The organism is Thiomonas sp. X19, from assembly GCF_900089495.1.
GTDB lineage: Bacteria > Pseudomonadota > Gammaproteobacteria > Burkholderiales > Burkholderiaceae_C > Thiomonas_A.
The window spans coordinates 2,559,852-2,662,569 of the sequence record NZ_LT605203.1 but is presented as its reverse complement, the minus strand read 5'-3'; the positions used below and the strand labels follow the sequence as shown (position 1 = coordinate 2,662,569).

Genomic DNA, 102,718 nt, shown 5'->3' with positions numbered 1-102,718 from the left:
CCTCTCAAGAAACAAAATGGGTTGAAGGCCGGTTTCATGCTGGCACCGGGTTTGGATGGATCTGGAAGCCAAGGGCAGCGGCGCGGCGCTTGAGGGCGACGATTGAGCGCTCGCGCTGCTGATCTTCATAGCGCTGCTGGCCTTGATCGACGAACGCCTCGCCACGCGTCAGCATGAAATACACCATGCGCGCCAGCTTGTGCGCGGTGGCGGTATTGGCACGCGGCTTGTCCATGCGGCCCGACAAGCGGCGGTAGAACGCGCCGAGGGCCGAGTCGCTGTGCGACAGGCTCATCGCGGCCATCTTCAGCGCCTGCCTGACCCGATTGGCGGATCGCCGGGTCTTGGCTGACAGCACCTTGCCGCCGCTGATCTTCGTGCCCGGACACAGCCCCAACCAAGAACAGAAGTGCTTGACGTTGGCAAAGCGACTCAGGTTGGGGCCGACCTCCGAGAGGATCTTCATCACCGCAGCCAGACCCAGGCCGTTGATGCGCGTGAGATCGACGCCGGCCCAGTTGGCCAGAATCTGGCGTGCGTCGAACTGCGCGCGCAGCTTGCTGCCTGCACGAGGCGTCTTGCCCAGATCGACCTTGGCCGCGCCAAGCTGGCTCAGCAGTCCTTGCAGCTTGGCGTCGCATTCGCCCAGGTGCCGGGCAATGTCGTCATACATCGCCAGCGCCTGGCGCAGCACGAACAGGTGCTCATCGCGCCAATTGCCCGTCAAGGCCTTGGCAATCTCCGTCTCACTGGCCTTGACACGAGCGTTGCGATACCGGGCCAGCGTCTTGGGGTCGCGCTCGCCAGCGACGATGGCGCGGATGATGGCTTGTCCCGTCAGTCCCATGACATCGGTCAGAACCTCGGTGAGCTGGATGTTCATCTGCACCAGCGCCTTTTGCATGCGCTGCACCCAACTGGCCTGCTCGGCCAAGAGCACGTCGCGCTGACGGGCCACGGCACGCACCACACAGACCTCATCGGTCGGGCGGAACGCCGCGCGCAAGAACCCCAGGCTCATCAACTTCTGCAACCACTGGCAGTCCTGCACATCGCTCTTGCGCCCAGGCACATACTTCATCTGCCGCGCATCGACCAAAAACACCGTCAAGCCGCGTTGCTCCAGCACCTCGAACACCGGGATCCAGTACACCCCGGTGGACTCCAGCGCCACGGTGTCGACCCCACACGCGAGCAGCCAGTCGGCCATGGCGTGCAGATCGTCGGTCATCGCACCGAACTCGCGCACCGGTTCGTCGCAGGCTTGCCGGGGTACCGCCACCCAGTGGCTCGACCCTCCTACGTCGATACCCGCCGCGTTGGGGAAGACCAGATCATCATCTCGCTTGCGCATCGCCATCGTTTGCTCCAAGATTGTCAACGAACGGCAGCGCCATGGGAGTCGTCGAATTCGACTCGATCTCTCAAACGGGATGCACATCGCTGTGCTCACCACTGTCGCCGACGATTCCCGGACCATGCTCACGAGCGGGCTCACCTCACGGCGTCCTACAACGCCGCAGGCTCGCACCAATGACTTGTCGGTCATCTCGGCACTGCCGTTCACCTTGTAGCCCAAAGATCGTTTCTTCGCGAACGCCGGGCGCCCCCAGGGGCTTGGGATGCTCATGAGTGACGAAGCAAATCCACACGCGCGCCTTACCAATGGGCCTGAGCTGGCTCTTTGGAGTCTTTGGGCCCTTTAAGTTGATAGCTGGCAAGCAAATTCGCTGTGTCTTTGTGGTCGCGCTGCTGGGCCAGATCCAGGGCGGTAAAACCCATCTGGTTCTTCAAGCTAGCGTCGGCACCTTCGTCCAGCAGCAGTTTGACGGTGGCGCTGTGACCAAAATAGGCGGCCATCATCAGAGGCGTCGTGCCGTTGGGGGCTGCGGCGTCGATATAGGCTGAATGGTCGAGCAGGTATTTGACGATCTGGGTATGCCCATTCGTCGCCGCGTAGGCCAGTGGCGTCCAACCCGGCTTGTTGATTTCCGCGCCGCGCTCGACCATGAGGCGGACCAAGCTTTCATCACCGAGCAGGCTGGCGATCATCAAGGCGTTTTCATCGCTTGGGTTGAGTTGGTTCAGATTGATTTTCGGCTGCTCAATCAATAATTTGGCAACCTTCAACGACTTGTCGCGCAGGGCCAGGTACAAAGCTGAATCGCCCTTGGCATTCACCGCATTGGGGTCAAAACCCTGGGCAAGCAGAGACTGAACGGCGCCGACATCATCCACATCAACGGCGCGAAAAAAATCGGTGAACGAACCAGCTTGAGCCAAGCCAAGAAAAAAACTCAATAATACTGCTAAAACAAGGGTATGAAAGCTTCTGTTCATGTTATGCATGAGAAGTGTTGAATGTGCTTTCAGGCATGAAAAGACGGTTGAAATTCTGCTCTGTGAAATCTTCAATCTGTTCTTCAGCACATTGGCGCAATTCGGCAAGGCAACGCGCGACGAAGCGGGTGTAGGCCGGCTGGTTGGTTTTGCCACGGTAAGGCGTGGGGGCGAGATAGGGGCTATCGGTCTCGACCAGAATGCGATCTTCAGGTAATTTCTTCGCAACATCTTGCAACTCTTTGGCATTCTTGAATGTCAAGATGCCGGAGAGTGAGATGTAGAAACCCAAGTCGAGCGCCTGGCGGGCAACGTCCCAACTCTCGGTGAAGCAGTGGAATACTCCGCCGACGTCCTCGGCGCCCTGCTCTTTCAGGATGACCAGTGTGTCTTCGGCCGACGATCGGGTGTGGATGACCAGCGGCTTTCGCACTTGGCGCGCTGCGTCGATATGGGCACGAAAGCGGTCGCGCTGCCACTCCATATCGGCCACGCTGCGAGCTTCGAGTCGGTAGTAGTCGAGTCCGGTCTCGCCCAAGGCGAGGACGCGGGGATGGCTGGCCAACAAGGCCAGTTGCGCGGCCGATGGCTCGGTCAGCCCCTCCTGGTCGGGGTGGACGCCAACGGTGGCCCAGATGTGCGGGTGCTTCACGGCGCAGGCCAGCACGTCGTCGAATTCCTCGATCTGGGTGCAGATATTCATGGCTCGCGTCACGCCGTTGTCGCGCATGGCGGCAAGCACGCTGTCCATCTGTTCGCGCAGTCCGGGAAAATTGAGGTGGCAGTGGGAATCGGTCAGGGCCATGCTGGGGTGCGGCGCTGCTCGCGGGTCGAGCCGTTGCAGCTTTATAGGGTATGGGTCGCGCGGCTGGCGATTTCGGCCGTGGGACCGAGGATTTCTTCAATCACCTGGCGCAATTGCCGGGCTTTTTCGTCGGCTGGAAAACGCACGCCGATTCCTTGGGTCTTGTTACCCGCCGCATTGGCCGGCGTGATCCATGCGACTTTCCCGGCCACCGGGAAGCGCTGGGGATTGTCCATGATGGTCAGCAGCAGATAAACGTCGTCACCCAGGCGATATTCCCGCGTCGTCGGAATGAAGATGCCGCCTTCGGTCAAAAACGGAATGAAGGCGGCGTACAGCGCGGGTTTTTCCTTGATCGCCAGTTGGATCACGCTGGGGCGGGCGGTGGAGGCCCCAGGTGAGGCGGCTGCATTGGGTGTGGCCATATCAGTGCGCGCTCCGAGTGAACAATTGTTTGAATTCTAGGACCAGGGCTTCCGCCGTGAGATTCGCATGGAGGGGAAAGGCGGCGGTGCGGCTGTAATCGCCGAGTCGCTGCCAGAAAGCCAGAAGACGAGGCGCAGAGGCGATGCTCGCCAAGCGTCCCAGCACCGATTGGTCAGCCGGTAAATACAGGGGTTGTTGGCGGAACTGGGTGCGCATCATGTCGACGCAGAGTTTTTGCAGTGCGGCCACGGCGACCGGCATCTGGGGCATGGAGCCTGCCGCGCCGGCTGCCCTGGCCCCCTGCCCCGCAGTCACGGTTTGCAACAGGCTGCGCGCCCAGTCCATTCCGCTCGCGGGCTCGGGTTCATGCACGGCGTGATGACACCAATGGGCGACCTGCTCGGGATGCGCGATCTCCCGCGCCTGCAATGCGCGCAATGCATCCGCTGCCTGGGGCCTGGGCATGGCCTGGAGCCGGCAGCGGCTGCGCAAGGTGGGAAGGACTCTGTCGAGTCGATGAGTTCCCGTTAAAAAATAGAGATTTGGAGGTGGTTCTTCCAGTGTTTTAAGAAGTGAATTGGCCGCGGGTGCGCCCATGGCATCGAGCGGATAGACCATAGCCACCTTGAAGCCGCCGCGGTGGCTGGTGGTGTGCGACCAGTCCACCAAACTGCGTACCGCGTCGATGCTGACGTCCTTGCTGGGGTTGCGCTTCTCGGCACTCGTTGCCTCTTCCGTGTCGGCCGCCTGCCCCATGCCCAGCTCCAGGGCCAAGGCCTCGGGCAGGAGCCGCTTGAGGTCCGGGTGGGTACCGGCTTGGCGCAAGCGGCATGCCGGGCATTGGCCGCAGGCCTGGCGTGCGAAGCCCGGCAAGGGTATGGGGCTGGTGGCTTTCGCCGGCATCGGGCTTTCACACAGCAGCGTTGCGGCTGTGCTGTCGAGCGCATCCCAAACACCGAGACCAGTGGCTCCGTGCAAGAGAATTGCCGGAAAATCAAGCATATCAATCATGGAGTTGCAATTTTTTCCTCAGGTTTTGGATCACGTCTTGACGCACCTGATCCAAGCCCTGCGTGCCGTCGATCACAACCCAACGTGCGGGTTCTGAAGCGGCAAGATGGAGATACTGCTGACGCACACGAGCGAAAAATTCGAGCGATTCGCGCTCGAAGCGGTCCGGCTGGCGCTGCTGCGTTTGCAAGCGGCGTGCGGCCACCTCGGCGGGCACGTCGATGAGGAAGGTGAAATCCGGCTTCAAACCGGGGTGGACCCAGCGCGCCAGGGTTTGCAAGCGATCTTGCGGGATACCCTTGCCGGCGCCCTGGTACGCCAGCGTGGCATCGGTGAAGCGGTCGCAGACGACATCGTGCCCTTGCAGCAAGGCCGGTTCGATCACCCGCAGCACATGCTCCTGGCGTGCGGCGAACATCAACAGCGCTTCGGTGGTGGTGGTCATGGGCTCGGCCAGCAAAATCTCGCGGATGCGCTCGCCCAGCGGTGTGCCGCCCGGCTCCCGCGTGGCCGTCACACGTCGGCCCGCAGCGCGCAAGGCGGCGACAACGGCTTCGAACTGGGTGGTCTTGCCGGCGCCGTCGATGCCCTCCAGCGTGATGAACAGGCCTTGGTGCGAAGTTGGGTTCACGGAGTTCTCTTGAGGATGTAACGGTCGACCGCCGCATTGTGCTCGGCCAAAGTATCGGAAAACGCGCTGCTGCCATCGCCACGCGCGACGAAATACAAGGCCCGGGTGGCAGCCGGATGCAGCACGGCCTGCAGCGCAGCGTCCCCGGGCAGGGCGATGGGCGTGGGCGGAAGGCCGGCGTGCACATAGGTGTTGAACGGCGAGTCGGTCTGCAGATTCTTACGCGTGAGCGCCCCGGTATAGCGCGTGCCCAGGGCGTAAATCACGGTGGGATCGCTTTGCAGCGGCATGCCATTGCGCAGGCGATTGATGAAGACACCGGCAATTTTGCTGCGGTCGCTCGGGCTTCCGGTTTCCTTCTCCACGACCGAAGCCAGGATCAGCGCCTGGTACGGGGTTTGCAGCGGCAAGCCGGGTTCGCGCGCATCCCAAGCGCTGGTCAATTGGCGCTGCATGGCGTGGTAGGCGCGCTTGAGGACGGTGAGTTCCAAAGAATTGCGAGCATACAAATAAGTATCGGGGAAAAACCAGCCTTCGGGCGGCATATTCGGCGGAGCGCCGATGCGTTGCATGATTTGCGCATCACTCATCCCGGCGGCATCGTGATCGAGCCCCGGGGCCATGTTGAGCGCCTGCAGAAATTGGGCGAAGGTCCAGCCTTCGGGCACGGTCACGGCCAGCAAGGATTGGTCGCCACGCGCCATTTTCTGCAGCAGTTGCCAAGGGCTCGTGCCCTGCTCGATTTCATAGCTGCCGGCCTTGAGCTGCGTGCCCTGCCCACTCAGCCGCGCTAGCCAATAGAACAGGCGCGGCGAGAGATCGGCGCCCTGGGTTCGAATTTGCGCGGCGGCCGCACGCGCCGTGCTGCCGGGCTTGACGGAGAAGTCCAGCGGCGTTGCGCTCAGCCGCATCGGTGCCAGCGCCCAGTAAGCGAACAGGGCAAAGGCCAGGAGGCCTGCGGTCAAGCCGAGCAGGAACAAACGAACAGGCCAGCGGGTCTTCAAAGACGGGCTCACTCATGAACACATGGAAACGCCGCTCCAGCGCGGGCACGCTGGTTGGAGCCGGCAGCCGGGCAGCATGAAACCCTGGGGCAAGCGCAAGGCGGACAGCTTTCTATACTAGCCCAGCACATGGCTGAAAGTGCCTGAAGAAACGATGCACTGTGCGGCGCCCGACTGCTGCGTAACCGGCTCGTGCCATGCCCTGCTTCATAACCGCCACCTTGGCTTTGCGCCCATAACCCGACGCTCCCCGAATGCCATCCACCATCACCCCCCTGCCCCATCTGGCCATGCTGCGAGCCCATGGCCCGCAAGCTGCAGATCTGCTGCAAGCCCAACTCACCCAGAGCGTGCAAAACTGGCCCGAGAAAACGGCGCGCATGGCTGCGATGTGCACGCCCCAGGGCCGCATGCTGGCTGATTTTTTGCTGTGGAGGGAAGCCGACGGCGCGATTGCCATGTTGCTGGACGCCACCCTTGCCGAGGCCACGCTCAAGCGCCTGCGCATGTTCATCTTGCGCCTGCAATGCAAGTTGGACGACGCGACCCCAGAGCGTGCGCTGTTCGGCTTGCTGCTGCCCCAGGGCGAGGCACCTGCCGGACTGCCCTGTCCTGCCGCGCCCTGGTCGCTGCTGCGGGAGGCGGGCCTGTGCGTGGTGCGCCTGGCCGATGCGCCCGGCTTGCGACGCCTGCTCCTGGTGGCCGAATCGCCGGAAGTACGATCCGCCGCCGCGCAGTGGGTCGCAACCATGGCCGCCGGTTCGACCGAGGCCTGGTCGCTCGGCGAGATTCGCGCCGGCATCGGTCATGTCACGGCCGCCACGGCGCAGCAGTTCGTGCCGCAAATGCTGAATTACGAAGCCCTGGGCGCGGTCGACTTCAAGAAGGGTTGCTATCCGGGGCAGGAGATCGTCGCGCGGACGCAGTACCGTGGCACCATCAAGCGGCGCACTTACCGGCTGCTCAGCCCAACGGCCCTGGCGCCGGGGGACGAGATCGTCCACAGTGCCGATCCCGCGCAGCCCTGCGGCTTGGTGGTGAACGCCGCGCCGGCCGAGACCGGCTGGGAAGCTTTGGCGGAGCTGAAAATCACCGCGGCGACCGAGCCCGGCAGTCTGCACGCTGGCACGGCGGACGGCCCGGCGCTGCGCCTCGCGACACTGCCCTATATCCTGCCCCCGCAAGATTGAGAGGGGGGTCGCGATGTGCCTCATCGCCTGGTCATGGCAACCCGGGCGGCCGCGAACCCTGCTGCTCGCCGCCAACCGCGACGAATGGCTGGACCGCCCGACCCTGCCGATGCGCTGGTGGCGCCCCGACGCCGCACCGGCGACCGAAGTGCTCAGCGGCCAGGACTTGCGCAGCGGCGGCATCTGGCTGGGGCTGACACGTCGCGGACGTTTCGCCGCCGTCACGAATGTGCGCGATCCGGCGCTGGAGCGCGCCGAAGCCCCCTCGCGCGGACTGCTGCCCCTGCGCTATTTGCTCGGCCTGCATCCGCAGGATGGCAGCATCATGGCCGACTGTTCCCCAGCCGCCTTCGCCCAGGCCGTTCAATCCAGCGCGCAGGCCTACGCCGGGTTCAACCTGCTGCTGGGTGACATGCAGTCGGGTGCCATGCGCTGGCTGTCAAATCACCCGCAGCAGAACTGCAGTGTGGCGCCGGGTCTACACGGCCTCTCCAACGCCGCCCTGGACGCGCCCTGGCCCAAGGTCCAGGCTTTGAAGGCTGCGCTGGCCGAGAGCGCGGAAATCGCGGAAGTTGAAAGGACAGCGTCGTTCGACGTTCTGACCCAGGCCTTGCAGCGTGAGCAGATCGCTCCCGATGCCGCCTTGCCGCAAACCGGCGTCAGCCTGGAATGGGAGCGGGCGCTATCGGCCGCATTCATCCGCATGCCAGGTTATGGCACGCGCTGCTCGACCCTGCTGCGGCTGGATTTCGACGGCAGCGCGCTGGCGCGTGAACTGCAGCATCAACCCGGCATCGCCAGCCCGCCGGACTTTGTCTGGAACTGGCGCACGGCACAGTAGACCGCAAGCTGCATTGCGGCATCAACCCCGCCCGGGCAGGCGCTGAAAATCCGCGCTCAACCCAGTGCAGCGCGCATGCGAATGTGGGCAATGCCAGCTTCGGCATAGGGTTCGCCCAGGCTGCTGAAACCCAGGCGGCGATAAAAGCCCGTCACCGCTTGTTGCGCCGAAATTTCCGCATGGCTGTGGCCAGCCGCATGGGCTGCTTGCATGAGGGCGTGCATCACCAGTTTGCCGGCGTGGCCACCGCGCATGGCCTGCACCACGGCCACACGGCCGATATGCCCGTCCGGCAACAAACGCCCGCAAGCCACGGGCATGTCCAGACGGTTGAACACCACGGCGTGGCGACATGTGGCGTCGTGTTCGTCCCATTCCATCTCAGCGGGAATGCCTTGCTCGTGCACGAACACGGCGGTGCGCAGGCTGCCGGCGGCTTCGCCGAGTTCGGCCCAGTCGCCGAGTTGCACGCGCAGCATGGGCTCGCCGCGCGCATGGGCTTCGAGCAGGTCGCGCAGCGCTGGCGGCAAGGTCTGCGGCTTGGCCTGCGCGCCGCTGGTGGTGAAGACATAGACCATTTCGCCACTGACCAGCAGACGGTCCTGCACGAACATGGCGGTGTGCAGGGTGAAGCTGCTGTGGCCCAGCCGGGTGAGGCCGATCCCGACGTCGATCCAGTCGTCGAGCCGTGCCGGGCGGTGATAGGTGAGGCTGGCTTTTTTCACATACAGGTCGCCGCCCAAGGCTTGCAGGCCCTGGGCATACGGCAGACCGAGGGCCTTCCAGAAGGCGCTCATGGCGGTATCGAAGTACAGCAGGTAATGGCCGTTGAACACCACTTGCTGCATGTCCACCTCGGCCCAGCGCACCTGCAGGCGGTGGAGAAAACGGTAGGTCTCGCGTTGCACGGGAATCATGGTTCGAGGCGATGGAAACATTGCCGGGGGATGGGTGTGGAAGGACTGCGTGGCTCAAGGGCCTTGGCATTCAAGCTTGCGGCTGACAGGCATGGCGCAAGGCAGCGGCAGCCTCCTGCACGGCCTGGCCTGCCTGCGGCAAGGCGCGGCCCATGCGAATGAAATCGTGCGTGACGCCGGGCCATTCGCGCAGCGCTACGGGCACACCCGCCTGACGCAGACGCTCGGCGTAGAGCACGCCTTCATCATGCAGGGGATCGCAGCCGGCAACGCCGATCCAGGCCGGTGCCACGCCATGCAGATCGGGCGCCAGCAGCGGGGCGAAACGCCAGTCGTGACGGTCTTCGGGCCGGGGTAGGTAATGGTTGAAGAACCAGTCGATGGATTCGGCTTCGAGCAGAAAGCCATGGGCGAAATGCGCGGCAGATGCGGTCTGCGCCCACCCCGCCGTGCCCGGATAGAACAGGAGCTGCAGCGCCAATGGCCAGGCCGCATCGCGTGCCAGGATGGCGCAGACGGTGGCCAGGGTGCCGCCCGCGCTGTCGCCACCGATGGCGATATGGTCTGCATCCACGCCCAGCATGGCCGCGTTTTCGCGCAGCCATGCGAGTGCGTCCCAGGCGTCGTTCACGGCTGTCGGGAAGGCATGCTCAGGCGCCAGACGGTAGTCGCATGAAAACACGGCACAGCCGGAATGCAGTGTCAGTTGCCGGCACAGGATGTCGTGTGTCGCCACACTGCCGATGACGAAACCGCCGCCGTGCAGGTAGAGCAAAGCGCCAGGTGGTGTGTTGAAGTCCGCCGTGGTGCCAGCCAACTTGGCGCAGTAGCGTCGCACCGGCAAGCGAGCGCCATCACGGGCAGGACAGTCTAGGTCCATCACCTCGGCAAGTGGCGGTGGGGCGATATCGAGCACGCCGGAGACTGCCTCGTACGCCGCCCTCGCCTGCTGGGCACTCAGGCGCCACAAGGGAGGCGGCGCGGCGCGGGCAATGCGTTGCAACAGCTCCTGCATCACAGGGCTGGGGCTGGAAATGGTTGGATGCGTGGACTTGGTCATGGCCATGAAACAGCGAAGATGCAGTGTTGAGTCGGAAGTTCGTCCAAGGCAGCATAAAGCGCCGCTGCGTCTGTTGCCACGGCCACCTTCGATCAAACCGACATGCCCACCGCGTAGCCGCTGGCCCAGGCCCACTGGAAGTTGTAGCCGCCCAGCCAGCCGGTGACATCGACCACTTCACCGATGAAATGCAGCCCGGGAACTTTGTGGGCTTCGAGCGTGGCGGGGTGCAACTCCGCCGTGTCCACCCCACCCCGCATGACCTCGGCCTTGCGCCACCCTTCGGTACCCGTGGGCTGCAGCGACCATGCGCAAAGCGAAGCGCCAAGGGCCTTGAGTTTGGCATCCGCCAGTTCGGCGATGCGTCGGTCGGATGGAAGCCGCTGCATCTCCACCCAGGTCTGTGCCAGGCGGCGCGGCAGAAATTGCCCCAGCACATTGAGCAGCGACTGGCGCGATTGCAGTTTGGCAAGCCGCAGCGCTTCACCCAGATCGTTGCCCGGCGACAGGTCGAGTCGCAAGCTGTCGCCCGGGTTCCAAAAACTGGAGATCTGCAGAATGGCGGGGCCGGACAGGCCGCGGTGCGTGAACAGCAAGTCCTCGTCGAAATGCTGTCCGCCGCACGCCACCCTCACCTCAAGCGCCACGCCAGCCAGCTCGGCAAAAGGCCTCCAGGGTTCGGCAGCGAAGGCCAGGGGAACAAGCGCGGGTTGTGGCGACACCACCTGCAAACCCATTTGCCTGGCCAGCCGCAGGCCGTAGTCGGTGGCGCCGATCTTCGGCACCGGCAGGCCACCCGTGGCCACAACCACGCGCCGCGCCTGCAGCGGGCCTTGATCGGTCTCGAGTCGAAAACCCGAGCCCTCGCGCGCCACGCCACGCACACCGCAGGGTTGCAGCCATTGCACGCGTCCAAGTTCGCATTCGGCTCGCAGCATGTCGATGATCTGCTGGCTGCTGTCATCGCAGAACAACTGGCCTTTGTGTTTCTCGTGATGGGCAATGCGGTACCGGCGCACGAGGGCCGTGAAGTCGCGCGGGGTGTAGCGTGACAGAACGTCGCGGGCGAAGCCGGGTTGGCGGGAAACGAAGTGCTGCGGCCCCGCCTGGGCATTGGTGAAGTTGCAGCGACCGCCACCCGAGATGCGGATCTTCTCGCCCACGCGCGCCGCGTGCTCGATGAGGACCACCCGCAGACCCCGTTGCCCCGCCACGGCGGCGCACATCATGCCAGCAGCCCCGGCCCCGATGATGGCGACATCATGGTGCATGGGATGGCTCACGGTGCACGACCTTTTTGGGGTTGACGCCATGTTGGCAGGCGGGAGCCAACCCAAGCACGGCCAACGCACTTCCGCACTGCCTGCATTTCCTGATCCCCTCGCCCTCGGGCACGTCAGCGAAGGCCCATGAAAAAGCCGGTTGTGCAGGATGGGCACAACCGGCTGGTGAAGATTGGTCGGAGCGAGAGGATTCGAACCTCCGACCCCCTGCACCCCATTCCGAAATGTAGTAGGCTGGAGCCCGCATGAAAGCTTGCTCTGCATGAATTATTTGCCTCATTTGGGGGAATCTAGGGGGAATTGATGGCCTACTTCGAGCAACGCAAAAACGGTTGGCGCGCACAAATCAGGCAGCGCGGCATGCCGTCCATTTCGCGCACCTTCGATCTGAAAGCCGATGCCGAAGCCTGGGCTCGCGAGGTCGAGCGCGAAGTCCAACGCGGCAATCGTGCCGTGCTGCGCGACGACGCGGGGAAGATCACCATCGATCAGGTTGTGGCCCTCTACACAAAGCATGTGTTGCCGATGAAAAAGGATCATAGTGCGGCGTCGAACCTGCGCGTGGCGCGTGAGCGGTTCGGCGCGTCATTCCTGAGCGCCGTGCGCAGCGTCGATGTGGCGGCATGGCGCAACGAACTCGTCGAGGCAGGCTACGCGGCGCAGTCCGTTATCCATCGGCTTGCAGCCCTCTCGAACCTGTTCACTTATGCCGAGCAGGAAATGTCCATCACCTTGCCTGCGGGCAACCCGGTGCGCGCGATTCGCAAGCCGGTAAAGCCGAAGGGCCGTGATCGTCGGCTGCGGCCCGGTGAACTCGATGCCTTGCGGCGCGGTGCGGCTGCCGCGCGGTCGCAAGTGGTGGGTCTGCCGCAGATCATCACGCTGGCCGTCGAGACCAGCATGCGCCTGGGCGAACTGCTCGGGCTGGAATGGTCGCGCATCGATCTGGCGCGGCGCACCGCGCATCTGGTGGACACCAAGAATGGTGAAAGCCGAACCGTGGCGCTGTCCAGCGCAGCCGTGGACGCCCTGCGCGCCCTGCCCCGCCGCATCGATGGCCGGGTGTTCGGTTGGCAGAACAAGGACAGTTTCGAGAAAGCCTGGACTCGCTGCAAGGCGCGTGCGCTGGCGGCGTATCAAACTGACTGCGCGGTATCCAACTCCAAGCCCGACCCCACATTCCTGATCGACCTACGCTTCCATGACTTACGCCACGAAGCCACGTCGCGCTTGTTCGAGAAAGGCCTTGGCGTCATGGAAGTGGCCTCGATGACCGGCCACAAGTCACTCGCCATGCTCAAGCGCTACACCCACATCGAGGCGGAGAAGTTGGCGCAGAAGTTGGGGTAAGCAAGCACTCAAGCGACCACCACCACGAGCTCAATAATCAACCACCCGTGCCCATGGGGACGCATCGTGCATGCGTCCATGCCTCGATCCAGAGGGGGGTCTCCGGCGGCCTGGCAGGGGCCTGCTCAAAAAGCTTCAACAAACCACCGAAAAAGGAAACACAACCCTCAAAGCAAGCAACCCAAACCTAAAATCAAACCGCGCAACACCCGGATCGGTCACGTTCACCGGAATCAGCGGTCACGTTCGCCGGAATACGCACTGAAGCGAAGACCAACCGAACATCACCACTCTTCGCGGCAGCGCTCGGTTCCAGGACGGTTACACCCTGGTACACGGTGCGTACGGTCCGCTTCGACCGCTGTCTCATCGNCATGACGGGCGGCGACGCCGCGCTGGATCTGTCGGCCATGCCAGCCGTGGTGTTCACGGACCCGCAGGTGGCCACGGTGGGCTTGAGTGAGGCCGAGGCCCATCTGCAACACATCCAGACCGACAGCCGCACGCTGAGTTTGGAGAACGTGCCCAGAGCCCTGGCCAACTTCGACACCCGGGGTTTCATCAAGCTGGTCGCCGAAGTCGGCTCCGGACGCCTGATCGGCGTGCAAGCGGTGGCTGCCGAAGCCGGTGAACTCATCCAGACAGCGGCACTCGCCATCCGCAACCGCATGACGGTGCAGGAACTGGCCGATCAGTTGTTCCCCTACCTGACCATGGTGGAAGGCCTGAAGCTGGCCGCCCAGACCTTCACCAAGGACGTGACACAACTATCGTGTTGCGCGGGGTGAGCTGTTCGCGACCCCTTCGCCCCAAGCGACGGTAGCACGCGGATACGTCTTTATGCCCATCGGGGTGTCAGGAACTTTAGCCTATTCCGACCCATCCACTGGGGAGTATGCAACCCGATCCCCCCGAAGTCCCCGCGTCGGTTGATTTGCACTTGCTCGAGGCGGCTTGCACCCATGCAGCCGTCGTCCCCCCCTTCCACCCAACCCCAAGGAACTTTGCCCGATGAAACCCTGCTTGCGTCTGTCCAGCCTTGCCTTGTTCGCACTGATGGCTGTGGCGGCTCCCGCCGCTCCTGCATATGCCTCCCCGGCGGGCACATCCGCGCTCTTGGTCGGAGCCTTCCCGGCCCCACCCATGGGGGGCGGCCCGGGCAAGATGGCAGTGGTGCGCTGGCCCGGCAATGCTGCGCATGTGGTGGCCTTTGGCCAGGCCGGCACCCCCAAGGGGAATAGCTTTTTTGTCGGTGTGAATGCGCAGGACCACCAAGTCTTCATCCCGAGTCTTGCCGGGACCACCAATGTGATCGACCTCCGTACAGACAAACCAGTCCGGCAATTCAAGAGCATCCCGGGTGGGCGCGTGGCAGTCGTCTCGCCCGACCACCGTCTGGTGTTCGTGCTCTCCGGCAAGGCTTTGGCGGCGTACTCAACCCGCGATGATGCGTTGCGCTACGAGATATCGGTTGGTGGCAATGCGCTGGCGTTCAACGCGGACGCCAGCCACTTGTATGTGGGTGGCAATATGGATACGGCCATCGCCGATATCGATCCCTCCACCGGTCACATCCTGCGGCGGATCCCCATCGGCCATTCCGGCGATCTGGTCTGGGCGCGCGGGCTGTTGTTCTCTGCGGACATCCAGAGCGGTGTGATGAGCGCATTCAATCCCGTGACCAACGCGATCTTCAGCATGCCCACGGCTGAGGTCGATCCCCATTTTGCGTACGCCAAAATCCCCGCCGCCACGGCTGGGTTCATGCAACTGGCGGTCAGTCCCGACCAGAACAGCGTGTACGCGGCTGGGTTCTCCGGGCATATTCTTCGGTTCTCCACCACCGGGCCGCGCTATCTGGGTGAGGTCAAGGTCGCTGTCGGCAAGGCAGGTCCCGACAAGCTCAGCGGCCTCGCGGTGCTGCCCCATGGCGCCGAGGCCATCACGACCATCGAGAACCGCCACGAGTCCGTGGTGGTCGATCTGCGCAACGGCCAGGTGCTCCAACGCCTGCCAGGCATCGCCAGCAATCGCTGGGTGCTGGCGCACGAATCCGAGTGATTTGTGATGGATGACTGGAACCCGATCAACAAGGAGATTGAGATGTCCAAATTCCTGCTGGCCTTTGCTGCCGCATTTGTTCTGGTCCAGAGCGCCTGGGCACAAGCCCCGCGAGTGATTGAGGTGCGCAGCACGCATACGGTTGCGCAGACGCTGCAGCACTTGGAACACGCGGTCCAGCAACGCCATTTGCACATCGTGGCGGTGGTGGATCACAGCGGCTTGGCGCACAAGGCGGGGCTGGAACTTCGGCCCACCAAGCTGGTGATCTTCGGCAATCCGGCCTTGGGCACGAAGTTGATGCAGATGAACCAACAGGCAGGACTTGGGCTGCCTTTGAAAATGCTGGTCTGGGAAGACGCCGAGCATCGGGTCTGGTTGGGCTATACCGACCCTGCGGTGTTCGCCCAGCGCTACGCCATCAGTCCCTCGGCCCAGCCCATTCTGACCATGACCAAGGTCCTGCATGCGATCGCTGCTCAAGCCGCTGGGGGCTAGATCAGCCAGGGATTCGGACAGGGCCATTGCGCTGTTCGTAACCGGGAATCTGGACTCGGCATCTCAGGTGCCCCCCAGCATGGACAGCCGCCCGACTTGAAGGTGAACTCTTGCCCATCCATCATGGAGTTCCCAGTCATGATCGTGACCACCTCAGAATAATATGGCGGTGCTCTTCTGCAATCCGGAAACTGGCGAACAGCGCGATGTGCGGGAGGCGTGAACTTCATTTGGCGCAAGATCGTTGCTTCAGGTGACGAGCGACCAACCCGCAACACCTTGCATGACGACGCACCCATTCAACAAGGAGATCCACCATGTCCCGACTCATTCCAAGCCTCGTGCTCGCAGCAGCCTGCCTAGGAGCCTGTCGGGCTTGAGCCTCGTAGAGGCACCGCGCCGGCCGCGTGTCGGCTTTCGCGGCGGCCGCGAGGCGGATTCGGCCGCCGCGAGGCACCTGATCGACTTGCGAAGCTCCTTGGGCTCGTTGCAGGGCTATGTTTTGACGGTTGTTGTGGCTCTGGGCCTTCCCTTTACGCCGCCCGCAGTACGTGCAGCCGCTTGATATTCCAAGACATCGTCACCAGCGACCATTCGCCGCGCGCCTTGTCCAGTCCGCGCATGCTCATCTGGCTCCAGCCCATCACGCGCTTGATGATCCCGAACACCGGCTCCACCGTCTGCTTACGCAGTCCATACAGTGCCCGCCCTTTTTTTGTCGCCAACCGGTGGGCCATCTTGAGCACCGGATCGTCGGTTTCGGGGGCCGGCGCATCCGCAGCGAAGCGCTGGAGCACCGCAATATGGTGCGATTCGCGCTTCATCGACAGCATGGGCTCGATTCCCTGCGCCGCGCAGGCGTTGACGTTGGCCGCGCTGAAGTAGCCCGTGTCGCCCAATAGCGCATTGACCTGCCCGAGCACCTCTGGAAGTGCCTGAACCCTATCCAGTATCGGAGCAATTTCGCGCTTGTCATTGGGCGCCTGCGAGACGTGCTGCGCCACCACCAGCATCGTCTGGGTATCGACCGCGGCCTGGGCGTTGTAGCTTTGCTCGAAGCCCCCGCGCGAGGTGGGCATGATGCGCGACTCTTCGTCGGTGAGGTTGACTTGGTCACCGGCCTTGGGCTCGCTCGACGGGGGCTGTGGGTCCGCCCCACGCGGCTTCTTGCCTGCCTCACGCTGGGCATCGCGCTTGGCGCACTTGGCCTCGTACTCCTGCTGCTCAACGGCGTGCCGCTCGCGCGCACGCTGCTCGATCTTGGTCTTGGCTTGCGCTATGCCGGCCAGGCGCTTCTCGCGTCGTGCGATCTCTGCCGGCACGTCCAGTCCGTCATTGACGGGGCGACTGTCGCTGTCTTCGGCCAGCTTCAGCAGCAACTGCACTTCTTCGCGCAGCTGGGCCTCGATTCTGTTGGCGTGCTCCCAGGACAGCGCCTTGTGCTTGCTCGCATTGGCCGCGATCTTGGTCCCGTCCAGGGCGATGTTGCCCAGCTTCAGGCACTTCATCTCGCGCGCCAGCACCAGCACTTGCACGAACAGCGCCTCGATCTGCGGCAGGAAGCGCCGCCGGAAGGTGGCGATGCTGTCGTGGTCGGGCTGGGTGTTGGCGGCAATGAAGCGAAACGCCACCGAGTCGTGGCAGGCGCGCTCGATCTTGCGGCTGGAGTGCACCCCGGTGGCGTAGCCGTAGACCAACAAGCCCAGCAGCATCGCTGGGTGGTAGGCATGGCTGCCGCGTCCCGCGTATTGCCGAACCAACTCACTCAGGTCCAACTGGTCGATGATTTCGACGACAAAGCGCGCCAGGTGGTTCTGCGGCAACCATTCGTTGACCGACGGCGGCAGCAGGTAAGCAGTGTCTCGATCTACGGCAATGAAGCGGCTCATGCGATGACGGTCTGATTAGTCCCTTACCAGTTCAAAGTTCTGCAAACTGGCACTGAATGATGATGAGTGAATCAAGCATTTGCCATGGCGGGAACGATGACGAATGTGGTGAGGCGTTCGAATGCTGCGGTGGCCAATCGGCCAGCACGAGTGAGGTAGTAGCGGTACGTGTTTGCTGCGCGCTTGAGCAATCCGAGTACGCGCAAACGGCGAAGTTGTCGCGACAGCTTGCTGCCCGACATGTCGGGCAGCAGGTGAGCGAGATCGCATCTGGCCAGACCATGAATGTTGAACTCTGGTCGCTGCACCGCGCGAAGCAGCGCTTGGTCGTGGGAATCGAAGAAGTTCAGGCCCTTGAAGGAGCGGTCGCCGTCGGGCTTGGGATGGGTGACGCGCTCGAGGGCGCGTTGACCGCCGCTATGGTCGTTCAGGCTGGAGAGGAACTCGAGGTAGCGCTGGTTGCAGCCGAGCAGGATTTCGCGCAGGTCGATGAGGCTGTAGATGGACTTCTTCAGCGGCGCGACCTCGCGCGTGGCACGACCGCTTCGGTGTTCCACCTTGCGGTGGTGCTTGAAGAACGAGACGTCGTTGGTGGTGGTCTCGATGCGCAGAATGCGGGCGAACTTGTCGTAGATCTTGATCGGGCAGGAATCGAACCTGTGTTTGATGCAGGTGCCCTCGATGCGCGTGCTCAGCCGCGAGCCGATCTCGGCGGCCAACTGCGGGGTCACCTTCTTGCCCAGGAAGGTGGCGACTTGCTCGGCCTTGACCGACAGCACCGCCTCGCGCGAGAGCTGCTCGTACAGGGGCCTGAGGAGTTGCTCGGTCTTGAACACCAGATCGGTCGAATACTCGGCCTGCATGATGCTCCAGTGATAGGCCTGCCCGAATACATCGTGGGCCGGGCAGCACAACTGGGCATAGCGGTCCAGGTGACGGTGCAGCAACTCGGGCTTGAGCGTGTCGGCAAGCGCCTGCGCGCGCGCGAAGTCGTCGATGCGCACGAAGGCGTTGTCGGCGCTCGCGAAGCCGATGTCCTCGCGCATGAGCCGTCTGGCCAGCCAACTGTGACCGTTGCAGTACACCTGCAGCCGAAACGGGCAGTAGGTGGGCACGCGCACGTAGATCAGACCGAGCTCGCGGTCCATCCAGTAGAAGTAGTAGTGCAGGCACTTGGTGGTGTCGGGGCGCAAGAAGGTGCGCCCGCTGGCCTTGTCGTGCCAGGGCTGGTAGGTCGCGCAGGCCTCCATGGCCGAGATCACATGCACCAGCCCCGGCGCATCGCCGCGCGTGGCCAGCACCTTGGCCACCACGTCTTCCTTGCGGATGTGGGCCTTGGCGATGTGTTCGATCGTCGCGGCGTGCTCGGCGGCCAGCGCCTGCGCGTTGGCGCGGATACGCTCACGCAGCGGCAGCGCGAACTGCGGATAGTCGAAGATGCGGATGCCGCGCGAGTACAGAAAGCTCGTCATGCCGTCGGCAAAGCAGGCTCCGGGCAGCGTGCCGGTGATGACGATGCGGTCGTAGCACGACAGCACGCCCGTCAGATTCTGCGCGTACCGCGTCGTCAGAAGATCCATGGCGGCCTCCGCTTCAATGTGCTTCGCCAGAGCGCGAGGCTACTCCCCTGTTTGGTTCCGGCTCTGCCGGCTTAGGGATCAGGTTTTCATCGATGGCCATGACTCCGGTAATGTGCATGGCTGTCGGGAACGTGTCGTTGGGCGACTGCCCCATATTGACGTGGTCATTGGGATGCACCGGGTCCTTGGAGCCGATGCTTCCGCCCAAAATCTGCGTTGCGCGGTTGGACAAGACCTCGTTGACGTTCATGTTCGACTGCGTGCCGGATCCCGTCTGCCAGACGTAGAGCGGAAACTCGGTGTCGAGTAGTCCGGCGATGGCCTCGTCTGCGGCTTGAACGATGGCATTGGCGCGGCGTGCCTCGAGTCGCCCCGCTGCCAGGTTCATCAGCGCCGCGGCCTTCTTGACATAGCCGTAGGCGTGGTAGACGCGCTTGGGCATGCGGTCGTCGCCGATGGAAAAGTGCACTAGTACATCAACACGAAAATTTCGGAACGTAATGTCGACTGAGCTTCCGATCCGCATCCTGACGAGTGAACTTCCACTCGATGGTTTGCTGCGCGACGTTGCGAGCCTTCTGCCACGCGTCAACCTCGCACTGCAGACGGTGTTGACTTTCAACGCGTCGGTCCAGACACTGACGACTGAGGACACCGATCTCGATCTCCGCCATGTTCAGCCAGCTCGCGTGCTTGGGCGTGTCGTGGAACTGCACCCGGCGCAAGAGCTTGGTTGCTGCGCGTTTGCCCAACACGTCGTCGAAGCACTTTCTGAAGTGGATGTTCAGGTTGTCCAGAACCAGATGAACGCGCCGAGCCTTGGCATACGTATGGGTCAACAAGTTGCTGACGAAGGCCACGAAGTCGGCCTTGCCTCGGCGCTCTGTGACCGAGACGGTCCGTTTCCCGGCTTTGGGCTCGACGGCCACGAACAGATTGGTTGTGCCGTGGCGCACGTACTCGTAATCCACCTTTTCGGGGCTGCGCGATTGCATGGGCAGCGGCGCATGCCTGTGACCGATGAGTTGCAAGCTCTTCTCGTCGATGCAGATGACCGGCTCTGCCTGCGACATCGGCCGCGCATACAGCTCAAGCAAGGCGTACATGCGACTGCGGTACTCCTCAGTCAACTCACCAATGCACCACATCAGCTTGCGCCAGGGCTTGAGATCGTTTTTTTGAGCATGCGCCGCACGGTTTCTCGGCTCACGTTGGCCAGGCCAGGTTCCTGGCGTGCGGCCCGCTCGAGTTCCACCATCGTCCAGCGCTGCCGACCCGCGGGAGGCGCCGAACAAGCCAGCGCCGTCACCCGCGCTTCGTCGTCTGTGTCGTACTGGCGTGGCCGCCCTGAGCGTGCAACGTCGAAGACCGCCAACGCCACGCCGCCTTGTAGATACGCTGCGCGTGTACGCCACACAGCCGTGCGTCCCATTCCCAGCACCGCCAGGATCTGGGCCTCTGGCACGCCCCTGTCCAGCGAGGACAGAACATGCGCTCGATTGACCTCCCGCGCTTGATGCAGCCCTTTGCTGCGAATCGCGTCTACGAGCGATCGATCCTCGTCGGTCAAATGCAATTCCGTCTGTCGCATGACAACACCTCCAAGCATCAAGTCGCGATGTCGAGAGTGTATTCATGTTTCGTTATTTGCGTGTCATAGCACTAGGCTGCGCTGTGTTTGCGCGCCCCAGTACCGATTCGCTGGCACATCGATCTGGCCCATCGAGTCCGATTCGGTGCGCATACCCGTGGCGGCAATACCGATGGGCGGCGCCGCGCCCTGCTGTGTGTTGCTCTCGCTCATGCTTGTCTCTCCGGCTTATTCGGCAAGGGCCCCCGATGGCCACTTCAAACTGCCCCACCTATGGCCACCCAAACTCCTTATATGGATGCCTCCCGGCGGTCAAGCGCAATCGGCGTTGCGATGTGAAGCTGTCGGCTGCTGCCTTATATCCGGCCTCGATCGGCGGGTCACCTGGTTGCCCAGTGTGGCTCGCCGGCCCCGATGCAATTCGCGGACAAGCGCCTCATCTCCACGACGGACTGTTGAAGTCCTGGCAGTTTGTCAGGCTTGGCTTGTCCCGGTCCGACCGGTTTCGCATCACATTGCTTCTTGCTGCCTCATCGCCTTCAACAACAAGTTCTTCCTCTCGACAGGTTGATCGACGAGCAGTCGGTCAGGCCGATTGCGGTCTCACGCCCTGGTAGCCCCTCTGATCCTCCTGCTGCCTGGCCGTAACGGCCCAGATCGTTCGCGCCGTCTTGGCCGCCTGCGCCACGACAACGACGTTAGCTGGCCGCCGTGCACGCAGAGCCTCAAGCCAGGGCCCCGGTTCTTTGGCGCGTGTAAGCACCGCTCTCGCTCCATGCACCAGCAACGTTCGCAGGTAGCTGTCGCCGCGCTTGGAAATCCCCTGCAGACGCACCTTGCCGCCGGAGCCCCACTGCCGCGGCACCAGCCCCAACCAAGCGCAGAACTCGCGCGCTGACCTGAAGGCGCTGGCCTGGCCCATTGTGGCGATTGCTGCCGTGGCTGTCAGCAGGCCCACGCCCGGGATCTCGGCAATGCGCCGCATGTCCAGGTCGTCACGCAGTTGCAGGCTCAGCCGCTGCTCGATTGCGGCAATGTCCTCGCTCAGCGCCTTGATGCGCGCCACCTGCTCGCGCAGACTGTCGGCCACCATCTGCGGCAGCTTGTTCCTCAGTGCATCCAACGCCGACTCGACCTCGCCCAGCAACGCCTTCTTGCCTTTGGCGAAGACTGCGCCGAACTCATAGAGCAACCCGCGCAGCGCGTTGAGCTGCATGGTGCGCATCTTCACCAGCAGCTCACGCTGGCGGTGCAGCGTCAACGTGGCCTGCTGCGCCAGCGACTTCATGCCCACGAATTTCGTGCCCGGCTGCTGTACGGCCAGCCAGATTGCCCGCGCATCGGTGGCATCGGTCTTGTTGCCCGAGACGAACGGCCGCACGGCCTGCGCGTGCAGCAGGCGCACCTCGTGGCCAAGCACGCGCAGCTCGCGTGCCCAGTGATGCGCGCCGCCGCACGCTTCGATGCCGATCAGGCACGGGCGATGGTTGGCGAAGTGTTCCAGCACCTTGCCGCGCTTGATCTGGACGTTGCTCAGTTCTCCTGTGGCCATATGTCCACCGTATGCAACTGAAACACCCGCTTGGCGATGTCCAGGCCCACGACCCGCAGCCCATTCATCGTGCCGATGATTTGCCCCGCGCCGACTCCAGTCCTACGATTCATTTCGGGCCTCCGATGGTGTTGGTGAAGACCTGTGGTCTATCACGTTCTGGGCACATCGATGCCGTATCCACTCGGGGCCCACCCGCCGATGCAGCGGGCGATCCCCGACGCTGATCCGGTCAACTCCGTGCCCCTGCCTCGATCCCCGTGGGGAGGGAGGCATCCATCACATCTCCACGGCTTCTGGCGAAAACACAACGCGGTAGGTCTTCACGCCTTGGCAAACTCAGCCGCCAAGCGGGCGCGCACCTGGACAGCGGTGACGGCACGTGAAGGGTCGGCCTTCAATGCATCGTAGGCTGGGCCAACCTGGTCATGCAACCACTTCTCGACCGCGCGATCCTGGGCCATCAAGGCACGCAGCCATCGCGGATGACCTCGCTCTCGGTCGCGTATTCCCCAGCGATGACCTTGGCCTTCACAGCGTTGGCCATGTCGTTCGGCAGGGTGATGCTAAATTGCTGCGTCGTTCGCATGGTGTGAACTCCAATCATGACAGTAGGATTAAATCCTACTCGCCCAGATGGCGTGTGTCCAACGCCGCGTCAAGTGTGTCGGCGCGTCAGCGCCAGCAGCAACGGCCCCAGCAGTCCACAGGCCACGGCCACGATCTGCAAAGCCGTGGACACCCCGGCATGGCTGGTCAGAAGGGAGGTGGGCGAAAAGGTGGTGAGATCAGGCCGCAGCGCGGAGTGGAATACGGCCGGGCTCAGGCCGCCGCCGGCAGCCCGGCAGCCTGGCTGCACAAACGCTGGCACAGCTCGGCAATCTGGCCTGCCGCTGGCGCCCAGGCTGTCGGGCAGCTTACGGGGGCGATGCGGCGCCGGCCTTGACCCGGATCAAGGGGAGGGCTTGCCCGGCTCTGGAGCCCTGCGCCGCACAGTGCGCTGGCCCACACGTCGCAGCAGCCGCATCCTGGCCTGCGCCCAGGCCTGCAGTTCATCGGCCGTGCCGATGCGCAGCACGGTCTCGCGCGGCGTTGCGGCATCGAGGCGCTGCAGCTTCAGCTCGATCAGACCTTCCGGGGTGTAGCACAAGCACAGATCGTCATCCTGGCACCCCAGGATGCCCACCAGGGCCGTGCGCACCGCGGTGAGTTCCGCCTGCGAGCGCAGAGGCGCAAGCGACGCTGCGCGACGGGTCATGGCCGACGCCGCCAACACGCCAGCGTCCGTTCGATGTCATTCATCCCATCAAGTAGATCGCGCGTCTGCGGATCGCGCAAGGGCTGGGCGGGTCCACCTCCGCTTGTGCCCATCGCTGCAGCACACAGCGGTGATGCTGAGTCCGCCGGATCGTCAGCCCCACACCAAACCCCGGCTCCAGCCGCCAGGTCAGCCTGCGCCCTGCCAGCGCTCCGGGCACCAGCAAGTCCAGCCCCTGCAAGCGACGCACGCTGGCCAGGACGCGCCAACGCGCGCCCATCCAGCAAGCCCTGCAGCCGCTGCTGCGACCTTCTTGAGCACATGGGCAGCACCGAACAGCAGGGGATGTGCCTCGTCGATCTCCTGCGGCTCCTCCTGTGCACATCCATTGGTGGAATTGGCCAGGACAAGCGACACCTCCGCCTCTAAAGATCAAGCACAGGGCCCGCAGACCACGACCAGAGCCCGCTCCTGCCGTCCGATGCACAGGTGTTCCATCAGCACATGCGGTTTGCCGCAATGTGCACAACGGTTGCTGCTGCGGGCGGGAACGGCCTCGATAGCCTGGACGGTGATGGCGGGTTGATCGGGCAGGTGGAAGCCTGGGTTCTACCCCTGAGCGGGTTTGCGGACGCTGCGTTTGTAAACCACACGCGGCGCGCCCGTTGCTGGGTTGGCTGGCGCTGCGCCGGCGGGGGGCCGCAGCAAAACCTCGAGGGTTTGAGCATCGAGGGGTTGCGTGATGTTCGGCCCTACACGGTAGCGCAGAGCCGCCGCCCCGACACGCTGCAGTCGGCCCTGGAGTTCCAGGGCATGACACAGGGCCAGGAGCGCATCCTCCTGGGCGTCCATCCCCTCCTGCTCCAGCATGTCCCGCAACCGTCCCATCGTCGGCGGCGTGGCAGCCGCCCGCACAAACGCGCAAACCCGCTGCGCTAGCAACTGCAGCCGCTCCGGACTCATGCCATCTCCTTCTCGGCCACGGGCTGCAGCCTCTTGGCCAGGAGGGTGGTCAGATTGGGGGGCAGCATGTCCGAGACACAAAGAAAGGGCCGAGAACGCACGATTCAGGGACGAAGGAAAGCCATTGTGCCGTGTCTCTTGAGCATAGACGTCAGCGTCCGCTCGACCTGCGGCCGGCGCACGCTGGTTGAGGGGTAAGCCAAAACGGCAGAGCGCATCAGAACGGTCCAGAAGTCGCGAACAAACACAGTCTTAGACACAATACTGTTCAGATACGAAGCACCGGCACGGGCTGATGCCTCTGGTGGAGCAACTCACCGCGATGGCGGACGTTGAAGTTGCTCATCTTGCGCTTGACACCGCGTGGGTTGAAGCGCCCCCGACTGCTGACGCAGCGGCCCTGCGCGATCGCGTCGAGCAGCGCATGGCGCCACGCCGCCAGGCGCTCAGGGGGGAACGGCTGCGGCTTGCGGCATCTTGCGCTTGATCACGCGCACGGCGTGGGTGAAGCTCAAGCGATCCGGGTCGAGGCCTCGGGGCCAGGCGGCTTGCGCCATGAGCTGGCGCACGGCGAAGTGCGCCAGCAGCAAGCCCCACAGCTCCTGCTGCACCAACTCCGGCGTCTTGCTGCGCAGCACCGTGCTGTGGCCACGCAGATGCGTCTTGAACTCGTCGAAGACGCCCTCGATCTCCCAGCGCTCGTGGTCCAGCGCCGCCAACTCCAAGGCCGGGGCCGCCTGCGGATCGAGGAGGTTGGTCACCAGCCGGTAGCGGTCTTGCCCGGGCGTGGCCAGGCCCTGCAGCGCGTAGTCGATCACCCGCACCGTTTGCCCCGGGCACCGCGCGCGGTCCGCGCTGTCAAAGACCGTGCTGAGATAGGAGCCATCGGGCAACGCTTGCTGCACCGGCAGCCCCAGGCTGGACTTGACCCGCCACGCCAACTTGGCGCCGCTGGCGCAGGCGCTCTGCCAGAGCTTGAAGCCGTAGAAGTTGCGGTCAGCCAGCACCAGCATGTCCGCGGTGAGCTGGGCGGGCAGCAGCTCGGCGGCCAGGCTCTGTTCGCTGCGGCTGTAGGGGGCCAGGCGGGCTGCCACCACCGCATGCGTGCCGCATTCCACCAGACCCAGCACCCGGGCCTGCGGGAACGCGGTCTCGCCACGCGCGGCGCCGGGGTAGCCAAAGAACGTGGCGTTGGCCGCCTCATCCGCCACGTCCAGGCAACTGCCATCCAGCGCCATGACGCGAAACCCCCGATACCAGGCCCCCGGCGCTCCCTGCGCGGCCAGCGGCCGCAGCACCCGTTCGGCCAGTCGACGCATCACCTCGGGGCCCAATCGGGTGCGCGCCTGCGAGATCGCCGATTTGCTGGCCTGCACCGCGCCCGCTTCGCCGCCGCCCAACCACTGCAGGCCTTCGCACACCACGCGCAGCACTTCCTCCAGGGGCGCCTCCCGCCACAGCGCCAGCGCCATCACGTAGTACACGACCGCTGGCGCCGGCAGCCGGCGCTCGCGCTGGCTGGCCTTGCCGGTGTCCGCCAACACCTCCTCGATCAGGGCGCGCGGGCACACGCCGGCCAACACCCCCGCGCTGATCAGATGGGCCACGTCAACCTGCGCCGCCAGCGCCTTGCGAGTTCTCGCCATCGTGTCCGTCCATCGAAGCCTCGATGGAGCCAGATTGTGCACGAGAAACGTCTATCTGAACAGTATTGGTCTTAGACATCATCGCCGCAGGCAGGGCGGGGTCGACCTCCTGCCGATTTGTAGGTTGCACGATTGCGTGCCGAGCTACACGCTGTGAGCGAGTCATCAGCAACTGTTGAGGAGGCCGACTCCAGTCCGTGGTCAAGGCCTTGTGCGCCCTGCGGGGGGCGACGTGGTCAGCACCGTCGGGCTGGTGGCGGAGATCGGCGACATGGCCCGCTTTGATCATCCGCGCAAGCTCATGAGCTACCTCGAATTGGCCCCTCGGAACGCTCCTGTGGCGAGCGCGTGAACCGCGGGTCAATCCCCAAGACGGGCAACACGCATGCGCACCGACTGCTGACGGAGGCGCCCTGGTGCTATCGCACCAAGCTGCAGTTTGGGTAATAGGGTGATATCGAGAAAATCCCATGATCCGCTTTTCATTGATGGTGTTTTCCAAGATGCAGGTTAATACCCAAGAAAATCCAACCCCCATTCCTAGCCGAAAACATATTGCGATCCTCTTTGAAACCGCAATTGCATAATGGTTAATCCTATTTCTAGTTAACTACAAAAGTTACACAAAACCACAAAATACTTTTTGAGGCTGAACGAGTTGTCATAATCAATCCCTACGGTACATGGTTTTACTCAGTCCTGTTCTGGAGTCCGACCATGTCGCTTGACACTCTTACCCGCCTTGCCCAAACCTCGGGCGGCATTCTCTACATCATGGCCGTGTTGCTGCTCGTGGCGCTGGCGGTAACGTTTGAGCGCTTGTGGGTTCTCGGCCGCATGCAGGTGCAATGCAAGTCTTGGGTGCATGAGCTGAAGGGCCACGCGCATGTGGACGCCAAGCTGCTGAAGGCCAAGATTGAGCTTGAGCCTGACGCCCCAGCCGCGCAAGTCGCTGCCGTGGCCTTGCGTCACGACATGCAAGACTCGCTGGACCATTTTTCCAGCCGCCTGGAAGAGGCCGTGATGGACCAGGCGCCGCGCATCGACCGCGGACTGTGGGTGCTCGACACCATCGTCACCCTGGCCCCGCTGCTGGGCCTGCTGGGCACCATCATCGGCATGTTCAACACCTTTCAGGCGCTATCCAACCCTGGTGCAGCAACCCAGGCTGTGACCGGCGGAGTTGGCGATGCTCTCATCGCTACCGCTTCCGGCTTGTTGATTGCGGTGCTGGGTCTAGGAGGCTGTCGGACTTGAACCCGAGCGAATCCGATTGATCAGTGCGACGCGTTTTTTTTGACAGCGGCGCGCTGATCGAACGCTCTCGATGGTTGGCGAGACACTGTGAGGGCACATGGGGCGGCCTGGGGACTCGGTTTTGGCGTGGTCGGGGCGCACTATTGCCCTCACGCGGCTCGCAGGACGTGCATGCGCTTGATGTTCCAAGCCATGGTCACCAAGCTCCATTCGCCTTGTGCCTTGGCCAGCCCGCGCATGCTCATCTGGCGCCAACCCATCACTTGCTTGATGATGCCGAACACCGGCTCCACTGTCTGCTTGCGCAGGCCGTACAGGGCTCGGCCTGCTTGCGTGCCCAGGCGGTGTGCCATCTGCACGAGCGGATCCGTCGTCTGGGGCTCGGGCACATCGGGTGCAAAGCGCCCCATCACCGGCGTGTGATGCGACTCCCGCTTGAGCGCCAGCAGCGGCTCGATACCCGCGTCGTTGCACGCGATCACGTTGGCTTGGCTGAAGAAGCCGTTGTCCGTGATGAGCGTGTGCACCTCGCCCAGCACCGCGGGTAACGCTTGGATCTGCTGCAGCGTAGGCACAACTTCGCGCTTGTCGTTGGATGCCTGGCTCACATGCTGGGTGATCACCATCATCGTCGCGATGTCCACGCCGGCTTGTGCGTTGTAGCTTTGCTCGAAGCCCCCACCCGACACGGGCATGATGCGCGACTCTTCATCCGTGAGGTTGACCTGATCGCTGCTCCGGGNGTTCGTCAGTTTTGACGGAGAGTGGGTCGGCATGGGCAACAACCCGAACCAGCAATTTGTCTTGGCGACCCCAGGAGCGCCCCGCACATTCTTCGCCAGCCTGTCGGCCGACTTTTGATTGATGCGGTTCATCCTGGACTCCTATCCACACTCAGGAAAACCAAACGGGGTGAAAGTTCGAAGAATCGTCACGAACTTTCGCTACCGTTGCTGATTTTCCCGACCCCATTTCCGGAATCAAACCATGTCATTCGACACGCTCACCCACATCGCCCAGACTTCGGGCGGCATTCTCTACATCATGCTGGTCTTGCTGTTCGTGGCTCTGGCGGTGACCGTGGAGCGTTTCTGGACCCTCTCGCGCATGCTGGACTCGGCCAAGACCTGGGTGCGTGAACTGAAGGGCCACGCGCATGTGGACGCCAAATCACTCAAAGGCCTGGTCGAGGCGAACGCCGATACACCGGCGGCGCAGGTGGTGGCCGTGGCGCTGCATCACGATATGAGCGACGCCATCGAGCACTTTTCCAGCCGCCTGGAAGAGGCCGTGATGGACCAGGCGCCGCGCATCGACCACGGGCTGTGGGTGCTCGACACCATCGTCACCCTGGCGCCGCTGCTGGGCCTGCTGGGCACCATCATCGGCATGTTCAACACCTTCTCGGCGCTGGCCAATCCGGGGGCGGCTTCGCAGGCCGTCACCGGCGGCGTGGGCGAGGCGCTGGTGGCCACGGCCGCCGGGCTGTTCATCGCCGTGCTCGGCCTGGTGGCGTTCAACGCGCTGAACCAGCGCGTGCGCCTGCTGATGCACCAGCTCGAACGCATCAAGCTGATGCTGGCCAACCGCATGGTGCCGCACTACCGCGAAGGCGGCGTGCGCGGCCCCGCGCGGCATCCGGTCGTCACCCCGGTCAGCCCCAACCGCGTCGCGCCTGCCGGCGCCCTGGGCCAGGCGCTGCAACAAAAAATTGCCTGACCTCGGCACGGTGCCATTCCAGGCCTCGGATCAACGCGCCAGTTCGCTCCTCACACCCTTTCCATCACACCCTTTCTACAAGCAAGCGCGCATTCTCCGTCCGCTTCCGCCGCGGCGCCCTCGCGCTGCGGCACTTTTCCTTGAGTTGCCATGAAGTATTTCGAAGTCAAGAAAGCCCGCATCGAGATCATTCCGATGATCGACATCATGTTTTTCCTGCTGGTGTTCTTCATCATGGTGACGCTGCACATGATTCCCGACGCCGGCATCGCCTCGCGCCTGCCCACCAGCGCCACCGCCCAGGCCATGCCCAAGCCGCAGATCACCCTGGCGGTGGACAAGGCGGGCGTGATCCATTTCGACCAGAGGGCACTCACCCCGGCGCAGCTCACCGCCATGCTCAAGAGCCGGCCGCAGCCGGGTGCACTGCAGGTGACCCTGGCCGGAGACAAGGACACCTCGCTGCAGCAGCTCATGGCGGTGATGGACGCCTGCCGCCAGGCGGGAGTGACGAAGATCGGCCTGGCGACGCGGCAGGGCGGAGGCAGCGGCTCATGAGCGCCGTGCTGCAGCACGCCCCGCAGCATTGGCGTGAGCCGCATGACGGGCAGCGCTGGCCGCTGGCGGCGGGCGCTGCGCTGCTGCTGGAGGTTGTCATCGTCGGTGCTCTGCTCTGGCTGGCCGACCATGCATCGGCGCCACCACCGCCTGCGCCGATGCAAATCGTGCTCGACGCCCCGAAGCCGGCGCCCCAAACGGTCGCTCCGCCAACGCCCAGGCCGCCCGTGCCCAAGCCGCTGCCGAAGCCCACCCCCAAACCCGTCGTCAAGCCGCGGCCCAGGCCGGTCCTCCACAAGGTCGCCCCCAAACCCGCGCAGCCGCCGCCACCGCCGCCGGTGGCGACGCCGAAGCTGGAGGCCCCGCCCGCACCGGTGCCCGACACCAAGCCGGCCATGCCGGTGGCGGCGCCCACACCGCCTGCTCCGCCGCAACCGCCGGCACCCCCGGCACCCGACGCCGCCTCGATCAAGGCCGGCTTCGAGGCCGCGTTGCGCAGCGCCATCCAGGCGGCGGTGCGCTATCCGCAAGCCGCGCGCCTGATGCGCCTTACCGGGCAAACCCTCGTCGATTTCACGTTCACGCGGGGTCGCGCTACCGTCATCACGATTTCTCGAAGCAGTGGAAATAGCGGCCTCGATCAAGCCGCAATTCTCGCCGTCAAAAATGCGCAATACCCGCCCACGCCTCGCGCGCTGGGCAATGCCGTGATGCATTTTCAAATATGGGTAAGGTTCAAATTTTCTAATTAACGGGGTCTCTCATAGTTTATTTTTCGCGCAACCATTTAAATATAAATTCCGAATAACCTCAAACGCTCTCACACCATGAAATCTAAATCGTTTTACTTAAAACCACTGGCTGCGATGATCGCGGTTGCCTTTCTCGGTGCCTACCATGCCGAAGCACAGACCGCGAGCGACCTTGGAACGGTTCAGACCGATGCAACCGCAGCGAATACCGCGGCTAAGGCGAAGAAGTCTTTCGAGAGTAAGGTCTATACGCAGCGTCAACTCCAGAAGTCCACGCAGCCGGTGAAGACCGTCACGAAGCAGGAACAAGACCTCCTCGGACCGGATGCAAGCGGCATGCAAGCCTTGAGCATTCTGCCCAACGTCAAGATCAGCAGCTACAACGCGTCGAGTGCATCGTCGCGCTCGACGCTTTCCATGCGCGGTATGAAGGTTGGCAACAACAGCATTCCAGGGGACCTGGCGACGAATGCGATCAGTATGGAACTGGACGGAGTGCCGCTCAATAGCCTGATCCAGTCGACGGGTTGGCATTCGCCGGAGGTACCGATCGGCGCGTTGCTGGAGGGCGTCAATGTGATCCAGGGTCCAGGCAACCCGCGAGAGCGCTGGTACGACAGCCTGGGCGGCACGGTCAATTTCGTTCCAATGCAGCCGACCCAGCAGGCCGGCACGAAGGTCAACCTCTCGCTCGGCAGCTTTGGCACCAACGTGGTTTCGGTGGTCCATAACACCGGTAGCCACGATGGATGGTCAACGGTGTTGGGCGTTGCGCGCGCGGGAAGCCAGTCGATTCGCTCCACGGGCGACAGCATGCCGTCGAAGACGCTGCAGGCTTACGTGAAGACGCGCAAAACGCTGGAAAACGGATCGTTGAGTTTCGGTGCGTACGCCGAGCAAAACGACGAACAGCGGCCGAACATGATCCCGGTCAGTGCCGCCGATGCGCAAGCGAACCAGATTGATGTCAACGGACTGGGGGCAGGCGGGCCGTTGTACAGCGAACAAACCTCCGGCTACTACTCGACGCTCCCACGTTCAGTTTGGCAAAAAGACATCCAACTGCAAACCTATATGGGTTGGGGGCGCTTGCACCTTGAGCTTTCCCCAGATTTGAGCCTGAGCAACATGTTCTGGATCCGCAACGGCAACGTCCAGCATTATCGCCAAAACTATTACCTGCCAGGCAGTCCGGGCGGGGAGTATTATATCGAGCACTCGAACACCTATGGCGACAAATTAAACTTTGATCAGAGAATTAACGGCTGGAATACGCTGAGCTATGGTGGCTATTTGATCAATTCGCGGTCGACAAACGATTATATCGGCTACACGCCAAATGCATCCATCGGTCTACAGGGGAATGGAATTACAGCAGCGTCGATCACGGGCTTGGGCGCGAATACAACGACGAACACGTTTTGGGCACTCTACGCCCAAGACAAGATCAAACCGATTCCATCGCTAGTGATTGTCCCCGGGATTCGGATGGTCGGATTCCAAACGGATTTTTCGAATACAACCGTCGCGCAGGCCAACTCGCTTTTCCCTGGACAGGGCTCTGCGATAAATTCGAGTATGGGGGATCCCGCTCTGGACGGCTCCACCAATTTTGTCAAGACCGAGCCTTCGATAGGCGCGAACTGGGCGTTGAATCCAGATCTCTCGTTGTTTGCCAGTTACGCCGTCGCTCTGCATAATCCACGACAAGGCAACTACGATCGCCCAGCGGTTGACTTGGCGGCCCTAAAGCTTGTGAAAAGCCAAAACTTCGACATTGGCATGCGTTGGAACCGGCGTCACACGCTCGGGATGAAAAATGTCTACGCATCATTAGATTACTTCCAAACCAAGCTTTCGAATCAAACGATTCACTACTCGCCGGCCAACACCAATACGATTTATTCGACCGAATTTGGCGTAGGAAACGCAACAATCAAGGGCATCGATCTGCAATTACGGGCTGATGTCAATCAACATTGGAAGGGGTTTGCAAATCTAGGATTTTTCAGAAGTAACTGGGATTCCTATTATAGCTATAACACGAATACTAGTTTTAACGGGTACCCGGTCTCAAATTCACCGGACGTCACCGCCAACGCCGGGATCACGTACCGTTATTACATGCCTTCCGGCGTTGTGGATACAACACTTTGGGATCAGTACACCGGCAGCTTCTATCTGTTCAACAACCAGGTTGCCGGACCTTCACGTCAACAGAATCCAGCCTACAACCTTGTGAATCTTACCGTCAAGGCGGAAACGACAGCGCTGCATTCCGTCCTTGTCGGAACCAAGTTGACCACACTTTCCCTGAGTGTGTTGAATCTGTTTGACAAGCAGTACAACTCGACCGCCTACATCAGTTCGGGCGGGTATTTCCAAACCCCGAACGGCGGCTATGTGATCGCCAACCAGGGCGCACCGCGCGCGATTTATTTATCGTTGTCCGCCGATTTTTAAATGACTGATTCTTGACAGGGAGACTGGGGGGGTGTCACGACGCATGCGCATCCTGGCACTCTCGTCAAACCAGAAGTCCGCGCAAGATGCTGCGATTGATTGGCTTATACAAGACATGAAAATCGCGCAAAGGACAAAAAGTTAGGCTGTCCATCAAACCCTTGGCGCCGGCTGGCGTTCGAAAGAATTGACAACCATGCAGAAAAAAATAATTGTTTGGGATCTTCCGTTGCGCATGTTTCACTGGCTGCTTGTGATCAGTGTTGTGGTGTCGATCATCAGCGGTCTGATCGGCGGCATGGCGATGAGCTTTCACTTCCTCAGTGGATACTGCATTCTGGCTTTGCTGGTATTTCGATGGATCTGGGGTTTCATCGGTGGGCACCATGCCCGCTTCGTCAATTTCGTCGCTGGTCCTCGTCGCGTGGTGCATCATTTACAGGGCGGCGATGAGCGCGAGGTACTGGGACACAACCCGCTGGGAAGTTGGTCCGTGATGGCACTCCTTCTTGTCTTGACCATGCAGGTCGTCAGCGGCCTTTTTGCGAATGACGAAATTTTCAATGAGGGGCCGCTCGCCAGCTACATCAGCGACCACCAGAGCACAATCCTTACTTATTACCATACATCGATCGGATTGCCGATCCTTTATGGGCTCATTGGCCTGCACATCACGGCAATCCTGTATTACCTCATCGAGAAAAATAAAAATCTCGTGATGCCGATGCTCCACGGCATCAAGGATGTTGATGCCACGCATCCCGCGCCTCGCGCCTCGAACGACACCTGGAAACACCGCTTGCTTGCACTTGGCATTCTCGGCCTGGGTGCCGCGCTCGGGGTTTGGGTCTCACGCCTTGGGGCGCCGTAATGCACGCAGTCGATATCTCGCTCCCAAGGATTGGGATGGCGGCTCATCGTTTTTGTTTTCTTTTTCTCCATTCGAAATCATGAAAAATGTTCTCCGATCCATTGTTGTCGCAAGCCTTCTGGCTTCCGCAGGCGCTGCCCATGCCGAGTTTGCAAAGCCTGCCCAAGCAGTTCACTACCGCAAGTCGGTGTTCTACGTGATGGGGCATCACACGGCGATTCTCGGCGCCATGCTCGAGGGACGTATCCCCTTTAATGCACAACGTGCGCTCTCCGAAGCACAGATCATCGAATTCATGTCGCACCTGCCGTGGCGGGCGTTCGGCCCTGGAACCGACGTTCGTGGAACTGATGCGAAGTCGTCAATCTGGCACGAACGCCAACGCTTTCAGGTCGATGCACAGGATCTGGAGCAGTTGACACCTAAACTCACCGCTGCCGCACAGACTGGTCAACTCAACCCAATGCGCGTCGTCTTCGGCCAGACCGTCAAGACTTGCAAGAGTTGCCACGACAGCTTCCGCAATTAGGGTGAAGCGCGGCTGATACGGCGCAACCGCGACGCATGAAATTTGAACTTCTGCTGATCCGTGTCTCAGGTGAAGTGCCAGGAAAATATTGAAACTTCACAGGGTCGAATCAATGGGGCACACTTTCACAGTGTGCAAGAGGGGTGGCAACCCGCGAGGTACCTTGTAGCGGTTGTATCCCCAAAGATATTGCTCGGGTCGCATGCGGATCAGCGCTTCCACAGCCAGATTGATCCGGGCTGCCGCCAGTGCTGGATCTTGAGGCAAGGCTTCATCGAGGGGTTGGAAATGCAAGGTGTAGCCCTTACCGTTCGGCAGGCGCTCAGCGAACGCCATGATGATCTGCGCCCCAGTCAGTTGCACCAGCCGAGCTGGCAGTGTCATGGTGTAGGCTGGGCGCCCAAAGAATGGTGCCCAGACGCCTTCACCGGCGGCCGGCGCTTGGTCAGGAAGCAGACCCACGGCTTCGCCATGGCGTAGCGCACGCAGCAGAGGGCGCATGCCAGCGGACGTGGCGGGGACTGTGCGCAACTGGCCGCGCGGTCTGGCCTGTACCACGCTGGCGACCCAGGATTTGCGCGGTGGGCGAAACAAAGCCGTAATCGGTGACCATTCGGCAACAGCCTGGCCCGAGACCTCGAAGCAACCCAGATGCGGTGTGAGATAGAGCACGCCACGACCCTCGCGCGCCGCCTTGTCGACCCATTGACGCCCCACCACCTCCACCCGGTGCACAGCGGCTGTGGACCCATCGCGAAACCACACAAAAGGCATCTCACCCACCATACGTCCTGTCTCGCGCGCTACGTGCAAGGCCAGAAGCCCTGGCTTGTAACCTGCCTGAGCGAGGTTGGCGCGGACCCGCTTGCGGTACGTCGGGGATGCGGCATACACGATCAGCCCGAGAAGTGCGCCTGCAGCTTGCAGCAGTCCGAGAGGCCAGTGAGATAGAACACGAAAAAGACGGAGCATGGAAAGGATCGTGTGTAGAGGCTGCCAATGACGCGCAGGAGGCCGGCGGTATACCTGCAGCGCGAGGCAAATACAACCTGCCGCACTGCACTGACCGGGGGTGGATCCACGCATCTGCTGCTGGCGCGTGGCTCGATGAGCATCGGAGTAAGGTGAGATGGCCATCGCGACATTGGCAAACAGCCAACGAGGGCCTCAGCGAAAGGCGTAGCGCGCGAAAAAGAACGCCACATTGCCGTTGTTCAAAGTGCTGGTCACTTTCGGCAGGAAAGTCCCATAGAGGGTAAAGCGGCCGTAACCCACCGAGACCAGCGGCAAGGCTATGGGGAAAGGAATGTTCTTGAAAATATCGGCACGCGAGGTGATGCCTGCGGTGTAGCCGGCCCCGAAATGCAAGGCGCCGACGGGGTCCCACAACCACTGCTTCGCGTAACCGACCACGGGTTCTGCGTTGCGGTGCGAGTCGGAGAACATCATGGCGTAAACCATCTCGTCATTGCCGTTCGCATCGATGATGTGCTTGCCCCAACCCAGGCCCCAGGCGTGGCTGTTGAGCTGAGCGCGCTTGGCTGCGGTGTAGGTGGCCGGGTCGTGCCAGGTGTAGCCGGTGACGAACAGATCGGGCGTGCCGTTGTCGTAGATGTTGGTGAGGTTTTGCGTGGCACGATCGGCCCAACGCATCACACCCGCCTGGCTTGTGGGTGGCAGCAGAATCAGGCTGCCGAGCAGAGAAACGAGGAAGACTTGGCGCATCCGAGCACCACAAGCCCCCAGCGTTTCAGCCCTTGTATCGATCTTTGCGCTCATTCCTGCCCCACGGAGGCGTGTTAGCGAAACTGTGCATAGTCAACATCGCCGTCGATCAGGGTGGACAGTTCCCGTACCGCCGCAATGCAGCGCTGCGTATCGGGCAACTCACCTCGCTCGAGAAAGGCAAGTGCTTGCCATGCTCGGATGACTTTCAGTCGTCCCAAGACGTACCAGGCCGACTCAACCGCCTCAACCACTCTTTGCACGGCTTCGGCCGCAGCCATTTGGCCGATGCGGGCTTGTGCGAGGACACGCCTGACATATTCAAGTTCACCAAATGTCTCCATCCATGTCAAGGTTGCAATGTGCTCAGTAGTGTCCGGTTTATTGGCTGTCAGCGAGCCGCCGAGCCAATGTTGACGCGGGTTTTGAGCGATTCATGGGTGTCCACGATTTGAATTTCGGTTTGCCGATTTGCGATGCTGACGGGTTTGCACGACCCGAGGTGATGCATGAACATCGGCAAGACGCTGTTTGCGCAGGTGATGGAGTTTGTGCCATGGAAGACGTTTGGTCGCATCATCGAGCGGCACCAGGGCGATGCCGGTGTGCGTACGCTGGGGTGCGCCGATGTGTTTCGCGTCCTGGCGTTCGCGCAACTCACCTGGCGCGAATCGCTGCGCGACATCGAGGCGTGTCTGGCGGCCAACCAGACCAAGCTGTTCCACATGGGGATCAAAGCTGTGCCTGCGCGCTCCACGCTGGCCGATGCGTTGACTCAGCGCGATTGGCGCATCTATCACGCGCTGGCGCAGCGGTTGATCGCCCGGGCACGGGCGCTGTATGCGCAGGAGCCTTCGGACCTGGGGCTCGACGCCACGGTCTACGCGCTGGACTCCACCACCATCGATCTGTGCCTGAGCTTGTTCGACTGGGCACCATTTCGCTCCACCAAGGCCGCCATCAAGCTGCACACGCTCTTGGACTTGCGTGGGGCGATTCCCGCCTTCATTCACATCAGCGACGGCAAACTGCACGATGTCAACGTGCTCGACGTCCTGCCCGTGGAGGCTGGAGCGTTCTACGTGATGGACCGGGGCTACGTGGATTTCGCGCGGCTGTATGCACTGCATCAGGCCGGCGCCTTCTTCATCACGCGAGCCAAGAAGGGCATGGACGCGCGGCGGGTGTACTCGGCTGCCACCGACCGCAGCACGGGGGTGATCTGCGATCAGAGCATCCGCTTCAACGGCTTTTACGCCAGCCGGGACTATCCCGAGCATCTGCGCCGCATTCGTTTCAAAGACCCCGAATCGGGCAGGACGCTGATCTTCCTGACGAACAACACGAGCCTGCCAGCCTTGACGATCGCCGCACTCTACAAGAGCCGCTGGCAGGTCGAACTCTTCTTCAAATGGATCAAGCAGCATCTGCGGATCAAGCGTTTTCTGGGCACCAGCGAGAACGCGGTGAAAACGCAAATCTGGTGTGCCATCGCCACCTACGTGCTGATTGCCATCATCAAACAGGAGCTTCACCTCGATGCCTCGCTCTACACATGTCTACAGATTCTGTCGGTCTCGGTTTTCGAGAAAACCCAGCTTTCATGCGCCTTGCAGCCCGATCGCACCCAACCCGAACTGGTCTCGATCGCTAACCAATTGAATCTGTTCGAGATTTAACCGGACACTACTNTGTCAGAGCTGACAGTTACGCGTCCGTGTTGACGCAGGTTGAATACATCTCCAAGTATCTATGCCAATTGGAGGTGGTATGCAGATCGTGACAGGATCCCCAGCGCAGCTCCAGCAGGGCTTGCACACCAGCGTCGGGCGCTACCGACATCGGGTTTTCGTCGAGAAGCTGGAATGGAACGTCCCTTCCAAAGATGGCATTGAAGCCGACCAGTTCGATCGCCCGGACACCGTCTATGTTGTTGGCCGGGATGATCAGGGGCATGTCTGCGGCTGCGCCCGGCTACTGCCCACCACGCGCCCCTACCTCCTGGGCGAGGTTTTCCCACAACTATTGAACGGCCTCGCCCCACCTGCATCCCCGGATGTCTGGGAGTTATCGCGCTTCGCGGCCACGGATTTCAACAGTCAGACCACGTCAGCGCTGGGAAAGATGTCCTCAGAAGCGGCCATCGCATTGATGCGCGCGTCTATTGTTTGCGCTGCGGAGCAAGGGGCCAAGCGGCTGATTATGGTGACCAATATTGGGGTGGAAAGGTTGCTGCGGAGGGCTGGCTTCCAGGCGCACCGCGCGGGGCCTCCCATGATTATTGATAGGCATCCGATTTTTGCGTGCTGGGTTTCATGTACCTGAATCCGCGTGTTTTCACGAGATCTTCCGCCTTAATTTAGATCGCCATGGAAATAATCGCCTTATTATCCGAGCATCGAGCCAGATCTGCAGCGTTGCAGGCGAAATTTCGGTCCGCTGACAATGGGGCCTCAAAGGCGATGTTCACTCAGCCAGTGAATCGCACTCCGCCGCTAGCTTCCTCAGATATCTTGGAACTGCAGCATTTTGCAGCCGTGGATTTTGACAGTCGAGCCACTGTCTGAAGTATACCGCCATGTGGTTACTCCAGCTTTCAATTATAATCCTAGCTTGTCATACATGCGGATGGATTGCAGAACATCTCGGCCAGTGCCGCGTGGTTGGCGAAATCATTGCTGGAATCTTGCTCGGCCCATCGGTATTTGGCGCACTTACGCCATCATTTTATGGTGCAATGTTTGCGCCGATCGCTTCGCCTAGCATGTCGCAACTTGGCGAAGTTGGACTGGTGCTGCTGATGTTCGAGATCGGATTACACAGCTACAGGCGCGCCCCAGGGTCGATCTCCAGCCTTTATCTGCCTGGAATTGTTGCAAGTCTAGGCTTCGTGGCACCTTTCGTTGGTGGAGTGGTTGTCGCACTGTCGTCGAAGGACATGCTCGCGCCAGGCGTTCCAGCTCTGCCGTACACCCTGTTCTGCGGCACCGCACTGTCTGTGTCTGCTGTGCCCGTCATGGCACGGATGGTCGTAGATCTCGATCTAGGCCGGTACCCGGCTGCATCTGCCGCGCTATCTGCCGCCATAATCACCGACGTAGCCGGCTGGCTGCTGCTCGCGCTTGTTGCATCGCTCTCTACTGCCGAGGCTAGTGTTGCCAACAGCGTGCGCAGTGTTTTCGAACTCACGGCCTATCTCGCCTGCTGCATCGTAGCGACACGCTACGTGATCAGCCCGATCATTCTGCAAGAAATCCGTCGCAATAGCTTACGAGCGGTGATGACCATCGTAGTTTGCTTTGTCTTCGCGTCGGCCTGGGTCACGTCTAACCTCGGCTTCCATAGTGCCTTCGGCGCATTATTGCCAGGTATGCTGTTGCGCGAAATTCAAAAATTGCGTGAACTGTGGGATCAGTGGTTTGGTGGTTTCATCCGCATTGTTCTAATGCCGGTGTTTTTTTCCTATACAGGCCTGCATACATCCATTTCTGCAATCGATGGCTACAGCTCGTGGTTCTGGCTCAGCATGTTCCTCTGCGTAGGTTTTATTGGCAAATTTTCCGGCTCATACTTTGGGGCACGCTTGGCTCGCCAGTCTGCGAATGACGCAGCAATTATCGGATCGTTGATGAACGCGCGAGGGCTAATGGAATTAATCGTGTTGTCCGTTGGCCTGCAGTTGAACATTTTGCCGCTTCGAGTCTACTCGATGCTGGTGATATTTGCGCTGATTACTACCGCGATGGCAGCCCCACTCGTACGCTTCTACACTCGTCGCAAATCCATGGCGTGTCAGGCATCTAACCTTATTCCTCCTTAGGGAAGCGCTGAACAAATGACGTTGCGGTGACGGGTTCTGGACCAGCGGCGGAGCGCTGCTTCAAAATGATGCAGATGCGGTCGAAATGGCTCAGAAATCAGGCCCAAACAGACGCCTGGGGGCGTTTTTCCCTCCACTTTTCAAATGCCGGACGCACCTCGGGCGCCGAGGTTCAAAATATGGCGGCGCGCGAGCATCAAATTGGCCATGCCGAACAGCGTGAGCAGTTGCGCGGCGTTCTTGGCCAGGCCGCGGTAGCGGGTCTTGCGATGCCGGAAGAGGTTCTTCACAACGTGGAAGGGATGCTCGACCTTGGCCCGCAGGCTGGCCTTGATCTGCTCGACCCACTCCAGCTTCTCGCCCCAGCCGTGCTGGGGCAGCGCCCGCCGCTTGCCGGGGCGCATGGCGACATGCCAGTTGACCGGGACACCGACGCTCTCCTCGCGCTTGTCCACGCCCGCGTAGCCAGCGTCGCCGAAGGCATCCTCCTCGTCGCCGTGCAGCAGCGCCTGAGCCTGGGTCACGTCGGCCACGTGGGCCGCCGTGCCGATGACCGTATGCACCAAACCCGATTCGGCATCGACGCCGATGTGCGCCTTCATGCCGAACTTCCACGCGTTGCCCTTCTTCGTCTGGTGCATCTCGGGATCGCGCGCTCTCGCCTCGTTCTTCGTCGACGGGGGCGCGGCAATGATCGTCGCATCCACCACGGTCCCGCGCCGCAGGAACAGGCCCTTCGCCGCCAGGTGCGCGTTGATCGTCGTGAAGATCACATCCGTCAACTGCTTGTCTTCCAGCAGGCGCCGGAACTTCAACAGCGTCGTGGCATCCGGTGCCGTTTCGCGCCCCAGGTCGATGCCCACGAACCGGCGAATCGCCTGGCTGTCGTAGACCGCATCCTCGATCCCCTCGTCCGACAACCCCAGGCAGTTCTGCACGATGTACATGCGCAGCATGCGCTCCAGACCGATCGGCGGACGGCCCCGTCCGCCGCCCTTGGGATAGTGCCGCTCGATCGCGGCAACCAACTCGCCCCACGGCGTCATCACCTCGATCTCGCCGAGCAACCGGTCCCGCCTGGTCACACGCGCCTTGCTCGCGTACTCGTACTCAGAAAAGCTCGTCTGCACTGCCGTTCCTCGTGGTTGGCCACCCCTCACCATTGTCCCAGTTCAAGCTCGGCTCGACCACCCCGTCACGGTCGGGCGAATAAATCAGTGCTTCCTTAGACCCCGCAATCCATCGTTAACACCTTGATCCATTCAAGGTTTGAGATAAGCAAAGCCATCTTTCTCTAATTGCATGATGCGTACCACACCCCCCGGCACGACCACGGCTTGCGGCACCAGTTCAGGCAGGTGCCCAAGCGTCTTGGCCATCGCCTCCATGGTGACGTGGCAGGCGTCGAATTCGATGCCTTCGGCGTCTTCGGATGCGATGCGGGCTGCCAAGGGGCTGTTCTTCAAAAGCACTTTCAGACCCGGCCCATACGCCACGATCACAACACGTGCTTTATCGTGCCCAAAATAATCGAGGACGTTCTGCGCATTGTTCAGCGTGAGGCTCCACAACGCGGGGTTGGCCTCGCTGATCTGCAGGACCAGGTTGTACTGCGCAAACGGCAGCTTGTGCACGAAGGTGGGGTGGTCGAATCTGAAATCTCTCAGCATGGACGGATTGGCGGCTTGCGCCAGCGCCATGCCGCCCATGGCCATCCCTGCGGCCAACAGGGTGTGACGCGCCAGGCGCCTCCAATCTCGCTTATGCATCTTTGCATCCTCGGGTTGCGTGGAAAATTCATGCATTCCTATCGACCGGGGGCTGCAAAAATCGACCGCCTACTGCAAGTCGTCGCGGCCGGCTGTGCCATTCCCTGGCGGTTAGGTCTGGGGAATTGTGCGCCTTATCCGCAATAAAGCTAACGCATTATTATGTTTGGTGACATCCATAATTTTCATGGATTCAACGTCAATCCGCACCAATCATCCGCATCGTTGCGGATTGATTCACCAGAAAACATCGCGCAGATTAAATATAAGTTAGCGCTTATATCAACATCAATATCAATGAGATCCGAGATGAAGCCGGGCATCATGGATCGCCCTCTCAAAGCCTGCGCGAGAAGGTTGCAACAGTTTTGCGTACATCAGCCGTGGTGCGTTCGGATCCAGTCATCGGCAATGCGATGACTTCGTCTCAATGCCTAGCCCCCAGCGGCTTGAGCAGCGATCGCATGCAGGACCTTGGTCATGGTCAGAATGGGCTGGGCCGAGGGACTGATGGCGTAGCGCTGGGCGAACACCGCAGGGTCGGTATAGCCCAACCAGACCCGATGCTCGGCGTCTTCCCAGACCAGCATTTTCAAAGGCAGCCCAAGTCCTGCCTGTTGGTTCATCTGCATCAACTTCGTGCCCAAGGCCGGATTGCCGAAGATCACCAGCTTGGTGGGCCGAAGTTCCAGCCCCGCCTTGTGCGCCAAGCCGCTGTGATCCACCACCGCCACGATGTGCAAATGGCGTTGCTGGACCGCGTGTTCCAAGTGCTGCAGCGTCTGCGCAACCGTATGCGTGCTGCGCACCTCAATCACTCGCGGGGCTTGTGCCCAGGCGCTCTGGACCAGAACAAATGCGGCAGCAAAGGCCAGCAGGAATTTGGACATCTCAATCTCCTTGTTGATCGGGTTCCAGTCATCCATCACAAATCACTCGGATTCGTGCGCCAGCACCCAGCGATTGCTGGCGATGCCTGGCAGGCGTTGGAGCACCTGGCCGTTGCGCAGATCGACCACCACGGACTCGTGGCGGTTCTCGATGGTCGTGATGGCCTCGGCGCCATGGGGCAGCACCGCGAGGCCGCTGAGCTTGTCGGGACCTGCCTTGCCGACAGCGACCTTGACCTCACCCAGATAGCGCGGCCCGGTGGTGGAGAACCGAAGAATATGCCCGGAGAACCCAGCCGCGTACACGCTGTTCTGGTCGGGACTGACCGCCAGTTGCATGAACCCAGCCGTGGCGGCGGGGATTTTGGCGTACGCAAAATGGGGATCGACCTCAGCCGTGGGCATGCTGAAGATCGCGTTGGTCACGGGATTGAATGCGCTCATCACACCGCTCTGGATGTCCGCAGAGAACAACAGCCCGCGCGCCCAGACCAGATCGCCGGAATGGCCGATGGGGATCCGCCGCAGGATGTGACCGGTGGAGGGATCGATATCGGCGATGGCCGTATCCATATTGCCACCCACATACAAGTGGCTGGCGTCCGCGTTGAACGCCAGCGCATTGCCACCAACCGATATCTCGTAGCGCAACGCATCATCGCGGGTTGAGTACGCCGCCAAAGCCTTGCCGGAGAGCACGAACACCAGACGGTGGTCGGGCGAGACGACTGCCACGCGCCCACCCGGGATGCTCTTGAATTGCCGGACTGGTTTGTCTGTACGGAGGTCGATCACATTGGTGGTCCCGGCAAGACTCGGGATGAAGACTTGGTGGTCCTGCGCATTCACACCGACAAAAAAGCTATTCCCCTTGGGGGTGCCGGCCTGGCCAAAGGCCACCACATGCGCAGCATTGCCGGGCCAGCGCACCACTGCCATCTTGCCCGGGCCGCCCCCCATGGGTGGGGCCGGGAAGGCTCCGACCAAGAGCGCGGATGTGCCCGCCGGGGAGGCATATGCAGGAGCGGCGGGAGCCGCCACAGCCATCAGTGCGAACAAGGCAAGGCTGGACAGACGCAAGCAGGGTTTCATCGGGCAAAGTTCCTTGGGGTTGGGTGGAAGGGGGGGACGACGGCTGCATGGGTGCAAGCCGCCTCGAGCAAGTGCAAATCAACCGACGCGGGGACTTCGGGGGGATCGGGTTGCATACTCCCCAGTGGATGGGTCGGAATAGGCTAAAGTTCCTGACACCCCGATGGGCATAAAGACGTATCCGCGTGCTACCGTCGCTTGGGGCGAAGGGGTCGCGAACAGCTCACCCCGCGCAACACGATAGTTGTGTCACGTCCTTGGTGAAGGTCTGGGCGGCCAGCTTCAGGCCTTCCACCATGGTCAGGTAGGGGAACAACTGATCGGCCAGTTCCTGCACCGTCATGCGGTTGCGGATGGCGAGTGCCGCTGTCTGGATGAGTTCACCGGCTTCGGCAGCCACCGCTTGCACGCCGATCAGGCGTCCGGAGCCGACTTCGGCGACCAGCTTGATGAAACCCCGGGTGTCGAAGTTGGCCAGGGCTCTGGGCACGTTCTCCAAACTCAGCGTGCGGCTGTCGGTCTGGATGTGTTGCAGATGGGCCTCGGCCTCACTCAAGCCCACCGTGGCCACCTGCGGGTCCGTGAACACCACGGCTGGCATGGCCGACAGATCCAGCGCGGCGTCGCCGCCCGTCATGTTGATGGCGGCACGCGTGCCGCCGGCTGCGGCCACGTAGACGAACTGGGGCTGATCGGTGCAGTCACCCGCGGCGAAGATATGCGGCACGTTGGTGCGTAGATGGTCATCCACCGCAATGGCGCCGCGCGCATCAAGCTTGACGCCAGCGGCTTGCAGATTCAGCTCGGCTGTGTTGGGTGCACGGCCCGTGGCCACCAGCAGGCGCTCGGCCCGAATCTCGCCAAGGTTCGTGGTCAGCACGAAGGTGCCGTCGGCATGGGCCACCGCACGAGCCTGGGTGTGGGTCAGCACCGTGATGCCCTCCTCGCGGAACGCGGCGGTGACGGCTTCGCCGATGGCCGGGTCTTCCTGCGAGAACAGCGTGTTGCGCGCCAGGACGGTGACCTGGCTGCCCAGGCGAGCGAAGGCCTGGGCCAGTTCCAGAGCCACGACGGAAGAACCGATGACCGCCAGGCGCGGCGGGATGGTGTCACTCACCAGCGCTTGGGTAGAGGTCCAGAAAGGGGTGTCCAGTAGACCAGGGACCGGCGGGATCGAGGGGCTTGCGCCGGTCGCGATCAGGCAGCGATCGAATCGCACCTCCTGTTCACGCCCGTCCTGCTGGCGCACGACCAGGGTATCGCCGTTCTTGAACCGGGCATTGCCGCGCAGGGTGGTGATATCGGGCTGGCTCTCCAGGATGCTTTCGTACTTGGCGTGGCGCAGTTCATCCACCCGCCCCTGCTGCTGGGCCAGCAGCCGGTCGCGCAGGATGGCCGGGGTGGTGGGCTGGATGCCGGCATCGAAGGGACTGTGGCGGCGCAGGTGGGCGATGTGCGCGGCGCGGATCATGATCTTGGACGGCACACAGCCGACGTTGACGCAGGTGCCGCCGATGACGCCACGCTCGATCAGCGTGACCTGCGCGCCGCTGCCGGCCGCCTTGATGGCTGCGGCCATGGCCGCCCCGCCGCTGCCGATCACGGCGATGCGCAAGTCGCGGCCATCGCCGCGTCGTGCAGGGCCGGTGGTGTCGCCGGGCTGGCCATTCGGCACCTCGGGCGACGGGGTTGCCAGTTTTGCCGAGTAACCGGCCTTGGACACGGCCGCCGCCATGACATCCAACGGCACGCCGGCATCGGCAACAACCTGGGCTGAGCCGTGCGGGTACGAGACCTGCGCGGATCTCACCCCGGGCAATTGTTCCAAGACGTCCTTGACATGCATGGCACAGGTGTCGCAGGTCATGCCGCTGATGCTCAGGGTTTGCATGGGTTTGTCCTTGGGGTGGATGGTTTCGGTTCGGGGAAGATCAACGTCCGGCTTGGTCCGCCAAGGTGCCGCCATCAGCGCTGCAGCGGCGATGGGCGGGCGAAACGAGATCCCAGATCGCCACGGCCAGCATGACCGCCAGCCCCAGATACACGATGCCTCGGATGAGGCTGTAGCGGCCAATCAGCACCAGCACCGGGCCGATCATGCCGAGTGCCGTGCGATGCCATTGGCGGTGCGAACCAACCCAGGCCGTTGGCCAGGATGACGAGCACGGCGGACAGCGGCAGCACGACGTGGAACAGAACACCTTCCCACTGGCTGAGAAAGCCCAGGCCGACGGCCGCGCCGATGCTGGCAATGGCTGGATAGCACACGGCACAACCCATGGCCGAAGCCACCGCGCCGAGGGAGCCGGCTTTGTCGCCGAGACGTGTCAGAAAACTCAAGGGGTTGGCCATGACGGCATCTCCAATGCACAACGTTGTTTCGAGGGGGTGAAGGACGGTACACGCCGCCTCGGCCGCATGGCCCAGGCGTGTGGCAAACCGTCGCGCCATCGACTTACTGGGAGACCACCGAGGGGTAGCCGGCGTCGGTGGTGGCCTTGATCAGGGCTTTGACGTTGGTCTTGGCATCGTCGAAGGTGACCACGGCGTCTTTCTTGACCTCGTTGACGCTCACTTTTTCCACACCAGGAACAGCGGTGAGGGCCTTGTTGACGGTGATGGGGCAGACCCCGCAGGTCATGCCGGGCACGGCGAGCGTGACGGTCTGCACACCGGCCCAGGCAGGGACAGTGCAAGCAGAAATGAGGGTGATGGCAGTCAGGAGCTTGTTCATGAGGGTTCCTTTCAATAGAACAGGGGAGCGACGTAAGGGAAAGCCAGGGCGACGACGATGAGCGCCGCCACGACCCAGAACAGCAACTTGTATGTGGCGTTGACCTGGGGAATGGCGCAGACCTCGCCAGGTTTGCACGCCGTCATGGGCCGGAAGAGTCGGCGGTAGGCGAAGAACAAGGCGACCAGAGCCGCGCCGATGAAGATCGGCCGGTAGGGCTCGAGCAGGGTCAGATTGCTGATCCACGCGCCGCTGATGCCCAGCGACAGCAGGATCAGAGGACCCAGGCAACAGGTCGAGGCCAGGATGGCCGCGAGCCCACCGGCGAACAGGGCGCCACGCCCATGGGGTTGGTTCGGTTGAGGCATGCACGAACTCCGTTCGGTTGACGATGGTGGCACTGTAGGGCCGTACCAAAGTCCGGAGTCAAGCGGCGCTGCGCCATGGTTGACAAGGTCTTGTGGCCTTGCCCCGCCCCGACGCATCAAGGATGCGCGGGATCGCCGTGCTCAAGTGTCGTGTCGCGAACACGGGCATGCAGTGCTTCGATCAAGGGGCAAGACGTGGATCCGAGGCTGGAGCCGCAGTCGCGCACCATCCTGGCCAGGGCCACTTCGATGCGGTGCAGACCGGCTATCTTGGCGCGAACATCCATGAGCTTGCGTTCGCCCAGTTCGCGCGCTTGGTCGCAGTGCATGCCGTCGTCGAGTTGCAGCAAGCCGGCGACCTCGTCGAGACTGAAGCCCAGGCGCTGGGCGGATTTGATGAATTGCAGGCGGGCGACGTCATCGGGTCCGTAGCGGCGGAAGCTGCCCTGCGGGCGCTCGGGCTCGCCCAGCAAGCCCTTGCGCTGGTAGAACCGGATGGTTTCGACATCGACCCCTGCCGCCCGGGCGACGGTGCCGATGGTCAGACCATTTGAAATAAGTTGCATCGTCTTGGCTCCGATTCAGGACTGCAAATCCCTGCGCGAAGGGACGAACTGCCGATCGGCGCCAAGCATCTCGATCGAGATTCCCCCTCCTGCCTGTCAGGTTAGCGCAGCTTGCGCGACTGATGAGGACATCCGGACAAAAGGGGGAGAACCATGCAGCAACAAGGCGATGACGAACAAACCCGCGCAGGGCTGCCACGTCAAGAAGGTGCGCTGACGTGGCGAAGCGGATGGTTCGGACGCTGGCTTGGTCCGCGCACCCGGCCCGGGTCCGACGAGACGGCCGATCACCTGCTGGTCAGCCTGCTCAACATGGCATGGTTTGTCGAAGCACGCGATCCGCATACCGGTGGCCATTTGTGGCGCGTTTCCCGCTATGCACGCATGCTTGCCGCTGCGGCGGGGCTGGATGCAGTAGAGGTCGCGCGCGTCAGCCTGGGTGGGTTTTTGCACGATCTGGGCAAGATTGGTGTGCCCGATGCCATCCTGTGCAAATCAACCCCACTCACCGACGCGGAGTGGGCGGTCATGCGCACCCCTCCGGACATCGGGATGCGTTCGCTCGCGGCGCATTCCCACACCAGTCAGCGACTGGACCTCAGGCCAACCCGATGAAGCGCTCGGCCTGCCGCAAGCGTGGCATTTGACATGGGCGCAAGAGTCACTAACATATGAATCGATATTCATATAAACAACGATTCATTTGATGCCATGGCACTCTCCAACTCCGAGCAAACCCGCTTGGTTGCCGCGTTCAAGGTGCTGGGCGAACCGACCCGCCTGCGCATCTTGTGTGGATTGGGTTTGGAATGCCGTCCGGTCACAGACATCATCCAGGCCACCGGCATGGGCCAGACTCATGTCTCCTTTCATCTGCGCATGCTGCGAGAAGCCGGCTTGGTGCGCGCCGAGCGCCGTGGCCCATTCATCTATTACTGCCTTGCTGACCCTTCCCTGCCGGGCATCCTGCGTGAACTCGCGAATTGGCTGGATGCTCGCCAGATTCCACCAACCAAAGGCGCGTCTCGGCCTGGCCGGCCCGGCGCCGCGACGGCAACAACGACTCTGGAGGTGAGATCATGATGGGGTTCAACGGACCGTGGGGCGGATTTCCCTGGATGTGGATTTTTCCGCTGATTTTTCTGGTCATTCTGTTGATCTTTTTGTTCCGCGGCACCGGTGGACCGATGTGCGGCGGCTCCGGCATGCACCGACGCGGGCCAGGCGGTGAGTCGACCGCGCGGGACATCCTCGATCAGCGATATGCGCGCGGAGCAATCAGCGCCGATGACTACCAGCGCATGAAGAAGGATCTCGAAGCATGATGCAGGAACGTTTGTTTCCCGCCACCGCGATGCCCGATCAGGATTGGTGGCAGGCCTTGTGGCCCGAGCCTGACGGCTTGATCGCGACCTTGCGCATTGAGCCGGGCATGCATGTGGTCGATCTGGGCTGCGGAGACGGCTATTTCACCGCGGCGATTGCACGACGTGTCGGCGCGGGCCGCGTCATCGGCTTCGACCTGGACCCCATCCTGCTGGAGCAAGCTCGGGCCGTCTGTGTGCCCTATGGCCATTGCGATTGGGTGCTTGGGGATGCCATGGAGCTGAGTCGGTTGATCCCCGCGCCGGTGGACTATGTCCTCATCGCCAACACCTTCCATGGCGTGCCAGACCCGACGGCATTGGCCCGGGAAATCGCCGCCGTTCTCAAACCGCCCGGGCGGTTCGCCATCGTCAACTGGCACCCCATCGCGCGCGAACAGACCCCCGTTCTGAGTCAACCACGGGGGCCGCGCACCGAACTGCGCATGTCTGCCGCGCAGACCCAAGCCGTGGTTGAGCCAGCGGGCTTTGCCCTGGAAACACAGGTCGAATTGCCGCCTTACCACTATGCGGCCATCTTCACCCGCACCCATGGAACCGACCCAGGAGAACGTCATGCCCGCGCAACATGAACCGATCATCGAGCAGGGCAACCATTTTCATGCAGCGGTCTATGGCCCGGAGGGGGCATTGGACCGCAAGACACGCCGCCTCATCGGTCTCGGTGCGGCGCTGGTGACAAACCACCCGTAACGCCGAGACGATCAACGGCATCATCCACCAGGAGATTGACATGGAAGCGAAAGATCAAGACAGCAAGACAGGCAGCGAATCACAGCCTGAATCGGGCGGTGGTGCCAACCCGATGATGACGGGTATGGGCATGATGAGGAAAATGATGGCCCAAATGGGCTCGGGCGGCGAGGGTCCGATGGCCATGATGCAGAAGATGATGGGACAGATGCGCAATCAGCAGGCGGGCGAGGCTCCCAACCCGATGCAAAACATGATGAGCATGTGCATGGGCATGCAAGCCGAGATGCTCAGTGCGTTGCACACAACGACGTCGATGGCAGCGTTTGCCACGCCGGAACTGCATGCGCTGTTTGCCACCTGGATGGAGAGTCTGGAGGGTGAGGCGCTTGCGGCGCTGGCCCAACAGGGCGAGGTCGATACCGCTGCGCTGGCTTCACAACTCAAGATCAGCGAGGCCAGTGCGATCCATCTCGTGGCGCAGCTTGCCACAAAGGGCAAGATCCATTTGCGCGCCCAGGCATCCGCAGCTCCGGCGAACTGAAGTTCGTCGGCCAGGCCTGCCTCTGATTTGTGTCTTTTCCCCGCGCATCGTCCAAGGAGATTTCAATGACAGTCAATCGTATGGTCAGCATCATGGCCGGGTTCATGGTGCTGCTCGGCCTGGTGCTGGCCCAGATCATGGGACAGGTCGACCTGCTCCACCCGACCTGGCTGTGGCTGACGGCCTTCGTCGGCCTCAATCTGTTCCAGATGGGCTTCACTGGCTTTTGTCCGGCCGCCCTGGTGTTCAAGGCGCTGGGCTTCAAAGAGTGAGTCGGCAGCCAGTTGTGGCGCGGTCGATTCAGGCAAGTCGGCTTGATGCAGCCCCTGCCTTCGGCGTGATGGGCATTCCGACGACCTATCTGATCGACAAGCAAGGGCGCCTCGGCCGGCAGGCCGTCGGGGGACGGGAGTACAGCACGCCAGCCGTGCGACAACTCATCGAAGCACTGATGCGATGAGCCTTCTGCGTCTGGAGACGCACAGCCGCCAGTCAACCATAGGGAAAAGGAAAGACGCCCAATATTGAAGGTGTCTGGTTGCCGATCGACCATTGATGCTTCGGGCCGGTAGGGGCTAACGATTGAGCGCGAGCCCCAAGATCCCGGTGATGACGAGCACGCCGAGGGCATAAAGCGTCGCGCTGCGCCGCCCCATGGCGCGCGCGACGGGGCCAAGCGTCGAGACGTTGCTGCCCACTCCGGCAACCAGCAGGATCATGGCATTGCCGGGACCCATGCCTTTTTCCAGCAAGGCATGGACAAAGGGCAGCGAGCCGAGGCTGTCCGTGTACACGATGCCGGCGAACACGAGGGCGAAGCCGACACCCGCGATCCCTTCGCCGCTGAGGTATCGGCTGACCCAATCCGCCGGCAGGTACACCTTGGCCGCCGCGCCAAGCAGAATGCCCGCACCGATCCAAGGCGCCAGCTCGCGAAACAGCGCGATGGCCGTACCCAAAGCCGCGCGCAGTTTCCGCGCTGGCTCGTGGAAGTCGAACCAACCGGATCCTTCTGCGGAGACCAACTCGCCAGAGTCACAACCGCAGCGTTCGGTCGCACAGGATGATTCGGCAGGCGCACAGGTGGCCGACGCCTCGGCGATGCCCTCCCTGCCAAGCGCCGGCGAGGCGGGCGCAACGCGGCTTGACCGCAGGGCCCACCCATCAACCAGCATTCCGGTTCCCCACCCTGTGAGCACGGCGGCTGCCGCGACGGCCACGCCGTTTCGAGGTCCCAGAAATATGATCAGCGCGCTCAAGCCATACCAATTGAACCAGGGGGTGGCGATGAGGAAGGCGCAGGCGGGGCCGGCACGCTGGGTCTGCCTGAACAAACTCATGGCCGTCGGAATGGCGGTACAGCAGCACAAAGGGGTCGCGAACCCGATCAATGCTCCCGCCAGATTGGCGCGTACGACACCGCCGCTGACCAGCCGCTGCAGGGCCTGCGCGCGCACGAATTGCTGAAGCAACCCAGCCACCAGAAAGCCAAAAACGGCCACCTCCGCGAACTCGACCGCATAGTCGAGTGCGGTGTGGAGCAATACAACCCAGGTTGGATTCATGACAGTTCGCGATCAGGTCTCGCTCGGTCGTGATGTTGCGCGGATCCGGAGAAATTGCGGATGCGTGCGCCATCGTCAGAACGCACCGTCTTCCATCATGGCACTGGGCTCGAACCGTGCATAGCGCAGAGCCAGACTCGGCAGCACCAGAAGGTTCAAGATCGTCGACGTCAGCAGCCCTCCCAGAATCACGGTCGCCATCGGCCCCTCGATCTCATTGCCCGGCGCACCACTCGTGAGGGCCAGGGGGAGCAGACCCAGAGCCGTGACCAAGGCCGTCATCAGGATCGGCGCCAGTCGTTCGATCGCGCCGCGCAATGCTGCATCAGGCCCCCAGGTGACGCCTTCGCTCAACACCATGTCGCGGTAGCGGGACATCAACATCAGTGAATTCCTGAGCGTGATGCCGAACAGCGTCACGAAACCGACCAGCGCCCCGAGCGACAGCACTCCACCCGTGATCCAGCCAGCCAGCACGCCACCCGCCAGGGCGAAGGGCAAATTGAACATGACGATCCACAGCAACCTGGCGCTGCGCAAGGCCATATACAGCAGCAAAGCAATCCCGACGCCGGCCAACGAGGCATGGATCAGCAGTTCGCGTTGCGCGCGGGCCTGCGCTTCGGCCGCCCCGGTGAAGACGGTGTAGACCCCATGGGAAAGCGTCACGTCGGCGGCGACTTGTCTTCGGGCGTCCTGGACGAAGGCACTCAGCGCGCGGCCTTTGACATTGGCGGTGACGGTCTGCACGCGTTTGCCATCGTCATGGGCGATCAAGCTGGGTTCACTGCGTTCATGGATGGCGGCCAATTCCCGCAAGGGCACCATGACACCATCGGAGTTGCGGAGCGGCAATCCGCCGATTTGCAGCGGGTTCTGCCGCTCCTTCGGGCTGAGCAGTACCGTGACATCGAACACGCGGTTGCCTTGATAAGTCTGCGCAACGACAGACCCGGCGTAAGCGGTGCGGATGGTGTCGAGCACGTCGATCGGCGCAAAACCCCAGCGGGCCAGACTCGCTTGACGCAACCGGATGGCCAACTGCGGCGCCGTGGGCGGCGACTGCACCTGCACGTCGACCGCCCCCGGCACTTGCCGCAACACCTGCGCCACAGCGCGTGCGGTTGTATTGAGCGCATCGAGGCGATTGCCAAAAACATTGACGACGACCTGGGCCGTGTGCCCGGAGATGGTCTCTTCGATCCGCTCCGCCAGGAAGGTCTCGACCGACGAATTGATGCCGGGAAACTGACTGAGAACTTGCCGGATGGCGTTCAAGACACGCGCCTGCTCAGCACCGGAGAGCCCTGGTGTGAGATCGACTTCGAATTCGCCGGCATTGACATCGAAGGTGTCGGAGGACTGCTCGGCCCGGCCCACGCGCTGCGCGATGGAGCGAACGCCTGGAATTTTTTCCAGGGCCAAGGACAACTGGCGGCCTAAACGCAAGGACTCCGCCAAGGACGTTCCAGGCGCCGAGGCCACGTGCAGGATGTAGTGCCCTTCCTGAAGGGGCGGCAGAAACTGCATCCCGAAGAACGGCACGCTCAAGAGTGCGGCGGTGATCCCCAAAAGGACGATCGCAAGTGTCGTGCGGGTCCAGTTGAGTGAACGATGCAGGAAGGGGGCATAGTTTTTCTTGAGCCAACGCATCAGGGGCGGGTCTTCGGAAGACAAGGTCGTGCGCGTCAACAGCACACTGGCGAGTGCCGGCGTGATGGTGAGCGCCACGGCAAGCGATGCCAGGATGGCGCTGATGTAAGCGATGCCCAGGGGTGCGAAGAGCCGGCCGGCCACACCCGACAACATCAGCACCGGCAGAAACACCAGGGCGACGATGAAGGTGGCGTAAACCACGGCCCCGCGGACTTCGAAGGAGGCTGCGTAGATCACCCGGGCTGCAGGCAAGGGTTGAGGTCGATCGTGATTTTCTCGAAGTCGTCGGAAGATGTTTTCCACATCCACGATGGCATCGTCCACCACCTCGCCAAGGGCAATGGCAAGTCCTCCGAGGGTCATGGTGTTCAGCCCGACGCCGAAGTGCTGCAGGACGACGACGGCTGCCAATAAGGAAAAAGGAATGGCAAGCACTGAAATCACTGCGGTGCGGACGTTGAAGAGAAACAAGAAAAGTACAGCGATGACCAGGGCCGTACCCAGCAGGAGCGCCGTACGCAGGTGATGGATGGCGGTGTCGATGAAACTGGCCGGCCGAAAAAGGCTGGCATGCAAGGTGACGTGCTGCGATCTCAGCAACGGCTGCAACTGCTGCAGGGCCCGATCGATGGCATGGGTCACCTTGAGCGTATCGGCGCCGTACTGCTCATCGATGTCGAGCACCACGCCCGGCATGCCGTCGATGGTTGCGCCGCCGATGGCCGGTGCGGGAGCATCGACGACTTGGGCCACATCACCCAGCGCAATGCCAACGCCATGGTGATAGGCCAGCACCACCTGACGCAACTGCGCCGCAGTGGTGGTCTGTCCCTGGGTATGAAGAACAATCCGCTGGTTACGGTTCTCGATGAAACCAGCACCGCGCACACCGGTGGCGCGCCGGGCCGCTTGCAAGACATCCTGCAGAGAGAGCCCGTAGCGGACGAGCCGTTGCGGATCGGCCTGGATTTGTAGTTGCCGAATGCCGCCGCCAAACACGGTGACGTCCGCCACGCCAGGCACGCTCATCAGCGCCGGGCGCACGGTCCAATCGGCGAGCGTGCGCAACTGCATCGGCGTGAGCACGGTCGAGCTCAGTCCGGTCACCAGAACCACGCTGGTCGATGACGTCAGTGGAGTCAGCCGCGGTGGCTGTACGCCCAGCGGCAGATGCGTTGCCGCCGTCGTGAGCTGTTCCGCCACCAACTGCCGGGCGCGCTCGATCGGGGTGCCATTCCGAAATGTCAACGTGATCACGGAAAGACCCTGGATCGATCGGGATCGCATGCTTCGAAGCCCGATCAGTCCGTTGAGCGCGTTCTCGATCGGCTGGGTGACGAGCTTTCCAGTTTGCTCCGCGGACAGGCCTGGGGCCTCCGTTTGCACCACAGCCAGTGGAGGCGCAAACTCTGGAAAGACATTGAGTCGGGTTTGCGGCAATTGGTCGATGCCGTAGGCCAGCCCCAGGACGGCCAACACCATCACGACGGCGCGAAACCGGATGGAAAACCGGAGGATGGATGCGATCACATCGCCCTCCCGGGGCAGATGCACGGGGAGGCATCAATCATCGTCATCGTCTCCGGCGCTGCTGCCATTTTTGGAGGCCAGTTGGGCAGAAAGCAGGGTTTGTGCGCCCGTGGTCACGATCGCCTGTCCTGGGTGGAAGCCTTGATGGACAAACCACCCGCCCTGGGCCGCGACCGGATCTAAAACCTTGACTCGGGCGAAATGCATCGCATCGGTTTGCATGAACACCCAGGGCTGGTCGGCATGCCAAACCAGCGCGGAAGCGGGAATCAGCACGCCACCCGTGGGTGTGCCCGCCTGGGGCAGATCGGCCACGAGCCGCATGCCGCTTGCCAGCGTACCGGCAGGCGTGCGGTAAAAATAGACCGGTCCTTGCACGTAGGCATCGGCTTGAGGCGACGCCGAAATGAAGAGTGCGCTCGCTTGCGCGCCCCGATCCGGCCCCGCAACCTGAATGCGAGCCGGAGGATGTTCCATGGCAGAGCCCATGGGAAGTGTGACGCGCAACAGGACTTGCTGGCGCAAGGCTAGGGCCTCGAATGGGCTGGCGTGGGGCTCTGCGGCCCAACGGGTCAGAACCATCCCCCATTGCTGCCGTGCGCTATCGAGCAGCATGCGCGCATTGGCCTGAGCCGCCTCGGCGCGTGCCTGGTCTGCCAACAGGGTCGCCTGTGCCGATTGAACGGCTTGCAGTGACGCGTTATGTCCGGCCTGGTAGAGGCTACGCAGGCGTTGTTCCGTTTGAGCCGCTGCAGTCGCCGCCGACTGCGTGATGGCCATTTGTGCCTGGGCATCCTGATAGCGCCCGCGCCAGTCAATCAGGGGCTGCAAGTCGACGACGGCGGCATAGGCCTGCGTCTCGGGGACGTCATGGGACGCTCGCAGAGGCTGCGTCTGCAAGCCTGCAAGTGCCTGGGCAGCCTTGCTCAGTTCGAGCATCTCAGCACCGCGGATCAGTGGCTCGGAGGGTGATGCGTTGGGACGTATGCCTGCCGACTCGGGCTTGGATCCGGCATCTTGGTCATGATCGCCATCACGATCCGCGCGTGCCCGCAGGCCGATGCCAAGGGCCAAAAGCGTGCCTAGAAAGACAACAGCCAATTGCTTCTTCATCGGGATCCTTGCTTGTCGTGAGGTGCTTGGCGGAGGCCGAGCGTGGCGACGGGTGGCAATGGCGCGCCGCCGTCCAAGGGCTGCTGCACAGCATCTTCAAGGCGCCCCAACGCGCGTTCGCTCTCCACCTGCGCCGTCAGGCGATGCAGCCTCGCAGCAACCGTCTGGAGTTGAGCGCGCACGGTGGCCAGTCGGTCGACCTCCCCAGCCGCAAACTGGGCGGAGATCTGCTGCGCATCCTGCTGCTGCTCTGCCACGATGTTGTTCGTCGCATTCCAGATCTGCACGGAGCTTTGATAAGCGGCCAAGCCACGCTCGACTTGCGTCAAAACGTGAAGCTGCAGGACCTGGAAGCGGGCAGCCACCTCGGCGCGCCGCGCATTGGCCTCGGCAATTTGTCCTTGGTTGTGATTGAACACCGGCAGGCTCAGCGACAGTCCCAGTGTCCAGCGCTGGTCGCCTTGGTCCCATTCGTAGCCTGGGCCAAGCTGAAATTGCGCGTATTGCCTGGCAATCTCCAGACGCAAGCCGGCCTCGGCCGCGGAATACTGATCCAGTGCAGCGCGAATATCCAAGCGGTCAAGCAATGCCGCACGCTGCATGGCAGGGGAAGGCAACCGCTTGCGCATAGGCGGGTCTTGAATGCCTGAAAAATCTAGCCGCAGATGGGCCAGGGCATCCAGTGGTAGACCGAGGGCGCCAGCCAGGGCTGCGCGCTGATCGGCAACTTGACCTTGCGCGCTCAGCACTCCCGCTTGGGCCTGCTGCTCCTGGATGCGTGCCATGGACAATGTGCTGGCGGTGATGGCTCCCAGCACGTCTTGCTGCTGCAGCAATTCCAGCGCTCTCTTGCGAAGGGCGCGTTCCAACCTCAGCAGATCAACGCTCTGCAGCGCCGCATCGAGTCCTATGAATCGCACCCTGACTGCGCTTCGAATCTGCCAGGCAGCCGCCGCCAGTTCGAGATCGGCCGCGTCTGCCAGCGCATCGGCTTGGGCGACACGCGCTTGACGCAGCTCTGTGCTCTGCCAAGGGATTCCCAGCGCGAGGCCATAGGACCAAGGCGAGAGGCCTGCCGGTGCCAAGCTGTGGTGTTGCTCGAAAAGGTGAAGGGATGGGTTGGGCAACTGCGCTGCAGTTTCCGTTCCAGCGCGAGCCCGTTGCCATTGCGCGCGAGCGACCTTGAATTGGGGGTTGTCGTACAGAGCCAGCAGAGTCAGGCTGCTCAGATCCCAAGAAGGCAGTGGCCATGGCGTCACGGTTTGGCCATGGGCTGCCAGGAAAGCCCGCAACCCCGCTGCATTCACGTCTCGTGCTTGAAGTGCGGCGGCATCCTGCGCTGGGATGAGAGGCTGGGGTTGGTAACTCGCACAGCCGCCGAGCAGCAGAGCGAACAGCAATGCGCCACCCCAACCCCTTCGAAACTGGGCACAGGACGACGCTTTGGTTCTTCGAAACTGGTCGCCGGCTGTGGCACGCATGGAGGGCATGGGGTTGATGGGATCCGTTCGCCACGCATGCTATGCGCGTATATGGGCAATTACGCATATTAGAAAGTAAAAAAGTTATACGATGCCGTAGCCCAACGTACAGCGACCCGCTGTTCGCATGTCTAACCGCGTTTGAAGTCGAGCCGCATCCGCGGTGAGCAACTGCGCATCCAGGTCATGGGCTTGGACGATTTGCAGCACTGCCTTGATCAGGGCAGCATGCTCGGGGGCGAGGCGGTAGTAGATCCAGGTTCCATCACGCCGTTCCACCACCCATCCTCCCTTACGCAATCCGGCGAGGTGGCGTGAGACTGTGTACTGTGGAGTTTGCACCGCATCCNGAATCGCACCCTGACTGCGCTTCGAATCGGCCAGGCAGCCGCCGCCAGTTCGAGATCGGCCGCGTCTGCCAGCGCATCGGCTTGGGCGACACGCGCTTGACGCAGTTCTGTGCTCTGCCAAGGGATTCCCAGCGCGAGGCCATAGGACCAAGGCGAGAGGCCTGCCGGTGCCAAGCTGTGGTGTTGCTCGAAAAGGTGAAGGGATGGGTTGGGCAACTGCGCTGCAGTTTCCGTTCCAGCGCGAGCCCGTTGCCATTGCGCGCGAGCGACCTTGAATTGGGGGTTGTCGTACAGAGCCAGCAGAGTCAGGCTGCTCAGATCCCAAGAAGGCAGTGGCCATGGCGTCACGGTTTGGCCATGGGCTGCCAGGAAAGCCCGCAACCCCGCTGCATTCACGTCTCGTGCTTGAAGTGCGGCGGCATCCTGCGCTGGGATGAGAGGCTGGGGTTGGTAACTCGCACAGCCGCCGAGCAGCAGAGCGAACAGCAATACGCCACCCCAACCCGTTCGAAACTGGGCACAGGACGACGCTTTGGTTCTTCGAAACTGGTCGCCGGCTGTGGCACGCATGGAGGGCATGGGGTTGATGGGATCCGTTCGCCACGCATGCTATGCGCGTATATGGGCAATTACGCATATTAGAAAGTAAAAAAGTTATACGATGCCGTAGCCCAACGTACAGCGACCCGCTGTTCGCATGTCTAACCGCGTTTGAAGTCGAGCCGCATCCGCGGTGAGCAACTGCGCATCCAGGTCATGGGCTTGGACGATTTGCAGCACTGCCTTGATCAGGGCAGCATGCTCGGGGGCGAGGCGGTAGTAGATCCAGGTTCCATCACGCCGTTCCACCACCCATCCTCCCTTACGCAATCCGGCGAGGTGGCGTGAGACTGTGTACTGTGGAGTTTGCACCGCATCCACGAGCTCACACACGCAACATTCATCCAGCGTTAACAAGTGGAGAATCCGGTAGCGCGTTGGATCGGCGAAGAGTTTGAAGAAATTGGCTGCTTTGGACATATGCGCATAGAAGCACATAGAAGCTGGCAAGTCAAAGGTTAGCGACCCTCGCCGCGAGTGCATACCTGCCGTTGTACCGCATCGTTGCTTTCAGATAGCCAAAGCCGGGGTCGTGGCCACGGCGAACCGGATTGAAAACCGTCTCACCATTGGCGAGATGGAGCGCCGTTACCGCCTACTCAACTATTGGGCGCAGCACAGCGCATCGTTGGGAAACCAGGGCGCCGTGTTATTCGACAGGCGTGGGCTTCCCGTCCAGGTTAACGAGCATGCACATGTGGCTATCCTTGCAGCCGGCGGCGAATTTGAATGGCCCGCCTCACGCCGCATTCCAGAGCTTGCCGCAGGCACGCTGCGCCGCAGTCTGACACGAGGCACGATCCCGTCGTGGATTCGCCCCGAATGGATCGAATCCATCGTCGATCACGGCGAGCATCTCGGCACGCTCCTGGTGATCCCTTCGCTCAAGGCGTGTATTTCAACACCGCCGACGACCCTCAGCCAACGCCACGCAACTGCCCCATCCGAGGCCAGCGAGACCGAAAAGGATCCCTTCGCCGGCATCATCACATCGGACGCTGCGATGCAGGCCATCATCGCCAAAGCCCGCCAAATCGCGCGAGCTAAAGCCTCGGTGCTGCTATTGGGAGAAACAGGCGTAGGCAAGGAGGAGTTCGCTCGCGGTATCCATGGAGGCGGTGCCACACCCTTCGTCGTCTTGAACTGCGGAGGCCTGTCGCGAGAACTCCTGGCCAGTGAATTATTTGGATACGCTGACGGTGCTTTCACGGGCGCACGCAAAGGCGGACTTGCAGGGAAGATCGAAGCCGCAGCCGGCGGCACCCTGTTTCTTGATGAGATCGGCGAGATGCCGTTGGACATGCAGCCCCACTTGTTGCGTGTCCTGGAACAAGGCGAGGTTTACCGACTGGGCGAGACAGCGCCGCGCAAGGTGAGCTTCCATCTGATCGCCGCCACCCATCGCGATCTGCGCCAAGAAGTGGCCGCCGGCCGCTTCCGTATGGACCTGTATTACCGCGTGGCCGTGACCAGCATGCGCATCCCACCCCTGCGTGAACGCAAGGGCGATATCGCGACGCTCGCTCAATTTTTCCTTGACCACTTCCGCGTCAAACAGGGTTTGAAACGCAGCACCATCAACCCAGCCGTCATCCGGCAATTGGAGTTGAACGCTTGGGAAGGAAATGTGCGGGAGTTGCGCAACGTTATCGAGAGCGCGGTCCTCGTGAGTGATGGGGAAATGGTGACATGTGCTGATTTGCCATCGGAGCTTGCCGCTACCGAGAAATCGACGGCCGGACCGGTTAGCTCTATTGGCGGGGACATGCAAAGTATTGCCGAAGGGGAAAGAGATTTGATTAATCGAACTGTTGCCGCCACTGGGGGAAACCTTACGCTGGCTGCGCGTCAATTGAGTATTGCCAAAAGCACTCTTTATGCGAAGATGCAGCGGTACGGGCTGTCACGTGAAACAGTGCGCAACAGAATTGCCGATTAACAAGCTGTTGAAATACGTTTTTCGGGGGTCGAGCTATGGTCCGAGAATATCCGTGATCCTGCGAAAGGGTCGGAAAGCGCCCAATTCACGGGCGAGATGCGCATCTCGAAACCTTCCACATTGAGCGCTCCTATCGTTTGCGTACAGTCTCTAAGATATTTCAACAGCCTGTTACAGGATCTCGTCAACCTGCGGGCCAACCTGATCATGGGCAGGGGCAGGATGCGGCGCTGGGGCTGAGCGCCGCATCCTGCCCCTCCAGCGTCTTTGTCTCTCGATGCACGACCGATTCCGCCCGGTGTGGGGGATCACGGTGCCCTTTGTCTCCGTGTGATTCCAGAGCGCCCCTGAAACCAGTGGTCTCCATGTGACTCCGACTCTGCCATCGGTGCCGCAACACGATGAGGTGTGACCTCGACAACGGTTGCGGCACCGATGGCAGTCTCATTGCACCAACACCACTTCTTTCTTGTCCTCCCTGAAGGTGGAAATGGTGATGGTCGGGCTCGCCAAATTGCCGTCCTTCAAAAAGTGAATGTCATTCTTGGTCACACCGTTGTAGTCAATGTTGCGGATGAAGGGCAGATATTTTTTCGGGTCTGTCGATTCAGCTTTCATCATCGCGTGCGCCAGCACCATGGTGGCGTCATAGGCATACGGCGAGTAGAGTTGGAAAGCTTTTGCGCCAAACTCGGCGTCGTAGCGCTTCTTCCAGGCATCGCCACCTGGCATTTGCGAGATTGGCGAACCGCCTTCCGCACAGATCGCCCCATTCACAGCGTTGCCGGCCAACGTTGCCAACTCAGGAGTACAAATCCCATCCCCACCCATCAACACGGCCTTAATGCCGAGCTGCTTGATCTGGCGCAGCATCGGGCCTGCTTGGCTGTACATGCCGCCATAGAAAATCACGTCGGGATTGGCCGCCTTGATCTTGGTCAGAATGGCGGAGAAGTCGGTGGCCTTGTCGTTGGTGTATTCACGATCCAGCACTTTCATGCCATCTTTCTGCGCCGTTTTGGCGAACACGTCCGCCACGCCCTGGCCATAAGCCGTACGGTCGTCGATCACGGCAACGGTCTTGGCCTTCATCTGGTTTTTGGCATAGTTCGCCAGACCAGCGCCCAGGGCGTTGTCATTGGCGATGATGCGGAAGAAGGTCTTGAAGCCTTGCTCGGCAATCTTCGGATCGGTCGACGACGGGGTGATGTCAGGAATGCCGGCATCGTTGTAGATGCGGGATGCCGGAAAAGTGCAACCTGAGTTCAGGTGGCCGACGACGCCATTGACCTTCTCGTCAACGAATTTCTGGGCGACCATCGTGGCCTGTTTGGGGTCCGCCTGATCGTCTTGCGCGTCGATTTTCCAGATCACCTTCTTGCCGCCGATCGAGATGTTCATCGTGTTCAGATCTCGAATCGCCATCAGCGCACCGTTGATATTGTCCTGGCCCTGAGAGGCCTGCGGGCCTGACATGGGCGCGGCGCTTCCAATCAAAACGGTTGCGTCTTGCGCATAGGCAGTACCGATGGCGAGTGACAGAACCAGCATGGCGTATTTAAGTTTCATTTCCGACCTCCAGACGAAAGAAAGAATGTGAGCCATGGATGGCTCGGCGGCTTCAAGCCTCAAGTGCAAGGCCCTTGAGTCGATGAACGGATGTGGCAGGCGGCTCCAGCCGCAACAACAAGCGGTACGCATAGAAACCAGGAATCGGCACCTCGTGACGGCGTGCTTCTCGCCCGCATACGGCCGAGTCGACGGGTGCATCGACCGGCATCTGATCGAACGGCTGGAGGCCAAGACATCACGCGGCCTCCCCCACAGGCGACGCATCGGCTCGCTGGCTCACGATCTGTTGCACCCGATCAGCGCATGTAGTGCAAACCACTGAAGCGCCGTCGAAAAGCGGAAACCTCGGACGCAACCCCATCAGGATCTCCAGTCAGAGCCCGGGCAACCAGGGATGCCAACTCGGTCATGTCGGGCGCCCCCATGCCCAGTCGCACGATCTCCGGCACACCAAAACGCAGGCCGTTGAGATCGCCCTCCACGACAGGCCATGGCAAACCAATGCCGCAGGCCAGCAAATTGGCGCGACGCAAGCGCTTGGCGGCTGTTTGGCCACCACCAAAACGCGCCGCCTCGACGGCCAATTGATGCGACTGGGTGTAGCCTCTGGATCGGGCAAAGACGGGCAGGCCCTGGGCGTCCAGGGCCTCGGCCAGCGCATGGGCGGTGCGTTTCATGGCCTGGCCGTAGGCGAGGCCAAAGGCCTTCCAGTCAAGCAGGCTCACAGCCAGCGCTGCGGTCTTGCCAGCATCAAAATTGGCCGTCAAGCCCGGGTAGGCTATGGCATCCAGCCGTTCGGCCAGGGCCGCGTTGTCGCTCACAATCAGCCCGCCTGGCGGTCCACCCAAGCTCTTGTAAGTGCTCATCGTCATCACATGCGCCCCCTCGGCCAGGGGCTGCTGCCAGGCTTGTCCTGCAATCATGCCGCTCAGGTGCGCGGCGTCGAACAACACATAAGCGCCGACCGCATCCGCAATCTCACGTATGGCGCTGACCGGGTGGGGGAAAAGGTTCAGGCTGCCACCGATGGTGAGCAGTTTCGGCTTCACCTCGCGTGCCAAGATGCGCAGCGCGGCGACATCCACCGTGTAACCGTCAGCATGCACCGGGGCCGGCACGGTTTTCAGCCCGTACAGGCCGGCCGCACCCGCTGCGTGATGCGTCACATGACCCCCAATCTCGGCTGGCGGGGCAATGATGGTGTCGCCCGGCTGGCACGTGGCCATGAACACATACAGATTGGCCAATGCGCCCGAGCCCACGCGCACTTCGACGTACCGCGCACCGAACACCTCGGCGGCCAGCTCGGCGGCCATCACCTCGATGCGCTCAATGGCCTCCAAACCCATCTCATACTTGTCACCTGGATAACCCAGAGACGCACGCGAGCCCAGGTGCGCCGACAGCATCGCCTCGGCCTTCGGGTTCATCACATTCGTGGCCGGGTTGAGGTTGATGCCGTCCACATCGTGAATGCGGTGGTTTTCTTCCACCAGGCGGCCCAGCTCGGAGGCCACGGCATCAACATCCTGGTTTGCCGTCGTTTGTGCCACCGTCTGAACCAGGGCTTCGCAGCCGGCCGGAACCCAGGGGCGGTGTTGCAGCAAGGCCGTCATGCGCATGTCCTTTTTGAAGTGACGAATGGTGAAGACGTGGACCAGTATGCGATGGGCCGCCCTCAGTTCACAAACGAGATATTCTTGCGCGGTGGGCTAGAAAATCTAGGCGTCACAACTTTGGATCCCAACACCATGGCCGTTGATCCACCCAAGCTGCGCCTGCCGCCGTACACGGCGCTACGCGCTTTTGAGGCTGCTGCCCGCCACAACAGCTTTGTCGCCGCGGCCCGCGAGCTGTGCGTGACGCCAGCGGCCGTGGCCCAGCAGGTGAAAGCGCTGGAAGCCTGGCTCGGTGGTGCATTGTTTGAACGCCACAGCCAGGGCATTGCGCTGACACCCCAAGGCCGACATGCGCGACCCGCCCTGAGCGCAGCGATGGATCAGATGGGGCTGGCGGTACAGAACCTGCGCAGCGAAATGCGGGGATCCGAGCTGCACATCGCCGCGTTGCCGGCCCTGGGGCAACTGTGGCTGTCACCGCGCTTGCGACGGTTGCACCTGGACTTTCCCGGCGTCCAGGTTTCGGTCACGGCGATGGAGGAGCCGCCCAACTTCAAACGTGAACCGTTCGACATGGGTTTGTTCTATCTGGACGCGCCGCGTAAAGACGTCAGAATCGTCGGCCTCGCAAAAGACCATCTGCTTCCAGTGTGCACGCCGAAAATCCTGAAGACACTCAGAGTCAAAGGCAAGATCCGCCTGCACGGGCAACCCTTGCTGCATGACACGGTGTGGGATGGCGATTGGGCACGGTGGCTGGACGCGACAAGCATGCATGGGGTCGATGCAACAACCGGCCCGCGGTTTTCGCTCTACAGCATGGCTTTGCAGGCGGCATTGGACGGCGACGGTCTGTTGATGGGGCGCGAGTGCCTGGTTGCCCCCTATCTGGTCAGTGGCAAGTTGCGCGCTGCGTCGCCTATTCGGGTGCCTCTGCCCACGGGGCCAAACCTTCTATTGCCATCTCATCGAGCAAGTCACACGCTCACCCAGCAGTTCGTCAATTGGATCCAGAGGTCGTTTTCTGAAGCTGCTTCGACGTTTTGAAATGAGCCTCTCATGAATTCCGAGTGGGTAATCTGATGTCATGTTGAGCCCACCATCTCTTACCGCGGCACCCACGGGGTCGAGCCGATCTGCAACGTGCTGCAGGTCGCCCCGTCTGACTATCGGCACTTTGCAGCCCAGCGGCGCGAGCCCACACGGCGCTGTGCCCGAGCCCAGCGCGATGACACCCTGATCCCGCACATGGAGCGGGTCTGGCAGACGAACATGCAGGTCTATGGTGCCGACAAGGTCTGGGGCCGGAAGCAACTGAGGCGCGAAGGTGTCGCCGTCGCTCGCTGCACCATCGAGCGGCCCATGCGCCGCCTGGGCCTGCGCGGCGTCATCCGCGACAAGGTGATGCGCACCACGATCAGCGATGCCTTGGCGCCCTGTCCATTGGATCGCGTGGACCGCGTCTTCAAGGCCGATCGCCCGAACCAGCTCTGGGCGGCGGACTTCACCTATGTCTCGACCTGGCAGGGCTGGCTGTCTGTGGCCTTCGTCATCGACGTGTTTGCCCGGCGCATCGTCGGCTGGCGCTTGAGCCGTTCCATGCGCACGGACTTCGTGCTCGATGCCCTGGAGCAGGCGCTGTACGCCCGGCAGCCCGAGCGGGACGCAGCCTTGATTCACCACAGCAATTCGCCGCTTGACAAACAGAAGGGCGTCCGAGGTTCCCAGGACGTCTCGATCCGCTACAGCGAGCGGCTTGCCGAAGCCGGTATCGAGCCTTCGGTCGGAAGCAAGGGCGACAGCTACGACAACGCCCTGGCCGAGACGATCAACGGGCTGTACAAGGCCGAACGGATCCACCGTCGCGCGCCGTGGAAGACCCAGGAATCGGTCGAGCTGGCGACCTTGCAATGGGTGTCGCGGTAATGTCGACTTCATCCTCCAACATCAGTCTGGAAATCACCGATGCGGTGCACATGCCTCCGGCACGCGTGTCCTGGCCGCTGATTGTGGCGGTTTTGATACTGCATGCGGTGGCGTTATGGGCGCTTCAGTTCGGTCTCGTGCCCACGCCCAAGCTGCCTATGCCCTCGATCATCCATGTCGAGGCCTTGTCGGTACAACCGCAATCCGTGGCATCCAACAACCATCCACGCACACCGCCTGCCCTGGCGGCAGCCGCGAACACGCGAGCCTTTCCACGCGAGGCTGTCAAGCCCCCTCCACAGCCGCATCAAGCCGCGCTGCCCAGTCGAACCGCCCGCGTGGTTGACTCGAANAGCCAGGGCGCCACTGGACTCCCCTGTGATGGCCGATTTTGTTGCCAATCGAGAGCGCATCAACGCACTCGCCGCAGCCGCACCGGGTTTTATATGGGCGTATCAACCTGAGGCCGGCGATGCCGATGTGCTGCTGCAATCGACGCATCCCATCTTGTTTCATCTATCCGTATGGCAGGATCCCGATGCACTGAGTCGTTTTGTCTACAGGGGCGAGCATGCCGAATGGATTCGGCGAAGGAAAGAGTGGTTCACGGGCTTGGCCCAAACCCATGCCGTGCTGTGGTGGGTCGTCCGCAATCATCGTCCGACTGTTGATGAAGCCAAATTCAAATTGGATCTCCTTCTGAAGAACGGCCCTACGCGAGAGGCATTCGCGTTTAAGCGGGTTTTTTGCCTTTGACCTGTGCGTGCGTGACCGCACGCTGACACCACCTTGATGGCGATCGTGATCGGCGCCAAGGGTCGACTGACCTGCCGACTTCTGAGTGAATCAGCCGCCCGACGCGTTGCGTTCCCGCCCGGGCTGCGCAGCGCCGCGTGAACGATTTCACGCTTTGGCCAATTTTCGGAAGCCTGACGTGCATTGTTTGCGCGAAGTCATCGCTTCTGCGCCGTCCTCAGGCCTAGGCTTCGCGTCACCCATGAAGAAAGAGCGCTTCCCCGATGACCCCGATCAAGCCACGGATTGACGCCGACAATCTCTCCTCGGCAAAGACTTCAAGCCAGCGGTTGGATGGCTGGCTTGCCGAGGTCGATGCGTTGTTGCAGGACCCTCGCGGCCGGTTTCGACCGCGGACCCTGGTGCTCATTGATGCGCAGCGCCCTGAGTCTGATCGCTTGGTCATGCAAGTCGGGCTGGACGAGCAGGGCCACATCAACGTGGCCACAGCCGAGGCACTGTCCGCCGCCACGTCCTACTGGATCGAAGCCATCCCTGGCGCATCCGACGTTCCCGAGGGGCTGTATGTCCTGGAAGGCACGCGACTCGGGCATCGCCCCGATGACGTCGCAACGCCGTGCTGGATCAATACGCTCGTCCCCGCCGATCTGACCTCCGGCACCCCTGCCGCGACGTCACGGTAGGAGCAGACCCATGTTCGAAAAATGGCGAGGTCTGCGTCCGGCCTCTGTGCTGGTGGCGCTGAGTGCGCAGATCCCGGCCACGCATGCGCTGTTCGTGCTCATGGGTGAAACCAAGGCCCTCGCCTTCATGGAACGGACCATCAACCGCCTCGCGCACCGTGCCGCCGCCGCATCCGGGCTTGTCGTCCACATGGATTCCACCTCCCTGCTCGTCTTGTTCGAGCAAGCCGAGCAGGCTTTGCAGGCTGCAAGCGCCATGCGCCTGCACCTGGACCAATGGTGTCAGAACTTCGATGCGCACCTGCGACTCGACCTGGACATGGGGCTGAGTTGTGGTGCCGTGCTGTGCCGCCCGCCGACCTACGAGGGAGAAACCCTGCTCCGCGCCGTCTCCTTGGCCACAGGGGCGAGCGACGGGCAGACTCTGCTCGACGAAGCCGTCGTAGCCCGCCTGCCCGAGACGCTCGTCAGCCAACTCCAGCCTGCCGCCGCAGCGGATACCGACGGCGTGCGGGCTTGGATGGTCGCTTGCACCCAAGCGCCGGGAACGCCGCGCGCCGCACCCCTGTGGCTCAACCTGCGCAGTCCCGATGGGCGTGTGAACATGACCTTCACCCCGGGACGCCCCATCCGCATCGGCAGGGATCCGCGCGCCGACGTGGTTCTGCGAACGGCCGTCATCTCCCGCCAGCATGTGGTCATTGCCTGGCGTCATGGGTCCTACACGCTCTCCGACACCAGCCGCAATGGGACCTGGTTGCAAACCGGGCTGACGGGAGCGGTCACGCGCATCGCCCATAACGTGGGCCTGCTCGGCGGGGCTGGATCGTTGCGTCTGGGGAGGGAGCCTCAAGCCTGTCGGCCGCCCGACCTTCTGTTCAGTGTCACACCGCCACCGGCTGGGCATGACCCGGCGCTGGACCCATCCGGGTCCGGCGAGTCCTTTGCATCGACCGGCCCGTTCGCATGACCGGCCCGCCCCCCGTGTCGCCATGACCCGCCGTTTCAACGATCCGACAAGCAAACTCGTGGACGTCGATTGGGACGACCCCCGCCTACAGGATCTGTTGCGAAAGATCGAAGGCCTACGCCTGGACAACCGCGGCACCTTCAAGGCCAGGCCTGTGCGGCTGCACTTGGGCTGGCACGTCACCTCCGGCCCCGACTCCTCGGGGGTCCCCGTCACCGTGGTGGGAGATTCCGGCCCTGGTGGTCTCGTGATCAAGACCGATTTTCCGCTGCAGCCGGGCGAGCCCGTGACCCTGGACCGAAGGCTCGCCACGGGCGTCGGCAGTCTGCTGCAGTGCGACGTCGAGCGCTGCAAGTCCGGCTCGCGCCCTGAGGATCAGGGGCACGGCGTGTTCATCAGTTGGCTGCGCGTGCACAGGACACGATGAACTAGGCACCGCAATGTTGAAATCGCACGTCAGCCAACTTGTCAGCAAGGAGATCCCGCGTTGGCAGATGCTCCTCCTGATCCTGCCGCTCATGATGGTCGCCGCGTGGGGCGCTTGGGCAGAAATTGGGCATTTTCGGGAAGCCCAGGCCCAGACCGCGCAGGATGCCAAGCGCGCCGCTTCCAGCTATGCCCGAGGCGTTGCCACGCAACTCGATACCCAGTTCGTCGTCTTGCAATTCGCGGCTGCGTCCCTGCGTGAGTCTTCCTCCGACTTAAGCAGACCGGACCCTGCTGTGGTGTTGCCACTGCGCCGTTTTTTGGCACAGCACAACGCTCTTTTCGCTTTCGACATCTTGTCTTCCAATGGCGACAGGATCCTCTGGTCAACGCACCGGCAAAGCAGCAGGCCCATTGCACCGGGCAATCAGTTCACTCCATTTGCGTCCAACCCAGACCTGTTGTTGGGGCCCGTACATGCTTCGTCGCGCGTGGGCACGCATGTACTTCTCATGCGATTTCATGTTCCCAACAACGCCGGAAGATCGGCGTACTTTGTCGGATCTCCCTACAGGCTGGATCCGTTGCTCGCACAAGCGCAGGCTGGCCAACCGTGGACGTTTGCCGTGCGTGACCTTCGTAATGCCGGCTTGCTCGGCGTGTGGCAGCAAGGGCGGGTGAAATTTACCGACGCTCCGAGCACGGAAGATGCCGTTCGCGCCGATATCCCAGGCTATCCGTTCGCGGTGATAGCAAGCTGGCCCACTGCGTTGCCACTGAAGATGTATTGGCAACAGGCTCGAGGGCGCTTGGCTTTCGAACTGGGCACGATGCTTTTGTTGGTCCTCGCGGCAGGGAAAATCGCCCAAATGATTCGTGAACAACGTCACCAGTCCGCCCTGCAGAACACGTTGCTGAACAACGCGATGGTCGGGATTGTCTTGGCCACCAACCGCCACATCTTGCAGGCCAATCACCGCTTTGCAACGATGCTCGGCTATGCCGATCCCCAGGGACTGGAAGGCCGATCCACCGCGATGGTATACGCCTCGTTGAAGGATGATGAGCGGGTCAGTTCGGCATATCCAGCCCTGCTTTCGCAAGGCAGCGTGTTTATCCCGAGCGTCCAGATTCGTCGCCTCGACGGCAGCACCATCGTCTGCGATCTGGCCGGAAAAATCGTTGAAGATCGCAATACCCGCGATCTGTCGACATCGGTTTGGGCGTTTCTGGATGTCACCGACCGACATCTCTTGCAAGATCGTCTGGAACGTTTGGCCACGCATGATGCGCTCACGGGCCTGCCCAACCGCTTCGCCTTGGAGCAGCGCCTACCCCAGGCGCTGGCACGTGCGAAGCGACACAACACTCTGGTCGCTGTGGGCCTGATCGATCTGGACGACTTCAAACCGGTCAACGACACCTGGGGCCATGAATCCGGCGATGGACTGTTGCAGGAACTTGCGCGCCGATTGCAGGGCCTTCTCCGTCAGACCGACCTGTTGGCCCGTCTTGGGGGGGACGAATTCATCGTGATCATCGAGGATCTGGATGAACTGCAGGTGGCCCAGCAACTCACCCAGGCCCTGGCACGGTTGCATCAGGCCGTAGAAGATCCTTTCGAAATCGCCCTGGGACAAAGCGCCACCGTAGGAATGAGCATGGGTGTGGCGCTCTTCCCGCGCGATGGGGAGGATGCAGACAGCCTGATCCGTCAGGCCGACACTGCGATGTATCAGACCAAGGCCCACAAACGCGACCGCACGCATTGGTGGCACCTGAGCAGCGATGGCGACGAGCTGCCCGCGCGCGAGCGGCCCTTCGAGCCTTATGGAGAAGACGCCACCGCTCTGTTAGACAGGATGCAGAACGTTTTTCAAACCATTTCGATCCAGTTCGCTGAGGAGTTCTACACGCGCTTGGCACGTGCTCCCGCACCAGCCGCCATTCTGGCCAACCTGAACCCGCAGGAGATGCAGGCCCTGAAGACGACCCAGGCTGAGCATCTGCGGTTTTTGCTTGCCCCCCACACCACGCAAGAGGCCATCATTTCCCGTGCGCAACGCCTGGGGCAGGTGCATGCGCTGGTGGGCGTCGATAGCGCAACATTGGTGCAGTCTCTGTCGCTGCATCGCGAACTGCTGCATGCAAAACTGAGCGCAACGACCATCACGGCACGCACGCGCTATCAACTCATGCTGGCTGCGGAAAAACGCCTGCAGGACGACATGCAAACGCAGTTGCAGAGCCTGGATAAAACCGTCGAGCAGTACCACTCTGCGCTTGCGGCCGATTTGCCGCCAAGAGAAGTTCTGTGGGCAGAGGCAATGCGCGTGGAGCTCGATTCGCTAGCAGCGTTGCCGGGCATCCTGAACGCCGCCATCGAAGTCCCGGATGAACGGGGAATCTTTCAACTGACAAGTACGGCTGGCTTGCATTCGGATGCGATTCAAGCCATCACCCGACAGTCGCACTATCAGCCCCGTCTGGATCCGACCTCTCCATTAGGGCAAGCCTTGGTCAGCCGGGCCTGGAGAAGCCGATCCGTCTTGAGCTCCGGAGCTTATGGGCAGGATTCTCGATTTGCCGCCTGGCACGCTCAGATGCTGCCTTTGGGTGTTCGCAGCGCAGTAGCCCTCTCAATCTTGGGCGAAGAGGGTCATCCGATTGCCGCGTTTCGAATGTTCGGCGCTTACCCAAATCAGTTTGAATCCTTCTGGATGCGGCAATTTGTCCGAGCTCTACGCCGCCGCTGGGAAGAGATCAGGCGCCGATGTCATCGCCCTGCGGATTCGCACGTGCTGCGCCTTGACGAGGCGCAAATCTATCGGCAGCGGCTCTTTGCCGGCGGCCTGGCGATGTTCATGCAACCGGTGGTGGACTTGGGCACAGGCAGTGTGCAAAAGGTTCAGGCCCTGGCGCGGCTCAAACTGGAGGATGGCACCATTGTGCTGCCAGGTGTATTTCTGCCTCTCTTATCCGACGCGGGGCTCGACCGGCTGTTTAAACTCGGGCTGAAGCAGTCCCTGGAGATTCTCAATCACTGGGATGCCCAGGGGCTGCGCATCGACATCTCGGTCAATCTTCCACCATCCACCCTGCTGGATATCCATTGCTCGCAGTGGATCGAAGAAGCCCTGCGCCAACACGGCATCGCCCCCCCACCGGCTCACGCTGGAACTGTTGGAGACCCAGTCTATCGATCAGCGCACCCAGAGCGAAGCCATCGACCAACTCGTGCGCCTCGGTGTCAAACTGGCGATGGACGATCTCGGTTCAGGCTACTCCAGCCTCAAGCGTTTGTCGGTCCTGCCTTTCGATGCGATCAAGATCGACCAGGGCCTGCTCACCCAGTTGCGCATCTCCCCCCTGGAGACCGTCGGCTTGATCTCCACACTCATCGAGATGGGGCGGGATCTGAATCGGGCTGTGGTGGTCGAAGGGTTGGAAGACGCTGGCATGGTCGAAGCTGCCATGGTTCTGGGTGCCGCCAAGGGCCAAGGTTACGCGCTGGCGCATCCAATGCCTGCTGAAGACGTACCTGATTGGGTCCGCCAATTTCGGATGCCGACCGAGCCTGGCACGATTCACACTCTTCTCGGGACGTTGGCGTACCACTGGGCGGTTATGCACTGCCGCCGCTTGGCGGAGACCCTGCCGCTTGATAACGCGCAGGCCACGCGCCTTTTCGAGGAGCAGGGATGGCAAGACACCGAAGCTGCCGCCTGGAATGCCCAAATTCACGCGGGCACGGACGTTGCCAATGCCTCGCACAAACTTTTGCAATGGCTTGTAGCACGCGTGAAGGAGAATCGAACNGGCCCTTCGAGCCTTATGGAGAAGACGCCACCGCTCTGTTAGACAGGATGCAGAACGTTTTTCAAACCATTTCGATCCAGTTCGCTGAGGAGTTCTACACGCGCTTGGCACGTGCTCCCGCACCAGCCGCCATTCTGGCCAACCTGAACCCGCAGGAGATGCAGGCCCTGAAGACGACCCAGGCTGAGCATCTGCGGTTTTTGCTTGCCCCCCACACCACGCAAGAGGCCATCATTTCCCGTGCGCAACGCCTGGGGCAGGTGCATGCGCTGGTGGGCGTCGATAGCGCAACATTGGTGCAGTCTCTGTCGCTGCATCGCGAACTGCTGCATGCAAAACTGAGCGCAACGACCATCACGGCACGCACGCGCTATCAACTCATGCTGGCTGCGGAAAAACGCCTGCAGGACGACATGCAAACGCAGTTGCAGAGCCTGGATAAAACCGTCGAGCAGTACCACTCTGCGCTTGCGGCCGATTTGCCGCCAAGAGAAGTTCTGTGGGCAGAGGCAATGCGCGTGGAGCTCGATTCGCTAGCAGCGTTGCCGGGCATCCTGAACGCCGCCATCGAAGTCCCGGATGAACGGGGAATCTTTCAACTGACAAGTACGGCTGGCTTGCATTCGGATGCGATTCAAGCCATCACCCGACAGTCGCACTATCAGCCCCGTCTGGATCCGACCTCTCCATTAGGGCAAGCCTTGGTCAGCCGGGCCTGGAGAAGCCGATCCGTCTTGAGCTCCGGAGCTTATGGGCAGGATTCTCGATTTGCCGCCTGGCACGCTCAGATGCTGCCTTTGGGTGTTCGCAGCGCAGTAGCCCTCTCAATCTTGGGCGAAGAGGGTCATCCGATTGCCGCGTTTCGAATGTTCGGCGCTTACCCAAATCAGTTTGAATCCTTCTGGATGCGGCAATTTGTCCGAGCTCTACGCCGCCGCTGGGAAGAGATCAGGCGCCGATGTCATCGCCCTGCGGATTCGCACGTGCTGCGCCTTGACGAGGCGCAAATCTATCGGCAGCGGCTCTTTGCCGGCGGCCTGGCGATGTTCATGCAACCGGTGGTGGACTTGGGCACAGGCAGTGTGCAAAAGGTTCAGGCCCTGGCGCGGCTCAAACTGGAGGATGGCACCATTGTGCTGCCAGGTGTATTTCTGCCTCTCTTATCCGACGCGGGGCTCGACCGGCTGTTTAAACTCGGGCTGAAGCAGTCCCTGGAGATTCTCAATCACTGGGATGCCCAGGGGCTGCGCATCGACATCTCGGTCAATCTTCCACCATCCACCCTGCTGGATATCCATTGCTCGCAGTGGATCGAAGAAGCCCTGCGCCAACACGGCATCGCCCCCCCACCGGCTCACGCTGGAACTGTTGGAGACCCAGTCTATCGATCAGCGCACCCAGAGCGAAGCCATCGACCAACTCGTGCGCCTCGGTGTCAAACTGGCGATGGACGATCTCGGTTCAGGCTACTCCAGCCTCAAGCGTTTGTCGGTCCTGCCTTTCGATGCGATCAAGATCGACCAGGGCCTGCTCACCCAGTTGCGCATCTCCCCCCTGGAGACCGTCGGCTTGATCTCCACACTCATCGAGATGGGGCGGGATCTGAATCGGGCTGTGGTGGTCGAAGGGTTGGAAGACGCTGGCATGGTCGAAGCTGCCATGGTTCTGGGTGCCGCCAAGGGCCAAGGTTACGCGCTGGCGCATCCAATGCCTGCTGAAGACGTACCTGATTGGGTCCGCCAATTTCGGATGCCGACCGAGCCTGGCACGATTCACACTCTTCTCGGGACGTTGGCGTACCACTGGGCGGTTATGCACTGCCGCCGCTTGGCGGAGACCCTGCCGCTTGATAACGCGCAGGCCACGCGCCTTTTCGAGGAGCAGGGATGGCAAGACACCGAAGCTGCCGCCTGGAATGCCCAAATTCACGCGGGCACGGACGTTGCCAATGCCTCGCACAAACTTTTGCAATGGCTTGTAGCACGCGTGAAGGAGAATCGAACGCTCTGAACCGAGCGTTTCGCGAACGGATTTGCTCGTTCCGCTGAAAATTCGGCGGTGGCATCGAGTTATGGACCCTCAAGCGCGTGGGCATGCTCATCGAGCGACTGTACGACGTCAAGTTCGGCCAGACGCAGATCTGGCGCATCCTGGGTGGGCTGGGGTTCTCCGTGCAAAAGCCCGAGCGCCGCGCCCTCGGGCGCAACGAGGCTGCTGTGCAGGTGTGGAAGCGCCAGACCTGGCCTGCCCTCAACAAAAAGCCAAGCGACAAGGACGGCTGATCGGCTTCATCGACGCGTCGAGCCTGAGCGAGCGGCCCACGCGGGTGCGCACCTGGGCACCGAAGGGCTAAACCCCCATCATCCAGTTCCACGTCAACTGGACCCACGTCAGCGTGATGGCGGGCTTGAGCCGCACGAACTGCCTGTTCCGGCTGCACGAGGGCTCAATCAAGAAAGAACAGCACGTGGAGTTCCTCAAGGCCTTGCGTGCACACCTCAAGCAGCCCTTGCTGATCCTCTGGGATGGCTTGAAGGCGCACCGCAGCAAGCTCGTGCGCGAGGACCTGGCCTCCACCGAGGGAGACGTCCAGATGGCGTTCTTGCCGCCATGCGCCCCCGACCTCAATCCAGTCGAGTCCCTCTGGGCCTGGCTCTAGCGTCATGCGCTGGCCAACTTCTGTCCGGCCAACCTCGACGAACTCAACGTCACCGCCCGCAACCAACTCAAGAGCGCACAGCGCCGCCCTTCGATCATCGCCGCGTGCTGGGTCCAAGCGGGTTGTGGTGATGTCGCCATTTAGGGAAAGCTCAATAATCCTCTGCTGATGTTTCGCGGGTAACATCGGTCCCTGGCTCCCAGCAATAGCGGGTAACGCCCCTCGCGCTGCTTGCAGCGAAGTCTTTGTGTGCATTTTTTGCGGATCTTGTCATGCGCTGTGCCCTGGGCCGGTTTTCTGTGGGCGTTGCCTTCCTCTTGGTATCGGTATCGCAGCTCGCGCTTGCGCAGCCGCCGAGAACCGTCTTTCTGGACGACTGGACCTGGACCGAACTCCGTGACGCCATTCAGGCCGGTACCACCACGATCATCATTCCCATCGGTGGCACCGAGCAAAGCGGGCCGTATATCGCGCTGGGCAAGCACAACGCCCGCGTGAAGGCGCTGTCGCAACGGATTGCACAGGCGCTGGGTCAAACGCTCGTCGCACCGGTGATTGCCTATGTGCCGGAGGGCAGCTACGCGCCGCCGACATCACATATGCGCTTTCCCGGCACCATCACGGTGCCGGATGGTGCGTTCGAGCAAACACTGGAGTCCGCCGCCTACAGCTTCAAGGTCCACGGCTTCAAGACCATCGTCTTTCTTGGTGACCACGGCGGCTACCAACGCGACATCCGGCTGGTGGTGAATCGACTCAACAAGGCGTGGGCCGGATCGGGTGTCCGAGCCTTCGTGCCGCCCGAATACTATGGCACCAGTTCGGCCGGTTACGCGCAAATCCTGCGCAAGCAGGGCGTGCCTGCTGACGAAATCGGCACACACGCCGGACTCGCCGACACGTCGCTGCTGCTGGCGGTGGCCCCGCAAATGGTCCGCCTTGATCGATTGCGAAACAGCGCCAAACCCGGGCCGGCCGACGGCGTGTACGGAGGTGACCCGCGCCGCGCCAGCATCGCACTTGGTCAATTGGGCGTCGACGCCATCGTGTCGCGGACTGTCGATGCGCTCAAGAAGGACATGGCTGGACGGTGACGAGCGCCGTTGCTCGGTAGCCGTGACTCTTCAGAACATACTCTTTTCTTTTTCATGGATTCCATCATGGATTCGTCCCGACGTCGCCGCTTTCGTATTGCAACCCTCATCGGGGCCGTGTGGCTTGGTCTGTGCATCGGTGGCGGCGCCAGCGCCGCACCGATTATCGACACGGTCCCCGGTATGCCTCCCGTCGTGAACCCCAACAATCTTTACAGCGAAACAGGCGCCGGGGACCTCAGTCCAGCGATCAAGGGCGCGCTGCCAAGGATTTATGTACCCAATCTGCGCTCCGACGATGTCGATGTCATCGATCCGGCCACGCTCAAGGTTGTTGACAAGTTCCCCGTCGGTCACAGCCCGCAGCACATCGTGCCGTCGTGGGATTTGCAAACGCTGTGGGTCACCAACAATGCCGAAGGCCGCACCGACGGTAGCTTGACGCCGATCGATCCGAAGACCGGTAAGCCCGGCAAGGCCATCCCAGTGGACGATCCCTACAACATGTACTTCACGCCGGACGGCAAAGAGGCCATCGTTGTGGCAGAGGCGCACGCCCGGCTTGATTTTCGGGATCCGCACACCATGGCGCTGCGCTCGAGCCTGCCGGTGCCGCAGTGCCGCGGAATCAACCATGCCGACTTCTCGATCGATGGCCGCTACGCGATCTTCACCTGCGAATTCGATGGCATGCTCGCGAAGATTGACCTGGTGCATCGTAAGGTCGTCGGCTACCTACGGCTTGGCAACAGCGCTATGCCACAGGACATCCGCATCGCGCCGGACGGCAAGGTGTTCTACGTGGCGGACATGCTGGCCGACGGAGTCGACCTGATCGACGGCAATACCTTCAGGAAAATTGGCTTCACCGCCACGGGTGTCGGCACGCACGGTCTATATCCGAGCCGTGACGGGACCAAGCTGTACGTCGCGAACCGCGGGTCCAACCTCATTCACGGACCGCGTCGTGGCAGAGGAAGCGTGTCGGTGATCGATTTCGCAACCCGCAAGGTCGTGGCAACCTGGCCCATCCCAGAGGGCGGCAGTCCCGATATGGGTGGTGTCAGTGCGGACGGCAAGACCCTGTGGTTATCTGGCCGGTTCGACGATGTGGTCTATGCAATCGATACGACGAGCGGTGCGGTACGCACTATCCCGGTGGGCATGGAGCCGCATGGCCTCACCGTCTGGCCGCAGCCCGGGCGGTACTCGCTGGGGCATACAGGGAATATGCGCTGAGCACTGTTCGCTTTGACGGTGGCCGTTGGCTGATTGCCTCCGCGTCCGTTTGAACATTCGCTGGATTCTCAGCGGGGGCGATGCATGTTGCGCGCCCAACCTTCGCCCCGCCGTGGAGGCGCTCCACGCCAGGGGAGCCCAGATGAACATGCTGACTGGTGACTGCTGGGTCAACGCCCCGACGGAAAGCTAATGGAATGGGTGCCCCCACCCGATCCGGCATCGATGTGCCAAAGTGTGGGGTTTTGAGGTCATCACTTCCACGAGAGGAGCATCCATCATGAAGATGACGACTGTTGGCCTGGATCTGGCAAAGACCATTTTCGTGCGACCTGAAAGTCGCTTGAGTCTTTGTTTCACAGGAGTTATATCTCGATGAAACCGGTTGTTCCATCAACCGTTCCCTATCCGGACATGCGAGGCTGGCAACGGCCTGGTGTGAAGCTCCGGAGACAACGTAGCCACCGAGTCATCGGTACGTGCGGCCGCGAGGCCAAGCGGAAACTGCCAGCACTGAGGCGGTAAGGAGCAAGGGACGATCGGCTACGACCAACAGATGTGAACTTCAAATGAACGTCGTGATCTTTGAACAAGCCAAAGGTGCTGACAGGCTTGAACCAAAACGGTATGCGGTCAGGCGTGGTCTCTGAAGACTGGGCCACCATGGATGTTGAACCGCCGGCGAAGCTGAAGGGTCCGATCCGATCTGAGATGCAAGCGGAACAGGGTAAGCCCGTAGCGCTGCCGCTGTGCGGCAAGCCACCCGAGAGGAAGGCTGTTGGTGCTGCGGGTAGAGGAATGGGAATGCAGAAAAAGCGAATGCCGTGCTGTCATGGGGCGGATACGGGTTGCGACATCACCCGGCGCGAAAGCGAGCAGACTTCTGCGCGGTCATTTATGGCGAGAAAACTTGATCAGCGTTGTCTCTGGGTGTGTCCATCCCGACGCTGTATCGCTGGGCGCCGGCGACGGTGCTGGACTTTGATATTGACATGAATGCAACTACAATTACGATATGACAAGTCGCTTGCGATTCGAGTGGGACGAGGCCAAGAATCGCGCCAATCAACGCAAGCATGGGGTGAGCTTTGAAGAAGCCGCCCACGTCTTCCACGACCCGCTACAAGTGTCGGTGCAGGATCGGATCGAAGGCGGTGAGCAACGCTGGCAGACCTTTGGTCTGGTCGGTGGTGTCGTCCTGCTGATGATGGTGCACACCGTGCACGAGGACGATGTGCACGGCCAATCCATCGAGGTCATCCGCATCATCTCGGCGCGGCGCGCCGACCGTACCGAAAGGCAACGCTATGAAGAGCAAAACCGTTAGCCATACGCTGGAGACGCTGCCTCCCCTGACGCCAGCGCAGCACGCCAGGCTCAAAGAGCTAGCCGCCAGGCCGGACAGCGCGATCGACACCAGCGATAGTCCTGTGCTGACAGCAGCGCAGTGGGATGCTGCCGTGCGTGGGCGGTTCTATCGCCCCATCAAGCAACAGATCACGGCCCGCATCGATGCCGATGTGCTGGACTGGCTCAAGGCCCAAGGCAAGGGCTACCAGTCACGCATCAATGCCATCCTGCGTCGGGAGATGCTGGCGGCACGCAAGGCCTGAGGGCCTCACGCTCAGCACCGGCCACCGGCGCGCCGCCGCTGGCGTTCTCAAAACTCAGACGTGCAGCGCGGCGCTATCGAGACTGGATTCCAAGAAGAGCGCGCCCCTCTGGGCGCGCTTTCAATTGCTCTGCTTCTCGGAAACGGTGGTTAATGAGTCTGAGTCTGGACGCCGCGCAGGGCCAACTCTTCGACCCCAAGACGCGGGCCCTGCTGGTGGCGGAAGAACAGGCCGAGCCCCGGGCAAATGCACACCCCAGCGCCAGCCGCTGCCAGGGCAGCTTCCTCGGATCGAACATCGCTACGAGTCGACTCGGGGCTGTGTGCTGCCGGCCATGCCTTGACGCGTATCGGCGAAGAAATCAGCGAGCAACTCGATCGCGAGCCTACACGCTTCTTCGTGCATCGCCATATCTGCAGCAAGTACGCCGGTGCGCATTGCCCAGGCCGGCAGCAGAGCTGCTGTGCTTATGACGCTGATCGAATCGGCCAAGCTCTGCGGCGCCGATCCCTGGGCATATCTCAAAGACGTGTTGACAAAGCTGCCCACCTGGTCCAACAGCCNTGATCAGTGGGCAGCCATTCGTCCACCGACGGTGGCAACAGATATGCGGTGTCTCGGTCAACAGGGACGAAGCGGCTCATCGGCTCGGGCTCTCGGTTGTGCAGCAGCAATTGTCTCGGATAGCGTCTTCATCCGGAAGACCGCAAAGTCCGACAGTCTCCTAGGGCATCCCAATTTCGGGGGTACGCTCTTCTTGCCGATGGTGGTGAACTCGTACGCACATCTAAAGCAGGGATCGCTCAATCCGAGCCAGATATTTACCACGCAGTATGCCAATGCGGTATCGCTCTTTCCCGGCAATGCGGGATACCAAGCGGCTGTGCAGAGCCGGCAAATCCCTGCGACTGCGCTTTTTCAATCGACCCCGACCGGCTATGCGAATCTCGACGCGCTCCCCGAGGGCGCCCCGTTGGGCGCAGCCGGATTTGCTCCTGCGAATTACCTCTTCAGCACGGCTTTTCGCGAAGCCTATGTCAATGATGTCGACGCCAATCCCGACGGCGCGGCTCCTGTCGACGGGTCAGCCCCGAACTTTTCGACCACGGCTCCAACGCTCCCAGCCAACCCGCAATTCCTGCTGCGCCAGGACCTCAAAGCCAACGATCTACGCAACTACACCCCCAGCATGCCTCTGATGATGTGCGGTGGCTTCAATGACCCTGAGGTGTTTTGGAACCAAGGGGCTGGAGCGATGACAGCGGTGTTGAATTCGAAGGTGCCGAGCGATCCGAATCTCCGCTACGCCACGCTTGACCTTGACATCTCCGGGGGCACATCGGGAACATTTGCGACTCAAGGCCTGACAAGTGCACAAAACGCCACGATGCAATCCATGGCCACCCAAACACAGCAAGCGTTTACGGCGTACCAGGCCGGCGTTGTGTCGCAATATGGCGCCACCATAGGTTTGGAGACGTATCACACGAACGAGCGCGTTTTCTGCACGGCTGCAGCCCGGACTTTCTTTTCGCTCAGCTGAATGTGAGGCATGAGTATCAAGCGTTGCGATCCGGCCGCAACGCCTGGCTGCAAGCCGCAACAAAAGCACCCATGTTGATCAGCGCCCATTCCCTCAACGCCGGGAATGGGGCCTGGTTCCCCCATGAACCTCACTTCGGCTGAAGAGTCAGGCGCAAATAGGGCTTGTGTGCCTTCCAGCCAGTCGGGAATTTCTGCTCCGCGGCTTCGCCACGGATGAATGTGGAAATCACGACACCACCGCCAGGGCGCCAATTCGCCGGGCGGCCACACCGTGCTTGGCGGCGAGTTGCGGTGCATCAAGAAAACGCAGTAACTGTAGGACACTTCGGTTCCTTCACTCTTGAAACCCCCGTCTTTGAAAGAAAGAAGTACCGCCATGTCTCGTGAGGATCATGCCAGCGGCATGCGGCGGGCGCCAGTTGCTGTCAGCCAAGGTGGGCGGACTCGCACTGATCAAGGATCGGGATCCAGGGCCTGCTCGGAGGGTCTCGGTGCCTGTGAAGTCATGCGGAGAGTGCTGCTGTCTGGGCGAATTGCTGCCGCACAACCGGGCGAAAACCATCACCCCTGCTGTCAGTACCTGACCTTCAGCGCAGGTGTCAAGATGATGTTCGGTTGGCGCATGCTGCCCAAGTGCGCATGGATGCCCGGTAAAGTGCCTGCGTTTGCCGGGCATCGAGTCATGGCACCACGCGCGCGCCTGAGGAGCGCATGGTGCAGCAGCCTTGCTGCCCGGTGTTCGGCGTCACCCGATCGTCATCAGGCTGGCGTTGCCGCCAGCGGCTGCCGTGTTGACGCTGGTGACTCGCTCGCGGAGCAGCATTTCAAGCGGGTAATCCATCTGCGTGAGCCCGTCGCGTGGCAGTGCGCAAACGGGCACCACCGCATGGGTGTGTTGTGCAAGTTCGGTTTGAAAGGCAAGAAGCCCGGCAGGATCGCCGTCGTAGAGCGCCGCGTCGGGCGTCGCGTCTTGCGATGCGAGGCGCACATGGTCGTGCAGGGTGGAGGGCAGCAGCGCGGAGACGGCATCGGCCGCCTTGCCTGAAATCAGCGCGACGTTGGCCGTGGCCAGCGCGGCACCGATCTGCCGCAGCAAGGCTTCTTGCGCGTCGGCGTGGCACAAAATCGTACCCCGCGCCTCAAGCCGGTACTGGTTCTGCTCGCCAACCGGGCCTGGCAACACGGTGATCTGACGCGCCGGGGCATGCGCGGCGTAGGTTTGCAACGCCGCGGTCTCGACGCCCTGGTCTTGCAGGGCCTTGATGAGATCAAGCAGGGGCTGCGGCGTTTGAGCCGTTGACAAAAACGGTCCGCTTCCGGGCGCGATTAACCGGCGCAGATAAAGGGGGCCGCCGGCCTTTGGCCCGGTGCCCGAGCGCGAATGACCCCCAAAGGGCTGCACACCGACCACCGCGCCGATGATGTTGCGATTGACGTAAATATTGCCGGCGCTGATGCGCGAGGTCACATGCGCGATCGTCTCGTCGATGCGGCTATGGATGCCGAACGTCAGTCCATAGCCCAGCGCGTTCACGGCGTCGATGGCGGTATCGAGCTCGCCGCGCTGATAGCGCAGGACGTGCAGCACAGGCCCGAAGACCTCACGCCCCAGGACGTCGATAGACGGGATCTCGATGATCGTGGGGGGCACGAAATAGCCGTGACGGGCATCTTGCGGCAGTTCGGGGGCGCTGACCTTGAAGCCGCGGCCGCGCATCGCCTCGATGTGCGCGGTGATGGTGTCTCGCGCCTCGGCACTGATGACCGGGCCCACGTCGGTGCAGAGTCGATCGGGCCGGCCGATGGCAAGTTCGGCGGTTGCGCCAAGCAGCATCTCCAGCAGACGGGGGGCGATATCGTTCTGGACCAACACGATGCGCAGCGCCGAGCAGCGCTGCCCGGCGGAGTCAAAGGCCGAGGAGACGATGTCGGTCACGGCCTGCTCGGGCAAGGCGGAGGAGTCGACCACCATGGCGTTTTGTCCGCCCGTTTCGGCAATCAGGGGAATGGGTAGACCCTGGGCGTCCAGGTGTCCGGCAAGTTGCGTCTGAATCAGGCGCGCCACCTCGGTGGAGCCGGTGAACATCACGCCACGGCACACGCGCATCGGCAACCAGCGCTGCGCCAACGCGACCATCACCCGGAAGCAATTGCAGCGCGCCTGCCGGAACCCCGGCTTCCAGAAGCACGTGCACGGCATAGCTGGCAATGAGCGGGGTTTCCTCTGCCGGTTTCGCCAAGACGACATTGCCTGCGGCCAGGGCTGCGGCGACTTGTCCCGTGAAAATGGCCAGGGGGAAATTCCACGGGCTGATGGCCACGACCGGGCCGAGCGGGCGCTGCACGGCGTTGTGGAACTGCGATGAGACCTGGGCTGCGTAATAGCGCAGGAAGTCCACTGCCTCGCGCACCTCGCCAATGGCGGCAGGCAGGGTTTTGCCAGCCTCGCGCACGATCAGCCCCACCAGCCTGGGAAGCCGCTCTTCGAGAAGATCGGCTGCGCGACGCAGAATCGCCGCGCGATCCTGTGCTGGAGTGGCTTGCCAGACAGGCGCTGCTTGCAGCGCCAGGGTGAAGGCCGTGTCGATCATGGCGGGATCGGTTTCGATGACCTGGCCCACCGTATCGCGCAGGTCGGCCGGGTTGAGGACCGGACGCGCCGGACCCTGCACTTCGCCGCTGCCCAGGATGGGTCGTGCCTGCCACGACGTCTCGAGTCCTGCAAGCCCCGCAGAGGCCAGGGAGCCCAGGCGCTGCTCGTTGCTGAGATCGAACCCGGCGGAATTGTCACGGGTCACACCAAACAACGCGCGCGGCAGCACGATCTTCTCGTGCCCAGCACCCAGCGGCACCACGCTCCTGGCCAGTTCGGCGGGGTCGGCGATGATGTCGTCCAGACTCAATTTCGGGTCGTTGATCTTGTGGACGAAGGACGTGTTGGCACCGTTCTCAAGAAGCCTTCGCACAAGATAGGCGAGCAGGGTTTCGTGCGTGCCCACGGGCGCATAGATGCGACAGGGCCGGTTCAGGGCATCGGGCCCGACGACCTCCTCGTACAGAGGCTCCCCCATGCCGTGCAGGCACTGGAACTCGTACTGGCCCACGTAGAAATTTTCTCCCGCCATCGTGTGGATGGCGGCTACGGTGTGCGCGTTGTGCGTGGCGAATTGTGGGAAAACGGCGCTGGGCGCCGCCAGAAGCTTGCGTGCGCAGGCCAGGTACGAGATGTCGGTGTGCACCTTGCGCGTGAACACGGGGAAATCTTCAAGGCCGTCGATCTGCGCGCGCTTGATCTCGGAATCCCAGTACGCCCCCTTGACCAACCGCACCATCAAACGTCGCTGGGAGCGGTGCGCGAGGTCGATGAGGAAGTCCAGCACGAAGGGCGCGCGCTTCTGATAGGCCTGGACCACAAACCCGATGCCGTTCCACCCGTGAAGCGCCGGATCAAAGCACAAGCTTTCTAGCAAGTCGAGGGAGATTTCCAGTCGATCGGCTTCCTCGGCGTCGATGTTCAACCCGATGTCATATTCACGCGCCAGCCGCGCCAGCCGCGCCAGTCGCGGCAGCAGTTCGTCCACGACCCTCTGGCGCTGCGTGCGCGCATAGCGCGGATGCAGCGCGGAGAGCTTGATCGAAATGCCTGGCCCTTCGTAGATGCCGCGGCGCTGCGCTGCCTTGCCGATCGCGTGGATGGCCTGCTCGTAGTCGCGCAAGTAGCGCTCGGCATCCTGCGCCGTGAGCGCCGCCTCGCCCAGCATGTCGTAGGAATGGCGGAAGCCCTTGGCTTCCCATTTGCGGGCGTTGGCCAGGGCTTCGGCGATGTTCTGGCCCAGTACGAACTGCTCGCCCATGAGCCGCATGGCGATGTTCACGCCCCCACGCACCACGGGCTCGCCACTGCGCGCAACGAGACGGGTGAGGACCGAGGATAGATTGACCTCGCTGCTGGTTGCAACGAGTTTTCCTGTCAGCAGCAGACCCCAGGTGGCCGCGTTGACAAACAACGAGTGGCCGCCGCGCAGATGGCTTTGCCAGTCGCCGGAGCAGATCTTGTCGCGGATCAATGCGTCACGCGTGGCGGTGTCGGGGATGCGCAACAGCGCCTCGGCCAGGCACATCAGGGCTATTCCTTCCTGGCTTGACAGTGCGTACTCCTGCAGCAGCGCTTCGACGACGCCGCGCGTGCGTTTGGCACGCAGTTTGGTGGCGAGGCTGCGGGCGGTATCCTGCGCCGCCGCAGCCAGTTTCGGAGGCAGGGTAGCTTGGGAGAGGAGGGCGGGGACACACTCGGGCTCGGGCCTGCGATAGGCCGCGGTGATGGCCGCGCGCAGCACGGTTTGCGGTTGCACGTCCTGCGCCAGATCGAGAAACGGCATGACCGGGGATGCTGGATGGTCTTCCTGCGGCGGGGGCTTGAGCTCACCATCATGCGGGTCGGCCTCCAGCGCGTCTCCACGTTCGAGCCGCTCCAGCCCTTGCAGGATCATCTGCTTAACGACGAAATGCGGCGTGCGTCCATGCGCCTCAGCCGCAGATTTGATACGAAGACGAACATGGTCATCAATTTTTACACCGATGGTCGTCACTGGCATGGTTGCACCTTTTGCATGTTTGAGCCTAGAATGGTTGCACCTTTTGTTGAAAAAGTAAACCTAGATCTATTTTAGTGTGGTCCATTTGGTGCTACCTTTATTCGTTGAGCGGTATAACTTTTGAACGTCATGGCGGTGCTTATCGATATTTTCGCAGGCCTGCGGTGCGCCGCCTCAGATCCGTGCGTGTTGATGGCTCGACGCCAGTCTGAACCTGCGTGCTTGATCCAAGCGACGAAAGACGCGGCGAACGGCGCACGCCGTCGACAACCCTGTCGGCGCCAAAACGCGATGCGCGTCGCGAGTCAATTTCGACACCGTGCATGCCATGCCCGGCAAGTCGGAGCATGTGTTCGCAGGCATATGCCGTGTTGAGTGCGCCCCTCATGCCGGGTTGGAATCGGAGGTGCGCTTCATCTTTTGCCGTCCGCTGGAGCTCTGTCGCCTGCCTGGGACTGCGCATCAACGGGCTGGTGCTAGGCAGCGGCGCTTGCCGCTGCGAACAACGGCCCGATTGCGGCCTTTCCCTTCAAACAACGATCAAATAAGGAGACAAAGCATGCGACACCTGTCCAAAACGCTTCTTCTCACCCTGGCCACAGCCGGCCCTTGCCTGGCTGCTTCCCAGGCCTTCGCGGCTTCGCCCATCAAGATCGGCGTGCAGGCGCCGATCACCGGCCAGTACGCCAACGAAGGCCAAGGCATTGCCGATGCCGTGAAACTGCTGGTGAAGCAGACCAATGCCAAGGGCGGCCTGCTCGGCCACCCGCTGGACGTGAAGGTCTGCGACGACCAGGGTGAAGCCGCTGCGGCCGCGATTTGCGCGCGGCAACTGGTGAACGACGGCGTGCTCGCCGTGATCGGCAGCTACACCAGCGGCGCTGCGCTGGCCGCCGAGCCGATCTACGCGCGCGCCAACGTCATTCAGACCTCCGACGGCACCAGCGACGAACTGACGCAGCGCAACTACAAGACTTTTTTCCGCAACGCGCCGCCCAACAGCGCCGAAGCCTTGTTCACCGCCGGTTATTTCAAGGCCATGGGTGACAAGCGCATCGCCGTGGTGACCGACCACTCCAGCTTCGCCACGGGCCTGGCCGATGCGGTGGTGGCGGATGCGAAGAAGGACGGCATCGACGTGCTCGACAAGGCTTACATCAGTGCCGGATCGCAGAACTACACCCCGGTGCTGACCAAGCTCAATGCCCTGCACCCGCAGGTGGTGTACTTCTCGGGCTATTACACCGACGGCGGTTTGATCAAGGCGCAAATGGCGCAGTTGGGCATGAAAGCCAAGTTCGTTGGCGGCGATGCGAACCAGAATGTGGCCTTTGCCAAGATTGCCGGCAACGCGGCGGCGGGTGCGGTGATCATCAACGTGCCGGCGCCGCAGGACTTGCCGTATCCGGCGGCCAAGGAATTCCTCACCCAGTTCAANTTTGCCAGTCGCCGGAGCAGATCTTGTCGCGGATCAATGCGTCACGCGTGGCGGTGTCGGGGATGCGCAACAGCGCCTCGGCCAGGCACATCAGGGCTATTCCTTCCTGGCTTGACAGTGCGTACTCCTGCAGCAGCGCTTCGACGACGCCGCGCGTGCGTTTGGCACGCAGTTTGGTGGCGAGGCTGCGGGCGGTATCCTGCGCCGCCGCAGCCAGTTTCGGAGGCAGGGTAGCTTGGGAGAGGAGGGCGGGGACACACTCGGGCTCGGGCCTGCGATAGGCCGCGGTGATGGCCGCGCGCAGCACGGTTTGCGGTTGCACGTCCTGCGCCAGATCGAGAAACGGCATGACCGGGGATGCTGGATGGTCTTCCTGCGGCGGGGGCTTGAGCTCACCATCATGCGGGTCGGCCTCCAGCGCGTCTCCACGTTCGAGCCGCTCCAGCCCTTGCAGGATCATCTGCTTAACGACGAAATGCGGCGTGCGTCCATGCGCCTCAGCCGCAGATTTGATACGAAGACGAACATGGTCATCAATTTTTACACCGATGGTCGTCACTGGCATGGTTGCACCTTTTGCATGTTTGAGCCTAGAATGGTTGCACCTTTTGTTGAAAAAGTAAACCTAGATCTATTTTAGTGTGGTCCATTTGGTGCTACCTTTATTCGTTGAGCGGTATAACTTTTGAACGTCATGGCGGTGCTTATCGATATTTTCGCAGGCCTGCGGTGCGCCGCCTCAGATCCGTGCGTGTTGATGGCTCGACGCCAGTCTGAACCTGCGTGCTTGATCCAAGCGACGAAAGACGCGGCGAACGGCGCACGCCGTCGACAACCCTGTCGGCGCCAAAACGCGATGCGCGTCGCGAGTCAATTTCGACACCGTGCATGCCATGCCCGGCAAGTCGGAGCATGTGTTCGCAGGCATATGCCGTGTTGAGTGCGCCCCTCATGCCGGGTTGGAATCGGAGGTGCGCTTCATCTTTTGCCGTCCGCTGGAGCTCTGTCGCCTGCCTGGGACTGCGCATCAACGGGCTGGTGCTAGGCAGCGGCGCTTGCCGCTGCGAACAACGGCCCGATTGCGGCCTTTCCCTTCAAACAACGATCAAATAAGGAGACAAAGCATGCGACACCTGTCCAAAACGCTTCTTCTCACCCTGGCCACAGCCGGCCCTTGCCTGGCTGCTTCCCAGGCCTTCGCGGCTTCGCCCATCAAGATCGGCGTGCAGGCGCCGATCACCGGCCAGTACGCCAACGAAGGCCAAGGCATTGCCGATGCCGTGAAACTGCTGGTGAAGCAGACCAATGCCAAGGGCGGCCTGCTCGGCCACCCGCTGGACGTGAAGGTCTGCGACGACCAGGGTGAAGCCGCTGCGGCCGCGATTTGCGCGCGGCAACTGGTGAACGACGGCGTGCTCGCCGTGATCGGCAGCTACACCAGCGGCGCTGCGCTGGCCGCCGAGCCGATCTACGCGCGCGCCAACGTCATTCAGACCTCCGACGGCACCAGCGACGAACTGACGCAGCGCAACTACAAGACTTTTTTCCGCAACGCGCCGCCCAACAGCGCCGAAGCCTTGTTCACCGCCGGTTATTTCAAGGCCATGGGTGACAAGCGCATCGCCGTGGTGACCGACCACTCCAGCTTCGCCACGGGCCTGGCCGATGCGGTGGTGGCGGATGCGAAGAAGGACGGCATCGACGTGCTCGACAAGGCTTACATCAGTGCCGGATCGCAGAACTACACCCCGGTGCTGACCAAGCTCAATGCCCTGCACCCGCAGGTGGTGTACTTCTCGGGCTATTACACCGACGGCGGTTTGATCAAGGCGCAAATGGCGCAGTTGGGCATGAAAGCCAAGTTCGTTGGCGGCGATGCGAACCAGAATGTGGCCTTTGCCAAGATTGCCGGCAACGCGGCGGCGGGTGCGGTGATCATCAACGTGCCGGCGCCGCAGGACTTGCCGTATCCGGCGGCCAAGGAATTCCTCACCCAGTTCAAGGCCGCCTACGGCCACGAGCCGCCCAGCATTTTCACGCTGACCAACGCCGATGGTTTCCGCGCCATTCTCGATACCGCCGAGAAGATCAAGAGCGTGGAGCCGGCCAAGTTGATTCCAGCCTTGCACGAATTGAAGCATTTCGAGGGACTGACCGGGACGTTCTCCTGGAATGCCGTGGGCGAGCGCACCGGCAGCCCGTATGTGGCGTTCGAGATCACCCCGAGCGGCGGGTACAAGATCACCTATCCGCCGGCGGCCGTGACCCAGTAAACATCCACCCGAGCCCCGGCACAGGGGCAGGTCGGGCGTGGCGCGGCTGTGCGCGCGCCACGCCCGACCCCCATCAAAACAAGAAAGAGGGGACGCGCTCATGCTCGGCATCGTGCTGCAGCAGCTGGTCAACGGTCTGACGGTCGGTGGCATCTATGCCCTGATCGCCCTGGGCTACACCATGGTCTACGGTGTGCTCAGGCTGATCAATTTCGCCCATGGCGACCTGTGCATTTTCGGCGCCTACATCGGCCTCGTCGCCCTGGGCTCGGGGGCCGGCAGCGGGCAGAGCCATTTGCTGCTGGTGGGGGCGGCGTTCATCCTGGCGGCCGTGGTCGTTGCCGCTGCCGGACTGGTGCTGGAGTTCACGGCCTACAGGCCGCTGCGCAAGGCCGACCGGCTCTCGGCCGTGGTGTCGGCGCTGGGCGCCTCGCTGTTCATCGAGAATGGCATCATGCTCATCTGGGGGCCGCAGCTCAAGGTGTTCCCGAGCCATTTGCTGCCGGCCATGCATTGGACCTTCGGCGGTGCCCGCATCGACCTGGTGCAGGTGCTGATCATGCTGGGCTCGGCCGTGCTCATGGCCATCCTGTACTGGTTCGTGCACCACACGCGCTACGGCACGGCGATGCGCGCGGCAGCGAGCGACCAGGACGCGGCGCGGCTGATGGGCATCAACGTCAACCGGGTGATTTCCAGCGTGTTCATCATCGGCCCGGCCATCGGCGCGGTGGGCGGCCTGTTCATCGGCCTGTACTACCGGCAGGTGTACTTCACGATGGGCTGGACCTACGGACTCAACGCCTTCATCGCCGCCATCATCGGCGGCATCGGCAACATTCCGGGGGCCATGCTCGGCGGGGTGCTGCTGGGGCTGTTCAACGCCTTTGCCGCGGGTTTCATGTCGAGCTCGTGGCAGGAGGCCATCACCTTCGCCCTGCTGATCGGCATCCTGCTGGTGCGGCCGTCCGGGCTGCTCGGCGAACGCGTGGCGGAGAAGGTATGAAACCAATCCTCGCGCTGTTGCGCAATCCCCGGGTCGGCGCGGCGCTCTGGGTGCTGGGGCTGGCGGTGCCGTTCGGGCTCGACCAGACCTGGGTGTTCATTGCCTCGCTGTTCGCGGTGTATGCCATCGTCGCCCTGAGCCAGGACATCGTGCTGGGGCGGGCGGGCATGTTCGACATGGGGCATGCGGTGTACTTCGGCGTGGGCGCGTACGTCACGGCCGTGCTCAACACGCAGTTCAACTGGCCCATCTTCGCCACCTGGCCGCTGGCGGTGCTGGTGGCGGCCCTCGTCGGCGCGGTGCTGGCGGCGCCCATCGTGAAGCTGCGCGGCGACTACCTGCTGGTGGCGACCATCGGCTTCAACGCCATCTTCATCCTGGCGCTGGACAACAACGTCGGCCATCTCACGGGCGGGGCCGACGGTATTTTCAGCATCGGCGTGCCCAGCCTGTTCGGCTGGCAGCTCACCAGCCAGAACGCGCAGTTCTGGCTCGACTGGCTGGCGTTCGCGGCGGTGCTGCTGCTGATCCGCAACCTCGACCGCTCCCACCTCGGCCGCACGCTGTTCTACATCAAGCACGACCAGCTCGCCGCCACGACCATGGGCATCGATGCGCGCGCCTACCGCGTGCTGGCTTTCGCGCTGGGGGCGGGGCTGGCCGGTTTCGGCGGCACGCTGTTCGCCACGCTGATGGCCGCGGTGAGTCCCGGGGCTTTTGTGTTCACCGAATCGGTGACGCTGTTCGCCATCGTGCTGGTGGGCGGGCAGGGGTCGATCCCGGGGGTGCTGCTGGGCACCGCGCTGATGTTCGTCGTGCCGCAGGCCTTCCGCGGCTTCGCGCAGTACCGCTACTTCGTGTTCGGCATCGCCATGGTGGTGGTGATGGTGCTGCGCCCGCAGGGCATCTGGCCACGCGCCCAGCCGCAGGAGGCGAAGGAATGAGCGGCGCGCTGTTGCGTCTGGACGGCGTGGGCATTCGCTTCGGTGGTTTGCAGGCGGTGGGCGACCTGAGTTTTTCCGTCGAGCAAGGGCAGGTGGTCGGGCTGATCGGGCCGAACGGCGCGGGCAAGACCACGGCGTTCAACCTCATCACCGGGGTCTACAAACCTTCCGAAGGGCGCATCGAACTGGGCGGCCGGGACATCACCGGATGGGCGCCCCACCGCATTGCCCGCGCCGGCATTTTCCGCACCTTCCAGACCATCCGGCTGTTCTACGGCCAGACGGTGCTGGTGAATGTGTTGGCGGGCCTGCACTTGCAAACGCGCCAGCATTGGTGGCAGGGCTTGCTGGGCACGCCGTTTCAGCGCCGCGAAGAGGTGGAGCTGCGCGCCAAGGTGCGCGAGCTGCTGGCGCGGCTCGAACTCGACACGGTGGCCGACGAGGACGTGGCGTCCTTGCCCTACGGCCTGCAGCGCCGGGTGGAACTGGCGCGCGCCTTGATCGCCAAGCCCAGGCTGCTGATCCTCGATGAGCCGGCGGCGGGCCTGAACGACCAGGAATCCGCCGCGCTCAACCGCACCATTCTGGCGGTGCGTGACCAGGGCATCAGCGTGTTGCTGGTGGAGCACGACATGAACGTGGTGATGAACGTGACCGACAGCATCGTCTGCATCAACTTCGGGCGCAAGATCGCCGAAGGCGCGCCGGAGCACATTCGCAACCACCCGGAAGTCATCGAGGCGTATCTCGGCAAGGACGACGACGAAGACGACCTCCCGGCGCCGGTTTCGCCGCCTGCCCATCTGGCCGCGGCCGGGGGTGGGACATGAGTGGTGGTTCCGTGAGCCGTTCCATGAGTCTGCTGGAAGTTGAAAACCTGGACGTGCGCTACGGCCAGATCCAGGCGCTCAAAGGCGTGAGCCTGCGGGTGGAAGAGGGCGAGATCGTCACCCTGCTCGGCGCCAACGGCGCGGGCAAGACCACGTTGATGCGCACCATCAGCGGCCTGCTGCGGCCGCGTGCCGGTCATTTGCGCTTCCGCGGCGAGGACATCGCCCGCGTGGGCGCCGACCGCATCGTGCGCCTGGGCATTTCCCAGGCTCCCGAAGGGCGCCGCGTCTTTCCCACATTGACCGTGGCGGAAAACCTGATGCTCGGCGGCTACACGCGCGCGCCTGCCGAAGCGGCGCAAAGTCTGAAGCAGGTCTTGCTCATGTTCCCGCGGCTGGAGGAGCGCAGCCGGCAGCTCGCCGGCACCTTGTCGGGCGGCGAGCAGCAGATGCTGGCCATCGGCCGCGCGCTGATGGCCAAGCCCCGATTGCTGCTGCTCGACGAGCCCAGCCTGGGGCTGGCGCCGATCATCGTGCGCGATATTTTTCGCTCCCTGCGCCAGATCCGGCAGCAGGGCATGACCTTGCTGCTGGTCGAGCAGAACGCACGCATGGCGCTGAAGCTGGCCGATCGTGGCTATGTGCTGGAAACCGGGCGCATCGCCCTGCAGGCCAGCGCNGATCTGTTGCTTGATGGGGCGATAGAACCGCCCACGCACGGCAGCATCCCACTGCGCTGCTGTCAGCACAGGACTATCGCTGGTGTCGATCGCGCTGTCCGGCCTGGCGGCTAGCTCTTTGAGCCTGGCGTGCTGCGCTGGCGTCAGGGGAGGCAGCGTCTCCAGCGTATGGCTAACGGTTTTGCTCTTCATAGCGTTGCCTTTCGGTACGGTCGGCGCGCCGCGCCGAGATGATGCGGATGACCTCGATGGATTGGCCGTGCACATCGTCCTCGTGCACGGTGTGCACCATCATCAGCAGGACGACACCACCGACCAGACCAAAGGTCTGCCAGCGTTGCTCACCGCCTTCGATCCGATCCTGCACCGACACTTGTAGCGGGTCGTGGAAGACGTGGGCGGCTTCTTCAAAGCTCACCCCATGCTTGCGTTGATTGGCGCGATTCTTGGCCTCGTCCCACTCGAATCGCAAGCGACTTGTCATATCGTAATTGTAGTTGCATTCATGTCAATATCAAAGTCCAGCACCGTCGCCGGCGCCCAGCGATACAGCGTCGGGATGGACACACCCAGAGACAACGCTGATCAAGTTTTCTCGCCATAAATGACCGCGCAGAAGTCTGCTCGCTTTCGCGCCGGGTGATGTCGCAACCCGTATCCGCCCCATGACAGCACGGCATTCGCTTTTTCTGCATTCCCATTCCTCTACCCGCAGCACCAACAGCCTTCCTCTCGGGTGGCTTGCCGCACAGCGGCAGCGCTACGGGCTTACCCTGTTCCGCTTGCATCTCAGATCGGATCGGACCCTTCAGCTTCGCCGGCGGTTCAACATCCATGGTGGCCCAGTCTTCAGAGACCACGCCTGACCGCATACCGTTTTGGTTCAAGCCTGTCAGCACCTTTGGCTTGTTCAAAGATCACGACGTTCATTTGAAGTTCACATCTGTTGGTCGTAGCCGATCGTCCCTTGCTCCTTACCGCCTCAGTGCTGGCAGTTTCCGCTTGGCCTCGCGGCCGCACGTACCGATGACTCGGTGGCTACGTTGTCTCCGGAGCTTCACACCAGGCCGTTGCCAGCCTCGCATGTCCGGATAGGGAACGGTTGATGGAACAACCGGTTTCATCGAGATATAACTCCTGTGAAACAAAGACTCAAGCGACTTTCAGGTCGCACGAAAATGGTCTTTGCCAGATCCAGGCCAACAGTCGTCATCTTCATGATGGATGCTCCTCTCGTGGAAGTGATGACCTCAAAACCCCACACTTTGGCACATCGATGCCGGATCGGGTGGGGGCACCCATTCCATTAGCTTTCCGTCGGGGCGTTGACCCAGCAGTCACCAGTCAGCATGTTCATCTGGGCTCCCCTGGCGTGGAGCGCCTCCACGGCGGGGCGAAGGTTGGGCGCGCAACATGCATCGCCCCCGCTGAGAATCCAGCGAATGTTCAAACGGACGCGGAGGCAATCAGCCAACGGCCACCGTCAAAGCGAACAGTGCTCAGCGCATATTCCCTGTATGCCCCAGCGAGTACCGCCCGGGCTGCGGCCAGACGGTGAGGCCATGCGGCTCCATGCCCACCGGGATAGTGCGTACCGCACCGCTCGTCGTATCGATTGCATAGACCACATCGTCGAACCGGCCAGATAACCACAGGGTCTTGCCGTCCGCACTGACACCACCCATATCGGGACTGCCGCCCTCTGGGATGGGCCAGGTTGCCACGACCTTGCGGGTTGCGAAATCGATCACCGACACGCTTCCTCTGCCACGACGCGGTCCGTGAATGAGGTTGGACCCGCGGTTCGCGACGTACAGCTTGGTCCCGTCACGGCTCGGATATAGACCGTGCGTGCCGACACCCGTGGCGGTGAAGCCAATTTTCCTGAAGGTATTGCCGTCGATCAGGTCGACTCCGTCGGCCAGCATGTCCGCCACGTAGAACACCTTGCCGTCCGGCGCGATGCGGATGTCCTGTGGCATAGCGCTGTTGCCAAGCCGTAGGTAGCCGACGACCTTACGATGCACCAGGTCAATCTTCGCGAGCATGCCATCGAATTCGCAGGTGAAGATCGCGTAGCGGCCATCGATCGAGAAGTCGGCATGGTTGATTCCGCGGCACTGCGGCACCGGCAGGCTCGAGCGCAGCGCCATGGTGTGCGGATCCCGAAAATCAAGCCGGGCGTGCGCCTCTGCCACAACGATGGCCTCTTTGCCGTCCGGCGTGAAGTACATGTTGTAGGGATCGTCCACTGGGATGGCCTTGCCGGGCTTACCGGTCTTCGGATCGATCGGCGTCAAGCTACCGTCGGTGCGGCCTTCGGCATTGTTGGTGACCCACAGCGTTTGCAAATCCCACGACGGCACGATGTGCTGCGGGCTGTGACCGACGGGGAACTTGTCAACAACCTTGAGCGTGGCCGGATCGATGACATCGACATCGTCGGAGCGCAGATTGGGTACATAAATCCTTGGCAGCGCGCCCTTGATCGCTGGACTGAGGTCCCCGGCGCCTGTTTCGCTGTAAAGATTGTTGGGGTTCACGACGGGAGGCATACCGGGGACCGTGTCGATAATCGGTGCGGCGCTGGCGCCGCCACCGATGCACAGACCAAGCCACACGGCCCCGATGAGGGTTGCAATACGAAAGCGGCGACGTCGGGACGAATCCATGATGGAATCCATGAAAAAGAAAAGAGTATGTTCTGAAGAGTCACGGCTACCGAGCAACGGCGCTCGTCACCGTCCAGCCATGTCCTTCTTGAGCGCATCGACAGTCCGCGACACGATGGCGTCGACGCCCAATTGACCAAGTGCGATGCTGGCGCGGCGCGGGTCACCTCCGTACACGCCGTCGGCCGGCCCGGGTTTGGCGCTGTTTCGCAATCGATCAAGGCGGACCATTTGCGGGGCCACCGCCAGCAGCAGCGACGTGTCGGCGAGTCCGGCGTGTGTGCCGATTTCGTCAGCAGGCACGCCCTGCTTGCGCAGGATTTGCGCGTAACCGGCCGAACTGGTGCCATAGTATTCGGGCGGCACGAAGGCTCGGACACCCGATCCGGCCCACGCCTTGTTGAGTCGATTCACCACCAGCCGGATGTCGCGTTGGTAGCCGCCGTGGTCACCAAGAAAGACGATGGTCTTGAAGCCGTGGACCTTGAAGCTGTAGGCGGCGGACTCCAGTGTTTGCTCGAACGCACCATCCGGCACCGTGATGGTGCCGGGAAAGCGCATATGTGATGTCGGCGGCGCGTAGCTGCCCTCCGGCACATAGGCAATCACCGGTGCGACGAGCGTTTGACCCAGCGCCTGTGCAATCCGTTGCGACAGCGCCTTCACGCGGGCGTTGTGCTTGCCCAGCGCGATATACGGCCCGCTTTGCTCGGTGCCACCGATGGGAATGATGATCGTGGTGGTACCGGCCTGAATGGCGTCACGGAGTTCGGTCCAGGTCCAGTCGTCCAGAAAGACGGTTCTCGGCGGCTGCGCAAGCGCGAGCTGCGATACCGATACCAAGAGGAAGGCAACGCCCACAGAAAACCGGCCCAGGGCACAGCGCATGACAAGATCCGCAAAAAATGCACACAAAGACTTCGCTGCAAGCAGCGCGAGGGGCGTTACCCGCTATTGCTGGGAGCCAGGGACCGATGTTACCCGCGAAACATCAGCAGAGGATTATTGAGCTTTCCCTAAATGGCGACATCACCACAACCCGCTTGGACCCAGCACGCGGCGATGATCGAAGGGCGGCGCTGTGCGCTCTTGAGTTGGTTGCGGGCGGTGACGTTGAGTTCGTCGAGGTTGGCCGGACAGAAGTTGGCCAGCGCATGACGCTAGAGCCAGGCCCAGAGGGACTCGACTGGATTGAGGTCGGGGGCGCATGGCGGCAAGAACGCCATCTGGACGTCTCCCTCGGTGGAGGCCAGGTCCTCGCGCACGAGCTTGCTGCGGTGCGCCTTCAAGCCATCCCAGAGGATCAGCAAGGGCTGCTTGAGGTGTGCACGCAAGGCCTTGAGGAACTCCACGTGCTGTTCTTTCTTGATTGAGCCCTCGTGCAGCCGGAACAGGCAGTTCGTGCGGCTCAAGCCCGCCATCACGCTGACGTGGGTCCAGTTGACGTGGAACTGGATGATGGGGGTTTAGCCCTTCGGTGCCCAGGTGCGCACCCGCGTGGGCCGCTCGCTCAGGCTCGACGCGTCGATGAAGCCGATCAGCCGTCCTTGTCGCTTGGCTTTTTGTTGAGGGCAGGCCAGGTCTGGCGCTTCCACACCTGCACAGCAGCCTCGTTGCGCCCGAGGGCGCGGCGCTCGGGCTTTTGCACGGAGAACCCCAGCCCACCCAGGATGCGCCAGATCTGCGTCTGGCCGAACTTGACGTCGTACAGTCGCTCGATGAGCATGCCCACGCGCTTGAGGGTCCATAACTCGATGCCACCGCCGAATTTTCAGCGGAACGAGCAAATCCGTTCGCGAAACGCTCGGTTCAGAGCGTTCGATTCTCCTTCACGCGTGCTACAAGCCATTGCAAAAGTTTGTGCGAGGCATTGGCAACGTCCGTGCCCGCGTGAATTTGGGCATTCCAGGCGGCAGCTTCGGTGTCTTGCCATCCCTGCTCCTCGAAAAGGCGCGTGGCCTGCGCGTTATCAAGCGGCAGGGTCTCCGCCAAGCGGCGGCAGTGCATAACCGCCCAGTGGTACGCCAACGTCCCGAGAAGAGTGTGAATCGTGCCAGGCTCGGTCGGCATCCGAAATTGGCGGACCCAATCAGGTACGTCTTCAGCAGGCATTGGATGCGCCAGCGCGTAACCTTGGCCCTTGGCGGCACCCAGAACCATGGCAGCTTCGACCATGCCAGCGTCTTCCAACCCTTCGACCACCACAGCCCGATTCAGATCCCGCCCCATCTCGATGAGTGTGGAGATCAAGCCGACGGTCTCCAGGGGGGAGATGCGCAACTGGGTGAGCAGGCCCTGGTCGATCTTGATCGCATCGAAAGGCAGGACCGACAAACGCTTGAGGCTGGAGTAGCCTGAACCGAGATCGTCCATCGCCAGTTTGACACCGAGGCGCACGAGTTGGTCGATGGCTTCGCTCTGGGTGCGCTGATCGATAGACTGGGTCTCCAACAGTTCCAGCGTGAGCCGGTGGGGGGGCGATGCCGTGTTGGCGCAGGGCTTCTTCGATCCACTGCGAGCAATGGATATCCAGCAGGGTGGATGGTGGAAGATTGACCGAGATGTCGATGCGCAGCCCCTGGGCATCCCAGTGATTGAGAATCTCCAGGGACTGCTTCAGCCCGAGTTTAAACAGCCGGTCGAGCCCCGCGTCGGATAAGAGAGGCAGAAATACACCTGGCAGCACAATGGTGCCATCCTCCAGTTTGAGCCGCGCCAGGGCCTGAACCTTTTGCACACTGCCTGTGCCCAAGTCCACCACCGGTTGCATGAACATCGCCAGGCCGCCGGCAAAGAGCCGCTGCCGATAGATTTGCGCCTCGTCAAGGCGCAGCACGTGCGAATCCGCAGGGCGATGACATCGGCGCCTGATCTCTTCCCAGCGGCGGCGTAGAGCTCGGACAAATTGCCGCATCCAGAAGGATTCAAACTGATTTGGGTAAGCGCCGAACATTCGAAACGCGGCAATCGGATGACCCTCTTCGCCCAAGATTGAGAGGGCTACTGCGCTGCGAACACCCAAAGGCAGCATCTGAGCGTGCCAGGCGGCAAATCGAGAATCCTGCCCATAAGCTCCGGAGCTCAAGACGGATCGGCTTCTCCAGGCCCGGCTGACCAAGGCTTGCCCTAATGGAGAGGTCGGATCCAGACGGGGCTGATAGTGCGACTGTCGGGTGATGGCTTGAATCGCATCCGAATGCAAGCCAGCCGTACTTGTCAGTTGAAAGATTCCCCGTTCATCCGGGACTTCGATGGCGGCGTTCAGGATGCCCGGCAACGCTGCTAGCGAATCGAGCTCCACGCGCATTGCCTCTGCCCACAGAACTTCTCTTGGCGGCAAATCGGCCGCAAGCGCAGAGTGGTACTGCTCGACGGTTTTATCCAGGCTCTGCAACTGCGTTTGCATGTCGTCCTGCAGGCGTTTTTCCGCAGCCAGCATGAGTTGATAGCGCGTGCGTGCCGTGATGGTCGTTGCGCTCAGTTTTGCATGCAGCAGTTCGCGATGCAGCGACAGAGACTGCACCAATGTTGCGCTATCGACGCCCACCAGCGCATGCACCTGCCCCAGGCGTTGCGCACGGGAAATGATGGCCTCTTGCGTGGTGTGGGGGGCAAGCAAAAACCGCAGATGCTCAGCCTGGGTCGTCTTCAGGGCCTGCATCTCCTGCGGGTTCAGGTTGGCCAGAATGGCGGCTGGTGCGGGAGCACGTGCCAAGCGCGTGTAGAACTCCTCAGCGAACTGGATCGAAATGGTTTGAAAAACGTTCTGCATCCTGTCTAACAGAGCGGTGGCGTCTTCTCCATAAGGCTCGAAGGGCCGCTCGCGCGCGGGCAGCTCGTCGCCATCGCTGCTCAGGTGCCACCAATGCGTGCGGTCGCGTTTGTGGGCCTTGGTCTGATACATCGCAGTGTCGGCCTGACGGATCAGGCTGTCTGCATCCTCCCCATCGCGCGGGAAGAGCGCCACACCCATGCTCATTCCTACGGTGGCGCTTTGTCCCAGGGCGATTTCGAAAGGATCTTCTACGGCCTGATGCAACCGTGCCAGGGCCTGGGTGAGTTGCTGGGCCACCTGCAGTTCATCCAGATCCTCGATGATCACGATGAATTCGTCCCCCCCAAGACGGGCCAACAGGTCGGTCTGACGGAGAAGGCCCTGCAATCGGCGCGCAAGTTCCTGCAACAGTCCATCGCCGGATTCATGGCCCCAGGTGTCGTTGACCGGTTTGAAGTCGTCCAGATCGATCAGGCCCACAGCGACCAGAGTGTTGTGTCGCTTCGCACGTGCCAGCGCCTGGGGTAGGCGCTGCTCCAAGGCGAAGCGGTTGGGCAGGCCCGTGAGCGCATCATGCGTGGCCAAACGTTCCAGACGATCTTGCAAGAGATGTCGGTCGGTGACATCCAGAAACGCCCAAACCGATGTCGACAGATCGCGGGTATTGCGATCTTCAACGATTTTTCCGGCCAGATCGCAGACGATGGTGCTGCCGTCGAGGCGACGAATCTGGACGCTCGGGATAAACACGCTGCCTTGCGAAAGCAGGGCTGGATATGCCGAACTGACCCGCTCATCATCCTTCAACGAGGCGTATACCATCGCGGTGGATCGGCCTTCCAGTCCCTGGGGATCGGCATAGCCGAGCATCGTTGCAAAGCGGTGATTGGCCTGCAAGATGTGGCGGTTGGTGGCCAAGACAATCCCGACCATCGCGTTGTTCAGCAACGTGTTCTGCAGGGCGGACTGGTGACGTTGTTCACGAATCATTTGGGCGATTTTCCCTGCCGCGAGGACCAACAAAAGCATCGTGCCCAGTTCGAAAGCCAAGCGCCCTCGAGCCTGTTGCCAATACATCTTCAGTGGCAACGCAGTGGGCCAGCTTGCTATCACCGCGAACGGATAGCCTGGGATATCGGCGCGAACGGCATCTTCCGTGCTCGGAGCGTCGGTAAATTTCACCCGCCCTTGCTGCCACACGCCGAGCAAGCCGGCATTACGAAGGTCACGCACGGCAAACGTCCACGGTTGGCCAGCCTGCGCTTGTGCGAGCAACGGATCCAGCCTGTAGGGAGATCCGACAAAGTACGCCGATCTTCCGGCGTTGTTGGGAACATGAAATCGCATGAGAAGTACATGCGTGCCCACGCGCGACGAAGCATGTACGGGCCCCAACAACAGGTCTGGGTTGGACGCAAATGGAGTGAACTGATTGCCCGGTGCAATGGGCCTGCTGCTTTGCCGGTGCGTTGACCAGAGGATCCTGTCGCCATTGGAAGACAAGATGTCGAAAGCGAAAAGAGCGTTGTGCTGTGCCAAAAAACGGCGCAGTGGCAACACCACAGCAGGGTCCGGTCTGCTTAAGTCGGAGGAAGACTCACGCAGGGACGCAGCCGCGAATTGCAAGACGACGAACTGGGTATCGAGTTGCGTGGCAACGCCTCGGGCATAGCTGGAAGCGGCGCGCTTGGCATCCTGCGCGGTCTGGGCCTGGGCTTCCCGAAAATGCCCAATTTCTGCCCAAGCGCCCCACGCGGCGACCATCATGAGCGGCAGGATCAGGAGGAGCATCTGCCAACGCGGGATCTCCTTGCTGACAAGTTGGCTGACGTGCGATTTCAACATTGCGGTGCCTAGTTCATCGTGTCCTGTGCACGCGCAGCCAACTGATGAACACGCCGTGCCCCTGATCCTCAGGGCGCGAGCCGGACTTGCAGCGCTCGACGTCGCACTGCAGCAGACTGCCGACGCCCGTGGCGAGCCTTCGGTCCAGGGTCACGGGCTCGCCCGGCTGCAGCGGAAAATCGGTCTTGATCACGAGACCACCAGGGCCGGAATCTCCCACCACGGTGACGGGGACCCCCGAGGAGTCGGGGCCGGAGGTGACGTGCCAGCCCAAGTGCAGCCGCACAGGCCTGGCCTTGAAGGTGCCGCGGTTGTCCAGGCGTAGGCCTTCGATCTTTCGCAACAGATCCTGTAGGCGGGGGTCGTCCCAATCGACGTCCACGAGTTTGCTTGTCGGATCGTTGAAACGGCGGGTCATGGCGACACGGGGGGCGGGCCGGTCATGCGAACGGGCCGGTCGATGCAAAGGACTCGCCGGACCCGGATGGGTCCAGCGCCGGGTCATGCCCAGCCGGTGGCGGTGTGACACTGAACAGAAGGTCGGGCGGCCGACAGGCTTGAGGCTCCCTCCCCAGACGCAACGATCCAGCCCCGCCGAGCAGGCCCACGTTATGGGCGATGCGCGTGACCGCTCCCGTCAGCCCGGTTTGCAACCAGGTCCCATTGCGGCTGGTGTCGGAGAGCGTGTAGGACCCATGACGCCAGGCAATGACCACATGCTGGCGGGAGATGACGGCCGTTCGCAGAACCACGTCGGCGCGCGGATCCCTGCCGATGCGGATGGGGCGTCCCGGGGTGAAGGTCATGTTCACACGCCCATCGGGACTGCGCAGGTTGAGCCACAGGGGTGCGGCGCGCGGCGTTCCCGGCGCTTGGGTGCAAGCGACCATCCAAGCCCGCACGCCGTCGGTATCCGCTGCGGCGGCAGGCTGGAGTTGGCTGACGAGCGTCTCGGGCAGGCGGGCTACGACGGCTTCGTCGAGCAGAGTCTGCCCGTCGCTCGCCCCTGTGGCCAAGGAGACGGCGCGGAGCAGGGTTTCTCCCTCGTAGGTCGGCGGGCGGCACAGCACGGCACCACAACTCAGCCCCATGTCCAGGTCGAGTCGCAGGTGCGCATCGAAGTTCTGACACCATTGGTCCAGGTGCAGGCGCATGGCGCTTGCAGCCTGCAAAGCCTGCTCGGCTTGCTCGAACAAGACGAGCAGGGAGGTGGAATCCATGTGGACGACAAGCCCGGATGCGGCGGCGGCACGGTGCGCGAGGCGGTTGATGGTCCGTTCCATGAAGGCGAGGGCCTTGGTTTCACCCATGAGCACGAACAGCGCATGCGTGGCCGGGATCTGCGCACTCAGCGCCACCAGCACAGAGGCCGGACGCAGACCTCGCCATTTTTCGAACATGGGTCTGCTCCTACCGTGACGTCGCGGCAGGGGTGCCGGAGGTCAGATCGGCGGGGACGAGCGTATTGATCCAGCACGGCGTTGCGACGTCATCGGGGCGATGCCCGAGTCGCGTGCCTTCCAGGACATACAGCCCCTCGGGAACGTCGGATGCGCCAGGGATGGCTTCGATCCAGTAGGACGTGGCGGCGGACAGTGCCTCGGCTGTGGCCACGTTGATGTGGCCCTGCTCGTCCAGCCCGACTTGCATGACCAAGCGATCAGACTCAGGGCGCTGCGCATCAATGAGCACCAGGGTCCGCGGTCGAAACCGGCCGCGAGGGTCCTGCAACAACGCATCGACCTCGGCAAGCCAGCCATCCAACCGCTGGCTTGAAGTCTTTGCCGAGGAGAGATTGTCGGCGTCAATCCGTGGCTTGATCGGGGTCATCGGGGAAGCGCTCTTTCTTCATGGGTGACGCGAAGCCTAGGCCTGAGGACGGCGCAGAAGCGATGACTTCGCGCAAACAATGCACGTCAGGCTTCCGAAAATTGGCCAAAGCGTGAAATCGTTCACGCGGCGCTGCGCAGCCCGGGCGGGAACGCAACGCGTCGGGCGGCTGATTCACTCAGAAGTCGGCAGGTCAGTCGACCCTTGGCGCCGATCACGATCGCCATCAAGGTGGTGTCAGCGTGCGGTCACGCACGCACAGGTCAAAGGCAAAAAACCCGCTTAAACGCGAATGCCTCTCGCGTAGGGCCGTTCTTCAGAAGGAGATCCAATTTGAATTTGGCTTCATCAACAGTCGGACGATGATTGCGGACGACCCACCACAGCACGGCATGGGTTTGGGCCAAGCCCGTGAACCACTCTTTCCTTCGCCGAATCCATTCGGCATGCTCGCCCCTGTAGACAAAACGACTCAGTGCATCGGGATCCTGCCATACGGATAGATGAAACAAGATGGGATGCGTCGATTGCAGCAGCACATCGGCATCGCCGGCCTCAGGTTGATACGCCCATATAAAACCCGGTGCGGCTGCGGCGAGTGCGTTGATGCGCTCTCGATTGGCAACAAAATCGGCCATCACAGGGGAGTCCAGTGGCGCCCTGGCTACGGCAATATTGAGTTGGGCTAGCTGATATGGCATTGAACTTGCTCAGCGGTGAGTCATTCACGATTCAGGCCATAGCGATTGTCGCTGGATCTGGCGGTATTGGTATTGATTGCGTTCGGCCCATATCCCCCACACGACCACCAGCAGGGCGGGCAGGACAAGCAGCAGCCCCTCCCTGAGCAGGCGGATGCGTGAGGAGCGCGTGGTTGGGGTCTGTAGCTTCTTGGCCGCAGTGAACACAATGGGCTCTCGATCGCGGGGTGCGCGGGGAAGTGGACTCCGGCGCATGGCGACGCCATGCTCACCGTGTTTTGTGCAGCATCGACCCGGGGATGGATCGGCCCTTCCGCCGGTCTTCCGACCGGGTTCCAGGCCC

Annotated in this window: 90 protein-coding genes and 17 pseudogenes; 49 read left to right on the top strand and 58 right to left on the bottom strand. The window is 62.1% G+C overall.

The genetic code is table 11. The features are described from left to right. Nucleotides 1–34 precede the first annotated feature (34 nt). From THIX_RS12775 to mltG, 7 genes are all read right to left on the bottom strand, one after another. Nucleotides 35–1,360 carry an IS110-like element ISCARN20 family transposase gene (locus THIX_RS12775; protein WP_086558138.1) on the bottom strand — a complete coding sequence of 442 codons (1,326 nt, stop codon included), beginning with the start codon at nt 1,358–1,360 and terminating at the stop codon, nt 35–37. Between the two features lie 299 nt (nt 1,361–1,659). Further along, nucleotides 1,660–2,349, bottom strand: coding sequence for an ankyrin repeat domain-containing protein (locus THIX_RS12770; protein ID WP_112486504.1), 690 nt, complete (start codon nt 2,347–2,349; stop codon nt 1,660–1,662). Then, complete coding sequence (locus THIX_RS12765; RefSeq protein WP_112486503.1) at nt 2,342–3,145, bottom strand: TatD family hydrolase; 804 nt, start codon at nt 3,143–3,145, stop codon at nt 2,342–2,344. Before THIX_RS12765 ends, THIX_RS12770 begins: the two co-directional genes overlap by 8 nt. A gap of 41 nt (nt 3,146–3,186) precedes the next feature. Further along, nucleotides 3,187–3,570, bottom strand: a complete 384-nt coding sequence (locus THIX_RS12760) for a PilZ domain-containing protein (protein WP_112486502.1) — start codon at nt 3,568–3,570, stop codon at nt 3,187–3,189. A 1-nt stretch (nt 3,571) separates the two neighbouring features. Continuing rightward, nucleotides 3,572–4,573 (bottom strand): DNA polymerase III subunit delta', encoded by a 1,002-nt coding sequence (locus tag THIX_RS12755; RefSeq protein WP_233224746.1) that lies wholly within the window; start codon nt 4,571–4,573, stop codon nt 3,572–3,574. 1 nt (nt 4,574) lies between these two features. Next, a complete protein-coding gene (tmk, locus tag THIX_RS12750) occupies nt 4,575–5,213 on the bottom strand; it encodes a dTMP kinase (protein ID WP_112486500.1) in 639 nt (212 codons plus the stop codon). Then, nucleotides 5,210–6,178: an endolytic transglycosylase MltG gene (gene mltG, locus THIX_RS12745; RefSeq protein WP_233224545.1), complete on the bottom strand. Its 969-nt coding sequence runs from the start codon at nt 6,176–6,178 to the stop codon at nt 5,210–5,212. The genes tmk and mltG overlap by 4 nt, the downstream gene beginning before the upstream one ends. Nucleotides 6,179–6,471: 293 nt before the next feature. On the opposite strand from mltG, the gene THIX_RS12740 reads away from it, so the two are divergent. Both THIX_RS12740 and THIX_RS12735 read left to right on the top strand, forming a co-directional pair. Beyond that, a complete protein-coding gene (locus THIX_RS12740) occupies nt 6,472–7,407 on the top strand; it encodes a folate-binding protein YgfZ (RefSeq protein ID WP_199195293.1) in 936 nt (311 codons plus the stop codon). Nucleotides 7,408–7,420: 13 nt separating this feature from the next. Then, on the top strand, nt 7,421–8,248 hold the full coding sequence (locus THIX_RS12735; protein WP_112486499.1) for an NRDE family protein: 828 nt from the start codon (nt 7,421–7,423) through the stop codon (nt 8,246–8,248). A 56-nt stretch (nt 8,249–8,304) separates the two neighbouring features. Here THIX_RS12735 and THIX_RS12730 read toward each other — a convergent pair whose 3' ends face one another. The 3 genes from THIX_RS12730 to THIX_RS12720 form a co-directional block, all read right to left on the bottom strand. Continuing rightward, the gene (locus THIX_RS12730) at nt 8,305–9,165 is read right to left on the bottom strand and encodes a YbgC/FadM family acyl-CoA thioesterase (RefSeq protein WP_233224544.1); all 861 of its coding nucleotides are present in this window, start codon (nt 9,163–9,165) and stop codon (nt 8,305–8,307) included. A gap of 70 nt (nt 9,166–9,235) precedes the next feature. Then, nucleotides 9,236–10,225, bottom strand: a complete 990-nt coding sequence (locus THIX_RS12725) for an alpha/beta hydrolase (RefSeq protein ID WP_233224543.1) — start codon at nt 10,223–10,225, stop codon at nt 9,236–9,238. 92 nt (nt 10,226–10,317) lie between these two features. Next, nucleotides 10,318–11,496: an NAD(P)/FAD-dependent oxidoreductase gene (locus tag THIX_RS12720; RefSeq protein ID WP_112488347.1), complete on the bottom strand. Its 1,179-nt coding sequence runs from the start codon at nt 11,494–11,496 to the stop codon at nt 10,318–10,320. 315 nt (nt 11,497–11,811) lie between these two features. On the opposite strand from THIX_RS12720, the gene THIX_RS12715 reads away from it, so the two are divergent. The 4 genes and pseudogenes from THIX_RS12715 (at nt 11,812) to THIX_RS12700 (ending at nt 15,417) form a co-directional block, all read left to right on the top strand. Continuing rightward, the gene (locus tag THIX_RS12715; protein WP_112486498.1) at nt 11,812–12,858 is read left to right on the top strand and encodes a site-specific integrase; all 1,047 of its coding nucleotides are present in this window, start codon (nt 11,812–11,814) and stop codon (nt 12,856–12,858) included. A gap of 365 nt (nt 12,859–13,223) precedes the next feature. Continuing rightward, nucleotides 13,224–13,646: pseudogene (locus THIX_RS12710) on the top strand (mercuric reductase); the annotation flags it as partial. A 355-nt stretch (nt 13,647–14,001) separates the two neighbouring features. Further along, the gene (locus tag THIX_RS12705) at nt 14,002–14,919 is read left to right on the top strand and encodes a YncE family protein (RefSeq protein ID WP_158540846.1); all 918 of its coding nucleotides are present in this window, start codon (nt 14,002–14,004) and stop codon (nt 14,917–14,919) included. Nucleotides 14,920–14,961: 42 nt separating this feature from the next. Beyond that, nucleotides 14,962–15,417: a DUF302 domain-containing protein gene (locus tag THIX_RS12700; protein WP_158540845.1), complete on the top strand. Its 456-nt coding sequence runs from the start codon at nt 14,962–14,964 to the stop codon at nt 15,415–15,417. A gap of 533 nt (nt 15,418–15,950) precedes the next feature. Here the strand turns inward: THIX_RS12700 and THIX_RS12695 are convergent. The 12 genes and pseudogenes from THIX_RS12695 to THIX_RS12635 all read right to left on the bottom strand — a co-directional run bounded on the left by THIX_RS12695 (nt 15,951) and on the right by THIX_RS12635 (nt 25,896). Beyond that, on the bottom strand, nt 15,951–17,306 hold the full coding sequence (locus THIX_RS12695; RefSeq protein ID WP_112486497.1) for an IS1182 family transposase: 1,356 nt from the start codon (nt 17,304–17,306) through the stop codon (nt 15,951–15,953). Nucleotides 17,307–17,377: 71 nt separating this feature from the next. Beyond that, on the bottom strand, nt 17,378–18,886 hold the full coding sequence (locus tag THIX_RS12690; protein WP_112486496.1) for a MarR family transcriptional regulator: 1,509 nt from the start codon (nt 18,884–18,886) through the stop codon (nt 17,378–17,380). Between the two features lie 13 nt (nt 18,887–18,899). Next, nucleotides 18,900–19,412 (bottom strand): lyase family protein, encoded by a 513-nt coding sequence (locus tag THIX_RS12685; RefSeq protein WP_199195291.1) that lies wholly within the window; start codon nt 19,410–19,412, stop codon nt 18,900–18,902. Next, on the bottom strand, nt 19,363–20,034 hold the full coding sequence (locus THIX_RS24270) for an IS630 family transposase (protein WP_112486155.1): 672 nt from the start codon (nt 20,032–20,034) through the stop codon (nt 19,363–19,365). Before THIX_RS24270 ends, THIX_RS12685 begins: the two co-directional genes overlap by 50 nt. After that, a complete protein-coding gene (locus THIX_RS12675) occupies nt 20,034–20,477 on the bottom strand; it encodes a helix-turn-helix domain-containing protein (RefSeq protein ID WP_112486154.1) in 444 nt (147 codons plus the stop codon). The genes THIX_RS24270 and THIX_RS12675 overlap by 1 nt, the downstream gene beginning before the upstream one ends. A gap of 63 nt (nt 20,478–20,540) precedes the next feature. Further along, the gene (locus THIX_RS12670; RefSeq protein WP_199195402.1) at nt 20,541–20,690 is read right to left on the bottom strand and encodes a hypothetical protein; all 150 of its coding nucleotides are present in this window, start codon (nt 20,688–20,690) and stop codon (nt 20,541–20,543) included. A gap of 373 nt (nt 20,691–21,063) precedes the next feature. Continuing rightward, a pseudogene (locus tag THIX_RS12665) lies at nt 21,064–22,097 on the bottom strand (IS110 family transposase). A gap of 255 nt (nt 22,098–22,352) precedes the next feature. Next, nucleotides 22,353–22,618, bottom strand: a pseudogene (locus THIX_RS12660) (type II toxin-antitoxin system ParD family antitoxin). A 69-nt stretch (nt 22,619–22,687) separates the two neighbouring features. Beyond that, nucleotides 22,688–22,888, bottom strand: coding sequence for a hypothetical protein (locus tag THIX_RS12655; RefSeq protein ID WP_146748544.1), 201 nt, complete (start codon nt 22,886–22,888; stop codon nt 22,688–22,690). A gap of 93 nt (nt 22,889–22,981) precedes the next feature. Beyond that, the gene (locus tag THIX_RS12650) at nt 22,982–23,287 is read right to left on the bottom strand and encodes a hypothetical protein (RefSeq protein WP_146748543.1); all 306 of its coding nucleotides are present in this window, start codon (nt 23,285–23,287) and stop codon (nt 22,982–22,984) included. A gap of 609 nt (nt 23,288–23,896) precedes the next feature. Further along, the gene (locus THIX_RS23040; RefSeq protein ID WP_146748542.1) at nt 23,897–24,250 is read right to left on the bottom strand and encodes a hypothetical protein; all 354 of its coding nucleotides are present in this window, start codon (nt 24,248–24,250) and stop codon (nt 23,897–23,899) included. A gap of 446 nt (nt 24,251–24,696) precedes the next feature. Beyond that, nucleotides 24,697–25,896, bottom strand: a complete 1,200-nt coding sequence (locus THIX_RS12635; protein WP_112486491.1) for an IS4 family transposase — start codon at nt 25,894–25,896, stop codon at nt 24,697–24,699. Nucleotides 25,897–26,167: 271 nt separating this feature from the next. Here THIX_RS12635 and THIX_RS24265 point away from each other — a divergent pair, with 271 nt between their 5' ends. Then, nucleotides 26,168–26,248 carry a hypothetical protein gene (locus THIX_RS24265; RefSeq protein WP_371413002.1) on the top strand — a complete coding sequence of 27 codons (81 nt, stop codon included), beginning with the start codon at nt 26,168–26,170 and terminating at the stop codon, nt 26,246–26,248. Nucleotides 26,249–26,613: 365 nt separating this feature from the next. Beyond that, on the top strand, nt 26,614–27,153 hold the full coding sequence (locus THIX_RS12625) for a MotA/TolQ/ExbB proton channel family protein (protein ID WP_112486490.1): 540 nt from the start codon (nt 26,614–26,616) through the stop codon (nt 27,151–27,153). A gap of 149 nt (nt 27,154–27,302) precedes the next feature. Here THIX_RS12625 and THIX_RS12620 read toward each other — a convergent pair. Then, nucleotides 27,303–27,893 (bottom strand): annotated as a pseudogene (locus THIX_RS12620) (IS1182-like element ISThsp16 family transposase); the annotation flags it as partial. A 247-nt stretch (nt 27,894–28,140) separates the two neighbouring features. Here THIX_RS12620 and THIX_RS12615 point away from each other — a divergent pair. The 6 genes from THIX_RS12615 to THIX_RS12590 all read left to right on the top strand — a co-directional run bounded on the left by THIX_RS12615 (nt 28,141) and on the right by THIX_RS12590 (nt 34,045). After that, the gene (locus THIX_RS12615; RefSeq protein WP_112485048.1) at nt 28,141–28,872 is read left to right on the top strand and encodes a MotA/TolQ/ExbB proton channel family protein; all 732 of its coding nucleotides are present in this window, start codon (nt 28,141–28,143) and stop codon (nt 28,870–28,872) included. A 150-nt stretch (nt 28,873–29,022) separates the two neighbouring features. After that, a complete protein-coding gene (locus THIX_RS12610; RefSeq protein WP_112485045.1) occupies nt 29,023–29,430 on the top strand; it encodes a biopolymer transporter ExbD in 408 nt (135 codons plus the stop codon). After that, the gene (locus THIX_RS12605; protein ID WP_112486489.1) at nt 29,427–30,182 is read left to right on the top strand and encodes an energy transducer TonB; all 756 of its coding nucleotides are present in this window, start codon (nt 29,427–29,429) and stop codon (nt 30,180–30,182) included. The genes THIX_RS12610 and THIX_RS12605 overlap by 4 nt, the downstream gene beginning before the upstream one ends. 75 nt (nt 30,183–30,257) lie before the next feature. Next, entirely contained in the window at nt 30,258–32,645 is a 2,388-nt protein-coding gene (locus THIX_RS12600; protein ID WP_112486488.1) for a TonB-dependent receptor, read from the top strand. 196 nt (nt 32,646–32,841) lie between these two features. Then, nucleotides 32,842–33,516, top strand: coding sequence for a cytochrome b/b6 domain-containing protein (locus THIX_RS12595; RefSeq protein WP_112486487.1), 675 nt, complete (start codon nt 32,842–32,844; stop codon nt 33,514–33,516). A 79-nt stretch (nt 33,517–33,595) separates the two neighbouring features. After that, the gene (locus THIX_RS12590; protein WP_112486486.1) at nt 33,596–34,045 is read left to right on the top strand and encodes a cytochrome c; all 450 of its coding nucleotides are present in this window, start codon (nt 33,596–33,598) and stop codon (nt 34,043–34,045) included. 96 nt (nt 34,046–34,141) lie between these two features. On the opposite strand, the gene THIX_RS12585 is transcribed toward THIX_RS12590, so the two are convergent. The 3 genes from THIX_RS12585 to THIX_RS12575 form a co-directional block, all read right to left on the bottom strand. Further along, nucleotides 34,142–35,017: a lysophospholipid acyltransferase family protein gene (locus THIX_RS12585; RefSeq protein WP_112486485.1), complete on the bottom strand. Its 876-nt coding sequence runs from the start codon at nt 35,015–35,017 to the stop codon at nt 34,142–34,144. Between the two features lie 195 nt (nt 35,018–35,212). Further along, on the bottom strand, nt 35,213–35,770 hold the full coding sequence (gene pagP, locus THIX_RS12580; protein WP_112486484.1) for a lipid IV(A) palmitoyltransferase PagP: 558 nt from the start codon (nt 35,768–35,770) through the stop codon (nt 35,213–35,215). 74 nt (nt 35,771–35,844) lie between these two features. Then, nucleotides 35,845–36,114 carry a hypothetical protein gene (locus tag THIX_RS12575; protein ID WP_112486483.1) on the bottom strand — a complete coding sequence of 90 codons (270 nt, stop codon included), beginning with the start codon at nt 36,112–36,114 and terminating at the stop codon, nt 35,845–35,847. 165 nt (nt 36,115–36,279) lie between these two features. On the opposite strand from THIX_RS12575, the gene THIX_RS12570 reads away from it, so the two are divergent. The 3 genes from THIX_RS12570 to THIX_RS12560 all read left to right on the top strand — a co-directional run bounded on the left by THIX_RS12570 (nt 36,280) and on the right by THIX_RS12560 (nt 39,590). Next, nucleotides 36,280–37,449 (top strand): IS4 family transposase, encoded by a 1,170-nt coding sequence (locus tag THIX_RS12570; protein ID WP_112486482.1) that lies wholly within the window; start codon nt 36,280–36,282, stop codon nt 37,447–37,449. 91 nt (nt 37,450–37,540) lie between these two features. Continuing rightward, a complete protein-coding gene (locus THIX_RS12565) occupies nt 37,541–38,095 on the top strand; it encodes an acyl-homoserine-lactone synthase (protein WP_112485996.1) in 555 nt (184 codons plus the stop codon). A 253-nt stretch (nt 38,096–38,348) separates the two neighbouring features. Further along, nucleotides 38,349–39,590, top strand: coding sequence for a cation:proton antiporter (locus tag THIX_RS12560; RefSeq protein ID WP_112485997.1), 1,242 nt, complete (start codon nt 38,349–38,351; stop codon nt 39,588–39,590). Between the two features lie 140 nt (nt 39,591–39,730). Here the strand turns inward: THIX_RS12560 and THIX_RS12555 are convergent, their stop codons facing one another. The 10 genes and pseudogenes from THIX_RS12555 to merR all read right to left on the bottom strand — a co-directional run bounded on the left by THIX_RS12555 (nt 39,731) and on the right by merR (nt 47,009). Further along, nucleotides 39,731–40,753, bottom strand: a complete 1,023-nt coding sequence (locus tag THIX_RS12555; protein ID WP_112485998.1) for an IS5 family transposase — start codon at nt 40,751–40,753, stop codon at nt 39,731–39,733. Between the two features lie 99 nt (nt 40,754–40,852). Next, nucleotides 40,853–41,305, bottom strand: a complete 453-nt coding sequence (locus THIX_RS12550) for a DsrE family protein (protein ID WP_233224477.1) — start codon at nt 41,303–41,305, stop codon at nt 40,853–40,855. A 239-nt stretch (nt 41,306–41,544) separates the two neighbouring features. Continuing rightward, nucleotides 41,545–41,685 (bottom strand): hypothetical protein, encoded by a 141-nt coding sequence (locus THIX_RS23430; RefSeq protein WP_158540844.1) that lies wholly within the window; start codon nt 41,683–41,685, stop codon nt 41,545–41,547. Between the two features lie 108 nt (nt 41,686–41,793). Next, the gene (locus THIX_RS12545) at nt 41,794–42,249 is read right to left on the bottom strand and encodes a DUF302 domain-containing protein (protein WP_158540845.1); all 456 of its coding nucleotides are present in this window, start codon (nt 42,247–42,249) and stop codon (nt 41,794–41,796) included. 42 nt (nt 42,250–42,291) lie between these two features. After that, nucleotides 42,292–43,209, bottom strand: coding sequence for a YncE family protein (locus tag THIX_RS12540; RefSeq protein WP_158540846.1), 918 nt, complete (start codon nt 43,207–43,209; stop codon nt 42,292–42,294). Nucleotides 43,210–43,564: 355 nt separating this feature from the next. Continuing rightward, nucleotides 43,565–45,232, bottom strand: a complete 1,668-nt coding sequence (merA, locus tag THIX_RS12535; RefSeq protein ID WP_112488346.1) for a mercury(II) reductase — start codon at nt 45,230–45,232, stop codon at nt 43,565–43,567. A 40-nt stretch (nt 45,233–45,272) separates the two neighbouring features. Then, a pseudogene (merC, locus tag THIX_RS12530) lies at nt 45,273–45,681 on the bottom strand (organomercurial transporter MerC). A 115-nt stretch (nt 45,682–45,796) separates the two neighbouring features. Then, entirely contained in the window at nt 45,797–46,075 is a 279-nt protein-coding gene (gene merP / locus THIX_RS12525) for a mercury resistance system periplasmic binding protein MerP (protein WP_112486481.1), read from the bottom strand. 11 nt (nt 46,076–46,086) lie between these two features. Beyond that, on the bottom strand, nt 46,087–46,443 hold the full coding sequence (gene merT / locus THIX_RS12520; RefSeq protein ID WP_112486480.1) for a mercuric ion transporter MerT: 357 nt from the start codon (nt 46,441–46,443) through the stop codon (nt 46,087–46,089). Nucleotides 46,444–46,559: 116 nt separating this feature from the next. Next, nucleotides 46,560–47,009, bottom strand: coding sequence for an Hg(II)-responsive transcriptional regulator (merR, locus tag THIX_RS12515; RefSeq protein ID WP_112486479.1), 450 nt, complete (start codon nt 47,007–47,009; stop codon nt 46,560–46,562). 153 nt (nt 47,010–47,162) lie between these two features. Here merR and THIX_RS12510 point away from each other — a divergent pair, with 153 nt between their 5' ends. The 7 genes from THIX_RS12510 to THIX_RS12485 all read left to right on the top strand — a co-directional run bounded on the left by THIX_RS12510 (nt 47,163) and on the right by THIX_RS12485 (nt 49,903). After that, the gene (locus THIX_RS12510; RefSeq protein ID WP_199195290.1) at nt 47,163–47,624 is read left to right on the top strand and encodes an HD-GYP domain-containing protein; all 462 of its coding nucleotides are present in this window, start codon (nt 47,163–47,165) and stop codon (nt 47,622–47,624) included. Between the two features lie 96 nt (nt 47,625–47,720). Further along, nucleotides 47,721–48,092, top strand: a complete 372-nt coding sequence (locus THIX_RS12505; RefSeq protein ID WP_112485888.1) for a helix-turn-helix transcriptional regulator — start codon at nt 47,721–47,723, stop codon at nt 48,090–48,092. Further along, nucleotides 48,089–48,334 carry an SHOCT domain-containing protein gene (locus tag THIX_RS12500; RefSeq protein ID WP_112485887.1) on the top strand — a complete coding sequence of 82 codons (246 nt, stop codon included), beginning with the start codon at nt 48,089–48,091 and terminating at the stop codon, nt 48,332–48,334. The genes THIX_RS12505 and THIX_RS12500 overlap by 4 nt, the downstream gene beginning before the upstream one ends. Further along, on the top strand, nt 48,331–48,966 hold the full coding sequence (locus THIX_RS12495) for a class I SAM-dependent methyltransferase (protein WP_199195253.1): 636 nt from the start codon (nt 48,331–48,333) through the stop codon (nt 48,964–48,966). Before THIX_RS12500 ends, THIX_RS12495 begins: the two co-directional genes overlap by 4 nt. Next, nucleotides 48,950–49,087 carry a hypothetical protein gene (locus THIX_RS23425; RefSeq protein ID WP_158540836.1) on the top strand — a complete coding sequence of 46 codons (138 nt, stop codon included), beginning with the start codon at nt 48,950–48,952 and terminating at the stop codon, nt 49,085–49,087. Before THIX_RS12495 ends, THIX_RS23425 begins: the two co-directional genes overlap by 17 nt. A 40-nt stretch (nt 49,088–49,127) precedes the next feature. Next, nucleotides 49,128–49,631: a hypothetical protein gene (locus THIX_RS12490; protein ID WP_199195252.1), complete on the top strand. Its 504-nt coding sequence runs from the start codon at nt 49,128–49,130 to the stop codon at nt 49,629–49,631. 65 nt (nt 49,632–49,696) lie between these two features. Further along, complete coding sequence (locus tag THIX_RS12485) at nt 49,697–49,903, top strand: DUF2892 domain-containing protein (RefSeq protein WP_112486478.1); 207 nt, start codon at nt 49,697–49,699, stop codon at nt 49,901–49,903. A 303-nt stretch (nt 49,904–50,206) separates the two neighbouring features. Here the strand turns inward: THIX_RS12485 and THIX_RS12480 are convergent, their stop codons facing one another. From THIX_RS12480 to THIX_RS12460, 6 genes are all read right to left on the bottom strand, one after another. After that, nucleotides 50,207–51,196, bottom strand: a complete 990-nt coding sequence (locus THIX_RS12480) for a permease (RefSeq protein ID WP_112485886.1) — start codon at nt 51,194–51,196, stop codon at nt 50,207–50,209. Nucleotides 51,197–51,271: 75 nt separating this feature from the next. Next, nucleotides 51,272–54,382 carry an efflux RND transporter permease subunit gene (locus THIX_RS12475; protein ID WP_112488344.1) on the bottom strand — a complete coding sequence of 1,037 codons (3,111 nt, stop codon included), beginning with the start codon at nt 54,380–54,382 and terminating at the stop codon, nt 51,272–51,274. Between the two features lie 33 nt (nt 54,383–54,415). Beyond that, complete coding sequence (locus THIX_RS12470) at nt 54,416–55,321, bottom strand: hypothetical protein (RefSeq protein ID WP_146748541.1); 906 nt, start codon at nt 55,319–55,321, stop codon at nt 54,416–54,418. 170 nt (nt 55,322–55,491) lie between these two features. Beyond that, complete coding sequence (locus THIX_RS12465; protein ID WP_233224542.1) at nt 55,492–56,976, bottom strand: TolC family protein; 1,485 nt, start codon at nt 56,974–56,976, stop codon at nt 55,492–55,494. Nucleotides 56,977–57,060: 84 nt separating this feature from the next. After that, nucleotides 57,061–57,255 carry a hypothetical protein gene (locus tag THIX_RS23035; RefSeq protein ID WP_146748540.1) on the bottom strand — a complete coding sequence of 65 codons (195 nt, stop codon included), beginning with the start codon at nt 57,253–57,255 and terminating at the stop codon, nt 57,061–57,063. Nucleotides 57,256–57,980: 725 nt separating this feature from the next. Next, nucleotides 57,981–58,346, bottom strand: a complete 366-nt coding sequence (locus THIX_RS12460) for a metalloregulator ArsR/SmtB family transcription factor (protein ID WP_158540879.1) — start codon at nt 58,344–58,346, stop codon at nt 57,981–57,983. 112 nt (nt 58,347–58,458) lie between these two features. Here THIX_RS12460 and THIX_RS12455 point away from each other — a divergent pair, with 112 nt between their 5' ends. Continuing rightward, entirely contained in the window at nt 58,459–59,865 is a 1,407-nt protein-coding gene (locus tag THIX_RS12455) for a sigma-54-dependent Fis family transcriptional regulator (RefSeq protein ID WP_233224541.1), read from the top strand. A gap of 444 nt (nt 59,866–60,309) precedes the next feature. On the opposite strand, the gene THIX_RS12450 is transcribed toward THIX_RS12455, so the two are convergent. Further along, nucleotides 60,310–61,434, bottom strand: coding sequence for a branched-chain amino acid ABC transporter substrate-binding protein (locus tag THIX_RS12450; RefSeq protein ID WP_112486473.1), 1,125 nt, complete (start codon nt 61,432–61,434; stop codon nt 60,310–60,312). Between the two features lie 299 nt (nt 61,435–61,733). Next, nucleotides 61,734–62,954, bottom strand: a complete 1,221-nt coding sequence (gene glyA, locus THIX_RS12445; protein ID WP_233224540.1) for a serine hydroxymethyltransferase — start codon at nt 62,952–62,954, stop codon at nt 61,734–61,736. Between glyA and THIX_RS12440 the strand changes: the two genes are divergently transcribed. The 18 genes and pseudogenes from THIX_RS12440 to THIX_RS12350 all read left to right on the top strand — a co-directional run. After that, nucleotides 62,907–64,103 carry a LysR substrate-binding domain-containing protein gene (locus THIX_RS12440; RefSeq protein WP_233224539.1) on the top strand — a complete coding sequence of 399 codons (1,197 nt, stop codon included), beginning with the start codon at nt 62,907–62,909 and terminating at the stop codon, nt 64,101–64,103. The genes glyA and THIX_RS12440 overlap by 48 nt on opposite strands. Before the next feature lie 60 nt (nt 64,104–64,163). After that, nucleotides 64,164–64,982: pseudogene (locus THIX_RS12435) on the top strand (IS3 family transposase); the annotation flags it as partial. Nucleotides 64,983–65,084: 102 nt separating this feature from the next. Next, nucleotides 65,085–65,738 (top strand): DUF3291 domain-containing protein, encoded by a 654-nt coding sequence (locus tag THIX_RS24615; protein WP_371412906.1) that lies wholly within the window; start codon nt 65,085–65,087, stop codon nt 65,736–65,738. Between the two features lie 263 nt (nt 65,739–66,001). Continuing rightward, the gene (locus tag THIX_RS12425) at nt 66,002–66,421 is read left to right on the top strand and encodes a hypothetical protein (protein WP_112486460.1); all 420 of its coding nucleotides are present in this window, start codon (nt 66,002–66,004) and stop codon (nt 66,419–66,421) included. A gap of 10 nt (nt 66,422–66,431) precedes the next feature. After that, the gene (locus THIX_RS12420; protein ID WP_112486461.1) at nt 66,432–67,391 is read left to right on the top strand and encodes an FHA domain-containing protein; all 960 of its coding nucleotides are present in this window, start codon (nt 66,432–66,434) and stop codon (nt 67,389–67,391) included. A 22-nt stretch (nt 67,392–67,413) separates the two neighbouring features. Beyond that, nucleotides 67,414–67,818, top strand: a complete 405-nt coding sequence (locus THIX_RS12415; protein WP_112486462.1) for a hypothetical protein — start codon at nt 67,414–67,416, stop codon at nt 67,816–67,818. A 13-nt stretch (nt 67,819–67,831) separates the two neighbouring features. Then, nucleotides 67,832–70,966: pseudogene (locus THIX_RS12410) on the top strand (diguanylate cyclase domain-containing protein); the annotation flags it as partial. Then, nucleotides 70,866–71,678 (top strand): EAL domain-containing protein, encoded by an 813-nt coding sequence (locus THIX_RS24880; protein WP_112488341.1) that lies wholly within the window; start codon nt 70,866–70,868, stop codon nt 71,676–71,678. The pseudogene THIX_RS12410 and the gene THIX_RS24880, both read left to right, overlap by 101 nt. After that, nucleotides 71,603–72,970: pseudogene (locus tag THIX_RS23030) on the top strand (EAL domain-containing protein); the annotation flags it as partial. The gene THIX_RS24880 and the pseudogene THIX_RS23030, both read left to right, overlap by 76 nt. Then, nucleotides 72,870–73,283: pseudogene (locus THIX_RS24875) on the top strand (EAL domain-containing protein); the annotation flags it as partial. The pseudogenes THIX_RS23030 and THIX_RS24875, both read left to right, overlap by 101 nt. Before the next feature lie 60 nt (nt 73,284–73,343). After that, nucleotides 73,344–73,646 (top strand): hypothetical protein, encoded by a 303-nt coding sequence (locus THIX_RS23805; protein WP_158540875.1) that lies wholly within the window; start codon nt 73,344–73,346, stop codon nt 73,644–73,646. Between the two features lie 44 nt (nt 73,647–73,690). After that, a pseudogene (locus tag THIX_RS12385) lies at nt 73,691–74,439 on the top strand (IS630 family transposase); the annotation flags it as partial. Between the two features lie 128 nt (nt 74,440–74,567). Beyond that, nucleotides 74,568–75,389, top strand: a complete 822-nt coding sequence (locus tag THIX_RS12380) for a creatininase family protein (protein WP_112486465.1) — start codon at nt 74,568–74,570, stop codon at nt 75,387–75,389. Between the two features lie 183 nt (nt 75,390–75,572). Next, entirely contained in the window at nt 75,573–76,628 is a 1,056-nt protein-coding gene (locus tag THIX_RS12375; RefSeq protein ID WP_112488339.1) for a YncE family protein, read from the top strand. Between the two features lie 1,015 nt (nt 76,629–77,643). Further along, a complete protein-coding gene (locus THIX_RS12365) occupies nt 77,644–77,955 on the top strand; it encodes a BrnT family toxin (protein WP_112486467.1) in 312 nt (103 codons plus the stop codon). Then, nucleotides 77,936–78,241, top strand: coding sequence for a BrnA antitoxin family protein (locus THIX_RS12360; RefSeq protein ID WP_112486469.1), 306 nt, complete (start codon nt 77,936–77,938; stop codon nt 78,239–78,241). The genes THIX_RS12365 and THIX_RS12360 overlap by 20 nt, the downstream gene beginning before the upstream one ends. A 131-nt stretch (nt 78,242–78,372) precedes the next feature. After that, a pseudogene (locus THIX_RS12355) lies at nt 78,373–78,682 on the top strand (IS66 family transposase zinc-finger binding domain-containing protein); the annotation flags it as partial. A 1-nt stretch (nt 78,683) separates the two neighbouring features. Further along, nucleotides 78,684–78,791 (top strand): annotated as a pseudogene (locus THIX_RS12350) (transposase domain-containing protein); the annotation flags it as partial. Between the two features lie 1,740 nt (nt 78,792–80,531). On the opposite strand, the pseudogene putA reads toward THIX_RS12350, so the two are convergent. Beyond that, nucleotides 80,532–84,381: pseudogene (putA, locus tag THIX_RS12345) on the bottom strand (trifunctional transcriptional regulator/proline dehydrogenase/L-glutamate gamma-semialdehyde dehydrogenase). A 328-nt stretch (nt 84,382–84,709) separates the two neighbouring features. Between putA and THIX_RS12340 the strand changes: the two are divergent. Then, nucleotides 84,710–85,807, top strand: a pseudogene (locus THIX_RS12340) (branched-chain amino acid ABC transporter substrate-binding protein); the annotation flags it as partial. 7 nt (nt 85,808–85,814) lie between these two features. On the opposite strand, the gene THIX_RS24870 reads toward THIX_RS12340, so the two are convergent. After that, nucleotides 85,815–86,384 carry a hypothetical protein gene (locus THIX_RS24870; protein WP_112486468.1) on the bottom strand — a complete coding sequence of 190 codons (570 nt, stop codon included), beginning with the start codon at nt 86,382–86,384 and terminating at the stop codon, nt 85,815–85,817. Nucleotides 86,385–86,943: 559 nt separating this feature from the next. Between THIX_RS24870 and THIX_RS12330 the strand changes: the two genes are divergently transcribed. From THIX_RS12330 to THIX_RS12310, 5 genes are all read left to right on the top strand, one after another. After that, complete coding sequence (locus THIX_RS12330) at nt 86,944–88,092, top strand: branched-chain amino acid ABC transporter substrate-binding protein (protein ID WP_112486373.1); 1,149 nt, start codon at nt 86,944–86,946, stop codon at nt 88,090–88,092. Between the two features lie 100 nt (nt 88,093–88,192). Beyond that, nucleotides 88,193–89,098 carry a branched-chain amino acid ABC transporter permease gene (locus THIX_RS12325; RefSeq protein ID WP_112486146.1) on the top strand — a complete coding sequence of 302 codons (906 nt, stop codon included), beginning with the start codon at nt 88,193–88,195 and terminating at the stop codon, nt 89,096–89,098. After that, the gene (locus tag THIX_RS12320; RefSeq protein WP_112486147.1) at nt 89,095–90,042 is read left to right on the top strand and encodes a branched-chain amino acid ABC transporter permease; all 948 of its coding nucleotides are present in this window, start codon (nt 89,095–89,097) and stop codon (nt 90,040–90,042) included. The genes THIX_RS12325 and THIX_RS12320 overlap by 4 nt, the downstream gene beginning before the upstream one ends. Continuing rightward, nucleotides 90,039–90,872 (top strand): ABC transporter ATP-binding protein, encoded by an 834-nt coding sequence (locus THIX_RS12315; RefSeq protein ID WP_112486148.1) that lies wholly within the window; start codon nt 90,039–90,041, stop codon nt 90,870–90,872. Before THIX_RS12320 ends, THIX_RS12315 begins: the two co-directional genes overlap by 4 nt. Nucleotides 90,873–90,901: 29 nt before the next feature. After that, the gene (locus tag THIX_RS12310) at nt 90,902–91,666 is read left to right on the top strand and encodes an ABC transporter ATP-binding protein (protein WP_112488340.1); all 765 of its coding nucleotides are present in this window, start codon (nt 90,902–90,904) and stop codon (nt 91,664–91,666) included. 58 nt (nt 91,667–91,724) lie between these two features. Here the strand turns inward: THIX_RS12310 and THIX_RS12305 are convergent, their stop codons facing one another. The 12 genes and pseudogenes from THIX_RS12305 to THIX_RS23415 form a co-directional block, all read right to left on the bottom strand. Then, a complete protein-coding gene (locus THIX_RS12305; protein ID WP_112486467.1) occupies nt 91,725–92,036 on the bottom strand; it encodes a BrnT family toxin in 312 nt (103 codons plus the stop codon). 1,015 nt (nt 92,037–93,051) lie between these two features. Next, entirely contained in the window at nt 93,052–94,107 is a 1,056-nt protein-coding gene (locus THIX_RS12295; protein WP_112488339.1) for a YncE family protein, read from the bottom strand. Nucleotides 94,108–94,290: 183 nt separating this feature from the next. Next, nucleotides 94,291–95,112 (bottom strand): creatininase family protein, encoded by an 822-nt coding sequence (locus THIX_RS12290; RefSeq protein ID WP_112486465.1) that lies wholly within the window; start codon nt 95,110–95,112, stop codon nt 94,291–94,293. Nucleotides 95,113–95,240: 128 nt separating this feature from the next. Further along, a pseudogene (locus THIX_RS12285) lies at nt 95,241–95,989 on the bottom strand (IS630 family transposase); the annotation flags it as partial. Nucleotides 95,990–96,033: 44 nt separating this feature from the next. Next, nucleotides 96,034–96,336: a hypothetical protein gene (locus tag THIX_RS23420; protein WP_158540875.1), complete on the bottom strand. Its 303-nt coding sequence runs from the start codon at nt 96,334–96,336 to the stop codon at nt 96,034–96,036. A 60-nt stretch (nt 96,337–96,396) separates the two neighbouring features. Then, a pseudogene (locus THIX_RS24865) lies at nt 96,397–96,810 on the bottom strand (EAL domain-containing protein); the annotation flags it as partial. Then, nucleotides 96,725–98,989 (bottom strand): annotated as a pseudogene (locus tag THIX_RS24860) (diguanylate cyclase domain-containing protein); the annotation flags it as partial. The pseudogenes THIX_RS24860 and THIX_RS24865, both read right to left, overlap by 86 nt. Before the next feature lie 868 nt (nt 98,990–99,857). After that, nucleotides 99,858–100,262, bottom strand: coding sequence for a hypothetical protein (locus THIX_RS12270; RefSeq protein WP_112486462.1), 405 nt, complete (start codon nt 100,260–100,262; stop codon nt 99,858–99,860). 22 nt (nt 100,263–100,284) lie between these two features. Then, nucleotides 100,285–101,244: an FHA domain-containing protein gene (locus tag THIX_RS12265; protein ID WP_112486461.1), complete on the bottom strand. Its 960-nt coding sequence runs from the start codon at nt 101,242–101,244 to the stop codon at nt 100,285–100,287. Between the two features lie 10 nt (nt 101,245–101,254). Next, complete coding sequence (locus THIX_RS12260; protein ID WP_112486460.1) at nt 101,255–101,674, bottom strand: hypothetical protein; 420 nt, start codon at nt 101,672–101,674, stop codon at nt 101,255–101,257. 263 nt (nt 101,675–101,937) lie between these two features. Further along, entirely contained in the window at nt 101,938–102,375 is a 438-nt protein-coding gene (locus THIX_RS12255; RefSeq protein WP_112486459.1) for a DUF3291 domain-containing protein, read from the bottom strand. A gap of 24 nt (nt 102,376–102,399) precedes the next feature. Beyond that, complete coding sequence (locus tag THIX_RS23415) at nt 102,400–102,582, bottom strand: hypothetical protein (protein WP_158540873.1); 183 nt, start codon at nt 102,580–102,582, stop codon at nt 102,400–102,402. Between the last annotated feature and the right edge of the window lie 136 nt (nt 102,583–102,718).

Bases quoted from the DNA above. Each gene is read 5' to 3' on its own strand.
- THIX_RS12775 (WP_086558138.1), bottom strand. From the start codon at position 1,360: ATGGCGATGCGCAAGCGAGATGATGATCTGGTCTTCCCCAACGCGGCG.
- THIX_RS12770 (WP_112486504.1), bottom strand. From the start codon at position 2,349: ATGCATAACATGAACAGAAGCTTTCATACCCTTGTTTTAGCAGTATTA.
- THIX_RS12765 (WP_112486503.1), bottom strand. From the start codon at position 3,145: ATGGCCCTGACCGATTCCCACTGCCACCTCAATTTTCCCGGACTGCGC.
- THIX_RS12760 (WP_112486502.1), bottom strand. From the start codon at position 3,570: ATGGCCACACCCAATGCAGCCGCCTCACCTGGGGCCTCCACCGCCCGC.
- THIX_RS12755 (WP_233224746.1), bottom strand. From the start codon at position 4,573: ATGCTTGATTTTCCGGCAATTCTCTTGCACGGAGCCACTGGTCTCGGT.
- THIX_RS12740 (WP_199195293.1), top strand. From the start codon at position 6,472: ATGCCATCCACCATCACCCCCCTGCCCCATCTGGCCATGCTGCGAGCC.
- THIX_RS12735 (WP_112486499.1), top strand. From the start codon at position 7,421: ATGTGCCTCATCGCCTGGTCATGGCAACCCGGGCGGCCGCGAACCCTG.
- THIX_RS12730 (WP_233224544.1), bottom strand. From the start codon at position 9,165: ATGATTCCCGTGCAACGCGAGACCTACCGTTTTCTCCACCGCCTGCAG.
- THIX_RS12725 (WP_233224543.1), bottom strand. From the start codon at position 10,225: ATGACCAAGTCCACGCATCCAACCATTTCCAGCCCCAGCCCTGTGATG.
- THIX_RS12720 (WP_112488347.1), bottom strand. From the start codon at position 11,496: ATGCACCATGATGTCGCCATCATCGGGGCCGGGGCTGCTGGCATGATG.
- THIX_RS12715 (WP_112486498.1), top strand. From the start codon at position 11,812: ATGGCCTACTTCGAGCAACGCAAAAACGGTTGGCGCGCACAAATCAGG.
- THIX_RS12705 (WP_158540846.1), top strand. From the start codon at position 14,002: ATGGGGGGCGGCCCGGGCAAGATGGCAGTGGTGCGCTGGCCCGGCAAT.
- THIX_RS12700 (WP_158540845.1), top strand. From the start codon at position 14,962: ATGTCCAAATTCCTGCTGGCCTTTGCTGCCGCATTTGTTCTGGTCCAG.
- THIX_RS12695 (WP_112486497.1), bottom strand. From the start codon at position 17,306: ATGAGCCGCTTCATTGCCGTAGATCGAGACACTGCTTACCTGCTGCCG.
- THIX_RS12690 (WP_112486496.1), bottom strand. From the start codon at position 18,886: ATGGATCTTCTGACGACGCGGTACGCGCAGAATCTGACGGGCGTGCTG.
- THIX_RS12685 (WP_199195291.1), bottom strand. From the start codon at position 19,412: ATGCGGATCGGAAGCTCAGTCGACATTACGTTCCGAAATTTTCGTGTT.
- THIX_RS24270 (WP_112486155.1), bottom strand. From the start codon at position 20,034: ATGTGGTGCATTGGTGAGTTGACTGAGGAGTACCGCAGTCGCATGTAC.
- THIX_RS12675 (WP_112486154.1), bottom strand. From the start codon at position 20,477: ATGCGACAGACGGAATTGCATTTGACCGACGAGGATCGATCGCTCGTA.
- THIX_RS12670 (WP_199195402.1), bottom strand. From the start codon at position 20,690: ATGAGCGAGAGCAACACACAGCAGGGCGCGGCGCCGCCCATCGGTATT.
- THIX_RS12650 (WP_146748543.1), bottom strand. From the start codon at position 23,287: ATGACCCGTCGCGCAGCGTCGCTTGCGCCTCTGCGCTCGCAGGCGGAA.
- THIX_RS23040 (WP_146748542.1), bottom strand. From the start codon at position 24,250: ATGAGTCCGGAGCGGCTGCAGTTGCTAGCGCAGCGGGTTTGCGCGTTT.
- THIX_RS12635 (WP_112486491.1), bottom strand. From the start codon at position 25,896: ATGGCGAGAACTCGCAAGGCGCTGGCGGCGCAGGTTGACGTGGCCCAT.
- THIX_RS24265 (WP_371413002.1), top strand. From the start codon at position 26,168: ATGGCCCGCTTTGATCATCCGCGCAAGCTCATGAGCTACCTCGAATTG.
- THIX_RS12625 (WP_112486490.1), top strand. From the start codon at position 26,614: ATGTCGCTTGACACTCTTACCCGCCTTGCCCAAACCTCGGGCGGCATT.
- THIX_RS12615 (WP_112485048.1), top strand. From the start codon at position 28,141: ATGTCATTCGACACGCTCACCCACATCGCCCAGACTTCGGGCGGCATT.
- THIX_RS12610 (WP_112485045.1), top strand. From the start codon at position 29,023: ATGAAGTATTTCGAAGTCAAGAAAGCCCGCATCGAGATCATTCCGATG.
- THIX_RS12605 (WP_112486489.1), top strand. From the start codon at position 29,427: ATGAGCGCCGTGCTGCAGCACGCCCCGCAGCATTGGCGTGAGCCGCAT.
- THIX_RS12600 (WP_112486488.1), top strand. From the start codon at position 30,258: ATGAAATCTAAATCGTTTTACTTAAAACCACTGGCTGCGATGATCGCG.
- THIX_RS12595 (WP_112486487.1), top strand. From the start codon at position 32,842: ATGCAGAAAAAAATAATTGTTTGGGATCTTCCGTTGCGCATGTTTCAC.
- THIX_RS12590 (WP_112486486.1), top strand. From the start codon at position 33,596: ATGAAAAATGTTCTCCGATCCATTGTTGTCGCAAGCCTTCTGGCTTCC.
- THIX_RS12585 (WP_112486485.1), bottom strand. From the start codon at position 35,017: ATGCTCCGTCTTTTTCGTGTTCTATCTCACTGGCCTCTCGGACTGCTG.
- pagP (WP_112486484.1), bottom strand. From the start codon at position 35,770: ATGCGCCAAGTCTTCCTCGTTTCTCTGCTCGGCAGCCTGATTCTGCTG.
- THIX_RS12575 (WP_112486483.1), bottom strand. From the start codon at position 36,114: ATGGAGACATTTGGTGAACTTGAATATGTCAGGCGTGTCCTCGCACAA.
- THIX_RS12570 (WP_112486482.1), top strand. From the start codon at position 36,280: ATGAACATCGGCAAGACGCTGTTTGCGCAGGTGATGGAGTTTGTGCCA.
- THIX_RS12565 (WP_112485996.1), top strand. From the start codon at position 37,541: ATGCAGATCGTGACAGGATCCCCAGCGCAGCTCCAGCAGGGCTTGCAC.
- THIX_RS12560 (WP_112485997.1), top strand. From the start codon at position 38,349: ATGTGGTTACTCCAGCTTTCAATTATAATCCTAGCTTGTCATACATGC.
- THIX_RS12555 (WP_112485998.1), bottom strand. From the start codon at position 40,753: ATGGTGAGGGGTGGCCAACCACGAGGAACGGCAGTGCAGACGAGCTTT.
- THIX_RS12550 (WP_233224477.1), bottom strand. From the start codon at position 41,305: ATGGCCATGGGCGGCATGGCGCTGGCGCAAGCCGCCAATCCGTCCATG.
- THIX_RS23430 (WP_158540844.1), bottom strand. From the start codon at position 41,685: ATGATGCCCGGCTTCATCTCGGATCTCATTGATATTGATGTTGATATA.
- THIX_RS12545 (WP_158540845.1), bottom strand. From the start codon at position 42,249: ATGTCCAAATTCCTGCTGGCCTTTGCTGCCGCATTTGTTCTGGTCCAG.
- THIX_RS12540 (WP_158540846.1), bottom strand. From the start codon at position 43,209: ATGGGGGGCGGCCCGGGCAAGATGGCAGTGGTGCGCTGGCCCGGCAAT.
- merA (WP_112488346.1), bottom strand. From the start codon at position 45,232: ATGCAAACCCTGAGCATCAGCGGCATGACCTGCGACACCTGTGCCATG.
- merP (WP_112486481.1), bottom strand. From the start codon at position 46,075: ATGAACAAGCTCCTGACTGCCATCACCCTCATTTCTGCTTGCACTGTC.
- merT (WP_112486480.1), bottom strand. From the start codon at position 46,443: ATGCCTCAACCGAACCAACCCCATGGGCGTGGCGCCCTGTTCGCCGGT.
- merR (WP_112486479.1), bottom strand. From the start codon at position 47,009: ATGCAACTTATTTCAAATGGTCTGACCATCGGCACCGTCGCCCGGGCG.
- THIX_RS12510 (WP_199195290.1), top strand. From the start codon at position 47,163: ATGCAGCAACAAGGCGATGACGAACAAACCCGCGCAGGGCTGCCACGT.
- THIX_RS12505 (WP_112485888.1), top strand. From the start codon at position 47,721: ATGGCACTCTCCAACTCCGAGCAAACCCGCTTGGTTGCCGCGTTCAAG.
- THIX_RS12500 (WP_112485887.1), top strand. From the start codon at position 48,089: ATGATGGGGTTCAACGGACCGTGGGGCGGATTTCCCTGGATGTGGATT.
- THIX_RS12495 (WP_199195253.1), top strand. From the start codon at position 48,331: ATGATGCAGGAACGTTTGTTTCCCGCCACCGCGATGCCCGATCAGGAT.
- THIX_RS23425 (WP_158540836.1), top strand. From the start codon at position 48,950: ATGCCCGCGCAACATGAACCGATCATCGAGCAGGGCAACCATTTTCAT.
- THIX_RS12490 (WP_199195252.1), top strand. From the start codon at position 49,128: ATGGAAGCGAAAGATCAAGACAGCAAGACAGGCAGCGAATCACAGCCT.
- THIX_RS12485 (WP_112486478.1), top strand. From the start codon at position 49,697: ATGACAGTCAATCGTATGGTCAGCATCATGGCCGGGTTCATGGTGCTG.
- THIX_RS12480 (WP_112485886.1), bottom strand. From the start codon at position 51,196: ATGAATCCAACCTGGGTTGTATTGCTCCACACCGCACTCGACTATGCG.
- THIX_RS12470 (WP_146748541.1), bottom strand. From the start codon at position 55,321: ATGCTCGAACTGAGCAAGGCTGCCCAGGCACTTGCAGGCTTGCAGACG.
- THIX_RS12465 (WP_233224542.1), bottom strand. From the start codon at position 56,976: ATGCGTGCCACAGCCGGCGACCAGTTTCGAAGAACCAAAGCGTCGTCC.
- THIX_RS12460 (WP_158540879.1), bottom strand. From the start codon at position 58,346: ATGTCCAAAGCAGCCAATTTCTTCAAACTCTTCGCCGATCCAACGCGC.
- THIX_RS12450 (WP_112486473.1), bottom strand. From the start codon at position 61,434: ATGAAACTTAAATACGCCATGCTGGTTCTGTCACTCGCCATCGGTACT.
- THIX_RS12425 (WP_112486460.1), top strand. From the start codon at position 66,002: ATGACCCCGATCAAGCCACGGATTGACGCCGACAATCTCTCCTCGGCA.
- THIX_RS12420 (WP_112486461.1), top strand. From the start codon at position 66,432: ATGTTCGAAAAATGGCGAGGTCTGCGTCCGGCCTCTGTGCTGGTGGCG.
- THIX_RS12415 (WP_112486462.1), top strand. From the start codon at position 67,414: ATGACCCGCCGTTTCAACGATCCGACAAGCAAACTCGTGGACGTCGAT.
- THIX_RS23805 (WP_158540875.1), top strand. From the start codon at position 73,344: ATGCCTGCTGAAGACGTACCTGATTGGGTCCGCCAATTTCGGATGCCG.
- THIX_RS12380 (WP_112486465.1), top strand. From the start codon at position 74,568: ATGCGCTGTGCCCTGGGCCGGTTTTCTGTGGGCGTTGCCTTCCTCTTG.
- THIX_RS12375 (WP_112488339.1), top strand. From the start codon at position 75,573: ATGCCTCCCGTCGTGAACCCCAACAATCTTTACAGCGAAACAGGCGCC.
- THIX_RS12365 (WP_112486467.1), top strand. From the start codon at position 77,644: ATGACAAGTCGCTTGCGATTCGAGTGGGACGAGGCCAAGAATCGCGCC.
- THIX_RS12360 (WP_112486469.1), top strand. From the start codon at position 77,936: ATGAAGAGCAAAACCGTTAGCCATACGCTGGAGACGCTGCCTCCCCTG.
- THIX_RS12330 (WP_112486373.1), top strand. From the start codon at position 86,944: ATGCGACACCTGTCCAAAACGCTTCTTCTCACCCTGGCCACAGCCGGC.
- THIX_RS12325 (WP_112486146.1), top strand. From the start codon at position 88,193: ATGCTCGGCATCGTGCTGCAGCAGCTGGTCAACGGTCTGACGGTCGGT.
- THIX_RS12320 (WP_112486147.1), top strand. From the start codon at position 89,095: ATGAAACCAATCCTCGCGCTGTTGCGCAATCCCCGGGTCGGCGCGGCG.
- THIX_RS12315 (WP_112486148.1), top strand. From the start codon at position 90,039: ATGAGCGGCGCGCTGTTGCGTCTGGACGGCGTGGGCATTCGCTTCGGT.
- THIX_RS12305 (WP_112486467.1), bottom strand. From the start codon at position 92,036: ATGACAAGTCGCTTGCGATTCGAGTGGGACGAGGCCAAGAATCGCGCC.
- THIX_RS12295 (WP_112488339.1), bottom strand. From the start codon at position 94,107: ATGCCTCCCGTCGTGAACCCCAACAATCTTTACAGCGAAACAGGCGCC.
- THIX_RS12290 (WP_112486465.1), bottom strand. From the start codon at position 95,112: ATGCGCTGTGCCCTGGGCCGGTTTTCTGTGGGCGTTGCCTTCCTCTTG.
- THIX_RS23420 (WP_158540875.1), bottom strand. From the start codon at position 96,336: ATGCCTGCTGAAGACGTACCTGATTGGGTCCGCCAATTTCGGATGCCG.
- THIX_RS12270 (WP_112486462.1), bottom strand. From the start codon at position 100,262: ATGACCCGCCGTTTCAACGATCCGACAAGCAAACTCGTGGACGTCGAT.
- THIX_RS12265 (WP_112486461.1), bottom strand. From the start codon at position 101,244: ATGTTCGAAAAATGGCGAGGTCTGCGTCCGGCCTCTGTGCTGGTGGCG.
- THIX_RS12260 (WP_112486460.1), bottom strand. From the start codon at position 101,674: ATGACCCCGATCAAGCCACGGATTGACGCCGACAATCTCTCCTCGGCA.
- THIX_RS12255 (WP_112486459.1), bottom strand. From the start codon at position 102,375: ATGCCATATCAGCTAGCCCAACTCAATATTGCCGTAGCCAGGGCGCCA.